Raw genomic sequence first — 115,343 nt, 5'->3', positions numbered from 1 at the left:
TCGAGACCTACCGCTACTTCGCGACCGACCCGGTCCCGGGCTGGGAGGAGTACACGCAGGCGGTGGGCGTCAAGGCGGTGACCGGCGGCATGGGCGACCTGGTGGGCGGCACGGTCCGACTGGAGATCTGGAACGCGCTCGGCCAGGCCACCTCCCAGGTGCAGACCGGAACCGACGGGGCGGTTCTGAGGATCCCGTACGCGTGAAAATCCCGTAGGCGTGAGGATCCCATGCGCGTGAGGATCCCGTAGGCGCAGGAAGGAGCCGCCCCCCGAGGCCCGTTCCGGCCCGCACGGTGGGCCGGAACACCTACAGCGCAGGACCCGGCGGCCGCTCGGACGAGGGCGCTTGTGCCTCGTCCACCTCCACTACGCAGTGCCGCAGCTCGTAACTGCCGATGGCCTCGATGAAGCCGATCGTCGGCGGGCTCGCCATCCGCACCCCGGGCAGGGCGAAGAGCCGGCTGAGGAAGACATCCGTCTCCAGGAGCGCGATGTGCAGCCCCGGGCACTTGTGCGGGCCGTCGCCGAAGGCCAGCCCCGGTGCCCCGGCGTCCTTCATGGTGCGCCCCGGGCGCAGACAGCGCGGCTGCTCCCCGACGGTCCGTTCGTCGACGTTGATGTGGTCGAGCAGGATGTCGATGCGGTCACCGGCCGGAACGGTGACTCTCCCGCCGTCGGCGCCGGGCAGGTCCAGCGGTTCGGTGGTACGGCGGCTGAGGCAGCCCACGACCGGTTCGAGCCGCAGGATCTCCGCGAGCACCGCGAGCCTGCCCGGCTCGTCCGCGGCCCGGTAGTGCGCCAGCAGGCCGGCGTCGGAGAACAGGTGCCAGGCCGCCGCGCTGATGAACTCACGGGTGGTGACCATGCCCGCCGCCGCGAAGGTGAGGCACTCGCCGAGGATCTCCGCGTCCGAGCAGCCGTCGTCGATGAGGTGGGAGATGAGATCGTCCCGCCGGACGCGGCGGCGGGCCCGTACGGCGGGACGTACGTCGCCGAGGTACACCCGCAGCCAGTTGGTGTTCTGCCGCAGCATCCAGTAGATGCCCTGCGGGCTCGTCAGCCCCGGTGTACCGAACCGCTGCGGGAAGAAGCGCTCCAGCCGTTCCTTGATACCGGGCCTGCTGTCCGTCAGACCGATGACCGCGCAGGCCACCTCGATCGCGAGATCGAAGCTGAGGTCGGACAGCGGCGCCCGGCCGTCGGCCCGGAGCCGGTCGATCCGGGCCTGCGCGACGCGGACCATGACATCGCGGTAGTGCTCGTCGACGCGGCGCGGGGTGAAGAACCGCGCGGTCTGGCGGCGGTGTTCGCGATGCTCGGGGCCGTCCCGGTAGAGGACCGGCCGCCGGATGCGCTTGGGGATCTTCGACACCATCTCGACCCCGAGCCCTGCCTGCACCGTCGCCGTGGTGCGCAGCACGGCACGCGCCTCCTCGTATCCGCGTACCTCCCACACGCCGTCGCCGCCCGGTACGACGGGACACGTGGCCGCCGTCCCGCCGCGCTCGATCCTGCGGAATCCGAATCCCCTGTCCGACCCGGTTCCGTCACCGGCTCCCGCTCCCGCTCCGTCACGGAACTCACCGGACTCGTCGCCCATGAGCGCCACCTCCCTCTCCCCCGGCACCCCTGCCGGGCATCCGCGCACCCGGCCCCGCAGCCCGGGCCGACGCCACCCTTCCGCCGGTCACGGGGTGGTGCGGTGGGCCGTGCCAGAGACTTCCTTCCCACCGTGGCGGCGCGGGAAGCCGGCGGCACGGGGCGTACTCCCACGGCGCCGTGGAATCAACCCCCCGACCCGGATGCCTCCCCGGACCCGGACCAGTGGGAGATCGAGACGGGCCGCCCCGTCTTCCGTGCCGACGGCCCGAGGACCCGAGGACCCGAGGGTCGGCCGGGCGCCGGTGTGAAGGGACTGCCGGTATCTGCCGCTGTGCCCGCCCGGGTCAGGCGCGAGGGCCGAAGAGCGGCCCCGGCCCCCCGGCGGAGGGCCGGCCGGCCCGTTCCGTCCACAGGCCGAGCAGGGCCCGCAGCGGTGCGGCGAGTTGGTTGTCGAGCCTCCAGACGAACATCTTCCGGAAGGAGATGGCCGGTTCCAGCGGTACCGCTACGGTGCGGCGGTCGGCGGTCAGCAGCGGACTGGAGCGGGGGGCCAGGGCGATGCCGATCCTCTCCTTGACCAGCGCGAGCTGCACCGCCACGTCACTCGTCGCATGGCTGACACCTAACTCCAGCCCTCGCGCGGCGAACGCGTCACGGATGAATCCGTGGGCCCCGCTGTCGGGCCCGTAGGTGATGACCGCGTTCCGGGAGACCTCTTCGAGGCTCAGTGGCCGGCCCGGCTCCCGGCTCCCGGCGGGGAGAACCGCCATGATCCGGTCGTGGAGCAGTACCCGCGAACCGAGGGACCGGGACGGGTGGCCCCGCGGCTCCGCGACCACCGCGGCGTCGAGGGTGCCGTCGCGGACCGCCTTCGTCAGCGATGGACTCGACGCTCCGGAAAGGTTCACCGTCACACCGGGGTGGCGGCGGTGGTACGCGCCCAGCAGGCCGGGAAGGACCGTTCCGGCCAGTCCTCCGACGGTTCCCAGCGAGAGCGCTCCGCTCACGTCCCGCGGGTGGTCGTCGAATGCGGCGGCGGCGGCCGTCACGGCGGCCAGACAGGTACGGGCATGGGGCAGCAGGGCGGCACCGCCGGAGGTGAGGACGACCTGTCTCGGGAGCCGCTCGAACAGCGCTTCGCCGAGTTGCTTCTCCAGGTCCCGGATCCGGTGGCTGATCGCGGACCGGACGACGTGGCAGCGGGAGGCCGCTCTGGTGAAGGATCCCTCTTCCGCGACGGCTACGAAGTACTCCAGGGTCCGAAGCTCCATGGCGGTCAGACTAATGACATTCCCTGCCGGCGGTTCGAGCGGTCAGGTATTGGCCATGGGGCGGGGAAGCTCTGGCTCGTACTCGACCATCGCACCCGCCGGACGGCTGGTGCGGTGGAGCCGCCGAAGACAGCTCCACCGCACCGGCCGGCACATCTGTACGCGTCCGCCCGCCGGTGACGAGCCGGAGTCCCGGAGCGGCGCGTACCGTCCGGGACTACTGGGCCACGCAGACCACGTAGGACTGGAACCCGCCGCCGAGGACCGTGACGGAGGCCTGGGTCTGCCATCCGGTGGCCGGCCCGGCCTGCGTGCCGGCGGCCTTGGGAATCGGCGCGTTCTCGATGACGTTGATCGTGCCGAGAAGCCCGAAGGTGTCGAAGCCGCCGCCGGTGGCCACGTCGGTGCCCAGGCAGTTGGCCGTTGACGTCACGCCCACGCCGATGAGCACCGGGGTGGCCTGGGGCCCCCTGATGACATAGGTGCTCAGCGCCGCCGGGCCCTGCGGACCCTGCGCGCCGGTGGAGCCCTGGGTTCCCTGCGTGCCCTGCGTGCCTTGCGTTCCCTGTGTGCCGTTGGTGCCCTGTGTGCCCTGAGGCCCTTGGGTGCCGTTCGCGCCCTGCGTCCCCTGCGTGCCCTGGGGACCCTGCGTGCCATTCGTACCGTTGGTGCCCTGGGTTCCCTGCGTGCCCTGCGTACCCTGAGGCCCTTGCGTGCCGTTCGTACCTTGCGTCCCCTGCGTACCCTGCGTGCCCTGGGGACCCTGCGTGCCATTCGTACCATTGGAGCCCTGCGAGCCCTGAGGACCTTGGGTGCCGTTCGTGCCCTGCGGCCCCTGAGGTCCGGTGGAGCCCTGTGGGCCATCCGAACCGTTGGTGCCGTTCGTTCCATTCGTTCCGTTTACTCCATTGGCGCCTTGCGTGCCCTGGGGGCCCTGTACGCCGTTCACCCCGTTGGCACCCTGCGAGCCCTGGGGGCCCTGCGTGCCGTTCGTTCCGTTCACGCCATTGGCCCCCTGTGTGCCCTGGGGCCCCTGTACGCCGTTCGCGCCCTGCGGACCCCTCGGGCCCTGCGTGCCGTCGGCGCCCTGCGGACCGGTGGCCCCGGTGGCGCCCTGCGAGCCCTGGGGGCCGGTGGCACCCTGGGGGCCCTGCGGTCCCTGCGGCCCCCGCGGGCCCTTGCTCCCGTCGCCGCCTCCCCGGGCGGCGTGCTCTTCCGGTCCGCTCGCCGTCATGGCCCCGTTCGGCCCCGGCAGGCCCAGGCTGTGCCGGGCCCCTGAGCGCTCCACGGCATCGGCGACGGCCACCGCGCTCGGCGCGACGTTGAGCACGGCGGCCAACGTACCTGCCGAAACCGTGGTGACAGCTCTCACCCGGTTGCGGCCGATGGTTTTACGGTTCACCAGAATTCCTTTCGCGAAGAATGGAGGGAGAGGGGCCGCGGCTGCCAGGTGAGGGGCGGCCGGAGGACCCCGCGCGATTACCGCGGAGGGCAACCGTCGACCCGAACGACGCATGTATATGTCGTTCATAAGAGATGATGAACCGGGTCATCTTCGACAGCCATCAGAGCCGGGCACGCACATGGCCCACGGCAGTGGGAAAACATCACCCGAATGGGGACACCGAGCGGTGAATGGGCCGTGTTCACGGAGGATCGGCCGACCGCGCACTCCGTCGCGTCCGTCGCGTGTCGCATGTGAAGGGCGTAACGATTCCTCTACGGTGGCCCTCACGGCGTGTTCTGAGAATCCGTCCCGTCCTGCGGGTGAAGATCGTCGATAAGTCGTACGGCCGTTTGACCGTATACGGGAAAGCACAGGTACAGAGCGAGAGGAGGAGGGGTGGAAGCGGGGCCGGACGGGCGCCGCGCCCCGACTGCCGATGCGTGGAATCCTGCTGGCCGGCGGCACCGGATCGCGGCTCTGGCCGCTGACCCGTTCCGTCTCCAAACAGCTGCTGCCGGTGTTCGACAAGCCGATGGTCTATTACCCGCTCTCCACGCTGGTGCTGGCAGGGGTGAGCGACGTTCTCGTCATCACCACGCCGGAACATCAGGGTCAGTTCCGCTCACTGCTCGGCGACGGCGGTCAGCTCGGTCTGCGCATCGACTACGCGACGCAGGAGCGTCCGGAAGGAATCGCCCAGTCGTTTCTGCTGGGCTGCGATTTCATCGGGGACGAATCCGTCGCACTGATCCTCGGCGACAATATCTTCCATGGCTCGGGGCTGAGCGCCCGGCTGGCTCAGGAGGGCCGAACGCACGGCGGTCATGTCTTCGCGTACCAGGTGGCGAATCCTTCGGCCTACGGCGTGGTCGAGTTCGACGACGACGGCCGGGCGCTGTCCATCGAGGAGAAGCCCGCCCGCCCGAGATCCCGGTACGCCGTGCCCGGACTGTATTTCTACGACAACCGCGTCGTGGAGATCGCCCGCGGGCTGCGGCCCAGCGCACGGGGCGAGCTGGAGATCACCGATCTCAACCGCGCCTACCTGGAGGCCGGCGAACTCCGCGTCACCCGGCTCGACCGGGGCACCGCCTGGCTGGACACGGGGACCTTCGCGTCCATGGTCCAGGCGTCGGAGTTTGTCCGGGTCGTCGAGGAGCGCCAGGGCCTCAAGATCGGCTGTGTGGAGGAAGCGGTCTGGCGGGTCGGCCTGATCGACGACGACCAGCTCCGCGCCCTGGCCCGTCCGCTCCTCACCAGTGGTTACGGGCAGTACCTGCTGGACCTGCTGGACCAGGAGGGCCCGTGCGCCGTCGTATCGCCGCGGGGTGGCGGAGCGCAGGCGCGGCCCCCGGTGGCGACCGCCTGACGGAAAGCCGGCGGAGAGGGAAGGAACGCTACAGGTGAGACCGCTGGGGATCGAAGGCGCCTGGGTGGACAGACCACACGTGTTCACTGACCGGAGGGGACGCTTCCATGAGTGGTTCAAGGCCGACCGGTTCCGTGAGCTGACCGGTCACCCGCTCCGGCTGGAGCAGGCGAACTGCTCCCGGTCCGGGCGGGGCACCCTGCGGGGGATCCACTGCGCCGCGGTCCCGCCGGGGCAGGCCAAGTACGTGACGTGCGTCAGCGGGGCAGTGCTCGACGTGGTGGTGGACATCCGCCTCGGTTCCCCGACCTTCGGCACGTGGGAGGCGGTGCGCCTCGACGACCGGGAGCACCGGGCCGTGTACCTCTCGGAGGGTCTCGGCCATGCCTTCATGGCGCTGGAGGAGGGCTCCGTCGTGGTCTACCTCTGTTCCGAAGGCTACGCGCCGCAGCGGGAGTTCGGGATCCACCCGCTCGATCCGGAGCTGGCGATCGCCTGGCCCGACGGTCTCACCCCGGAACTGTCCGACAAGGACGCGTCGGCGCCCACGCTGGCGGAGGCGGGGTCGCGGGGCCTGTTGCCCGTCCACGAGGAGTGCGTCGCCCATCGGCGACGGCTGCGGTCCGGAGCTGAGGGAGGGACGGGAGGGACATGCGTCTCCTGGTGACCGGCGGGGCCGGGTTCATCGGTTCGGAGTTCGTCCGCGGCTGGCTGCGATCCGATCCGGCGGCCCATGTCACGGTCCTCGACGCGCTCACCTACTCAGGGGTCGAGCACAACCTCGCGTCCGTCGCACACCGTCCCGGGTTCCGGTTCGTGCGCGGCGACGTCTGCGATCCCGATGTGGTCGACCAGGTGACGGCAGGGCAGGACGCCGTCGTGCACTTCGCGGCCGAGTCGCACGTGGACCGGTCGATCGAGGGGGCCGGGCCTTTCGTGCGGACCAATGTCGTCGGCACCCAGGTCCTTCTGGACGCCGCGGTGCGCCACCGCGTGGGCCGGTTCGTGCAGGTGTCGACGGACGAGGTGTACGGATCGATCGGCGAGGGCTCGTGGACCGAGGAGTGGCCGCTCGCGCCCAGCTCCCCGTACTCCGCCACCAAGAGCGCGGCCGATCTCCTCGCCCTCGCCTACCACCGCACCCACGGTCTGGACGTCGTGATCACCCGGTGCACCAACAACTACGGGCCCCACCAGTTCCCCGAGAAGGTCATCCCGCTGTTCATCACGCACCTGATCGACGGGAGGGCCGTCCCCCTCTACGGCGACGGCCGCCACATCCGGGACTGGCTGTACGTCTCCGACCACTGCCGCGGCATCGAACTCGCCCTGCGCGGCGGCAGGCCCGGGGAGGTCTATCACATCGGCGGCGGGACCGAGGTCAGCAACCACGAGTTGACCGGGCTGCTCCTCGACGCCGTCGGCGCCGGCTGGGACCGGGTGACCCGGGTGGCCGACCGCAAGGGCCACGACCTGCGTTACTCGCTGGACGACAGCAAGATCCGGGAACAGCTCGGCTATGCGCCGCAGGTCCCGTTCGCGGTGGGTCTCGCGGCCACCGTCGACTGGTACCGGGAGAACCGCCGCTGGTGGGAGCCGCTCAAGGCCGGGGCGGAGCGGGTATGAGGGAGTCGGCCGCGGGCCCGGCGTGGCTGGTGACCGGCGCGGGCGGGATACTCGGCCGGGACGTCCTGGCGGAACTCGCCGCCGCCCCGGGCACCGAGGTGACCGGGCGGACCCGCGGCGAGCTGGACATCACCGACCCGCAGGCGGTGCGCGCCGCCGTCGCCGGGCACCGGGTGGTCGTCAACTGCGCCGCCTGGACGGATGTGGACGGCGCCGAGGCGGACGAGGCCGCGGCGAGTGCCGTCAACGGCACGGGCGTACGGCATCTCGCCCGGGCCTGCGCGGAGACCGGGGCGGTCCTGCTGCACGTCTCCACCGACTACGTCCTCCCCGGCGACGCGGGCCGGCCCTATGCCGAGGACGCGCCGACCGGGCCGCTCAACGCGTACGGCCGGGGCAAGTTGCTGGGGGAACGGATGGTGGCCGAACTGCTCCCCCGTACCGGCTACACCGTGCGCACCGCCTGGCTCTACGGCGCGCACGGGCGCAACTTCGTGGCCACGATGCTGGAACTCGCCCGCAGGAGGGCGACCGTGGAGGTGGTCGCGGACCAGTACGGCCAGCCCACCTGGTCGGCGGCGCTCGCCCGGCAGGTGGCCGCGCTCGGCCGTGCCGCGCTGGCCGGACGGGCCCCTGCGGGCGTCTATCACGGTACGGCGGCGGGGCGCACGACCTGGTACGGGCTGGCCCGGGAGGTGTACCGGCTGAGCGGGCTCGATCCCGGGCGCCTGCGTCCCGTCGGCTCGGCCGCGTTCCCGAGACCCGCCGTCCGGCCGGCGTACGGGGTGCTGGGACATGAGAGCTGGGCGCGCGCGGGGCTCCCTTGCCAGCCGGGCTGGCGGGAGCAGCTGGCGGCGGCCCTGCGGACCCCCCGGTTCGCGGAGCCGGCCGCGGCCGCTCGCGGGGCGGCCCCCACCCTGGCCGGCGAACTCCCGGGGTGAGGGCCGCTCCGCGGGCCGGGGTGCCGCTTCAGACCAGCAGTGGTCCGCCGCAGCGGGTGGCGCCGTCCTTCATGGCGATGAGGTTGGCGACCACGTAGGAGATGTTCTTCGAGGAGTGCCACTCCGTCGGGAAGTACGTCACCAGACGGGAACTCTGGAAGCGCGCCTCGATCTCGGGGACGAACGCCCGGTACTGGTCGTCCGTGTAGTACCAGAAGGAGTTCTCGTTGTAGAACGCGACGTGCGTGGGGTCCTGGTAGGCCCCGCGCCCGTCCGAGCTGGGCGTCGTGGTCAGCAGCATGCCGCCGGGCGCCAGCAGCCGGTACAACTCGTTGATCAGGGGCACCTTCTCGGGCACGTGCTCCAGGAAGTCCACCGCGCGGATCAGGCCGACCGAGTCGTCGGGCAGGTCCAGCCGGTCGGGCAGCGTCGCGACGATGTCCACGCCGTCCCCCGGGTACTGGTCCACGCCCAGGTAGCCCGGAGGCTTGCGGTGGGCCGCGCCGAGGTCCAGCGCGAGCAGCCCCTGGCGCCGGCTCCAGGCCAGGGCGTTGGCCTCGACGTACTTGTCGTAGAGCGCGACCGTCTCGCGCTGGATGTGCGCGTTGACCTCGGCGTCGCGCTGGGTGTTCCCCGCGTGCATGCGCTGGAGGTAGAGGCAGCGTTCGATGTGGTGGAAGTCGCCCACCTGGAAGAGCCGGCACATCAGGTCCTGGTCGTCCAGGACCGAGCGGGTGGCGTCGTAGCCGCCGACCTTGGTGTAGGCGTCCGCGCGGAACGCGCGCACGTGGTTGGGCGCGTACCAGATGTAGGAGACGTTGTGCGGTGTCGGTGCCATCGTCCTGGCGGCCAGGAGTTGCCGGCCGTCGACGGTCACCTCCTCGTACTGCCAGCCGTGCGTCTCGTTGAACCGGGAGTCGTCGCGTCCGCCGTCCTCGGTGATCTGGGCGGTGTTGCTGTAGACGAAGACGGCGTCCGGGTGCGCGTCGAACGCCCGGCCCAGCTCGGCCAGGCAGTCGCGGGCGAGCAGGTCGTCGTGGTCGAGTTCCACCAGGATCTCGCCCCGGGCGAGTTCGCAGGCCCTGCGCTTGGCCGCGCCGACGCCCCGGATCTCGTCGGCGATCTCCACGCGGACCCGCTCGTCGGGCTGCTCGGGCCGCCACCGGGCGCCGTTGTTGAGGAGGACGATCCACTCCCAGTCCCGGCAGGACTGCGCCTGGAGCGTCGCCAGGCACTCGTCCAGGAAGCGCGGCCGGTGGCTGGGGGTGAAGACGGAGAACGTGGGTGTCGCGGTCGACGTCATCTGCGGTTACCTGCCGGGGGTCTCGGAGTTCACGGCGGCTTCGGTGCTCTCGTCGGACGAGGGGCTGGGGGCGACGGAGTCCCGGTAGGCCTCCGGCACCCGGGGGCGCAGGGAGGGGTCGAGCCCGACGGCCCGGCGGTAGGCGTCCCGCGCCTGCTCGTCCCGGCCCTTCCGGGCCAGCGTCGCGCCGATGTGGAAGTGGGCGGTGGACGCCTTCGGATCGGCGGCGACGGCCCGCCGCAGGAGCGTGAGCGCCGCGTCGGGGTCGCTCGTCTCCAGCAGCAGCGCCTTGTTGAAGAGTGCCGAGGTGTACGACGCGTCGCTCTTCAGGGCCGCGTCATAGGCGTGGTGGGCGTCGGCCCGGTGGCCCTCGTTCTGGGCGAGGACACCGAGGTTGTACCAGGCGAACTTGTTCTCCGGGTCCAGGGCCAGGACGCGTCTGAAGGTGGCCTTGGCATTGGGGATGTCCTGGTGGCGGACCTGCAACAGGCCGGAGTGCAACAAGGCGTCGGTCCTGAGCCGGTCGTTCTTTACGCGGCCGGGCGCGGCGTCGTCCGAGGCCGGGTCCGCGTACGTCATGGCGCCCCAGACGACCGCTCCGGCGGCGAGCGCGAGCGCTGCTCCGACTCCTGTCCACATTCTTCGCACTTATCACCATTCAGGTCGATATGGGATATGGCGGTCAACGTAGTGACGTGCCCGCCGTGCCGCCACCTCTCAGGGGCCCGGCTTCCCAGAGACCACTCGAACGTACGCAGGGCCCGCCAGGCCCTGCCGCCGCCCGTGTTCGTACGTGTGGAACGCGGCCCAGCAGACGAGGAGCGCGACGGCGAACGCGGGCAGCCAGGCCAGCCTGGCGAGTACCCAGGCCGCGCTGTCGGGCGCGGTGTGCAGGCCGGGCAGGGGCTCGCCGGCGAGCAGGCCGAGCGCGGTGACCGTCATCATCGCCGTCTGGTGCCAGAGGAATACGGTCATCGAGGCGAGCCCGACCAGCGCCACCACGGCCCAGACGGCGGGCCGCGCGAGGACCCGCCGCAGGGGGCCGAGCAGCAGCAGGGCCGCGCCGCACTGGGCGAGACCGAAGGAGACAACGGCGAGGGTGGGCGGGTCCAGGTTGGATATCTCCTGGCCGGGCACCCCGACCATCGACGCGGGGTAGCCGGCCAGGAGGACGAGTCCGGCGGTGAGGGCGGTACCGCCGGACAGCAGCGTCCAGCCGGTCGCACGGCTTTGCAGGCCGCCTCGGGCCCAGGCCGCGCCGAGGCAGTACGGAACCAGCCAACCGGCCGCTATGTTCACCGAGTTGAGCCAGTCGGGCCCGTGCAGGCCGAATCGGATCAGGTCGACGTTCAGCACGACGGCGAAAGGCCACAGCGGGTGCACCTTCGCGACCAGCGGCGTCGCCGCCGTCAGGCCCGCGAGGACGAGCAGGAACCAGAGCGGGGACAGCACCCGTTTGCCCAGGGTGTACAGGGTCGTCCCGTCCACGCCCTGGGCGAGCATCACGACCACCGCCACCGTCCACACCGCCAGGAGCACGGCGACCGGCCGGAACAGCCGCATCAGGCGGGTGCCGAGCCACTGCCGGTACGTCGCGCCCCGGGCGCGGGCGGCGGAATGACTCCTCGCGCCCATCCGCCCGCTCACCAGGAAGAAGACCGCGAGTGTCTGGAACGCCCAGGAGACCGGCGTGAACGCGGGCAGGTGCTGGAGCGGGCTGCCGCCGCGCAGGACACCGCTGTCCAGGACGAGCGCGGTCACCAGCCAGTGGCCGAGCACCACGCCCAGGACGGCCAGGGCGCGCAGCGCGTCGGCGGCGCGGTCGCGATCGGGAGGGGTGGCGGATTCGATCCTTCTGATCAGTTCACGCATGACGCCTCTCCCGGTGACGGCCGGCGGACGGCACCACCCGGAACACCCTGGCGCCGACGGGTGCGGACGGCAGGGCGTGCCGCAGGGGGCTCGGGCGGGGGCGGCGGGGCTCCATGACGGACGGGTCCTTTGCTGCCGGAGGCCGGTTGTACTTGCGGCACCGAAGCTATGGACCACATGTCGTCGTCGGCATCCCGCCCGGGAGTGAGCTTTCGGCCTGGCTCCGAAGTACTACGGGTAGGGGGTGGGCCGCCGGGGACCGGGCGGCGCCCTCCCCATCGGCGTCGCACCCCAGGGGCGACACCTTTGGGCAGGGCCGTCCAAACCCACCGGCCAGTCGACGGCTCCGGGCCCACCGGTCAGTCGACGGCTCCGGACCCGCCCGCCTTCTCCGTGCCCGGCCGGGGGGCGTACGCCTCCGTGACCGGTGAAGAATCGTTCCTGCTCTCCAGGACGACAGCCGGTTCCAGCGGCGAGGCGATCTCCTGGCCCTTGCTGTGGGACGACCAGTCGCGGATCCCGATGATCACCATGACGAAGAAGATCGCGTAGACGATCCCGGAGAAGTACAGCTCGGAGTGGATGGCGAGGGGCACCCCGACGAGGTCGACGGCCAGCCAGGCGAACCAGAACTCCACGTACCGCCGGGCCTGGGAGTACATCGCCAGGATCGAGCCGACGAAGATCCAGGCGTCCGCGAGGACCATCCACCAGGGAGCACCCGGGTAGAACGACGCCTCGGTCGTCTTGAGCAGGGCGCCGAAGGCGAAGGTCCCGGCGACCATGGCGACGAGCAGGACGGTGCGCTCCCGCCACGATGCCCAGCGGACGTTGATCGCGCCTTCCTTCTCCCGGCTGCGCCGCCAGGTCGCCCAGCCCCACGAGGCCGATGCTATGATCACAATCTGCCGGGCGGCGTTGCCTCCGAGGTCGACGTTCAGGCTCGCGATCAGCAGGAGCACCGAGCCGAGGATCTGCACCGGCCAGGCCACGAGCGAGCGTCTCAGTGCCAGCCACACGGTGGCGAGTGCCAGGATGTTGCCGAGGAAGTCGGACCAGTAGACGGGGAAGCCGAAGAAGCTGAACTGCTCATTCAGCCAGGCGAATGCACTCATGACTCACACCTTTGTTCGTTCGGAGCAAGGCTGGGAGTGGGGGGTTGCCGGTCCGGACCGGGCCGGTCGTGACACGGGGAGTTCGGCAGTGCGGGCCGAGTCCGTGCGGAGTGATACCTACCGGGAGAGGGTCTTCCCGGGGGTGCCGAGGGCGCCGGTGAGGACCCGGCGTCCGTGGTCGGAGGCCAGCAGTGCCTCCGACCGCAGGACGTCCTGCCGGGCGGCGCGTACCAGGTCCTTTGGTGACGCGAACTTCACCGTGGCCCGGATCCGGGCCACGAACCACACACCGACGCGCTCGCCGTAGAACTCGTCCGACGTGTCGTGGCAGTAGACCTCGACATGGACGTCCGCCGTGTCGCAGAAGGTCGGGTTCGAGCCGATACTGATCGTTCCGCGGTGGACGACGCCAGTCGAGTGGCGTACGACCCAGCCGCTGTAGATGGCGGACGGCGGAATCCGCGAACCGGGGTCGGCCGCGAGGTTCGCGGTGGGGAACCCGAGCGCACGGCCCCGGCCGGCGCCGTGCACCACCGTGCCCGTGAGGTGCGCGTGGACCGCCGGGGTGTCATCCATGGGGGATGAGCTCGCGGAACTGGCTGGTGTGGAAGACGAGCGGCTCGACCCCGGAGAACAGCTGGGCCGTCAGCAGTTCCATCAGCACGATCTCGTGATCGCCGCCGTCGTACGTCGCGCTCACCCGGGCCGTGAGCCAGAGCGCGGCGTCCTCGATGAGGACGGCGCCCTCGGGCGTCGACCGCCACCCGACGCCGTCGAAACGATTCACCTCCCGGGACGCCAGACGCCGGCAGAGCGCGCCCTGACCATGGCTGAGCACGCTCAGCCCCAGAACGGGTGCCCCGGCCAGGCGCGGCCAGGTGGTCGAGGTCCGGGCCACGCTGACGGCGGCCATGGGCGGTTGGAGCGAGATCGAGACGAACGAACTCGCCGCGAACCCGACCGGCTCGTCACCGCGCAGCGCGCCGATCGCGACGACACCGGTCGGGTAGGCCCCGAACGCCCGTCGCAGCGTCGCCGCGTCCAGTTCCGCCGGCACGGACGCCCCGGACAGGTGGTGGGCAGACGTGGCCATGGTCTTCGACATCCTCTCGTCGCGCGTTCTGTGCTCAGTGCCGGAAGCGTGCCGCGGGGTGGCTGGCGGGCAGCGCGGGGTCGGACGCCCCGGTGAGCCGCTCGCGCAGGCTCTCGCCCTCGGCGTACTCCCCGCGGAAGACGCCGCGCGCCCGCAGGATCGGCAGGACCGACTCCACGAACTCCGTCGTGGAGACGGGCTGGACCGTCGGGGACAGCAGGAATCCATCGAGGTCGGCGCCCTCCGCGAGCGCGCAGATCTCATCGGCGATCTCCTCGGCCGTGCCGACGACGGGCCGCGCTCCGACGCCGTGGGTGTGCCAGTCGGCGAGGACGTCGCCGACCGTCCGGCCGGCGAAGCGGGCCACCTGGGTCTGCGACAGCTCGGTGGACAGGGCCGTCATGGGCGTCTCGGGCGCGTAGGACGAAAGGTCGAGCCCGGTGAACATGGCATAGCTGGCGACGGTCACCTCGGACCGCTGGGCGTCGAGGATCCGCTGATAGCGCCGCTCCGCGTCGGAGGTCGTCGCGCCGATGACACAGGAGAACGCCGACATCACCTTCACGTCGTCGGCCCGGCGCCCCGCGGTGACCGCCTCCGCGCGGATGGCGGCGGTGTGCCCGGCGAGCTGCTCGGCCGAACCGCTCCCGATGAACATGCACTCGCCGTGCCGGCCGCCGACCCGGCGGCCGGCGGGTGAGGCCCCCGCCTGGAACAGGACGGGAGTGCCCTGCGGGGAACGCGCGGTGTTGCCGTACCCCTCCGAGCGGAAGAACGGGCCCTTGTGCGTCACCAGGTGCACCTTGGCGGGGTCGGCGAACCTGCCGTCCTTGTCCTTCTCCAGCGCGTCCGGCTCCCAGGCCCCTTCCCAGTACTTGTAGACGACTTCGAGGAAGTCCTCGGCCATCCGGTAGCGCTCGTCGTGGGCCACCATCTCCATGCCGAACGCCTTGACCGCGGTGTCGGCCGTGCCGGTCGTCACGATGTTCCAGCCGATGCGGCCACCGGAGAGCTGGTCGAGCGTGGCCATGCGGCGCGCGAACGCGTACGGGGGTTCCACGAGGGCCGAGCCCGTCATGACCAGGCCCAGGTCGGTCGTCGTGGACAGCAGGGCGGACGCCACGACCACCGGATCGAGCCGCGGGAGGTCGAGGGTCTCCTCCGTGGCTATGGGCGGGCGGGTGCCGTCGATCTCGGACCAGCCCCAGGCGTCGGCGAGGAACAGGAAGTCCAGCTTGGCGTCCTCGCAGACAGCGGCGAGATCGCGCCAGTACTCCAGGGTGTCGAAGAGATGCCGCCGGCTGTCGGGGTGCCGCCAGGTGGCCGTGCCGCTCGCGTTGGTCTGCGCGTTCTCGAACACGCCGATCTTGAGGTTCTTCATGGGTGGTTCTCCGTAGTGCTGGTGGTTGACCCGAGGGAGGTCAGGGAGCGGAGGGGAGCGCGGGTACGTCGAGCTGGGCCGCGTACGGCATGGCGGTCTGCGCGCCGAAGCCGGTGGTGGCGAGCGACGCCGCGCGCACGGCACGCCGGACCGCGGACCGGAGGCCGGTGCCGCGCCCGAGCGCGTCCGCGAGGGCGCCGCAGAAGGTGTCGCCGGCGCCCACGGTGTCGACGGCGTCCACCACCGGCGCGGGGATGTGCGTGGTGGTGGCGCTGTCCGCCTCCTTCAGGACGGCGCCGTCCGCCCCGAGCGTCACCACGACGGCCCGGCACGGGAGCGCGACCCGTCCCAGCAGCGCTCTCGCGTCCTCGACGGTGGCGGGCCGGTCGGTGCCGAGGAGTGCGGCGAGTTCGCCGAGGTTGGGGACGAGGACGTCGACGGCGGCCAGTGCCCGGGTGTCGGCCGGGCGGGCGGGGGCGGGGTTGAGGACGACGACCCCGCCCTGTTCACGGGCGCGCAGGACGGCCTGTTCGACCACGTCGGGCGGGATCTCGTTCTGGACGAGGACGACCTCCCCGGGGGACCGGACCAGCCGGGACGGCAGGTCCTGGACGGCGAGGCCGGCATTGGCCCCCAGGTTCACGACGATGGTGTTCTCACCCCGCTCGTCGACCACTACCGCGGCGATTCCGGTCGTGGCCCGCTCGTCCGGAGAAACCGCCCCGATGTCCACGCCTTCGACCGCGAGCGCGTCCAGGATGGCGGCCGCGTCGGCGCCGACCCTGGCGACGAGCCGCACCCGCGATCCGAGGCGGGCCGCCGCGACGGCCTGGTTGGCGCCCTTGCCGCCGATCCCCTCCGTGAAGTGCCGCGCGAGCACGGTCTCACCGCGGCCCGGCAGGGCCGGGACGGTCAGGACGAGGTCGCGGTTCACGGAACCGACGACGGTGACGAGCGCCATGCGAACCCCCTGGGAGATCGATTTCCGACATGCTGTACCAGCGCACCCTCCCCGTCAAGTAGCCTCGTCGTGCCCGATCGCCCCGGCGCCGTGGCGCACCCGCCCACCGACCGACAAGGACACCTACGTGACAGCGCCCCGACTCATCGATGTGGCCGAGGCCGCCGGCGTCTCCCGCGCGACGGCATCACGGGTGCTCGCCGGCACGCAGCGCAATGTCGATCCCGACCTCGCGCGCCGCGTCGAAGAGGCCGCGCAGCGGCTCGGCTACCAGCCCAACCACTCGGCGCGGGCCCTGCGCACCGGCGCGACCGGCACCATCGGCGTCATCGTGCCCACGCTCGCCAACCCCTATTTCGTCCAACTCGCCGACGCCATCGCCCAGCAGGTGCGCGCGGCGGGCGGCACGCTCGTGGTCTCCGACGCGGCCAACGACACCGCGATCGAGGCCGAGCAGATCGACACCCTGCTCAGCGGCCGGGTGGACGGCCTGTTCGTCGTCCCCGTGTCGGCGGACGCGTCCGGGCCGGCGATACGCGATGCCGCCAGGCGTCGTCCCATCGTCCTCTTCGACCGGTGGGCCAAGGGGTCCGGCACCGTCGCCGTCACGCTCGACAACGCTTCCGCGGTCGGCCTTCTCGTGGACCATCTGGAGGGCATCGGCAGGCACCGGATCGCTCTCGTCGCCGATCAGGCGTCCTCCTCGGGCGCCGAACGGCTGGCGGCCTTCACCGAGGCGCAGGGCCCCGACGCCACCACCATCCTCCTGCCCGATTTCACCACCGACGCGGGACGGACGGCGGCGCGCCGCATCATCGAACAGCGCGACCGGGTCGACGCGGTCGTCTGCGGGGCGGATGTCCTCGCCGTGGGGCTCGTGAGCACGCTGCACCGTTCACGGGTGGCCGTACCCGGGCAGATCGCCGTCACCGGGTTCGACGACACGGAGATGCTCAAGCTCCTCGACCCGCCCATCACCTCCGTCCGCCATCCGCTGTCCGCCATGGCCGAACGCGGGCTGACGCTGCTTCAGGCGCCGGGGCGCGAACGGGCCGAGCGGGTCGAACGCTTCCCTCCGCAGCTCGTCGTGCGGGCCTCGACCAGCGAGACCTGAGGCAGCGGGACCTGACGCGGCGGAATCTGACGCAGCGGAATCTGACGCATGGTCACCGCTCCCGGTGCGGGGCCGGGGCGGTGTCACGCGGAACGGGTCACCGGCGCTGCCACTCCTCGGCGAGGAGCCGGTAGGAACGCACCCGGTCGGCGTGGTCATGGGTGATGGTGGTGACGATCAGCTCGTCGGCCGCGGTGGCCTCCCGCAGCTGTTCGAGCCGGTCGGCGACGCGGCCCGGGGAGCCGACGAACTGGGTGTCGACGCGGTCGGCGACCAGCGCCCGGTCCGCGTCGGTCCATGCCTGGGCGCGGGCCTGCTCGGGGGTCGGGAACGGGATGGCGCCCTCGGCGGTGCGGATACTGCGGACCCAGGGGCCGTAGCCGGTGGCCAGTTCGCGGGCGGTCGCGTCGTCCTCGGCGACGACGACGTCGGCGGAGACGCTGACATAGGGCTTGTCGAGGTGGTCGGACGGCTGGAACGCGGCGCGGTAGCCCTCGGCCGCCTCCAGGACGGTGGCCGGGCTGACATGGTAATTGGCCGTGAAGCGCAGGCCGTTGCGGCCCGCGACCCCGGCGCTCTGCCCGCCGCTGCTGCCGAGGATCCACACCTGCACCTCGGCGCCTTCGCCGGGGACGGCGTGGGCTTCGACCCCGTCCGCCGAGCGGTAGTCGCCGCGCAGGAGCGCGAGGATGTCGTCGACCTGCTCGCCGTAGTCCTGGGGGCGGGCCCCGGGCTGGTGCAGCAGCTGCCGCTGGAGCTGGAAGCGGGGCGATCCGAGCAGGCCCTCGAAGGAGAACCGCGGCGGGATCCTCAGCCCGCCCGGGGTCAGCCCGTCCACGACGGGGGTGGTGGTCGGCCGGGGCCCCGCCCCCGGCCCGGCGGGGCGCCCGCCCGAGCGCCCGAGGCCGAGGTCGAGCCGCCCGGGGTGCAGGGCGTCGATCAGGCCGAACTCCTCGACGGTGGACAGGGCGGTGCGGTGGCCGAGCTGGACGGCACCGGATCCGATCCTGATCGTGGAGGTCGCCGAGGCGGTGAGGGCCAGGACGACGGCGGGTGAGGCCCCGGCCACGCCGGGGTTGAGGTGGTGCTCGGCGAACCAGTAGCGCGCATAGCCGAATCGTTCCGCCTGTCGGGCGAGGTCGACGGTGTTGCGCAGTGCCTGCGCGGCGGTGGAACCGGACGGGACCGGGACGAGGTCGAGGACTCCGAGGGGGATGCCGGACATGATCGGGTGTAGCTCCTCAATGGTCGGTGGGAACCGCGTCGGGCCGGCCCCTTGCCTGGTCGGTGTGCTCGTCCGGCGCCGTGGCCCACGGCTCGGCCGCGGCCCTGGCGAGGTGGCGGGCGGCGAGGTGGCCGGGCCCGGTGCGGGCCCCGGCGGCCGGGACCCGCACACGGGACTCGGGGGGCGCCGCCGTCGGACAGACGCCAGGCGGCCCGCCCTGCCCGGAAGGGGCCCGGTGGTCCGGCGCGGTGGACCTCATGTCCGCGCGGACCGGGCGGAGGCGGACGGATGGAGGTGGCGGGCGTACGGCGGCTCGGGGGGACCGTCCGGACGCTGCCGGGAGGGCGGGGCGGTGGCCCCGGCGGGGATCTGGCCGGCCCAGTCCAGGATCTGTACCGCCGCCCCCGCGGCCTCCAGCCCCCGGCAGTGGCCGTGGTGCCGGCGGGCGATGCCGTCCAGGTCGAGGTTGCGGCCGAAGGCGGGGTGGGCGGTCAGCCGTCGTGCGTAGGACCACAGGTGCGGGTGGTCGGCGACGCGGTGGACCGCGGTGGCGTCCAGGTGCAGGCGATGCACGGTGTCGAGCTGCACCAGCGTCACCCACAGCTCCACGTCGGCGGCGGTCAGGTCGTCGCCGAGGATGAAGTCCTGCCCGGCCAGGCGCCACTCCAGTGCGCCCAGGGCACGGAGCAGGGAGTTGAGGGCGGTCCAGCGCGCCGTGGCGTCGGCGTCGGCCCGCCCGGCGTGCTGTGCGGCTTCGTTGACACCGTACTCGCAGAGGTGCTCGACGGCCTCGATCTCCTCCTGTGCCCCGTGCGGGTGGAGGGCGGGCCGGTCGGGGTCGTGGCCCCCGACGAGCCGGGCCAGGTCGCGGAGGATGTCCGGGGTGTGCGTGCTGACGATCCGCCCGGTCCATTCGTCGCTCAGGACCGGCGCGGCGGCCGGTCCGGGATGCCGGTGCGAACTGGCCTCGTACAGGGGGCGCAGCGCGCGGTGTCCGCCGTCGGGGCTGTCGGGCACGGTCGGCAGCAGTATCACCGGGAGGGTCTCTCCCAGGCCGAGCAGGCTGTGGGTGACGGCGATGCGCAGACAGTGGGGGCAGGACAGTGAGAGGTGGAGGCGGTAGCGGCGGGCGGCGGCGTAGTAGCCACTGCTCGCGTCACCGCCGATCCTGCCCCGGAACGAGGGCGGGAAGGGGAGGGACGGCACAGTGGTCAGGGGTGTGGCGGGCATGGGTCTCCCTGGATCCGGATCCGGCTTTCTGGTTCCCAGGGGTACGGCGGCAGCGCACGCGAGGTCATGGACGAGGCATGCGGGGTGAGGGGCGCGCGTACCCGTGCGCGGCGGGGACGGGGTGCCGGTGGGCACCGCCGGCTCAGCGCAGAGGGCTCGCCGCGCTGCAGACGCGCAGGAGGTCGATGTGGCGGCGCGAGGTGAGGAGAAGAAGCGGCCGCACCGCGCACACGGCACGGTCGGCGGGCAACTCCCAACGCTCCGTCATGTCCTACCCGTCCACTGGGGATTCTGCTCTGGAGTGTCCGGCGGCTCGCGGGCCGCGTCAAGAGGGAGCCCCGTCTTCCGCGCCCGGACCGGCGGGCGTCCGGGCCGCTCACGCGGGCGGTAGGCGGCACGGCTTTCGGTCTCATCCGGTGGCCGCCAGGCGGGCCGTGCGGCCGCCGAGGGCTTCGGAGAACTGGTCGACGACCTGCGCCAGGGCCTCGGCCGCAGCCGGGGCGAGGGTCACGGCGCCGCCGCCGTCCACCGCGATGTCCTGGTCGAGGGTGAACCGGCCCTGGACGATGTGGGTGGCGCCCATGGAGCTGAGGACCGGGCGCAGGGCGTAGTCGATGGCCAGGACGTGCGCCGTGGTCCCGCCGGTCGCCAGCGGCAGGACCGTCTTGCCGGCCAGGGCGTGCTGCGGCAGCAGGTCCAGCAGGGACTTGAGCAGCCCGGAGTAGGCGGCCTTGTAGACGGGTGTGCCGATGACGACTCCGTCGGCGCGGTCGAACAGCGCCCTCGCCCCGGCGATCGCCGGGTGCCGGGGGTCGGCGCCGAGCAGGGCCTCGGCGGGGAGGGTGCGGACATCCAGGGGGATCACCTCGTGTCCCCGGGCCGCGAGCCGCCGGTCCAGATGGCGCAGGAGGCGGGCGGTGCGGGAGGTGGCGGAGGGGCTTCCGGAGACGGACAGGACGGTGGCCATGGCGGACCCTTCGGGAGCGGGGGTTCGGGGGTGGGGTCGCGGCGGGAGGGCGTGGCGGACGGCGGCGCGGCGGTGCCGTGTTCCCCGCGACCGCCGCTGGTGGGTCCCGGGCCGGGTGCGGCCGGTACCGGCACGGGCAGCGGCGCGGCGGCGGGGGCGGCGATGCGGGCGCGGCCGACGGCCCGGACGCTCACGGGCCGGCGGCCTTCCCCCTGCCCTGGTGTGCCGCGGCCGGCAGATGCTTCTCGAAGGGCAGGAGGCCGACGGTCTCCGGGTCGGCCCCGGTGTCGAACAGTGGGGTGTAGCCAGTGCTCAGGTAGAGTCCGCGGGCCTCGGGCTGGCGCGGTCCTGTGGTCAGGCGGATCCGCCGGTAGCCGCGGGCGCCCGCCTCGGCCTCCAGTTCGGCAACGACGCGCCGGGCCAGTCCGCGCCGCCGGTGGGCGGAGTGCGTCCAGATCCGTTTCAGCTCGGCCGTGGTCGCGTCGTAGCGGCGGAAGGCGCCGCCCGCGACGGGCTCGCCGGCTTCGAGGAGCAGGAGCAGGACGCCGCCGTGGGGCGCGGTGAACTCCTCGTCGGGGTAGCGGGCGAGTTCGGCGTGGGCGTCCCCGCCGTAGCGTGCGGTGTACTCGTCGCCGAGTTCGCGCAGCAGGGGTCTCGCCCGCGGGTCGGACACGGTCACCTGGAGGACCGCGGGGCCGGCCGGCGTCGACGGCGGTCGGGTGCGGGAGGTCATCCGTTCACCGCCGCAGGGGTCCGTGCGCCCTGTGCCGCCCGGTCGGCGTCGCGCCGGGCGACCTCCTCGCGGACGATCGGGATCACGTGCCGGCCAAAGTCGATGGCGTCGCCCAGCAGGTCGTAGCCGCGGGCGGAGAGGATGTCGACGCCGAGGTCGTAGTAGTCCAGCAGGGCCTGGGCGACGGTCTCCGGGGTGCCGACGAGGGCGTTGGAGTTGCCCGCGCCCTGGGTGGCGGCGGCGGTCGGGGTCCACAGGGCGCGGTCGTAGCGCTCCCCCGCCTCGGCGATGGCGACCAGCCGCTGCGATCCGGTGTTCTGGGGCCGGGGGCGCCCGTTGTGGCGCTCGGTGACCGATGCGCCCCGCCCGTTGCGGGCCTTGATCGCACCCACGGTGCGGTGGGCCTTCTCCCAGGCGAGTTCCTCGGTGGGGGCGATGATCGGGCGGAACGCCACCTGGATACGGGGGGTGTCGGTGCGGCCCGCGGCGCGCGCCGCGGCCTTCACGGCTTCGATCTGCTCGGCGGTCCTGGCCAGGGGCTCGCCCCACAGGCAGTAGATGTCGGCTTCGGCGCCCCCTGCCGCGTACGCCGCGGGTGAGGAGCCGCCGAAGGAGACGTCCGGCCGGGGCTGCTGGACCGGGAAGACGTCGCTGACGAAGTCGTGGAAGCGGTAGTGCTCGCCCTCGTGGTCGAAGGGCTCGTGGGTGGTCCAGATCCTCTTGACGATCCGGATGTACTCGCGGGTGCGGGCGTAGCGCTCGTCCTTGGTGAGGGTGTCGCCCTCGCGGCCCTGTTCGTGGTCGTTGCCGCCGGTGATGAAGTGCACGGTCAGCCGGCCGTCGCTGATCCGGTCCAGGGTGGCGAAGGTCTTCGCGGCGAAGGTGGGGTAGGAGACGTTGGGCCGGTGGGCGAGCAGGATCTCCAGGCGGTCCAGCCGGCTCGCGATGTAGGCGGCGGCGGGTGCGGGGTCGGGCGATCCGGAGCCGTAGGCGAACAGCACCCGATCCCAGCCGAAGTCCTCGTGGGCGCGGGCGAGCCGGAGCGTGTACTCCTTGTCGAACGAGGCGCCGGAGCGCGGGGTCGTTTCGGATCCGTCGTTGGTGGCGGCGATGCCGAGGAACTCCACTGGCATGGGGGATGGCCTTCTCTCAAGTTCTCCGGGGCCGTGCCGTGGGCGGCGCCGGGCACGGCGGGGCGACCCCGGGTGGCGCCGGACGAGGGCGCCGGGGGGTGGGGAATCACCGGGCGATCAGGTGGGGTGGCGGGGCCGGCGAGGGCGGACCCGGGCCCGCGGCGGTGCGGCCGAGGGAGGGAAGGGCGGGTCAGAGGGCCCGTAGCCGCGTCAGGCGCGACACGCGGCGGACCACACGCGACCGAAGTCGATGTGGTCACGGGTGACCAGGCGCTGATCGGCACTCATGCAACCCATTGAGCAGTACATCTCGCTTCTCGTCAACCACGGCCCGGTGATGGCGCGGCGTCACCCGCCGGGGAGGGGTGCATGGGTGGCGCGGTGGCGGCCGGGGCCCGCTTCGGGCCGGGCCGGGGGCGTGTCGGGGCCGTGGCGGGGACGGGCCAGGGGCGTCACACCCGGATGACCTGGGGTCCCAGCAGCGCATAGCGCTGGGCCTCCGCCGCGGGCAGCGCGGTGTCGGTGACGATGGCCTCGAACTGCGACGGTTCGGCGAAGCGGCAGAAGCTCACCGCGCCGAACTTGGTGTGGATCCCGAACAGGACCCGGCGTCTGGCCGACCTGATGGCCTGCGCCTTCACCTCGCCGACCGCGGGATCGGGGGTGGTGAGCCCGTACTCGCGGGAAATGCCGTTGGCTCCGATGTACGCGAGGTCGATCACCAGTCCGGCGAGCATCGCCGTCGCCCAGTGGTCGACCGTGGCCATCGTGCCGCCGCGCACGCGTCCGCCGAGGAGGATCACCTGTGTGCTCTCCCGGCCCGCCATGCCGCACGCGGTGGCGAGCGACGCGGTGACGACGGTCAGCGGGCGGTCCCGGGGAAGGGCCTCGGCAATCAGCTGCGGGGTGAATCCCTCGTCGATGAAGACCGTCTCGGCCGCTCCGAGGAGATCGGCGGCGGCCGCCGCGATCCGTGTCTTCTGCGGGACGTAGCGGCGGGTGCGGGTGGCGAGGGTGGTCTCGAAGCCCGCGCTCTCCACGGGGTGGGCGCCGCCCGGTACGCGACGGACCAGCCCGAGCCCTTCCAGGGTCCGCAGGTCCCGCCGTACGGTCTCGGCGGACACCCCCAGCGTGCGGGCGACGGCGGTGACGTTCACGATGCCCTCGCGCCGGGCGACGCCGAGGATCTTGTGCCTGCGGTCCTCCGTGTCCACGGGCCCACCTCTTCCTCCCTCCGGGGCGGCGCTCCGGTCGGTGTCTCGCACGACGGGATTCATCTTCGGTCCGCGGCAGCGGAGTTGACCACGATCGGTGCACTGGCCATGCAGGGTGATGGCCGGGATCCGGCCCGGGGTCGCCGACCCGGGGTCGCCGGCCCGGGGTCGCCGGCCCGGGGTCGCCGGCCCGGGTGCGGGGTGAAACGGGCGGCGATCGGGCTCCCGCCCACCGGCCACCGGGCAGCGATCGGGGGATCATGCCCATGACCATCGGGCTGACCAGCGGCGGCGGCCCGGTGAAACGGGCACGAACGGGCAGCATTGCCGCGACGAACGCCCTGGTCACGGCCGATCGGGCAACGGTATAAACGGTCCACGGGCCCGAACGGGCACGCCCACCAGGGCCTGTCTGACGGATCAGGCTGGGTCAGGGAGCGGGGTCTGGTGCCGTGCATCGCAAGGCGGAGGAATGAGTCCATGCGGAGCATCGGCGATTGACGACAACGCGGCGAGGTGCGGTGCCAGGGCACGCGAGCCCCAGCAAGATCCGTCAGACAGGCCCTAGGGGCCGGGAGGTCGCGGAGTGGATGCGGAGGAGCGGCGTCTGAGGATCCTCCAGGTCACCCGGAGCACGGGCGCGGTCGCCGTCGCGGAGCTGGCGGCGCGCTTCACCGTCGCCCCGGAGACGGTCCGCCGGGACCTGCGGGCCCTGGCGGAGGAGGGCCTGATCAGCCGCACCCATGGCGGGGCGCGCCCCGTGGAGAGCACGGGATCCAGCACGCCTCCCCCATCCCGTGCCCTCCGTGACGCACCGGCGCTGACCCGGATCGCGGCGGCGGCCGTCTCCCTGCTCGGAGCGGCGGAGACGGTCTTCGTCGACGAGGGCTTCACCGCGCGGCTGATCGCGCGGGCGCTGCCCCGGGACCGGCCCCTGACCGTCGTCACCGCGTCCCTGACGGCGGCGCACGCGCTCGGCGACACCGAGCGGATCACGGTGCTGCTGCTCGGGGGCCGGGTGCGCGGTGCGACGCTGGCGACGTCGGGCGGACAGGCCGCCCGGATGCTCGGCGGCTTCGTCGTCGACCTCGCCTATCTCGACGCGGACGGCGTCTCCCGCGAGCACGGTCTGACCGTCTTCGACCCGGCGGTCGCCGAGGTCAGGGCGCAGGCGGTACGGGGGTCCAGGCGCCGGATCCTCGCCGCGGCGGCCACCGCGTTCGGCGGCGTCGGCCCTTGTCGCTTCGCCGATGTCCGCGATGTCGAGGCCATCGTGACGGGCGCCGGCGTACCGGCGGCCGAGGCACAGCGCTACTCCCTGCTCGGCCCCCGGGTCCTGTCCGTGTGACCGGGTCCGGGCCCGTCCTCCGCCCCCGTTCAGGAGGTGTCATGCCCGGTGTCATGCCCGCTCGGACCTGGCGACAGGCCAGGGCCCGTATCGCGGCGGCGACCGTCGTGGCGGCGCTGGTCGCCGGCTGCGCCGGCGCGGGCGGCGGTGGGTCCGGCCCCAACACGCTGAACGTCCTGATGGTGAACAACCCGCAGATGATCGATCTACAGCGGCTCACGGCGAAGCACTTCACCCGGGAGACCGGCATCAAGGTCAACTTCACGGTCCTGCCGGAGAACGACGTCCGGGACAAGATCAGCCAGGATTTCGCCAACCAGGCCGGCCAGTACGACATCGCCACCATCAGCAACTACGAAGTCCCCATCTATGCGAAGAACCAGTGGCTGCGCCCCCTGGACGACTATGTCGCCAAGGACACGCCCTTCGACCAGAAGGACGTCCTGGAACCGCTCACCGCGTCGCTCACCGCCGAGGACGGCAGGCTCTACGCCGAACCCTTCTACGGCGAGTCCTCGTTCCTCATGTACCGCAAGGACGTCTTCGCCGAGGAGGGCCTGACGATGCCCGCGCGGCCGACCTGGCGTCAGGTGGCCGACCTGGCGGCCGCGGTGGACGGCGCCCGCGGCGACATGAAGGGCATCTGTCTGCGCGGCCTGCCCGGCTGGGGCGAGCTGATCGCCCCGCTCACCACCGTCGTCAACACCATGGGCGGCACCTGGTTCGACGCGGACTGGACGGCGCGGCTCACCGCGCCGGAGTTCCTGCGGGCGACCGCGTTCTACGTCGGTCTGGTGCGCGAGCACGGGCAGGCGGGAGCGGCGCAGTCCGGCTACGCGGAGTGCCTCAACAACCTCACCCAGGGGAGAACCGCCATGTGGTACGACGCCACGGCCGCCGCGGGCTCCCTGGAGGCCGGGGACTCCCCGGTGAAGGGAAGGATCGGCTACGTCCGGGCGCCCGTGGACCGGACGAGCGAGTCCGGCTGGCTCTACACCTGGGCCTGGGGCATGCAGAAGGCGTCACGGAACCCGGGCAACGCCTGGAAGTTCATCTCCTGGGCGTCCGGCCAGCGCTACGAGGAACTGGTCGGCGCGGAGCTGGGCTGGGCCTCCGTACCGGCCGGGAAGCGGGCCTCCACCTACCGCAACCCCGCCTACCTCCGGGACGCGGCCCCCTTCGCGGCCGTCACCCGGGACGCCATCGAGAGCGCGGATCCCGCCGATCCGGGCACCCAGCCACGGCCCGCCCCCGGCATCCAGTTCGTCGGCATCCCGGAATTCACCGACCTGGGCACCCGGGTCTCCCGGGAGATCAGCTCGGCCATCGCGGGCCGTCAGTCCGTCCGCGAGGCCCTGGAGAAGTCCCAGGAGCTGGCCGGGAGAGTCGCCGAGGAGTACCGGAAGTGACCGCCTCCGCGACCGCTCCCCCGCGCCCGGCCGCCCGGCCGCCCCGCGCCCGCCGGGCCGGGAAGGGCGGCCCCCGCCCCTGGGTCACCCGGGCGCCCCTGCTGCCCGCCCTGGTCTTCCTGGTCGCGGTCACCCAGCTGCCCTTCGTGGCGACCCTGGTGATCTCGCTCTTCGACTGGAACTCCCTGGCCCCCGACGACCGGCGGTTCTCCTGGTTCGCCAACTACGCCACCGTCGCGCGCGACCCCGTACTGCGGGAGTCGGTCCTCACCACCGCGCTGCTCACCGCGACGGTGGTGGTCGCCAGCGTGGTCCTCGGGCTGCTGTTCGCCCTGCTGCTCGACCGCGCCTTCACCGGCCGGGGCGTGGTGCGCACCCTGCTCATCACCCCCTTCCTGCTCGTCCCCGTCTCCGCCGCGCTGCTGTGGAAGCACGCCCTCTACAACCCGGAGTACGGGCTGTTCAACGGCGCCTGGACCTGGGTCACCGGGCTCTTCGGCGACGACACCCCCACCCGGACCGACTGGATCTCCACCATGCCGCTGATCGCCGTGGAGGTGTCCCTCGTCTGGCAGTGGACGCCCTTCATGATGCTGATCCTGCTCGCCGGGTTGCAGAGCCGGCCGGTCGAGACGCTGGAGGCGGCCCGGCTCGACGGGGCGGGCGCCTGGCAGATCTTCCGCCATCTGACGCTGCCGCATCTGCGCCGCTACCTCGAACTCGGCGTCCTGCTGGGCTCGATCCACATCGTGCAGAACTTCGACGCGGTCTTCACCCTCACCTCCGGAGGGCTGGGCACCGCCAATCTCCCGTACACCATCTACCAGACCTTCTACCAGGCGCACGAGTACGGACTGGCCTCGGCCGCCGGGGTGCTGGTCGTCATCGGCACGATCGTGATCTCGACCTTCGCCCTGCGGACGGTCTCCTCCCTCTTCCACGAGACCTCCGCGAAGGAGTGAAGCGATCATGACCGTGACGAAGGCGAGCCCGCCGGCCGCCGCCCGTGGGCGCGGGCGGCGGCGTGGCACCGCGCTCGGCCTGCTGGCGTGGGTGGTCGGGGTGGTGTTCTGCCTGCCGGCCCTGTGGATGGTGCTCACCTCGCTGCGCTCCGAGACCGACGCGGCGACCAGCCCGCCCTCGCTGGGGGCCCCGCTGACCCTGGACGGCTACCGCACGTTCTTCGACGGCGCGGGCGGCGCCACCCCCTGGCCGCCGCTGATCAACTCGTTCATGGCGAGCGCCTTCGCCACGCTGCTCGTCCTGGCGCTGGCGCTGCCGGCCGCGTACGCGCTCTCCCTGCGGCCCGTCCGCCGGTGGACGGACGTCATGTTCTTCTTCCTGTCCACCAAGATGCTGCCGATGGTGGCGGGGCTGCTGCCGGTGTACCTGTTCGCCAGGAACGCCGGGCTGCTGGACAACATCTGGCTCCTGGTCGTCCTCTACACCTCGATGAACCTGCCGATCGCCGTCTGGATGCTCCAGTCCTTCCTGGCGGACGTACCGCTCTCGATCATCGAGGCGGCCCGGATGGACGGCGCCGGGCTGCCGGCCGTCCTCGTGCGCGTCGTGGCCCCGGTCATCGCCCCCGGCATCGCGGCCACCGCGCTGATCTGCTTCATCTTCAGCTGGAACGAGCTGCTCTTCGCCCGGGTGCTCACCTCGGTGACCGCGCAGACCGCCCCGGTGTACCTGACCGGCTTCGTGACCAGTCAGGGCCTCTTCCTCGCCCAGCTGTGCGCCGCCTCCGTCGTTGTGTCCCTGCCGGTGCTCGCCGCCGGCTTCGCCGCCCAGGACCGGCTGGTCCAGGGCCTCTCCCTGGGAGCCGTCAAATGAGGGCCGCCGTCATCGAAGCACCGGGCGCCATCTCGGTGACCACCGCGCCGGACCCCACCCCCGGGCCGCGCGAGGTGGTCGTGGCCGTCGCCGCCTGCGGTCTGTGCGGAACCGACCTGCACATCCTCCAGGGCGAGTTCGCCCCCTCCCTGCCGCTCATACCCGGACACGAGTTCGCCGGCGAGGTGGTGGGGATCGGCAGGGACGTGACCGAACTGGCCCCGGGCGACCGGGTCGCGGTCGATCCCTCCCTCGCCTGTCACGAGTGCCGCTACTGCCGGGCGGGGCGGGGCAACCTGTGCGACCGGTGGGCGGCCATCGGAGTGACCGTGGCCGGGGGCGCCGCCGAGTACGCCCTCGCCCCCGTGGCGAACTGCGTCCGGCTGCCCGACCATGTCGATCCCCGCGACGCCCCGCTCATCGAGCCGCTGTCCTGCGCGATCCGCGGATACGACGTGCTGCGCGGCTCCCTCGGCGCGGAGGTACTGGTCTACGGCTCGGGCACGATGGGACTGATGATGCTGGAGCTGGCCAAGCGGACGGGGGCCGCCCGCGTCGACGTCCTCGACATCAACCCGGCGCGGCTCGCCACCGCACGGGAGCTGGGCGTCTCGGGGGCCGCCGCGCACGCCGACGAACTGGACCGGGGACGGGGCTGGGACATCGTCATCGACGCGACGGGGAGCGCGGCCGCCATCCAGGACGGACTGGGCCGCGTCGCCAAGGGCGGGACCTTCCTCCAGTTCGGCGTCGCCGACTACGCGACGACGGCGGTGATCGAGCCGTACCGGATCTACAACCAGGAGATCACCATCACCGGCTCCATGGCCGTGCTGCACAGCTTCGAGCGGGCCGCCGCGCTCTTCGCGGGCGGCCTCCTCGACCCGGACGTCTTCATCAGCGACCGGCTTCCCCTGGAGCGGTACGCCCAGGCCATCGGGGACTTCAGGGCCGGCCGGGGCCGCAAGATCGTGGTGGAGCCATGACGGACCGCGCGACGGCGGCGCGGGCCTGCGCCTTCCCTGATCCACAAGCCCCCGGGGGGACGGGCCCGCTCCCGTGACCTCTCATCCGTCCGCCGGGCGCCACAGGACGACAGCCCCGTGGCGCCCCGTATCCGAAGGGAGGCCCTCCCGTGCGCATGCTCGTCATCGTGGGAAGCCCCCGTCTCCCCTCCTCCACCGGCGCCCTCGCCTCCGCCTGCGCGAACGCCCTCGGCTCCCTGGGCGCCGAGGTCCACCGGCTCGATCTCGCCCCCTACCGTGCGCAGGACGTGTCCCGGGCTGGGCTCCCGGACGCGGTGAGGGACGCGGACGGGATCGTTCTCGCGAGCCCGGTCCACCACTGCGGCTACTCCGGGCTCCTGAAGTACGCGCTGGACGACCTGCCGATGGGCGCCTTCACCGACAAGGCCGTCGGACTGCTCGCGCACGGCGGCGGCCCCTGCACCGGGAGCGTGGTCTGCGAACAGCTCCGCACCGTCGCCCGGTCGCTCGGCGGCTGGGTGGTGCCCACGCATGTCGTGTCGTGCCCCCAGGACTTCACCGGGGAGGAACCCGGGCGGGGCGGTCCCCGCGCGGGAGGGCCCCGGGAACACACGGCGGACGCCGCGCTGCACGGCCGTCTCCTCCTGCTCGCCGCCGAACTGCACCGCTGTGCCACGATGCTCCGCCTCACCGCGGTGGCCCGGCAGGAGGCGGCGCCCGCGTGAGCGCGACGGACACGGCCCCCCTCAGCCGGGTGATCCCCCGTCCCGGGACCCTCCTGCGGGGGGCGCGGGCCGTCGACGGGCGCCGTGGTGTGTCCGGAGGTGTCCGCCAGGCCCCGGATACGGGTATGGGTACGGGTATGGAGCTGAGGGTGCTGGGCCCGCTGGAGGTCCTGGACGACGGCAGGCACACACCGCTGGGCAGCCGGCGGGTGCGAACCGTCCTCGGGTTCCTGCTGCTCCACCCCCACGAGGCCGTCCCCCTGACCTCCCTGACCCATGCCCTCTGGCCGGTCGGGGAACCGGTCACGGCCAGGAGGATGGTGTACGGGGCGGTGTCGGCGCTGCGTTCCGTCCTGCCGTCCGGGCGGGCGGGCCTCTCGGTGTCGGCCACCGGGCCATCGGCCGAGGGCGGCGGATATCTGCTGGAGGTGCCGCCCGGCTCCCTCGACCTGCTCGGGTTCCGGCACGAGGCCGCCCGTGGGCGGCGCGAACTCGCCGCCGCGGACTGGGCCTCGGCCGCGGCCACCCTGCGGCGGGCGCTGGATCTGTGGCGCGGGGACGTCCTGGCGGACCTGGACTCCGCGTGCGCGCTGTGGCCGGAGCGGGAGGCGGTGCGCGAGGAGCGGTGGGCCGCGCTGCTCGGGCGCCTCACCGCCGATCTCGCCCTGGGCCGCCACCACGAGGTGGTGCGCGAACTGACGGTCGTGGCCGAGGAACAGCCGGGCCGGGTGCGGCTCACCGCGCTGCTGATGCTCGCGCTGTACCGGGTGGGCCGCCATGTCGACGCGCTGGCCGTGTACCGGCGTACACGGGAAGCGGTCGTCCTGAGCACGGGCCGCGAGCCCTGCGAGGAACTGCGCCGGCTCCAGCGGGCCGTGCTCACCCACGACCGGTCCCTGCTCGCCCCCTACCCGCTCTTCCACCACGCGGGCGAGCCCACCCGTGTGTGAGCACAACGGAGTGTCATGACTCGTACCGACACGGACCCGCAGACGCGGGTCCCCGCCCCTGTCCGGCTGAATCTGCTGGGACCCCTGGAGGTCACCCGCGGGCCCGACGTCCTCCCGCTGGGCGGCCCGCGGCGGCGGGCCGCCCTGGGGTGTCTGCTGCTCCGGTGCAATCAGGTCGTCCCGGCCCGCAGGCTGATCACCGCCCTGTGGGGGGACACCGCCCCGGCGTCGGCCCGCAAGGGCGTGCAGAACGTGGTCTGGCATCTGCGGACGGCGCTGTCGAACGGGCAGGAGGACCCCGGGCCCCGGCTGCTCACCCGGGCACCGGGGTATGTCCTGCTGGCCGAACCGCACGAGGTCGATCTGCTGCGCTTCCAGGAGCTGGCCGCCCGGGGACGCGCCCGCTGCGCGGACGGGCTCCTGCCCGCGGCGTCCGGGCTGTGGCGCGAGGCGCTGGCGCTGTGGCGCGGGCCCGCCCTGTCCGACCTGGTGGAGACGGGAGTGCTCTGGCCGGAGCTGCGGGCGCTGGAGGAGAGCAGGCTCGATGTCCTGGAGGACTATTTCGACGCCGAGCTGCGGCTCGGGCACCACCACGAGATGCTGCCGCAGATCCGGCGGACGGTGTCCGGTGCGCGGCGCAGGGAACGGCTCCTGGCCCATCTGATGACGGCGCTGTACCGCTGCGGGCGACAGAGCGAGGCCCTGGCCGAGTACCGGGACTTCGTCGCGTTCCTCGACGGCGAGCTGGGGCTGGAGCCCGGGCGTGAGCTGCGGGACCTGCACCGGGCCCTCGTCGCCCACGACCCGGGGCTGTTGCGCCCCTCGCACGAGACCGCCGCGCTCACCTCGTCCGGCGCGCGGCGGCACCCGCCCGGCGCCGTGTCCACGGCCGCGGGGCGTCCGGTCCATCCGGCCCATGTGCGCAGCGAGGTGACGGTGGTCCTGCTCCGGGCCGTCGCGCGACCGCGTCCCGACGGCGGCGGCCCGGCCGGGGAGAGCGGGTCGGAGGAGGTGTGCCGGCGCGCGGAGGCGGAGACCGCGCGCTTCGGCGGCACGGTGGCGGCCCGGGTCGGGGCCCTGTGGATGCTCGTGTTCGCCGATACGCACACCCATGACCGCGACCACGCGCGGCGCGCGATCTCGGCGGTGCTCGCGGTGCGCCATCACTTCGCGGGGGAGCGCTGGGACACGCCCATGGTGGGCGTCGGGGCGGCGGTGGCCACCGGCGAGGTGCTGATCCACTATCCGACGCGTGCCGGGGCGCCGCTGTCCGTGACGGGGGTCGCGGTCGACGACGTCCAGAGGCTGCTGTTCGAGGTCGGGGACCAGGAGGTGTGGGTGACGGCGGAGACCCGGCGCAGGACGGCGGAGCATCTGGAGTACCGGCCGGTCGGGCACAAGCCCGGTGTCTGGGCCGCCCGCGAGGTCCGCTTCCGGCGGGCGGGCGCGGATCCGCTCCTCCTCCCCGGTGTTCCCCAGCGGCAGGGGGAACTGCTCCGGGGGCTGCTGGCGGACGGAACCGGCGGGGCCGCGGGCGGGATCGTGCTGGTGACCGGCGAGGCGGGACTCGGCAAGAGCCGGCTGCTGGACGAGTTCGAGCGCGGGCAGGCGCGGGTGGAGGGCGGTCCGCCGGTGGTACGCGCCCCGGTGGCCGCGGTGGACGACGGCACCCTGCGGCTGCTGGCCGCCGGGCTGCGCGTGTGCTGCGGGATCACGGAGGAGGACTCCGGGACGGCCGCCTTCGGCAAGCTCGCCGAGGCGGTCCGCAGGACCGGCCCGAGGGATCCCGACCGGATCCTGTCACGGTTGGGTCCGCTGCTGGACGGGGTGGGCCCGATGGGGGTTCTCGCCGCGCCGCAGGAGGTCCTGACCGCCTGGTGGGGGCTGGTGACGTCGGCCGCGTCCCCCGCCCCGCGGGTGCTCGTGGTCGTCGACGACCTCGATCTCGCCGAGGACGCGGTGCTGGATCTGCTGGAGCGCCGTACCGGGAGCGGTGGTTCCGCCGTGGTGGTCGCCGCCGCGCGTCCCGCCCTGCTGGACCGCAGACCGCGCTGGCGGCGGCCGGGGGTGTGCCGGGTCCTCGCGCTCCGTCCGTGGGACGCGGCGACGGTGGCCCGGTATGTGACGGAGTCGGTCGGGGAGCATCCGCTCACCGGGCGTCTCGCGGAGCTGCTGACGGAGGTGGCGGGCGGCAACCCGCGGGTGGTGGCCGCGTACACGGATCTGCTGCTGGAGGGCGGTGGGGAGCCGCACGGCACCGACGGGAGCATCGCCGTCCCCGTCGAGGTCCGCCGGCAGGCGAGGGCGGGGCTGGCCGCGCTGCCCCGGTTGCTGCGGCATGTGGCGGAGACGGTGGCGGTCGTCGGTGACGCGGCGTGGTCCGGCGCGGTGGCGGCGGCCTGCGGTCTGGAGCGGGCGGAGGCGACGGCGCTCCTGGAGGAGCTGGTCGGCCGGCGGGTCCTGGAGCGGAGCGGCGACGGGGGCCCGCTCGGTCACCGCTACGGCCTCCGGGACTCCCTGGAGCGTCATGTGGCCCGGACGGGGTTCTCGGCCCGGGACCGCGCCGGGGTGCACACCACGGTCGTGGAGTGGCTGAGGCGGGTCGACGGGGACGAGGAGGTGGTGCGTCATCTGCACCGTCAGGCCCTCTGTCTGGAGACCGCCACCGGCCGGGGGGTCGTGGACCTGGCCCGGCGCGCCCTGTCCGCCCAGGGGATGACGGGGCCGCTGCTCGACCCGCGCGGCGGTGGGTGCGTGACGGAGTACCTGGCCCTGGCGGAGACTCCGTCGGTCCCGCTGGTGGGGCTGGACCGGGTGGTACGGGCGTGGGTGCGGGCCGGTGGCGCCGACGGGGGCGACGGCGACGACGGGGGGTGACGGGAACCGGCGGCCCGGGCCGTGCGGCCCGGGCGGGCCGGCCCCCGCGTTCACCGGTGCGCGGGGCGGGTCCCGTCGCCTTCTTCCACCGGCGCGGGAAAGAACCCGGTGCGGGTGAAGAACTCGGCGCAGAGGTCCGTCGGATCCGTCAGATCCGTGAGCCCTGTGGGATCCGTGGGATCCGTGGGCGAGGACGGCCAGGCGGCGTCCGTGCCGCGCAGTGCCTCCACCGTGGCCGAGCTGTCCACGAGGGGGTAGACGGGTTCCCGTGCGGTGGTGACGGTCTCGAACGCGCCGAGCAGGGGGATGAAGGGGTTGTCGGTGTCCGCCGTGACACGCGCGGTCCAGCGGTCCCGGTCGATCTCGGGCAGCCGGTGCCCGCGGGCGCGCAGCCGGTCGATCATCCCGGTGAGGGGCACCGGGTGGTCGTTGGACAGGTGGAAGACCTGTCCCGCGGCGCCGGGCCGGGTCGCGAGGGCGACGACGGCGGCGCTGACGGCGTCGACGGGGACCATGGGGAACGCGCCCCGCAGCCCGGCCGGTACGGCCCCGGCGCGCAGCATGGCCCTCAGGGCGAGCCAGATGAAGTCCTGGCCCTGGCAGGCGCCCGTCTTCCGGTCGCCGCAGACGACGTCGACCCGGTACAGCGTGACGGGCAGCCCTCGCGCCCCGGCGGCACGGACCAGTCGTTCCGCCGCCCATTTGCTCTGCCGGTAGCCGCTGGGGAGCCGGTCGGCGGGCCCGGTGGGATCCTCGGGCCGCAGCCGCGCGCCGTCCGGGCGGGGGCCCGCGAAGACGCCTGTGGTGGAGATGTGGTGGACGGGGACGGCACGGTGGAGGGCGGCGAGCCGCAGGATCTCGCGGGTGCCGACGACGTTGGCGTCGCGCAGGGCGGCGTAGGGCCGGACCCAGTTGACATGGGCCCCGGCGTGGAACACGGCGTCGGTGTGCCGGGCGAGACGGTCGTGGCGGGCGGCGTCGAGTCCGAGTCCGGGGGCGGCGAGGTCCCCGGTCTCCACGACCACCCGCGCGAGGTCGATGTCGTCGGCGAGCCGGTACCACCGAAGGCTGCGGCGCAGCCGGTCCCGGCCCTGCGCCGGGTCAGCCGCCCGGACGAGGCAGTGCACGGTGGCGTCGGTCGTGCGCAGCAGGTCGCGCAGCAGGAAGGCGCCGAGGAAGCCGGTGGCCCCGGTGAGCAGGACCTGCCGGAGCGGGGTCGCCGGCGCCTGGGTCCGGGGAGCCGAAGTCCGGGGAGCCGGTGCGATGTCGTGCGGAAGGCGGGAGTCGGCGTCTGCGCCGGCATCGGCACCCGCACCGGCGGCTTCGCTGCCGGGGGTGTCCTCGTCCGGGGCGGGTTCCTCGGCCATCAGCCCGAGCAGGGCTTCGGTGAGGGCCCTGGGGGTGGGCTGCTCGAAGAGAAGGGCGTGCGGCACGGCCGTGCCCGTGTCGGCGGTGAGCCCTCCGCGCAGCCGGGCGACCGCCAGGGAGTCGAGACCGGCGGTGTGCAGCGGGAGTTCGGGGTCGACCGGTCCCGTGTGTCCGAGGACGGTGCCGATCCGGGTGGTCACCAGGTCCAGGGCCACGCTCCGTCGGCGCTCCGGCGGCAGGGACGCCAGATCGCGGGCGGGCGTGTCCCCGGCGGGCGCGGCGGCGGGGCGGCCGGCGGTCCGGGCCAGCCCGCGCAGCAGGGGGTGGATGTCGCCCGTATCGCGTGCGGCGGGCAGGTCCAGCGGGCCGGCGGCGACCACCGGGGGTCCGGTGTGGAGCGCGGCGTCGAACAGGGCGGGCCCGTACCGCGGGGACACGGTGGCGAAGCCCTGCCGGGCGAGCCGGGCCCGGTCCGTGTCGGCGAGGTGTCCGCCCAGTCCTTCCGGCAGGTCCCACAGGCCCCAGGCCAGGGAGAGCGCGGGCAGTCCGAGGGCGGTGCGGTGGGCGGCGAGCGCGTCCAGATAGGCGTTGGCGGCCGCGTAGTTCGCCTGGCCGCCGCCGCCGAAGAGCCCGGCGACGGAGGAGAAGAGGATCAGGGCGACCGGTGGGCGGCCGGGGGTGTGGTCCCGGGTCAGTTCGTGCAGATGCCAGGCCGCCTCGGCCTTGGGCCGCCACACGGTGTCCAGCCGGTCGGGGGTGAGATCGGTGAACAGGCCGTCGTGGAGGGTGCCGGCGGCGTGGACGACGGCGGTGAGGGGGCGGCTCGGCGGGATGCGGTCCAGGACGGCGGCGAGTTCCGCGCGGTCGCCGGCGTCGCAGGCCACCGCCTCGGCCCGGGCTCCGGCCCGGTGCAGCTCCGCCAGCAGGGCGGGGGCGCCGGGTGCGGCGGGTCCGCTCCGGCCGATCAGGAGCAGATGCCGGACTCCGTGGGTGTGGACGAGATGGCGGGCGATGAGGCTGCCGATGGCTCCCGTTCCGCCGGTGACCAGGACCGTGCCCTCCTCGCCGGGGGCGGCGCCGAGCCGGATGCGGGCGGTGTCGTTCGTCGCGGCGACGGCGAGCCGGGGCACCCGGACCCGGCCGTCGCGCACGGCGACCCGGGGCTCGCCCGCCCCGAGGGCGAGGCGCAGATCGCGGGCGGGGGCGAGGGCGGAGCGGGTGTCCGGCGGGCCGGCGGTGGCGGGTTCGGCCGGGTCGGCCGGGTCGGCCGGGTCGGCCGGGTCGGCCGGGTCGGCCGGGTCGGGCAGTGGGCGGTCGGGGGCGAGGTCGGCCAGGATCAGACGCCCGGGGTGTTCCGCCTGGGCCGAGGAGAGCAGGGCCCGTACGGAGGCCGCGGCGGGGTCGGGGGCCGGGTCCCCGGGGACGGCGACGGCCCCCCGGGTCAGCACGATCAGGGGGATCGTGGCCAGGGTGTCCTCGCGCAGCCAGTCCCCGACGAGGGTCAGGGCCCGCCGGAGCCGGGCCCGGGCGGTCCGCGCCGATGTGCCGCCCGGACCTGCTTCGAGCACCACGGCGTCGGGCCGGTGCCCTCGGCGGACGGCCTCCCGTACGGCTGCGGCATCACGGTGGCGGGGGCCGGGCAGCCCCGTCACCCTCGTACCGAGCGCCGCCCACGACAGGGGCCGCCCGGGGCGGCGGGCCGGGGCCATGGGCTCCCACACCGGAGTGAGGAGATCGGCGGCGCGGTGCGGGCGCCCGCCCGGACCGTCAGAAGCGTCGGTACCGTCCGGGCGGGGCGCGGAACAGGCCACCGCGTCGGCGCTCAGCACGGGACGGCCGGACCGGTCACGCAGGACGAGGGAGTGCTCCCCTCCCCCGAGCGGGGCCGCTTGTGCCGTCACCTCGGCGGGTCCGTGGAGATGGAGCGTCAGGCCGCGCCAGCGCGTGGGCCCGGCCGGCAGCAGTTCCCCGACGACCCGGTGCAGGAGGGCGGGGTGCACGCCGAACGCGGTGGGGGTCTCGCCGGCGGTCAGCCGTGCCGCTGCCGTCGCGCCGGGCGGCGGGTCGGCGGGCTGTTCGGGCATCCGGGCGGCGGACCGGGCGAGGGTGCCGGTGGCGTACGCCGTCCAGGGGGTGTCCGGTCCGCCGGAGCGGGTGTGCGCGGTGAAGGCCCGGTGCCCGGTCCCGTCGGGTACGGCGACCACCAGGCGCAGTCGGAGCGGTCCGTCCCCGGCGCCGGCCGGCGGGGGGTCGAGGGTGAGCGTGTCGACGACGGGGTGGTCCGTCTCGTCCCCGGCCCGCAGCAGGAGGGCGATCAGGGCGGCGGCGCCGGAAGGCGCGGACAGCGGTGCCGTGATCACCGTTTCGCCCGTCGGGGTGATGTCGGTGGCGGGGCCGTCCCCACTGGTGTCGTCGCGTCCCCCGGCGCGGGCGGTGGCCGGCAGCCAGTGGCGGCGGCGCCGGAAGGCGTAGGTGGGGAGGTCGACATGGACGGGCGCACGGCCGGTCCCGGTCGTCTCCGCCGCGAAGAAGGCGTCCCAGTCGATCGTGGCGCCCCGGGTGTGCAGGGTGCCCAGGGCGCCCAGCAGGGTGTCCGGTTCGGGCCGGGTGCGGTGGAGCGTCGGGACGGCGAGGGGAGCGTCGGTGGTCAGGGTCTCCTCGGTGAACGCGGTGAGCACCCCGTGCGGTCCGATCTCGACGAACGTGTCCACACCCCGGTCCGCGAGTGTACGCAGGGCGGCGGCGAAGCGGACCGGGCGGCGGGCGTGGCGCACCCAGTGGTCCGCCCCGCTCAGCGAGCCCTTCCCTGCGACGGTCCCCGTGAGCGCGGACACCAGCGGGACGCGCTGCTCGCCGGGGGTGATCCGGTCTGCGAGGGCCCCCAGCTCCCCCAGCAGCGGGTCCATGTGCGCGGAGTGGAAGGCACCGGTGGTCCTCAGCCGCCGGATGTGCGCCCCGCGCCGCTCCAGCTCCCCGGTGAGGGCGGCGACGGCCCGCCCGTCGCCCGAGAGCACGGTGTGCGCGGGGGCGTTGACGGCGGCGACGGAGACGGTGTCGCCGTACGCGGGGAGCAGGGCGGTGATCTCGTCCTCGGGGGCGGTGACCGCCACCATGCTGCCGTCGGCGGGCAGCCGCGCCATCAGCCGTCCACGGGCGGTGACGAGGGCGACCGCGTCGTCCGTTCCGATGGCGCCGCAGACATGGGCGGCGGTGATCTCCCCCAGCGAGTGCCCGGCGACGAACGCGGGGCGCAGGCCCCAGGACTCCAGCAGCCGGGCCAGGGCGACTTCGAGGGCGAACAGGGCGGGCTGGGCGAACTCGGTGCGGTCCAGCCGTGGTCCGCCCTCGCGGACGACGGCCCCGAGGTCGTGCCCGAGCGCGCGGGAGAGCCGGTCGCACATCGCGCGGTACAGGTCGGCGAAGACGGGGAATCGCGCGCTCAGCCCCGCGCCCATGCCGGCGCGTTGCGCCCCCTGGCCGGTGAAGAGGAACGCCGTGGTCGGCGCGGGGTGCGCGGCGGCGCCTGAGACGGCGGGGTGGCGCTCGCCCCGGGCCAGGGAGCCGAGCCCGTCCAGCAGCTCCGCGCGGTCGCGGGCGACGACGACGGCCCGCCGTGCCATGGCCGTACGGCTCGTGGCGAGGGACGCGGCCAGCGACCCCAGCGGGGCGCGGGCGGCGTCCACGGCGGCGGGGGTCCCGGGGGCCGTGGCGCGTACGGCGTCGTGGAGTGCGGCGGCCTGACCGCGCAGTGCCTCCTCGTCCCGGCCGAAGACCAGGAAGGGCAGGCAGGGGGCGGCGACGTCGTCCGGTCCCGCCCCGGGCGTCTCCCGGAGGGGGCCCGGGGGCGACGGGGGTACGGTCCGCAGGGCCGTCGGGCCGGAGGTGTCCTGGCGGGGCGCCGGTGGCTCCCCCGCGGTCACGGGCGCCTCCTCCAGGATCAGATGGGCGTTGGTGCCGCTGATGCCGAACGAGGAGACGCCCGCCCGGCGCGGGCGTTCACCCCGGGGCCAGGGACGGGACCGGGTGAGCAGTTCGACACCGCCCCCCTCCCAGTCGACGGCCGGCGTGGGCCGGTCCACGTGCAGGGTCGCGGGCAGGACGCCGTGCCGGAGCGCCATCACCATCTTGATCAGTCCGCCGACCCCGGCCGCGGCCGAGGAGTGTCCGATGACCGACTTCAGCGACCCGAGCAGCAGCGGCCGATGCGCGGGCCGGTCCCTGCCGTAGGCGGCGATCAGGGCGTTGACCTCGATGGGGTCTCCGAGCCGGGTTCCGGTGCCGTGGCCCTCGACGGCGTCGATGTCGGCCGCGTCGAGCCCGGCGTCGGCCAGGGCCTGCCGGATGACGCGCTGCTGCGCGGGGCCGCTCGGGGCGGTGAGCCCGTTGGAGGCGCCGTCGGAGTTGACGGCCGTGCCCTTGATGACGGCGAGCACGGGGTGGCCGTTGGCGCGCGCGTCCGACAGCCGTTCCAGCAGTACCAGGGCGGCGCCCTCGGACCAGGCGGTCCCGTCGGCTGCTTCGGCGTACGACTTGCAGCGGCCATCGGGGGCGAGACCGCGCTGGACGGAGAAGTCCACGAAGGCGCCCGGGGTGGCGAGGACCGTCGCCCCGCCGGCGAGGGCGAGGGCCGTCTCGCCCCGGCGCAGTGCCCGGCAGGCGAGGTGGACGGCGGTGAGGGAGGCGGAGCACGCGGTGTCGACGGTGATGGCCGGTCCGTGCAGTCCCAGGGTGTAGGCGATGCGTCCGGAGGCGAGGCCCGCCCCGCTCCCGGTCATCGCATACCCGGCGGCCTCCTCGCCCTGGTCGCCGAGGCCGATGTAGGTCTGTCCGGCCAGTCCGGTGAAGACGGCGGTGTCGCTGCCGCGCAGCAGGCCGGGGCGGATCGCCGCGCGTTCCAATGCCTCCCACGCCACTTCGAGGAGCAGCCGCTGCTGGGGGTCCATCGCCAGGGCCTCGCGCGGGGAGATGCCGAAGAAGTCGGCGTCGAAGAGGGGGGCGTCGTGCAGGAAGGCCCCCCGGCGGGTGGAGGTGCGGCCGGGCCGGCCGGGCTCGGGGTCGTAGAGCCGGGTGAGGTCCCAGCCCCGGTCGGTGGGGAAGTCCGTGGTGGCGTCCACCCCGTCCGCGACGAGCCGCCACAGGGCTTCGGGGGTGTCGGCGCCGCCGGGGTAGCGGCAGGCGGCGGAGACCACGGCGATCGGTTCGCGGGGGGCGGCCTCCAGGTCGGCGACGCGCCGGTTGGCGCGGGCGAGGTCGGCGGTGACCCGGCGGAGATAGTCCAGGACCTTCCGGTCGTCGCTGTCCCGTGCCGGGTTCCCGTCGGCGGGAGGGGAGGTGCGGTCCTTCTGCATGTCTGCGTTCTCCTGTTCCCGCGCTGCGGCGGGCGGTGCGCCGGGGCCTGGTGGTCCGGCGGGGTGTGGTGGTCCGCCGGAGCGTCAGTTGTCGGCGTGGCCGAGTTCCCGGTCGATGAAGGTGAGGAGTTCGTCCCGGGAGACGGCGTCGAGATCCGGCGACGCCGACGGCCCGGACCAGTCGGAGGCCAGGCGGCGCAGCCGCTTCCCGATGTCCTCGCGCAGGCCGTGGTCGTCGTCCGCGACGGCGAGCAGGGTGGTCTCCATCCGGTCCAGTTCCGCGAGTACGTCGGTGAACGGCCCGGAGGGGGTCGCCGTGTCCGGCCCGTCGGACGCTGTCGTGCGGTGCGGCTCCTCGCGGGGTGCGTCGAGTGCGTCGAGTACGAGGTCGGCCACCTCTCCGGGGGTGGGGCGGTCGTACACCAGCGTCACCGGCAGGGGGAGACCGGTGACCACGCCGAGCCGGTCCCGCAGAGTGACGGCGCCGACCGAGTCCAGGCCCATGTCGAGGAACCGCCGGTCGGGGGCGATCCCGGAGGGGGTGGTGTGGCCGAGCCGGTCGGCGACCAGGGCCCGCACGGTGTCGAGCACATGGGCCCGGCGCTCCGCCCCGGTCCGGCCGGCGAGCCCGGTCAGGAACTCCTCGGTACCCGGGTCGGTGCGCTGTTCCGATTCCGGGGCCGGCGCCGGGGAGTGCGGGGTGGCGGCTCCCAGCCAGTAGCGGCTGCGCTGGAAGGGGTAGAGGGGCAGGGATGTCCGGTCCGCGCCGGTGCCCGCGAAGTAGGCGTCCCAGTCCACTTCGGCACCCCGGTCGTGCAGCCATCCCACCAGTTCCGCGAGGTGGGTGGCGTCGGGCCGGCTCCGGTGCAGCGCGGAGCGCGCCTGCGGCCGGGCCGCCCGGTCGCCCTCGGCGAACATCTCGGTCACGGCGGCGCCGAGGACGGTGTCGGGCCCGATCTCGGCGAAGGTGTCGATGCCCTGGGCGGCGAGGGTGCGTACGGCGTCGGCGAACCGTACGGTCTCCCGCGCGTGGCGTACCCAGTACGACGGCTCGCACAGCTCTTCCGGTTCCACCGCCCGTCCGGTGAGGGTGGAGACGAGGGGCAGCCGGGGCGACTGGTAGGGAAGGGTCGCGGCGACGCGGCCGAACTCCGCCAGTGCCCCGTCCATGAGGGGGGAGTGGAAGGCGTGACTGGTGCGCAGCGTGCGGTGGCGGGGGAAGGCGGCGGCCACCTTCCGTACGGCGTCCTCGGCACCGGAGACGACGACGCGGCGGGGACCGTTGACGGCGGCGAGCGCGATCCGGCCCGGGTGGGCGGCGAGCAGGGGCAGCACCTCCTCCTCGCTCGCGTGCAGGGCCACCATGGCGCCGCCCGCGGGCAGTTCGTTCATCAGCCTGCCGCGTGCCGCCACCAGGGTGACGGCGGAGCGCAGGTCGAGTACGCCGGCGGCGTGCGCGGCGGCCAGTTCGCCGATGGAGTGTCCGGCGACGGCGTGGGGGCGCACCCCCCAGGACTCCAGGAGCCGCCAGAGCGCGGTCTCCAGGGCGAACAGCACGGGCTGGGTGTGGTCGGTCCGGTCGAGCAGGTGGGCGTGGGGGCCGTCGGGCGCGGTGAACGCGACCTCGTGCAGCGGCTGGCCCAGATGCGGTTCGAACAGGGCGCTGATCTCGTCGAAGGCGGCGGCGAACACGGGGTGCGCGGCGTGCAGGGCGGCGCCCGCGCCGGGCCGCTGGGCGCCCTGTCCGGAGAAGAGGAGGGCGAGCCCGCGTCCCGCGCGGGCCGTGCGGTGGCCGGTGCGCCCCTCGGCGACGGAGGCGAGGGCCGCCCGGATGCCGTCGGCGTCCTCGCCTGTCACCGTGCGCCGGTGGTCGAGCGGGGTACGGGTGGTGGCCAGCGCGTAGGCGATGTCGAGCAGCCGGGGGCCGTCGGCGTCCCCGGTGGCGGCCAGCAGGTGGCGGGCCTGCGCGGCCAGGGCGCGGGGGCTCCTGGCGGACAGGACCAGCGGCAGCGCGGGCGGTACGGCCTTCGGCAGGGGCCGGGGCTGTTCGGCCGGGTGGTCCGCCGGTGGTTCTTCGAGGATGAGGTGGGCGTTGGTGCCGCTGATGCCGAACGAGGAGACTCCGGCCCGGCGCGGACGTTCACCCCGGGGCCAGGCCCGTTCCCGCGACAGCAACTCGACGCCACCCGTCGACCAGTCCACCACCTCCGACGGCTCCTCCGCGTACAACGTCCGCGGCAACGTCTCCCCCGCGAACGCGCCGATCATCTTGATCACCCCGGCAACACCCGCCGCCGCCTGCGTATGACCGATGTTCGACTTCACCGACCCCAGCCACAGCGGCGATCCTTCCCGGCCCCGCCCATAGGTGGCCAGCAGCGCCCCCGCCTCGATCGGATCACCCAACCGCGTCCCCGTCCCGTGCGCCTCCACCGCGTCCACTTCGAAAGCGGACACACCGGCGTCGGCGAGAGCCGCCTCGATCACCCGCCGCTGCGCCTCACCGTTCGGCGCCGTCAACCCGTTCGACGCACCATCCGAATTGATCGCGGAGCCCCGCACCACCGCCCACACCCGATGACCCCGGGCCCGCGCCACCGACAGACGCTCCAACAGCACCAGCCCCACGCCCTCCGACCAGCCCGTCCCGTCCGCACCCGCCCCGAACGCCCGGCACCGGCCGTCCGCCGACAGGCCCCGCTGACGGGTGAAGTCCTCGAACACCGAGGGTGTCGCCATGACGGTGACGCCACCGGCGAACGCGGTGTCGCACTCCCCCGCCAGGAGCGCGCGGCAGGCCAGGTGGATCGCGACGAGCGCGGACGAGCAGGCGGTGTCCACGGACAGGGCGGGGCCGTGGAGGCCGAGGGTGTAGGCGATCCGGCCGGAGGCGACGCTGTGGGCGTCGCCTGCGAGCCGGTGGTCCGCGACCGCGTCGGGTACGGCGGTGGCGCCCCGGCCGTAGTCGTGGTTGACGATGCCGGTGAAGACGCCGGTGGAGCTGCCCCGGAGCCGGTCGGCCGGTATCCCGGCCCGCTCCAGGCACTCCCACGCCGTCTCCAGCAGCAGCCGCTGCTGCGGATCCATCGCCAACGCCTCGTTCGGTCCGATGCCGAACAGTTCGGCGTCAAAGTCGCCCGCGTCGTGGAGGAAGCCGCCGTGCCGGGTGTCGCTGGTCCCCGGCCTGTCGGCGGTGCCGAAGAGGGTGTCCAGATCCCAGCCCCGGTCGTCGGGGAAGTCGCCGATCGCGTCACCGCCCTCGGCGAGCAGCCGCCACAGATCCTCCGGCGACCGCACCCCACCCGGGAAACGGCACGCCATCCCCACCACCACGACCGGATCCTCCGCCCCACCGGCCCCCGACACCGGCACCGGCGCCCGCTCCCGGCCACCCGACACCAACGACGCCAGATGACCCGCCATCGCCAACGGCGTCGGATGGTCGAACATCAGCGTGGTGGGCAGCCGTAGCCCGGTGGCGGCGGCGACCCGGTTGCGCAGCTCGACCGCCATGAGGGAGTCGAAGCCGATCTCCCGGAAGGCCCGTTCGCCGGTGACGGCGTCACCGTCGGCGTGTCCGAGGACGGCCGCCGTGTGGGCGCGGACGAGTTCCAGCAGGGTTCGGCTCCGCTCGGGTGCCGGCAGGGCGGCCGTACGTTCGGCGAAGCCGCTGCCGTCCCCGGCGTCCGTTCCGGCGGCCCGGCGCGCCACCGTACGGCCGGTGGTGCGCAGCAGGGCGGAGGCGCCCGGGGAGCGGCGGGCTCCGGCGAGGTCGAGCCGGGCGGGCACGAGCAGGGGTTCGTCGCTGCCGAGGGAGGCGCTGAACAGGTCGAGCGCGTCCTCGGTGGTCATCGGCAGCAGTCCGGAGCGGCGCAGTCGCGCCAGGTCGGCCACGTCCAGTTCCGTCAGGTCGCTGCGCTGTTCCCACAGCCCCCAGGCCAGGGAGAGGGCGGGCAAGCCACGGGCGGCGCGGTGCTGTGCCAGGGCGTCCAGCAGGGTGTTCGCGGCGGCGTAGTTGGCCTGGCCGGCGCCGCCGAGCAGCCCGATCACGGAGGAGAGCAGGACGAAGATCTCCAGGGGGGTGCCGGAGGTCTCTTCGTGCAGGGCGAGTGCCGCCTCGGCCTTCGGGCGCATCACCCGGGTCAGCCGTTCGGGGGTGAGCGAGGTGAGAACGCCGTCGTCGAGGACGGCCGCGGTGTGCACGATCCCGGTCAGGGGGTACTTCGGCGGTACGTGCGCCAGCAGCCGGCGCAGTGCGGCGCGGTCGGTGATGTCGCAGGCGCGGATCGTCACCCGGGCGCCGAGCGCGTGGAGTCTGTCGCGCAGCGCGCCGGCTCCGGGGGCGTCCGGTCCGCGGCGGCTCACGAGCAGCAGGTGCCGGGCGCCGTGGCCGGTGACGAGGCGGCGGGCGAGCAGGCCGCCGACGGTGCCGGTGCCCCCGGTGACGAGGACCGTTCCGTTCCCGGACAGCTGGTACGGCTCGACGGCGTGGGCGCGGGTCAGCCGGGGCGCGTACATCCTGCCGTCGCGGAGGGCGAGTTGGTCCTCGCCGGTGGCCAGGGCCGCGCGGACGGCACTGGCCACGGAGGGCTCGTCGGCGCCGTCGCCGCAGTCGAGATCGAGGAGGGCGAACCGGTCGGGGTACTCGGTCTGCGCGGTGCGGACCAGACCCCAGACCTCGGCGTGGCCGAGTCCGGGCACGGTGTCCCCGGGGCGGGCCGCCACCGCGCCCCGGGTGACCACGACGAGCTTTCCGGCGCCCTGGTGTGCGTCGGCGAGCCGGGCCCGGAGGCGTTCGAGGACGGCTTCGCCCGATCCGAGGGCCGCCGCGTCCAGGACCTCCGGAAGGGGAGTGGTGCCGTGGCCGGGCTCCTCGTACCGGGAGTCCGCCCGTGGTGCCCGCCACGCCACGCGGAAGAGCGCTTCACGGACCACCGGGGTCGTGCCGGCGAGTGCGGAGGCGGTCATCGGGCGCCAGGTCAGGGACTCGACCACGGCGAGCGGGGCGCCGGAGGCGTCGGTGAGCCGCAGGGTGACGGTGCTCTCGTCGCGGGGGACGACCTGGACCCGGGCGGTGGAGGCGCCCGTCGCGAAGACGGACACTCCGCTCCAGACGAAGGGCAGGAGCATCCCGTCGCCGGTGGCACCGGCGTCGTCCCGGGCCAGGAGGACGGCGTGCAGCGCCGCGTCGAGCAGTGCGGGGTGGAGGACGAAACGGCCGGCCTCGGTGCGCCGCTCGTCGTCCAGGGCGATCTCGGCGCGGTACTCGTCGCCGTGGCGCCAGGCCGCGCGCAGTCCCCGGAAGGCGGGCCCGTACCGGTGGCCGCGCCCGGCCCACCGGGCGTAGAAGCCGTCCAGGGGGACGGGGACGGCGTCCTTCGGCAGCGGGAGGGGGTCGTGGGCCGGTTCGGGTGCCGCGTCCGGTGCCAGGGTGCCGGACGCGTGCCGGGTCCAGGGGTGCTCGTTCCCGGCCGGTGTGCCGGGCCTGGCGTGCACGGTCAGCTCCCGCGTGCCGTCGTCGCCGGGCGGGCCGACCGAAACCTGGAGGGCGACGGCGTCCGTCGCGGCGAACAGGAGCGGTTCCTCCAGGACGAGTTCCCGCAGGTGGGCGCAGCCGACGGCGTCACCGGCGCGCAGGGCGAGTTCGGCGAAGGCGGTGCCGGGCAGCAGCGGCCCCCGGGGGCCGGCGTGGTCGCTGAGCCAGGGCAGCCCGTTCGGTGCCAGCCGGCCGGTGAGCAGCGCGCCGCCGTCGGGGAGGGTGACGGCCGCGCCCAGCAGGGGGTGGTCGACGGCGTCGGCCCCCGTGGTGGTGACATCGGCGGCGCCCGCGCCCAGCCAGTGGCGCCGGCGCTCGAACGCGTAGGTCGGAAGGTCGACGGTGGCAGGGCGCCGGCCGGGGAAGAGTGCGGCGGGGTCGGTACGGACCCCCCGGACGTGGGCCTCGGCGAAGGAGAGCAGCAGCCGGCGCATGCCTCCGTCGTCGCGGCGCAGGGTTCCCACGGCGGCGACGGGGATGTCCTCGGCCTCGGCCGTGGCCAGCACGCTGGTGGTGAGCAGGGGGTGCGGGCTCATCTCCAGGAACGCCCGGTGGCCGGTGCGCAGGAGGGTCCGGGTCGCGCCGAGGAAGTCGACGGGGCGGCGCACGTTGCCGAACCAGTAGGCGGCGTCCATGGACCGGCCGTCGATGATCTCTCCGGTGACGGCGGAGCAGAGCGGGATGGTCCCCTCGCGGGGGTGCAGGGGGCCGAGTTCCTCCAGCAGGGGCGCGCGCAGCGGATCCATCAGGGCGCAGTGCGAGGCCACGCCGGTGACCACGACCCGGGCGCGGATGCCGTCCGTCCCGCAGGCGGCCACGAAGCGGTGTACGTCGTCGGCCGCTCCGGCGACGGTGGTGGCGGTGGGGCTGTTGCTGCCGGAGATCTCCAGCGGGCTGCCGAGCGCGGTGAGGCGTTCCCGGGTCGCGTCGGCGGAGAGGGCCACGGAGGCCATGGCGCCGGGAAGGGGGACGCGGGTGAACAGCCGGCTGCGGACGACGACGACGCGCGCGGCCTCCTCCAGGGTGAGGACGCCCGCCACGCAGGCCGCCGCGATCTCCCCCTGGGAGTGGCCCACGACGGCGTCGGGCCGGACCCCGCCCGTGGTGGTCCAGACGTGGGCCAGGGCGACCATCACGGCGAAGAGCAGGGGTTGGGCGACGTCCAGCCGCTCGGTGGAGGGGGCGTCGGGTCCGCCGTGGAGGGCGTCCAGCAGGGACCAGTCGGTGAGGGCGTCGACCGCGGCGGCGCACTCGCGCAGCCGTCCGGCGAACCCGGGTGACTCCCGCAGGAGCTGCCGTGCCATTCCCGGCCACTGCGAGCCGTGTCCGGGGAAGACGAGGACGGTCCGCCCGTCGGACTCGGCGGCGGAGGCGACCGTGAGCGGGTGGGGTGTGCCGTCGGCGACGGCGCCCAGGCCGGCGCGCAGTTCGGCGGGGCCGGCGGCGACGACGGTGGCGCGGTGCTCGAAGACGGTACGGGTGGTGGCGAGCGCGTGGGCGAGGTCGAGCGGCCGTGTCTCGCGCCGGTCCAGGTGGGCCAGGAGGGCGGTGGCCTGGCCGCGCAGCGCCGCGGGGGTGCGCGCGGACAGGGGGAACGGCAGTGGGCCGGGGGGCTCCGGGGCCTCTGTGGTGTCCGGGGCCGCAGTGCTCTTCGTAGGGTCGTCCGGTGCTGTTTCTGTGTGTTCTCCCGGTCCGGTGTACGGGTCCGGCTCCGGCTCTTCGAGGATGAGGTGGGCGTTGGTGCCGCTGATGCCGAACGAGGAGACACCGGCCCGGCGCGGGCGTTCGCCCCGGGGCCAGGGCCGTTCCCGCGACAGCAGCTCCACACCTCCCGCCGACCAGTCCACCACCTCCGACGGCTCCTCCGCGTACAACGTCCGCGGCAACGTCTCCCCCGCGAACGCACCGATCATCTTGATCACCCCGGCGACACCCGCCGCCGCCTGCGTATGACCGATGTTCGACTTCACCGACCCCAGCCACAACGGCGACCCCTCACGCCCCCGCCCATAGGTGGCCAGCAACGCACCCGCCTCGATCGGATCACCCAGCCGCGTCCCCGTCCCGTGCGCCTCCACCGCATCCACATCCGCGGCCGACACCCCGGCGTCGGCGAGAGCCGCCTCGATCACCCGCCGCTGCGCCTCACCGTTCGGCGCCGTCAACCCGTTCGACGCACCATCCGAATTGATCGCGGAACCCCGCACCACCGCCCACACCCGGTGGCCCTTGGCCCGCGCCACCGACAGACGCTCCAACAGCACCAAGCCCACACCTTCCGACCAGCCCGTCCCGTCCGCACCCGCCCCGAACGCCCGGCACCGGCCGTCCGCCGACAGGCCGCCCAGGCGGCTGAGTTCGGAGAAGATGCCGGGTGTCGCCATGACGGTGACCCCGCCGGCGAAGGCGGTGTCGCACTCCCCCGCCAGCAGTGCGCGACTGGCCAGGTGGAGGGCGACCAGGGACGCGGAGCACGCCGTGTCGACCGTCAGGGCGGGGCCGTGGAGGCCGAGGGTGTAGGCGATCCGGCCGGCCGCGACGCTGGGGGTGGTGCCGGTGAAGAGATAGCCACCGGATTCGTCGGCGGCGGTGAACGCGGGTCCGTACTCCTGGTGGGTGGCGCCCACGAAGACGCCGGTGGAGCTGCCCCGGAGCCGGTCGGCCGGTATCCCGGCCCGCTCCAGGCACTCCCACGCCGTCTCCAGCAGCAGCCGCTGCTGCGGGTCCATCGCCAGGGCCTCGCGGGGGCTGATGCCGAAGAAGGCGGCGTCGAAGTCCATGGCGTCGTCGAGGAATCCGCCGTGGCGGACATAGCTGGTGCCGGGCCGGCTCAGTTCGGGGTCGTGGATGCGCCCCACGTCCCAGCCCCGGTCGTCGGGGAAGTCGCCGATCGCGTCACCGCCCTCGGCGAGCAGCCGCCACAGATCCTCCGGCGACCGCACCCCACCCGGGAAACGGCACGCCATCCCCACCACCACGACCGGATCCTCCGACCCACCGGCCCCCGACACCGGCGCCGGCGCCCGCTCCCGACCACCCGACACCAACGACGCCAGATGACCCGCCATCGCCAACGGCGTCGGATGGTCGAAGACGAGGGCCTTGGGCAGGCTCAGGCCCAGTGCGGTGCCGAGGCGGTCGCACAGTTCCACAGCGCCGAGCGAGTCCAGGCCCTGGCCGCGGAAGGATTCGTGCTGCCGCACGGACGCGGTGGAGGGGTGTCCGAGCACCGCGGCCGTGTGCTCCCGTACGGTTTCCAGGACGGCGTGCGCGCGGTCGTCGGCGGTCATGGCCGCGAGCGGGGTGCGCGGATCGGCGTTCGCCTCGGCGGGGCTCTCCATGGCGGCGGCCGGGTCAGGGTCTTCTCCGGGGGCGGGGCGTGCCTGCTCCGGAGCGGGTGAGGACGTCTCGTCCGGCCAGTGCCGTACGCGTTGGAACGGGTAGGTGGGGAGGTCGACGCGCTGCCCGTACGGGCCGGTGAGCGCCCGGGGGTCCAGGTCCACTCCCCTGGTGTACAGGGTCGCCACGGCGGTGAGCGCCGTTCGTGCCTCGGGCCGCCCGGCACGCAGGAGCGAGGTGAAGCTCCTGCCCCGCGGGGAGGGTACGGCCTCGCGCGCGGCGGCGCTCAGGACGGTGTCCGGGCCCACTTCCACGTATTCGGTCACGCCCGTCGCGTCGAGCAGCCGCACCCCGTCGAGGAAGCGGACCGTCCCGCGCAGCTGCCGCACCCAGTAGTCGGCGCTCGCCATCTCTTCCGGTCCTGCGAGGTGCCCGGTCACGTCGGACACGATCGGCACGGTGGGCGGGTGGTAGGTCAGGGTGCGGGCGAAGCGGGCGAACTCGTCGGCCATGGGGTCCATGCGGTGGGAGTGGAAGGCGTGGCTCACGCGCAGCCGGGCGGTCCTGCGGCCGCGCTCGCGCCAGCGGGCCACGAGCGCGTCCACGGCTTCGGCGTCGCCCGAGACGACCACGGAGGCGGGGCCGTTGACGGCGGCGATGGAGACCGTGTGCTCGTGCCCGGACAGCTCGGCGAGGATCTCGTCCTCGGTGCCGTCGAGGGCGGCCATGGCGCCGCCTCCGGGCAGGGCCTGCATCAGCCTTCCGCGCGCCGCGACGAGTGCGGCGGCGTCGGGCAGCGACAGGACGCCGGCCACATGGGCGGCGGCCAGTTCGCCGATGGAGTGGCCGAGCAGCACGTCGGGGCGCAGCCCCCACTCCCACAGCTGCCGGTACTGGGCGACCTCCAGGGCGAACAGCGCGGGCTGGGTGTATTCGGTGCGGTGGATCGCCCGGCCGTCCTCCTTCCCGTCCCCGGCGGGCCACAGCACCTCGCGCAGGGGGCGGTCCAGCAGCGGCGCGAAGTGCGCGCACACCTCGTCCAGCGCGGAGGCGAAGACCGGTGCGACGGCGGCGAGTTCCCGGCCGGCTCCCGGTCGCTGGGCGCCCTGGCCGGTGAAGAGCAGGGCGACCCGGCGGCCTTCGCCCGACTCGCCCGCCTCGCCGGTGACCGTGTGGCCCGGGTCCGTGGTGGAGGAGGCGAACCGTTCCAGATGGTCGAGGAGTTCGGTCCGTTCCGACGCCATGACCACGGCGCGTGTCGACAGGCGGGCGCGGGTCGTGACCAGGGAGGTCGCGACCGGGGCGAGTGCGAGGCCCGGGTGGGCCCGCAGGTGCGTGCCGAGGCGGCCGGCCTGGGCGCGCAGGGCGTCGGGGCCGTGGGCCGACAGGACGAATCCGAGCGGCCGCCCGTCCGTCTCCCGACCGTCCGTCTCCCGACCGTCCGGGGAACCGCCGTCCACGGAACCGCCGTCCGGGGACCCGGCCTCCAAGGATCCGCCGTCAACGAGCCCGCCGTCCAGGGACCCGCCCGCTGCGGACCGCACGGCCTCCGCCCGCCCGTCCGGGTCGTCGCCGGGTCCGCCCGGCCGGTCCCGCGGGGCCTCGGCGAGCACCACATGGCTGTTGGTCCCGCCCATGCCGAAGGAGCTGACTCCGGCGATCCGCGGGCGGCTGCCGCGCGGCCAGGGCACGAGCGCGGTGGGCACCCGCAGGTTCGCCTCGTCCAGGCGGAGCGCCGGGTGGGGGGTGAGGTGGTTGAGGGTGGGCGGGAGTTCGCCGTGCTGGAGGCAGAGCACCACCTTGAGGAGCCCGGTGATGCCCGCCGCGCCTTCCAGGTGGCCGACGTTGGTCTTCACCGATCCGACGAGGAGGGGCCGGTCCTGCGGCCGGGAGCGGCCCAGCGCCGCGCCGAGGGCGCCGGCCTCGACGGGGTCGCCGACGGGGGTTCCCGTGCCGTGGAGTTCCACGTAGTCGATGTCGGCGGGCCGTACGTGCGCGCGGGTGAGGGCCCGTTCGACGACCTCCCGCTGGGTCTCGGCCCGGGGGGTGGTGAGCGAGTCCCCGCCGCCGTCGTTGTTGACGGCGCTGCCGAGGACGAGGCAGCGCACCGTGTCGCCGTCGGCGAGCGCACGGCTCAGCGGTTTGAGGACCACGACGGCTCCGCCCTCGCCGCGCGCGTAGCCGTTGGCGCGGGTGTCGAAGGTGTGGCAGCGCCCGTCGGGGGACAGCGCGCCGAACGCGGCGATGTCGTCGGTGCCCTCCGGTGCGAGGAGCAGATTCACCCCGCCGGCCAGGGCGAGGTCCGCCTCGCCCGAGCGCAGGTTCTCGCAGGCGAGGTGGACGGCGGTCAGGGACGACGACTGCCCGGTGTCGACGGTGAGGCTGGGCCCGCGCAGCCCCAGGGTCCAGGAGACCCGGTTGGCGATCAGGCCGCGGCTGCGGCCGGTCAGGGCGAACCGGTCGGTGCCGCCCGCGCCCCGGCGGGCGAGCCGGGTCCCCCAGTCGTCGCCCATGGCCCCGGCGACGACGGCCGTGCGGCTCTCCCGGAGGGCGGTGGGGTCGATTCCCGCGTTCTCCAGTGCCTCCCAGGCCAGTTCCAGCATGAGGCGCTGCTGGGGGTCCATCGCGCGGGCCTCGCGCGGGGAGATGCCGAAGAACGCCGCGTCGAAGGTGTCCACCCGGTCCAGATAGCCGCCGGGGCGCGCGTCGCGGGGGGCGCCCGGGTGGCCCTCGGGCGGGGCGGCGAGGGCGCTCCTCCCCTCGCGTAACAGCCGCCACAGGGCTCGGGGGTCCGGGGCGCCGGCCAGCCGGCACGACAGCCCCACGACGGCGATCGGCTCGGGGGCGCCGGGCGCGCCGGTGGCGTTCTCGCGCCCGTCGTCCGGGACGGCACGGGTGGGGGTGTCCTTCATCGCATGCGCTCCATGGTCGTCGGTGATCCCGGGGGCGCTCGCGGCACGGATGCGCCGCCGGGCTCCGGATGTCTGTGCCGCGTTGGGTGAACGGCCCCGGGGACGGGGGTTCACGGGGCCCGTGGGCCGCATGGTCCGTTCGTGGTGGGGCAGCGGACGGAGAGGCCGCTGGATGGGGCCGAGCATAGGCAGGGCGACGGTTGCGGCAGGGAATACTTCGGTCTTCAACTGTCATGAGCCGTTCCGCGTGCCACGGAGACCGGACGGAGACCGCCGCGTGACACCGCCCCGTCACGGCTTCGCGTAGCTTGACGCCCGATCGGCCCCGCTGTGCGGTCGCCCGCCGGTCACCGCGGGCCGTACGCCTCGCGCAGGGCCGGCAGCCTTCCGTCCGCACGGACCCCGCCGCCCGGCGCCGGGCCGTGCCGGTCGCCTCCGGCCGCCGCTCGTCTCCCTGCCCTTACGTCATGGAGGACGCCATGGACGCCACGAACACCCCGCCATCCGTACCCACGAGGTACGCGGAGCGCTTCCTTGAGGACATGCTGTCGGCCTGGTGTCTGGACGTGGAGTACGTCCGGGCGCGGGGCGACACGCTGTTCCATCTCGACGCCGACGGCACCGAGCAGGCCGTGACCGACTTCGTCGGCGGCTTCGGCTCGCTCCTGCTGGGCCATCACCACCCCGCCGTCGTGGACCGCACCCGTGAACTGCTGGCGGCGCACACCCCCGTCCACGCCCAGTTCTCCCTGCGCACCCAGGCCCATCAGGTGGCCACCCGGCTCAACGACATCCTGCGCCGGGAGTTCGCCGGTGTGGCGGACGAGCCCGACGGCGGGTACGCGGCGATCTTCGCCAACAGCGGGGCCGAGGCCGTCGAGGCCGCCCTCAAACACGCCGAGCTGGAACGGGTGACCCGCCTCACCGCCCTGCGGGAGGAGCTGGCGGCCCGGCTGCGCGAGGCCGCCGACGCGGTGCGCGCCCGGACCGCCGTCCTCGGCGACCGCGCCCGCGATCTGGTCGGCCCCCTCGGTCCGGACGCGGACCCGGGCACGGTGGCGGGCGCCCTCACCGACGCCGTCGTCGCCCACAACGCCGGGGCCCTGTACCGGCCGCCGCTCCTTCTGGCGCTGACCGGCGGCTTCCACGGCAAGCTGTCGGGCAGTGTCCAGATCACCCACAACCCCGCCTTCCGCGTCCCGTTCGACGGCCTCGGCCCCCGGGCGGTCTTCGTCCCCGCCGACCGGCCGTACGAGCTGGAGCGGGCCATCGCCCACGAGAGGGCGTACGCGCTCGACGCCGTGACGGCGGACGGTGTCGTCGAGCTCGTCGAGCGCGACGTCCCCGTCTTCGCGGCGATGTTCGTGGAGCCGGTCCTCGGTGAGGGCGGGGTGGTGCCGCTGCGGCAGCAGGACGCGCTCGCCCTGCGCCGGATCTGCACGGCGCACGGCATTCCCCTGGTCGTGGACGAGATCCAGACCGGCGCCGGGCGCTGCGGGGCGTTCTTCGCGTCGTCCCTGATCGGGCTGCGCGGGGACTATGTCACCCTCGCCAAGGGCATCGGCGGGGGCATCGCCAAGTCGTCCGTCCTGCTGGTGCGCTCCGACCGCTACCGCCCGGAGTTCGAACTGACGCACAGCTCCACCTATGCCAAGGACAGCCTCTCCTGCTCGGTGGCGCTCACCGTGATCGATCTGCTGGAGGCGGACGGCGGGCGTCTGTACCGGCGGGCCGCCGAGCGCGGGGAAGCCCTCCGCGCGGCGCTGGAGGCGGTCCGCGCGGATTATCCGGACGTCGTCGCGGACGTGCGGGGGCGGGGACTGCTCCTCGGCTTCGCGTTCCACGACCAGTCGGACGCGGTGTCGGCCCATGTGCGGGGGCTGTCACTCGGCGGGTTCTTCGGGTTCGCCGTATCCGGCTATCTGCTGCGGGAGCACGCGCTGCGGCTCATGCCGACCGGGAGCGCGCCCCACACCCTGCGGGTCGAGCCGTCCGCCCGGATCACCGACGCCGAGATCGCGCGGCTCGCGGCGGGGCTGCGCGACCTGTGCGAGATCCTCCGCAACCAGGACGCCCTCTTCCTCGTACGGCCGCTCGCCGGTCCCACGGCGGCCCGTGCGCGCCGTACGGTGAAGGACTTCCGCGCCCCCGCCGTGCCGAGGGGCCTCCCGGCCGGCGGGGCGGGGCCCGTGCCCAGGGTCGCCTACGTCGCCGAGCTGGGTGACCCGGACGCGCTGCGGGCCTTCGACCCGTCCCTCGCGGACCTGGACGACGACGCGCTGGACGCCTTCGTGCGCCGGTCCGCCGTCGCCGGGGCGCTGCCGCCGCTGCCGCCGGTCCGGTTCCGCTCCCGTACCGGCCGGGCGGCCGACCTCGTCGTCCACCCCGTACCGGCCCCCCGGTCCGCGCCCGTCCCGGCGGCGCCGGTCCGTGCCGCACTGCGCGCGGCGGCCGCCGCCGGGGCCTCGGTGATCGCCCTGACCGCCCGTACGGCCGCCGCCGGCGACTTCTCCGTCCCCGGCGTCCCCCTCACCCGGGGCGAGCACTTCGGGGGGCGGGACCTCGTGGCGAGTCCGGACGGCACGTCCCTGCCCCCGGGCTTCGCCCCGGCCGCCGGCGCCCTGCCCGGGGCGGTGGCGGAGGCCCTGCTGCTCGCGCTCTTCGGACCACGGGACGCGGCGGACGGTGCCGCCCTGCACGACCTGGCCGGCGAGCACGGCTTCCGGCCCGCGGGCTGACCGGCGATGACGGGACGACTCATCGACGGGGGCGGGGACCTGGGGGAGGCGACGCGGGCGCTGCTCGGGGCGCTGCGGCCGGACGGCGCAGCGGCCCTCGCGGCGGCGGTGGTCCATCCCCTGCTCCTCGCGGAGGCCGTGTCGCGGGCCGGACGCGCGCCCGCCGGATGGGCGGTCGAGACCTCGGCCGCCCTCCGCGAGGAGGTGGCCCGCCACAGCCGTGCGGCGGGCCCCGTGGAACTCCCCTCCGGTGCCCGGTTCGTGGAGGCTGTGGCCCTGTGGGCGGTCATCGCCCTGCACGACGGCCCACAGCCGCCGGGGGCGCTGCTCACGGAGGTGGACCGGATCACCGGGGAGTGCGCCCAGCTCGGCCTGGGCTCCGATGTGGTGCTCAGATATCTGCGCCTGGTCCATGCCGGGCTCAGCTCGGCCTTCTTCGGCCGCTGCACGGGCTCGGTGGGCGCCGCCGATCAGCCCGCCGTGATGCGGGAGCTGTCCGCCCGGCTCTTCGACGCCGTGGAGGCGGTCGCGTGCGCGGTGGCCGAGCGGTGGGGCGAGGCCCGCGACCGCTGGCTGAGCGGCGCCGACGCGCGGCGTTCCGCGCTGGTACGGGAGATCCTGTCCGGCACGGGGCTGCCGCCCGCCGCATCGCTGACGGCCCGCCTCGGTTACGACCTGACCAGGCGGCACCTCGCGCTGGTGCTGTGGTGCCGGGACCACCCGGGCAAGGGCTGCGCCCGGGACCCGGCCGAGTGGGCGCGGGTCCTGCTGGCGCGGGCGGGGTGCCCGTCGGTGCTCGTCGTACCCGCCGGGCCGTGCCGGCTGTGGGCGTGGGGCGCCAGGTCCGGCGGCGTGCCCGTCCCGGCCGTGACGGCGGACGACACCGGCGGTGTCCTCGCCGCCGTGGGTCTCCCCGGCCGGGGCGTCCCGGGCTTTCGCAGCTCCCACGCCCAGGCGTGCGCGGTGGAACGGGTGGTGCGTACCGCCGGTTCGGCTCCGGCGGTCTACGACTACCCCTCGGTGGAACTGGCGGTGCTGCTCGGCGACGACCTCGGCAACGCCGCCGGCTTCGTCGCCAGGGAACTCGGTCCGCTCGCCGCCGGGGGGCCCGCGACCTCCGCGCTGCGCACCACGGTCAAGTGCTACCTCGACCACGAGCGCAGTCTGTCGACCGCCGCCCGGCAGCTGCACGTCGCCAAGAACACCGTGGCGTACCGGGTGAAGAAGGCCGAACACCTCCTCGGCCGCTCGCTGCGGGTGCGGCCGCTGCGGCTCCAGGTCGCCCTGCATCTCGCGGAGACCCTGGGCACCGCCGTGCTCGCCGCGCCGGACTCCGGGCACACGTCCCCGCCGGTGTGACCGCCGTCGCACCCGGGTGCCGGAGCACCCGGGGCGCCGGCGCGGCCGCTGTCCGTGCCAGGTTCGGTGCCGGGGTCAGTGCCAGGGCGAGACCCCGTCGAGACCGAACAGGGAACGGCTGTAGTCCTCCACGATCACGGGGTGGTTGAGCATGGCGTGCCGACTGCCCGTCTCCAGGTCCCGCCAGTAGCGCTGGATCGGGTTGCTCTTGGCGAAGGCGCTGGTCCCGGCGATGTCGAGGAGGCGCTGTGTGCCCCGGCGGCTGCATTCCAGGGCGGAGGCGCTGTGCATCCGCAGCCGGGCCCGCTCGGCCCGCTCCAGCTCCTGGCCCCCGGCCCGGTCCAGGCCGTCGGCCGCGGCGCGCAGATGCAGCGTGGCGGTCTCCAGCAGATGGGTGGCCTCGGCGAACCACAGCCGTACGGCCGGTGAGTCCGCCGCGTTGTCGTAGGTGGAGTAGGCGATCTGCCGGCCCTTGTCCAGCGCCCGGCGGACCTCGTCCCACACCCCGCGCGCCGCGCCCACCAGCGCGGACAGCGAGTGCAGATTCCCCTTGACCAGGACGGTCGGGGAGAGGAGTTCGTCGTAGCGGCCGTCCTCGCGGCGCGCGGGCACCAGCGCCCGCCGCTCCGGTACGAACAGGTCGACCGCGGTCATGGCGTGGGTGCCGGTGCCCGCGAGCCCGGCCATGTGCCAGGTGTCCTCGATCTCCATCTCCTCCGGGCGGACCAGCGCGTCCACCGCGCCGACCTCCGCGCCGTCCTCGATGAGCGGGACGGCGGCGAGGAGCGCCCAGTCCGACACCCGGCAGCCCGACGCGTAGGGGAAGCGCCCGTTGATGACGAGGCCGTCCGCCACGCGCTGGGCCCGGCACCCGTGCGGACTGGCCGCCGAGAGGAGCACCGCGTCCGGGTTCTCCCCGAAGACCTCCCGGAGCCCTTCCTCGGGCAGCAGCAGGGCGAAGTCGGTGGACGCCGCGTGATTGGCGGCGATCCACCCGGTCGACGCGCAGCCGCGCCCGATCTCGGAGAGCACCTCGACCTGGCCGCGCACATCGACGGGGTGTCCGCCGAAGCGCTCGGGGAGGGTGAGGCGCAGCAGACCCGACTCGCGCAGGGCCCGCATGTTCGGCGCTACGACGTCGCGTTCGCTCTCGGTCCGCTCGGCATGGGAGCGGAACACCGGGATGAGGTCCCTCGCCCGGGAGAGCAACTCCTCGGGGGAGGGTGTCTGCTGGACGGCTCGGTCGACTGTCACGATGGCAGCTCCTCCTCGGGCGGGACGGGGTATCCCGTCGCGTGTCACCCAGTCAACCGCTGGACCGGCCGCCCGCGCTTGGTCCCGGAGTCCACATTCGGCACCGCACCTGGTCGGAGGGACCAGGTGCGGTGAGGGTGGCAGGAGGGCGGCGCCGCGGCCCACCAGGACCGCGTCACCCCCTCTCCATGGTGATAGCTTGTAACGAACGATGAGGGAGGGCATGGCGCGCATGGCGGAATCCGGGACGACCCCCCGCGAGCGATACCGGAACCAGGTCCGGGCGGAGGCCAAGCAACTGGCCTGGGAACAGATCGCGGCGGACGGCGCGTCGGCGCTCTCCCTCAACGCCGTCGCCAAGAGGATGGGGATGAGCGGCCCCGCGCTCTACCGCTACTTCACCGGCCGCGACGAGCTGATCACCGAGCTGATCCGGGACGCCTACCGCAGCCTCGCCGACACCTTCCGGGACGCGGCCGCCGCCGGGGCGGACCTGCCGGACCTGGCGCGCGCCCTGCGCCGCTGGGCCCTCGCGGATCCCCAGCGCTACTTCCTCATCTACGGCACCCCCGTGCCCGGTTATCACGCGCCCGCCGACACCACCACGATCTCGTCGGAGATCATGGCGACCCTCCTGGGCGTCTGCGGCGCCACGGACTCCCCCGCCCCCTTCGCCACGGCCCTGGCCTTCTGGACCCGGCTGCACGGAGTGCTCTCGCTCGAACTCGCGGGCCAGTTCGCCGGCATGGACCTGGACCCGGAGGCCCTTTTCGAGGCCGAGATCGCCACTCTGCGCTGACCGCTTCCGCCGCTCCCCGGCACGGCGGGCACGGCCGACGGTCAGCGGCCGGCGGTCAGCGGTCAGCGGTCAGCCAGGTGGTGGGTGAGGGTGAACGCCCGTTCCGCGGCGGCGGCCAGGGCCGTGTCGTCGCCGTCGGTGCCCGCCCAGGCGACGTGCCCGTCGGGGCGTATCAGGGCGGCGCGCACCGCGGCCCAGGCGCCCGGGGGCCCGTCGAGGGTTTCGGCGTGCACGACGAGGCCCGGCGCGGCCCGGTCCGCGAGGGTGTCGAACGCGCGGGCACCGGTCAGGTCGAGCAGGAGGCAGCCGTCCGGGCGGAGCCGGGAGAACAGACCGCTCCCCGAGCCGGTGAAGGACAGGTCGGGCGCGCGCGTCCCGGTGAGCGGGTGGGCGGCTGCGGGGTCCGGCGCGGGGTAGCGGATGTCGAGCCCGCCGAGGCGTTCGGCCAGGGCCCTGCTGAAGGCCGGCTGGGTGGCGATCATCCTGTTGAGCAGGGAGCGCAGGGCGAGGGCTTCGGTCGTGAAGCCGGTCACCAGGGCGGTCTGGGCGCGGCTGTGCTCCATCAGCTGGACGCCGACGGGGTGGCGCTCGGCGTGGTAGGTGTCGAGCAGGGCGTCACCGGCGTGGCCCCGGATGGTGGCGGCGAGCTTCCAGCCGAGGTTGTGCGCGTCCTGGATGCCGACGTTCATCCCGACACCACCGGTCGGGAAGTGCTGGTGGGCGGCGTCACCGGCGAGCAGGACCCGGCCCCGCCGGTACCGGTCCGCCAGCCGGGTGGCGTTGCCGAACCAGGAGAGCCACACCGGGTCCCGCATCCCGAAGTCCTCGCCCGCGATGGCGATGGTCTTGGCCCGCAGCTCCTCCAGGGTCAGCTCGCCGTGCCGTTCCGTCGCCAGGCTGTCGGGGCTGAGCCCGACGAGGCGGTTGCGCCCGTCGGGCAGGGGCGCGACCATGACTCCGCCCCGGGGCCCGAAGGTGCTGAACCCCAGCCGGGGCGGGGAGTCCAGGGTGACGTCGCCGAGCCAGCCCTGGACGGTGGTGGGCGTGCCGGGGAAGTCGATCCCGGCGGCGGTGCGGACGGTGCTGCGGGTGCCGTCGCAGCCGACGATGTACGCGGCCCGGAGTTCGAGGGGCCCGCCGGGCCCCTCGACCCGGACGGTCACCGACTCCGGGTGCTCGGTGAATCCGGTGACGCGGTGCCCGCGCACGATCCGCGCGCCGAGCGCGTTCGCGCGCTCCTCCAGCAGTTCCTCGGTCCGCGCCTGGGGCAGGGCGAGGGTGTACGGGAACGGGGTGTCCAGCGCGCGGAAGTCGAGCCGGTCGTCGAGCATCGCGAAGTGTCCGCTCGGGATCGGCAGGCCCTCGGCGAGAAAGGGCCTGTGCACCCCGCGTGAGGCCAGGACCTCGATGGTGCGCGGGTGGATGGTGAGGGCCTTGGAGCGCTGGTCGATGTCCGTGCGCTCCTCGACGACGGTGACGGAGACGCCACCCAGCCGCAGTTCGGCGGCGAGCCAGAGCCCGACCGGGCCCCCTCCCACGATGACGACCTGCTGCTCCTGCCGCGTCTGCTCTGTCTGCTGTTCCATGCAACACCCCTAGGTCAGTGACCAATAGCGTGTTTCGCAGTAAACTAGGTCAATGACCAATACGCAAGGGAGCGGGGATCGCGGCCCACGGCTCGACCCCGCGACGGTGATCCGTGCCGCGCTGGAACTGCTGGACGAGAAGGGCCTGGACGCCCTGTCCACCCGGGCGGTCGCCGACCGGCTCGGCGTTCGGATGAACACCGTGCTGTGGCATGTGAAGACCAAGGCCCGGATGCTGGACCTGATGGCGGACGCCGTCATCGGCGAAGCCCCGCTCGACGGCCTTCCGGACCCCTGGGACGCACGCGTCCGCGAACTGGCCCGCCGCTACCGCCGCGCCCTGCTCGCCCACCGCGACGGCGCCGCGCTCGTCGTCGGCACCTTCGCCGCCGAAGCGCAGACCCTGCGCTTCGCCGACACCCTGGTCCAAGCCCTGCTGGACGGCGGCCTGGAGGAGCGCGAGGCCGCCTGGACCACATGGACGATCGTCTACTTCGCCCTCGGGCTCACCCAGGAGGAACAGGCCGCGGCCCGGCAGCCGCTGGACGGCATCCTGGAGAACGCGGTCTGCGGACAGGCCCACCCCGCCCTCCACCGCGCCCTCGCCCATCTCGGCCCGGAGTCGTTCGGCGAGCGGTTCGAGTTCGGCCTGTCCAGGATCCTGCCGACGGGGGGCGAACCTAGGTGAGTTCCGCCGCCTTGGTCGTGGCGCACTGCTTCATCGCGTCCCAGATGCCCTCGCCGAGGCTCTCGAAGAGCTTCTCCGGGTTGTCCTCCAGGTAGCCGACGATGTCGTCCCACTTCTCGATGCCGAACGTCAGGTCCAGGTCGAACCCGACCAGATGGACGCCCGCGAGGTAGGCGTCGCAGCCGGCCGTCAGGTGCAGATTCGCACCACTGGAGTCGACCTTCAGGTCGAAGCCGCCGTTCGCCTCGATGCCGACCAGGGTGCCGCCGGCGATGGGGATGCCCCCGAGGAGGGCGCCCCGGGGCAGCTCGACGCCGAAGTCCAGGCCGACGCCGGCGGCCGCGTGCAGGCCGCTGCCGGTGTCGAGGGTGCAGGTGACCTCCGATCGCAGGATGCCCAGGACATCGGCTTCGAGGGTGAACGCGAAGCCGTCGGCGCCCAGCAGGGCCTCGACGGCGACGGAGATCCCGAGGAGGGCGACCTTCCCGGAGAGGTAAAGGATCTTCTCCGGGAGGTGGTGTTCCTTGATGCCCCGGGTGTCCAGGAGGTACTGGGGGCCCTTGGTGCCGTCCTTGTCCGAGAGGGTGAACCACTCCCCGATGGTGAGGGGCTGCGCTATCGCACTGCTGGCGTAGAGGCCGTCGTTGCCGATGCCGACCTCGAAGCGCCAGTTGTTGCCGAAGAAGTCGATGTTCCCCTTGCCGTAGTAGCCCTGGTCCCAGTGCTCGTCCAGCGGGCTCGTCCAGCCGCCGGGGACGGTCACGGCGCAGAGGCTCAGCTCGTGCAGCACGATCTTCTTCAGGAAGGCGAGCGCGTCCGGCGGGGAGACGACGATCGCCAGGATGTCCCACAGGGAGACGCCCTTGTCCTGGTCGGCGGTGGTGAGGGAGAACCGGAACACCGTGACAAAGGGTTCCGGCTCCAGTCCGCCGACGACATCCAGCTCCAGATCGGCCGGGCCGATGGTGATGGACCCGCCGAAGCCCAGGGTGAGACCGCTCGTGCCGCCGCCGATCTGGGCCCAGAACGCCTCGATGTCGAAGCCCTCGATACCGAAGGCGTTCTTCCAGGCGGGCCCGGGTGGCGGGGTGTCGGCCTCGACGAGGCGGCGGGCCGCGTCGTGCACGAGCCGCCCGCCGACGCCGGTCACCAGGGTGGCGGGGAGGACCGTACGGCCCCGTCCCTCCAGCGCGAAGGCCAGGTGGCCCGGGGCGGGCTGCCCGGCGGCCGTGCCGAGGGCGGCGTCGGCGGGCTGGAGGGTGAGGAAGAGGGAGAAGCCCTCCTCGGACACCGATCCCCCGGCCGCGAACCGCAGCAGGGTCTGTGGTGCCGAACCCATCGCGGGCACGGTGAAGTTCCACGAGGTCGTGAGGGCGATCCTGAGCTGGGCCGGCTGGATCTCCACCGCCAGCCCGCCGAAGCCCGCCCGCAGCCTCTGCTCGGCCACGGACGCCCTGAACACCGAGTTCCGCACCGGTGAGGTGAGGACGGCCTCCAGCTGGACCCCGGTGGCGACGCCCTCGAAGAGGGCCTTCAGGGGCTCCAGCGGTCCGGTGAAGCCGATCTCGGTGAAGAAGGTGAGGCCCTTGTCCAGGGTGGCCGGGAGCGTGTCCGGGGCGGAGCCCGCGTCGAGGGTGACACCGTCGGCGGAGCAGACGGCCAGGCCGGACTTGGCGAAGGTGATGTCCCCGAGAAGGCCCAGGACCTCGGACCAGCCCGGGACCTGGTTCGGCGCCCATGTCCAGCCGTCCTGCCAGATGGCGGCGGCGAACTGGGTGCCGGATGCGCCCTTCGCGGCCTTCCCGGCCAGGGTCAGCGCGGTGGATCCGGAGAAGTCGACGGTGCTGCCGACCGTCAGCTCGTGGCCCGTGCCCTCGTCGGGCTCGCTCGCCTGGGCCCCGCCGAGGCGGAGTCTCACCGTCGAGTCACGCAGCTCGACCCGGGGCAGGCCGTCGGGCAGGGGCACGTCGATACGGCAGGCGAGCGCTTCGAGGAGGGCGGTCAGGTCGGTCTCGGGGAAGGTGCCGCCGAGTTCGAAGGTGCCGGGAAGGTGCCAGGCGGCGTCGAAGACGATGCTGCCGTCGCCGCCGGCCGGGCCGAGGCTCGCCTGCCCGGCGAGGGTGCCGGTGGTCTTCGCGGCGGCATCGGCGAGGACCGCGGGCCGCACCGTCGTCCCGCCGTCCCCGGGGGCGGCCGTCTCCTCCTTCTTGCGTTCCACCTCCAGGGTCACCTGGTCGAGTTGGAGGCGGGTGGCTCCGATGTCGATGTGCCACTCGGTGACCACGGTGGCCGACAGCCCGTACTCGCCGCGGGTGGGTACGGCCGTGCCGTGGAACTTCTTCAGCGTCAGGTCCGGTACGCCGCTGAGGTCGGCGCCCGGGAGGACGTGCCGGAGCACGTCCGCGAGCCGCGCGGGTGTCCCCTCGTCCAGGGTCAGGTCGAAGCTGCCGGGCGGGATCGCCGCCGACGCGTGCAGGGCGACGGCGCCCGCCACGGTGAAGTCGCCGTATCCGGTGACGGTGGCGGAGCGGGCCTGCCGGAGCGGTGCGGTGACGGTCAGCCGGGCGCCGACGCCCGTCACGGCGAGGTCGTCCCCGGCGATGGGCCAGGAGATCCCGGGCTTCGCCGAGGCCCCGACGGTGATCGCGGCCAGGGCCGCGGACAGGCCGTCACCGATCTTCGTCCGGTCCAGGGTGACGCCGACATCGGTGAGCACGACGGTGTCACCGAGGGTGAACCCCTGGTCGGTCAGCTGCCGCACGGCCACGCCCGTGCCGTACCACCCTGCGAGGACGGGCGTGCCCACATCCCCGGCCGGCAGCGCGTCCACGGCGAGCACGACCTCGTTCCCGTCCGCGGGCAGAGCCACCGAGAGGGCCGCTCCGACGCCCTCCCCCAGGACGAGGTCCGCGGCCAGGCGCAGCCCGTACGCCAGGGGGGCGCCCTCGCCATGCGACCCCGCCCGCAGGGAGAAGTCACCGCCGAACTCCTGCGACGGCTCGGGTACGGAGCTGAGCGCGATCTCCGTCACGACCCCGGCGCCGACGGGACGGCGCAGCACGGGACCGGTCAGCGAGAGGGCGGCCCGCGGGCCGCGTACCAGGGCGACGAGGGTGCCGAGCGGCTGCGGGTCCAGGACAGAGGGCGCGTGGAAGGTGAGGCCCTGGCCGAGGGCGGGGCGGCCGTCGCGGGCGGGGCGGGGCACGGAGGTGAGCAGCAGTTCGGGCCGGGGGTCGCCGAAGGCGAGGCCGGCCAGGTCGCTGCCCCCGGTGTCGGGGAAGGAGACCGCGAACGTCCAGTCCGCGGGCGTCGCCAGGGGGAGGAAGAGGGTCGGGTCCCCGTCGACGGGGTCGAGTCCGAACTCGATGCCGGTGATCCGGGCGCGGGTGAGGCCCAGGGCATCGAGTTCGCCGCCCACGACGACGGTGTTCGTCTCCGGGTGGTCCTCGCGGTGGAGCGCTGTGACCGTGAGGGTGCCGGCGTCGAGCCAGGTGCCGATCAGGGCGGCGGCCGGGCCGCTGCCGAGGTCGGCCGCCGCGAGGGTGAGGGTGTCGCCGGTGGTGTGCCGGTCGAGCAGTGCTTGGAGTTCGGTGAACCGCATGCGGGTGGCCTTCCGGGCGGGGGCGAGCCGGCGTACGGGAAAAGGGGCGTACGGGAGCGGGGGCGGGCCGCTCGGCGCCCGGTCCCACCCCGCGCGGCGGTCAGTCCGCCAGCTTCTGGGCGATCACCTTGCGGGCGTTGTCCGTCAGGGCCTTGGCGATGTCGTTCCTGCGTCCGTCGATGCCGTCCTGGACGCCCTGGATGAAGCCGTCCTTGATGTCCTTGGTGTTGAGGATGGTGTGCACGGCGTCGTCGGGCAGGCCCTCGACATGGACGCCGATGTCGACCTGGTCCCGGTCGATGCCGGCGGCGACCGAGCGCAGGCCGATGGTGAGGGAGTCGGCGTCGGGCCCCGAGAAGGACAGTCCGAGGGCCACGGAGGGCTGTTGCGCGGTGGTGGTCATGGTGCCGTCGAGGTGGTCGCCGGACTTGACGAAGGTCGCCACGACCGAGGCGGCGATGGTGATCGGTGTCCGGGAGATCCGGCCGAACCTCAGGGTCGCGTCGACGCCTTCCGCGACGAGGGCGGCGTCCTCGGCCGGGACGAGCACGTCGGCGATGCCGCTGATCGTGACGTCGTTGAGGGTGAAGTTCACCGGGACGCCCATGACCTGCTGGTCGCCGAGGTCGATCGTGTCGATCGACAGGGGGTCCAGCCGCGGATCGCTGGACGACCGGACGACGGTCGGCGGGTAGAAACCGGAGTCCGTGTCGTTGACCGAGGCCCGCACCCGGTCGAGGAGGTAGACCTCCAGGGGGCCGTCGCCCGCCGGCGGCCGGCCGCTGTCCGCCGGGAGCGCGCCCGTGCCGAAGACGTCGTCCAGGGCCTGCGCCAGCTGTTCGGTGACGGAGCCGGAGAACTGGGTGCGGAAGTCGTCCGCGTCGAGGGTGGCGGCGAGCCTGGTGGTGAGGGCCTCGGCGGCGTCGGGGCTGTTGAAGGCCAGGACGGCCGCCCCGATCCACGCCTTGCGGTTGCCGTCGGTGATCGTGTCGCCGTCGATCGTGAGCCGGTCCTGATCGAGGGTGTACACCGGGGTGGAGACCACGGTGACGGACTCGACCGTCACCGTCGCCGTGCGGCCGGACCCGGAGCCGGTGGTCCCGATGCCCAGCAGAACGTCGAACACCAGCTCCTCGATGGTGAACAGGAACTCCCCGCTGCCCGCGATCGTCTGGGACGGCCATTCCACCCCGTACGGCTCCAGGCCGTCGGCACGGACCGTGGTCGGCTGCTTCAGCGAGGCGTCGAGGACTTCCGCGGCGCCGGCCGAGTCCGGGTCGTCGATGACCACGACATGCTGGACGAGCCGGTAGGAACCCTCGACGGTGATCTTCGGCTGGTAGCCGTGGCCGTCGTAGGCGCCGGTCGTGACCCGTACGGTGCCCCGGTAGCCGTTGTCCGTCGCGGTGATGCCGCTCAGTTCGCCCACGGACGCGTTCGGCAGGCCGGTGACGGTGACGGAGGACAGGGTCAGCGCGGGGTACTGGTCGCCGGGGTCGCGCTGGCTGTCGAAGTCGTCCAGGCTGTCCGGTATTCCGCCCGCCCCGTCCCTGGTGGCGCGGTCGTAGGCGCTGCCGACGAAGTTCCACCAGCCGACGGCGATGGAGTCGGCGATCGTCGTGCCCGCGTCGCCCGGCAGCTCGCCCAGCTCCCAGGTGTCCACCGTCAGCGGTGACAGGCCGCGCCCGTCGGGGGTGCGGACCCCTTCCAGGACTTTCGGCAGCCAGTAGCGGCTGTCCGGGTCGTTGAGCCGCTTGCGCAGGGTGGCGTAGACGAAGTCGACCAGGGCCTCGGTCATGGCGGTGCTCCTTCTCGGGGGTACGGGTGAAGAGGGCCGGCGGGACGGGTCAGGGCCTTCGGTCGACGACGTGCAGCGCCAGATCCTCCAGGGCGTACCGGTAGGCGCTCGCGGGGAAGGGCCGCAGCAGCTCGATGGCTTCCAGGGCCTGGGTGCGCGCGTCGGCGTAGGCGCGGGCGAAGCCGGTGGTCGCGCGGACCTGGGCGACGCACCGTTCCAGCTCCCCGGCGGCCAGGGGCTCCCCGCGCATCACCCGGGTCACCCGGTGGTCGGGCCCCAGCTCCTCCATCGCGTAGACGAGGGGCAGTGAGGCACGGCGGCGCAGGAGGTCCATGCCGCGCGGCTTGCCGGAGTCGGCTTCGTCCTGGGCCAGGTCGAAGAGGTCGTCCATGACCTGGAGCGCCCGGCCGAGGCGGCGGCCGGCGAAGCCCGCGCGGCGGGCGTCGCCGGTGCGCCCGCCGGCGAGGGTGACGCCGGCTTCGGCGGCCAGGCCGAAGAGGACGGCGGTCTTGCGGTCGGCGGTGCGCCAGTAGTGCTCGATCAGCCGGGCCGGTTCCTGGTTCAGGTCGGTGCGCAGTTCGTCCAGTTCGCCGCAGCCGATCTGGAACGCGGTGTCGAGGACCAGCTCGATCAGGGCCATGTCGCGGTCCCGGTCGACGGTCCTGACGAAGCCCCGGATGGCCTGGACGAACTGGAGGTCGCCGACGAGGACGGCGGTCTCCATGCCGCGTGCGGCGTTGACGGACGGCAGCCCGCGGCGCAGTGCCGAGCCGTCGATGACGTCGTCGTGGATCAGGGTCGCCACATGCAGCATCTCCAGGGAGACCGCTCCTTGCAGCACCTTCCCCGGCAGGGGCGCGGAGCCGAGGACCATGCGCGCGGCGAGCAGCAGGACGGCCGGGCGGATGCGTTTTCCCTGCTGGTAGAGGGCGCGTTCGGTGTCGCTCAGATAGTCCTGCTGGGGGGCGAGCGCTTCGTCGAGTACGGAGGCGAAGGGCGGCCGGTCGCCGGCCAGCGGCCCGGCCCAGATCCTGGCGGTGGCGTCCTCGGCGGGGGCGCTCGTGTCGAGGATGAGCACGGGTCAGGACCGTCCGTCCCCGGGGAGGCCGAAGCCGGCGATGCCGGTGAGGGCCGCGTGCCGCAGGGTTTCGGCGATCGCGTCGCGGAGCAGTTCCTGGACGAACCGCATCGTCCGCAGCCGTTCCCTGGCGATGTCGCCGGCCGGGCCCTGCCAGTCGGCGTCGTCGATGTGGAGGGCGAGGGCGGGCAGGGTGACGGTGGCGTCGCCCCGGTCGGGGCCGACGGTGATCCGGGCGTCGTCCAGGCGGGCGTGGCAGTCGCCCCAGTGGAGGGTGTCGGTCGCCGCCGCCTGTTCCCGCGCCCTGTCCTCGTAGGCCTCCTTGCCGAACTGCCGGTAGCGCTCCCGGTGTTCGGTGGAGAGCGGGAACCACTCGTCGGGTTCGTCCTCGGGGGCCGTGGTGTAGGTGCCGTTGACCAGTCCGATGTAGCGCTGCCGTTCCTCGCGTGTGACGGCGCGGACCTCGCCGGAGTGTTCTTCGACAGCGGTGTAGACCTGCTGATGGGTCATGTGGCTGATCCGCTCGCCGTCGTTGCCGGTGTCCTTGACGGCCGTGGCGAACTGCTGGGCGGCGTCCAGGGCTTCGCCGTACCTGTCCTGGTCCTCGGGGGCGGCTTGGTCCGACTCGAAGGACAGGGCGCTGGTGACATTGACGTACTGGATGAACGCGTGCGCGTTGTAGGTGGTCCCCTGGTCGGGGTCGGTCCAGTCGTTGACGGGGTCCGTGCTGTCGGCCGGTGCCTGGAGATCGGTGGTGGCGTAGGTCTGCTCGGACATGCGCCGGGTGACGCCGTTCCTGCGCCAGTTCTTCCTCAGGGTGCTGGAGGTGTCGAAGATGTCGTAGAAGGTCTCGTTGTTCTTGCCGTAGGTGATGAGCAGCTGCTGTCCGTTCTCGGTCCGCATCAGCTGGTCGCGGTGGGTGTCGGCGCGGTCGCGCCACTTCTGGAGGGTCGCGTCGTCCGGCGGGACGGGCGTGACGGAGGGGCGGCTGATGGCGGGGAGGGTGGGCTGCTGGGCCTCGTCGGAGAGGGGACGCAGGTTGCCGGCGGTGTCGAGGTCGCGGATGTCGTCGGGGCGGGCGTCGAGCGCGTACCGGCCGGTGAGGACGAGTGCCGGGACGCGATAGGTGCCCTCCTGCCCGGGGACGGCCTGCGGCGGCCCCTCGGCCCGGATGCGGAGCGCGCCGAAGCGGATGCTGAGGGAGCCGGTGGGGTATCCGACGGTGCCGGGCATCTCCACGGTGCGGGCGAGGGGGTAGCCGGGGGTGTCCGCGAGATACAGGGCGTCGGCTGCGGGGTACGGGGTGCTCACGTACGTCTCCTGCGGTGAGTCGGACCGGTGGACAGGGAGCGCGGGTCAGGAGACGTCGGCCGTCCCGCTGATCATGAGCATGCCGTCGTGGTCGCCGAGCTGCGGTGCTGCCAGCCGGATCTGGACGGTCGCGCCGCCGACGGGGATGGAGCAGCCGATCGGCGTGTTGAGCGGGATGTCGGGGGTCAGCCCTTCGGTCTTCTCCCTGACGAGGTCCGGGGCCTTTTTGGCGAGGTCGTTGACGAGGCCCGACAGCACGTCGGCGAGGGGCGTCTTCGGGGTGAAGGTGACCTGGTCGAGCTTGACGTCCGTCACCTGCACGGTGAGCGCGGTGTCCGTGATGGCGGTGGCCTGCACCGTGACCACGGGCGGGTCGGGGGTGTAGGAGACGTCGAATTCGATGGGGGCGTCTGCCATGCTGGGGCCTCTCCTGACTGGTCGGTGCGCCGGCGTGACCCGTGGACGGTCGGGTCAGGATTCGTGGCCCGCCTTGGTCAGGGCGCAGCCTCCGCTGCCGTCCGGGGACATGGGGACCAGGTCGAGTTCGACATGCCAGTCGATGTCGACTCCGGCCGACGCGGTGGTCGGGTCGGTGCCGACGGTCACATCGACGGCCTTCCGGAAGGTGGCGTCCCACTTGGCCGAGGCGACGAACTGGATGGTTTTGCTGTCGTTGGCCAGCTGCTTGTCGTCGAACTGCTTGATGGTGGCTGTCAGGAGTGTGGTCAGCAGGCCTGGGCTGATCAGCGTGAACACCTCGTTGTCCGTCGGCCAGTCGGCCGGCTCGGCCGGCTCGGCACGCGCCGCGCGGGCCTGTTGGACCGTGACCGTCGACGCGAGGACCAGGTGCGTGGGGACGACGTCCACCAGGACGAGGTTCAGGGCGACCGTCTGCCCGAAGAGGTTCTGGGCGGGGATCTTCAGCCCGGTGAGCAGGTTCGTTCCCTGCTGGAGGAGGACGGGGACCACGACGTTCTTGATGATGATGCTGGTCGGGCCGGCCGGCAGGTTCTCCAGCCAGACGCCCAGGGGGACGGCGGTGATCCCGCCGCCGTCCACCGTCAGTTGCAGGGCCACCGTGACCTTTCCCGTGACGCGGGGAAGGGCCGTGCCGCCGATGGTGCAGTCCGCCTGGAGCTGCTGGGCGACGACCTGGAGCACTCCGGAGTCCGGGAGGGTGGTGACGCCGTCCGGCTTGATCATCTCGTCCCAGAGTTCCTGGTCGGGCGGGGCCAGGGTCAGGGCGGGGGCGTCCAGGAAGTCCCAGGCGAAGGTGTAGGTGATCCCCTCGATGGGGTCCGGGGTCTCACTGCCCCGGAACGCGTCGCGGTGCCCGTCGTGGGCCGTCAGGAGGCCGGAGTTGATGGCGTCGGTACCGACTCCGACCGCGAGATCGTACGTTGAGTCGCTCACGCCGCCATCCAAAGGCACCCCCGGCGGCCGCACCACAGCTTCCCCTGCGCTGTCGCAAAACGGCGCTCGGGCGGTTTCGATCGCGCCAGTTTGCACTCCGGCGCACCCGGGGCGCGAAGGTCCGGAGCGTACGGGTGGAAATACGACATGACCAGGAGTGACATCCTTCCGTTTCGCCCTGTTCACCACTGGTTCCTCACCATCGAATTCGGTCGCCTTGGCAGGAAACAAAGGCTTGTTATCGGACATGTCGTTTTCCGGGATGTCTGCCTCCGCATCCGCGGGGCCGTTGCCGGATCGGCGGCACCGGTCGATGATGTGAGGCCGCCGACGGCGGAACGGTGTCGCCGGCCGTGCGCTCCGCCGAAGGACCGGGCGGCGCCCGGGCACGGCCCCATGACCATCACCTCGGACAGAGGAAGTGGGAACATGACGTACGACCTTGCGGTCGGAGCCGATGTCAGCATCGTGAACAGGGTGGCGGAGGAGGTCTACGGCCAGCTGTACCCGCAGTACTTCACCGGTTCCCTGCCGTACGACGCCGGGGGCACCCCCACCACGGTGACGTGGGACGTCAGGACCGCGCCCGTCTTCGACCTCACGTCGCCCGCGTACTCCGACGAGGAGCTACGGGCGCACTTCACCCAGGGCGCGGCCGGGCCCTCCGGGGCGGGCCGGAGCGTGCGGTTCACCGAGGACGAGGTGGCGGAGCACGCCGCCGCCCTGGGGGCGTCGCTGGACGGCAGGACCTTCCAGGCCGTCCTGCATCAGGTCCACGTCACCGTCGACACCGGTGACGGTGAGGACCTGGTGCAGGGAGAGGTGACCGTGACGGTGGACATCCAGGCCAGTACGTCCCGGTCGGGCCTGCTCACCCTGAACCCCGTCAAGGCCGTGGCCAGTGACTCGACCGAGGTCCAGAAGGTGATTCTGGACAATGTCGTACTGCCCGCCGTCCTCGACCAGGCCCGTGGGATCCTGTCAGGCATCGAGGTGCCCGCGCCGGACATCCCGCTGCTGAATCTGTCGGCGCCGGTCCCCGTCATCCAGCCGGAGCAGGCCGTGGCCGCCATGAACCTCGTGGAGCACGGCGTTCCGCAGCCGCCCTTCCCGGACGACTGGCCGACGGGCCCGTTCTTCGCCCTGATCGGCACGGACACGGTCCAGCGGATCACCGAGGCGGCCACCGCCTACCTCGAAGGGCAGTCCTTCCCCGCCGGGGACTCGGCGGACTTCGTGGTCGGCACCGGCTACTACCAGGCGACGATCGTCATCGACGAGGTGCGGTGCGAGGTCCTGGACACCGAGGTCCCGACGGTGAGCGTGCAGGCCTCCGTCACCGGCAGCGGAAGCGCGGGCATCAAGTGGCTGTGGGGCGGATCGACCGACGCGTTCTACGATCTGCGGCTGGAGCCCGATCCCACCGTCACGCTCACCCTGTCGATGTCCGGGACCACGCTCACGGCCACGACGGACCGGGTCAGCTCCTTCGACCTGGAGATCTATCCCCACGACGACCTCGTCAGCATCATCGCCTCCTGGGTGGCCGACGCCCTCTCGTCCACCCTCGGCGGGCTCGTCGGCGACGCCTTCCAGGGCATCGCGTTCACCCTGGGCGACCTCCCGGCCGTCACCATCGACGTGGACCCGGTCCGTCTCGCCGTGACACCGACGGATCTCTCCCTCGGCCGCTTCGGCGACGCCCTGTCCCTCCAGGGCGACATCTCCATCGACGGCCGGTAGGACCTGTCCGACGCGGGGGTACGGCGCGGGCCGGCGGCGAAGTCGAGGAACCGCTCGATCCCGCCCGCCGCGTCGCCCGCGGCCAGTGCCTGCTGGAAGCCGGCCGGCACACGGGTGGTCCACGGGTCCCGGACGTCGGGCTCGCCGGTCCCCGCCCCACTGACCACCAGGGCCCGTACCAGCCCGGGGTGTTCCAGCGCGGTGTCGGTGGCGATGCCCCCACCCATCGGCGGGCCGCCCGATTCGCCGTAGTGCCGGATGAATTCGGCACCTCGGTGACCCAGATCACGGCGCACCGACGGCGACCTCCCCGCTTCACAGAAGGAAAGGGGCCGGTCACGGTCCGAAGGCATCGGTGGTACGTGGGAGTCGGCCCACGCCGCTCCCGTTCGCGTCCGGTCCGGGCCGGTCCGGCTTCCCGCGGCACCTGCCGGACAGGTCCCCGGGGAGCTGGAGCGGACAGCCATGCGACCTTCACCGCCGCAATCATGCGGAGGCTTCAACTCCTCTTCCGGCCCTCTTGTGAAGATGATCATCCGTGACCTAGAGTCCGGCGCGATCAGGGAACCCGCATCACACCAGGGGCTTTTCGTGCGCAGAACCGCGCTACCGGTCATCGCCGCCGACCTCCGGCCCACCTGCACCGGGAAGCCGGCCGCCCCGGACGTCCCGCCGGGCGGCCCCGCGCGCCCGGCCGCCGGGGGCGGCACGCACGACCACGGCCCGATCACCGCGTACCTCCTGACGCTCCGCACCTGAGGTGAAGGCCGGGCGGGGAAACGATTCGTCACCCTGACCGTCCCTGACTGTCCCTGTCCCTGACCCTGACCCGTCCCTGCCCGGGCCCGCCCGCGTGTCCTCCTGCGTCCGTGCCCGGGCCCGTCTCTCCCGGGAGCCCCTTTGAACAGACCGATATGGACCACGGTCGTCACGGCGCTGATGACCGTCACCCTCGGCGCGGCGCCGGCCCAGGCCGCCGAGCCGCCGACCGCCCCCGCGCAGGCCCCGTCATCACCGGCTCCGTCATCGGCGGCACCGTCATCACCGGCCCCGTTCGACCCGCCGCTGTACGACAAGACGTCCGGCGGCGGCACCGTCCGCGTCAACGTCGTCACCGGGAACCGCACGGACCTGGCCGGCGCGGCGACCGCCGGGCGGACCCTCCAGTCCTTCGACACCCTGCCGGTCGTCACCCTGAAGGTCGACAGGAGCGGCCTGGACACACTGGCCGCCCAGCCGGGCGTGGTCAGCGTCACCGAGGACATCCCGGTGCCGCCGGCGCTGGACCAGAGCGTCCCGCTCATCGGCGGCGGCACGGCGCACGCGGCGGGCAGGACCGGTACGGGCAGCGCGGTGGCGATCCTGGACACGGGTGTCGCCGCCGGCCATCCGTTCCTGGCCGGCCGGGTCGTCGCCGAGGCGTGTTTCTCGCAGAACGATCCCGACTACTCCGCTTCCAGCCTGTGCCCCGACGGCACCGAGCGGCAGGAGGGCCCCGGCGCCGCCGACCCGTCCACCGCGGCCTGCGCGGCGATCGCCGCCTGCGACCACGGAACCCATGTGGCCGGTGTCGTCGCGGGCCAGGGCACCGGCGTCGCCGGGGCCCCCGCGTCCGGTGTCGCCCCCGGCGCCGACATCATCGCCATGCAGGTCTTCAGCAGGTTCACCTCCGAAACCCGCTGCGGGCTCGGCGCCGCACCGTGTGTGCTCAGCTTCACCAGCTCACAGCTGGCAGCGCTGGAGAAGGTGCTCCAACTCCGGCAGTCGGGCACGCCCGTCGTCGCCGCGAACCTCAGCCTCGGCAGCGGCCAGTACACCACCGCCTGCGACGGCGACCCGCGCAAGCAGGCCATCGACAACCTGCTGACCGCCGGTGTCGCCACCGTGGTCGCGGCCGGGAACAACGGCTACGGTGCCGCCGTCAACGCCCCCGCCTGCATCTCCTCGGCCGTCGCGGTCGGCTCCACCACCATCGGCGACGAGCTGTCCTCCTTCTCCAACCGGGGACAGCTGCTGGACGTCCTCGCCCCCGGCAGCGGCATCGTCTCCTCCGTCCCCGGCGGCGGCTACGCCGCGAAGGACGGCACCTCCATGGCGGCGCCGCACGTGGCCGGCGCCCTCGCGGTACTGCGGCAGGCCCACCCCGGCAGGAGCACCGCGTACCTCCAGTCGCTGCTGAAGACCACCGGCAAGCCCCTCGCCTACCCGGGTGCGGAGACCTCGCGTATCGACATCGGCAAGGCGCTCGGCAGGACCCCGGCCGGCGACTTCGACGGCGACGGCCGCAGTGACATCGCCACCTGGTACGACTACGCCGACGGTCAGGACGGCGTGCACCTGTGGTCCGGTGGCGCGGACGGCAGGCTCCAGGCGCCGGCCCCCGCCTACACGGCCGCCGCCGGCACCTGGGACGCGTCCCGCACCAAGCTGGTCACCGGCGACTTCAACGGCGACCGCCGCGGCGACATCGGTCTCTTCTACGGCTACGCCTCCGGCGAGGTCAAGCTCTTCACCAAGCTGGGCAAGGGGGACGGCACCTTCGCCCCGGCGTCCGTGTCCTGGACCGCGACCGACTGGACCTTCGCGTACATGAACCCCCGTACCGGCGACTTCAACGGCGACGGCCGCAGTGACATCGCCGTCTGGTACGATTACGCCGACGGCAGCGACAAGGTCTTCACCTTCCTCGCCCGCCCGGACGGCGACTTCGCCCACCCCTTCTCCTCCTGGCACCGCGACACGGGCTGGACCTTCGCCAACATGAAGCTGACCAGCGGCGACCACAACGGCGACGGCCGGGACGACCTGGCGGCCATGTACTTCTACAGCACCGGCGAGGTCAAGGTCTTCACCTTCCCCGCGCTGGCGACCGGAGGCTTCGACAACGCCCAGATCACGGGCTACACCAGCACCACCTGGGGTTCGAAGGAGCGGACCAGCACGGTCTCCGGTGACTTCGACGGCGACGGCCGCGACGAGGTCGCCGCCTGGTACGACTACGCCGACGGCACCGACGCCGTGATCACCTTCTCCCCGGACGCGCAGGGCGCACTGGGCGGCCGCACCGTTGCCTGGCAGACCGCCGCCGGCCACTACACCCGCGACAATCTGACGCTGACCAGCGGCGACTTCAACGGGGACGGCCGCGACGACCTCGCCTGCCTGTACGGGTACAGCGATGGCTCGATCAAGATGATCACCTGGCCGGCCAAGCCCACGGGCACCTTCCACGAGCCCCTGCACGGCGCCGGGAAGGCCACCGGCTGGAACTACGGCCATATGCGCGTGTTCACCCCGTAACCCTCCCCCTGCATCACCGTGGCCCCGGAACACCTCCGGGGCCACGGCCGATTCCGCCGGGAGTACATGCGTTGCCACTACAGCAACAACAGTTGCCGCAGTGCGCGCGGTGGGCGCAGCCTGATGTCTCGTCACAGAACGCCGGTGCAGAGCACCGGCACAGACATCGACTTCGCTGGCGAAGGGGGCCACATCATGACCACCCGTGAAGGCACTGGAACGGCATCGGGCACCGGCGGCACGACGCCACCCGGCGACCGCGTCCACCACATCCGCTCCGGTGAGCTGGACGGCTGGACCGCCATCAGCGGTGCCACGGTCGGCTCGAAGGGGCTCTGGATGGGGCTGGTGGAGAACCCGCCGGGGAGCGCGACGGACAACCACCACCACGGTGCGTCGGAGGCGGGGATCTATGTCGTCAGCGGTCACCCCGTGTTCGTCTACCACGACGGCACGCGGGAGGTGCGGATCACCGCGGGTCCCGGCGACTTCCTGCTCGTCCCCCCGTTCGTCCCGCACCGCGAGGAGAACCCCGACCCGGACGAGCCCGTCGTCGTGGTGATCGCACGGACCACGCAGGAGCCGGTCAAGGTCCCGCTGCCCGAGCTGTACCGGCTCACGGAAGGGGAGTCCCGGTAGGGGCTCCCGGCGCCCGGGCCGCCGGGGCGCGTTCACGCTCCCGGCGGCGGGAAGGAGGTGCGCAGGTCGAACGCCTCCGGGGTGGGGCCGTGGGTACGGATGCGCGTGAGTCGCTCCTCGGCCTCGGGGATGGTGGGCCGATGACCCGCCGGGACCCACCACAGGGCGGTCATGGGCTCCTGGACCCGGGCGAAGAACTCGTAGCGCCGGCGGAGCAGTTCACGGTGGGTCCCCTGGTACATGAAGGCCGTCAGCGCATGGGTGTCGCGCCAGACGGACATGTTCACCAGGAGCTGGTCATCGCCGAAGATCCGCTGGTCGGTGGCGTCGTCCCCGTCGTCGTCCTGAAGGCGCCAGACAAAGCCGTCGAAGCCCTCCGCGACCGCGTTGACCGGGGCGAGGTTGTCCGTGAAGTCCTTCATCTCGGCCGCGTCGAGCGGGTACTTGAGCCGGGCTATGTTGATCTGCGCGAGTTCGTACGACGTCATGCCCCTACGGTAATCGGACGACATCACCCTGCCGGGCCGGTCCTCACCGCCGCCGTGCGGACCGGCCCGGCAGGGTCGCGGGTCACCGCGGATGTCCGCCCGCGCGTCGGAGCCGGGCCGACAGATGGTGCTGGAGCGGCAGGCCGACCGCGGCCAGTTCATGGGCGAAGTCGAGTGCGCCGTCGTCGGTGAACGTATAGCGGCGGCGGCTGGCGTCGACCTTCTTGGCGGTCGGGGCGAGGGCCACCTCGTGGGAGGTGAGGTCGACGGTGCCCCCGCCGGCCCGGCCGACGGAGATCTCCGCGATGCCGGTGGGCTGGGTGATCAACGCCTCCACCCGTCCATCGGGCTGGAGCCGCCACCAGCCGGACTCCCGGGCCGCAGGCCGCAGCGGAGCGCCGTCCGCGTCGAGCAGCCAGGCGCGTGCCTCGTACCGCAGGAAGGGGCGCCCGTCGTGGCTGAAGACGACCTCCTGTTCATAGGTGAACGGCTCGGCGATCGTGGGGTACTCGCCCCGGCCCCGGCCCGTCCAGGTGCCCAGCAGCCCGGCCACCGGCGCGAGCAGCGGGTGCGGCTCGGGCGCCTCGTCGGGGCCGAGGGCGTCGGGGTACGGGTACGGGGGCTTGCGGGCGGCGGGGTCGGACACGGGGCGCTCCTCGGTCGGGGGCACAGGGCACGGGGTTGCCCGGGGCGTCAGCAGCTGCCTACCCGATCACCGCGTCTTGATGCGTACGCCACGCCCTCGCGCGCCGCACCCGGTGCCGGGGGTCCTCGTACCCCGGCGGGAACTCCCGTGGCGCGGCGTCCGACTCCTTGAGGAGATCGTTCCCACGCCGGACAGGAGATTCGTATGACGCGCATGAACCGACGGGACGTCCTCCGCGCCTCGACCGCGCTGGGTGCCACGGGCGCCCTCGCGGGCGCGGCCGGCGCCGCCCCGGCCAGGGCGGGGCAGCCGGGCGCGGCGGAGCGGCGGACCGGGCCGCTGCGGGTCCAGGTGGTGATGTTCGACGGGGTGGAGGAACTCGACTTCGCCGCGCCGTACGAGGTCTTCTCCGCCGCGCGGTTCTTCACCCCGCGTCCGGTGGAGGTCCGGTATGTCGCGGTCGGCGGGCCCGGTGGGGTCACCGCCGCCTACGGGACGCGGGTGCGGGGCATCGGCTCCTGGGCGCCGGAGGAGGCCGATGTGCTGGTGGTGCCGGGCGGGGGCTACGCCCGGCGCGACAGCCCCGGCGTTTGGGCCGAGATCGACCGCGGGACGCTGCCGCGGGCCCTGGCGCGGGCGGTGCGCCCGGGGCTCACCATCGGTGCCGTGTGCACCGGGGTGATGCTCTGTTCGGCCGCCGGGCTGACCCGGGGCCGTCCCTGCACCACCCATCACCGGGCCCGGGCGGACCTGGAGCGGCAGGGCGGCGTGCTGAAGAACGCGCGGGTCGTGGACGACGGCGATCTGGTGACGGCCGGAGGCATCACCTCGGGGCTGGAACTCGCGCTCTGGCTCGTCCGTCGCGAACTCGGCGCGGACGCCGCGACCGGGATCGAGACCATGATGGAGTACGAGGCGCGGGGCACGGTCTGGACGCCGGGCCCCGTGGCTCCGTAGAGCCGCCGCGGCCCGCTCCCCCGTTCCCTGTGCCGGGGAGGGAACGGGCGGGGTCCGTACGACGGGGGTCAGGCGATGTCGATGACGGTGCGCAGGGCCTCGCCGGTGTGCATCTGACGGATCGCCTCGTTGATCCCCGTGAGCGGTACATGGTGCGTGATCATCGATTCCAGGTCGATGCGGCCCGCGCGCCACAGGTCGATGATCGTGGCGTAGGTGCGGCGGATGTCGGCGCCGCCGTAGAAGGAGGGCAGGATCGCCTTCTCGTTCAGGACCAGCTCCGCCATGCTGATGTCGGTCATGTCGGTGCGCGAGCCCGCGCCCACCAGGCAGACCGTGCCGCCGAGGCGGGTGGCGTCGTAGGCGGCGCGCAGCGTGCCCGGCCTGCCGACGGCCTCGAAGGCGTAGTCGACGCCGAAGCCGCCGGTGAGGTGTTCGACGGTCGCCTTCAGGTCCTCGGGGGCGACGGCCTGTGACGCGCCGAACTTCAGCGCCCACTCCCGGCGGTTGGGCGTGGGGTCGACCGCGATGATCCGTGCGGCGCCGGCGACCCTGGCGCCCTGGAGGACGCTGATGCCGACGCCGCCGAGGCCGATCACGACGACCGACGAACCGGGCTTCACCTTCGCGGTGTTGAGGGCCGCGCCGATGCCGGTGGTCACGCCGCAGCCGATCAGGGCGGCGATCTCGTACGGCACGTCGTCGGGGACGGGGATCGCCGCGTACGCCGCTATCACGGTCTCCTCGGCGAAGGTCCCGGCGCCCAGCATGCCGGGGACGACGGTGCCGTCGCTGCCGCCGGTGCGGAAGTTGGGGTGGGCGAGGTTGCGGTAGCCGCTGCGGCACAGGTGTCCGTCGCCCGCCGCGCAGGAGGGGCAGGCGTCGCACGGGGGCATCCAGCAGACGATGACGCGGTCGCCGGGCCTGACATGGGTGACGCCCTCGCCGACCTCGACGACCTCGCCCGCGCCTTCGTGGCCGGGGACGAACGGCGCGGGGTGGGCGAGCACCCCGCTCATGGCCGACAGGTCGGAGTGGCACAGTCCGGCCTTGTGCATCCGGACCCGGACCCGGCCGGGGCCGAAGGAGACGGTTTCGGCGTCGACGACGTCCAGGGTGTCGTCACCGGTCTTGTGCAGCACTGCTGCGTGCATCGGGCGCTCCTCGTGGTTCGGTGGTGGGGCTGTCAGGCCCGGGCGGGGGCGGGCAGGTGGATGGTCTTGGTCTCCAGGTACGCGGAGAGGCCTTCTGGGCCGAACTCGCGGCCGATGCCGGAGTTCTTGTAGCCGCCGAACGGGCCGGCGACGTCGAACCGCTGGCAGTTGACGGAGTACGTGCCGGTGCGGATCCGGCGCGCGATCGCGGTGCCGTGTTCGTCGGTGCCCGCCCAGACGGTGCCGGCCAGACCGTACGGGGAGTCGTCGGCGATCCGGACGGCGTCCGCCTCGTCCTGGTAGCGGATGAGGCAGACGACGGGGCCGAAGATCTCCTCCTGGGCGATCCGCATCGCGTTGTCGACGTCCCCGAACAGGGTGGGTTCGACGTACCAGCCGGTGGTGAGGTGCTCGGGGACGCCCCCGCCGGCGAGGAGTGCGGCGCCTTCCTGGCGGCCGATGCGGATGTAGTCGAGGCTGCGCTGCCGCTGCTTCTCGGTGACCAGGGGGCCGATCGCGGTGGCGGGGTCGAAGGGGTCACCGACCTTGAGCGCGGTGACGGCGGCGGTGAGCCTGGCGGCGATCTCGTCGTACCGGCTCGCCGGGGCGAGGATGCGGGTCAGTGCCACGCAGGCCTGGCCGCTGTTGGCGAAGGCGCCCAGGACGAGGTTCGGCAGGGCGGCGTCGAGGTCCGCGTCCTCCAGCAGGATCGCCGCGGACTTGCCGCCGAGTTCCAGGGTGACACGGGTGAGGTTCCCGGCCGCGGCCGCCATGATCTGTTTGCCCGCGCCGACGGAGCCGGTGAAGGCGACCTTGTCGACGCCCGGGTGGGCGACCAGGTAGGCGCTGGTCTCCCGGTCGGCCGGCAGGACGCTGAGCACGCCTTCCGGCAGCCCGGCGCTCTCGCACACCTCGGCCAGCAGATAGGCGTCCAGCGGTGTCTCCGGGGACGGTTTGAGCACGACGGCGCAGCCCGCGAGCAGGGCGGGGGCGAGCTTGCCGGCGATGGTCAGCTGGGGCACGTTCCAGGGGGTGACGGCGGCGACCACGCCGACCGGTTCGCGGCGGACCAGCAGGGGGCCGGTCAGCCCCGGCCGCTCCTCCTCGGTCGTGAGTCCGGCGGCGACGGTCAGGGCGGTGCCGAAGGCGGCGACGGCGCTCAGCGCCTGGGCCCGGACGGAGACGGTGATGGGGCAGCCGTTCTGGAGCGTGACCAGTTCGGCGAGTTCCCGGTGGCGGGCGAGCAGTCCGTCCCTGACGCGGGTGACGACCTCGATGCGCTCGCCGATCGTCATCCGGGGCCATGGGCCGTTGTCGAACGCCTCGCGGGCGGCGGCGACCGCCCGGTCCACGTCCTTCGGTGTCGCGTGCGGGACGCGGCCGACGGGACGCTCGGTCACCGGTGAGATCACCTCGATGGTGTCCCGGCCGGCGGGTTCGGTCCAGCGGCCGCCGATGAAGAGCGTGCGGTGTTCCAGGATGGGGGTGCTGTCGGCCATGTCCGGGGTCCCTCGCTTCGCTGCGCAGGCCAGAAGTGAATGATTGCTCTCCATCGGCATGCGGCGATGCCGTGTCCATCTGGGTGAGTGCTCAGTAAGTTAATTGACGCTAACGCATGTGTCCATAGAGGTCGGCGCCCTTCGACCTGACCGCCGGGAGCACGGCCACCCGTCGGCCCCCTGGCGAACCTCCTGGCGAACCTGCCGGCAAGCCGTGCATCACGCGAAGCACCCCCAGGGCCCTGTTTTTCAGGCGAGAACTACCGCAGAAATCTAGACACCTTGGTTATCTCCGATTAACTTAGGCGCCGTTCGGCGAAAGTGCCGAGCAGGTCAGGAAGGAACCGTGACCGTGCGCCGCAGCGTGTTCACCAAGGACCACGAGGCATTCCGGACGACCCTCCGGGAGTTCATCGCCCAGGAGGTCGTCCCCCACTACCCGGACTGGGAACGGCAGGGCCATGTCCCCCGCGACCTGTACCGCAGACTCGGCGAACTGGGCGTCTTCGGCATCCAGGTGCCCGAGGAGTACGGCGGCGCCGGCGTCACCGACTTCACGTACCAGGCCGTGCTCCGCGAGGAGTGCGGACGGGCAGGGGTCGGGTTCGGCGCCGAACCGGTGCACACCTGCCTCGTCCTGCCCTATCTCCTCGCCTTCGGCAGCGAGGAGCAGAAGCGGCGCTGGCTCCCCGGGTTCCTCACCGGCGAGATCATGACCGCCATCGCCATGACGGAGCCCGGCACCGGATCCGACCTGGCCGGCATCGCGACCCGCGCGCGCCTGTCCGACGACGGCACCCACTACATCCTCAACGGCGCCAAGACCTTCATCACCGGCGGCGCGCAGGCGGACCTGATCCTGGTCGTCTGCCGGACGGCCCCCGCCGACCCCGCCGACCGCCGGGCCGGACTGTCCATCCTGTGCGTGGACACGACGTCCGAGGGCTTCACCGTGGGACGCAGGCTGGAGAAGATCGGACTGCGCGCGCAGGACACCGCCGAGCTGTCCTTCACCGACGTCCGGGTCCCGGTGCGCGACCTCCTCGGCGAGGAGGGCCGGGCCTTCTCCTACCTCACCCACAACCTCGCGGTGGAACGCCTGGGCGCGGCGATCGGCTCCTACGCGTCGGCGGCCGGCGCGATCGGCTTCGCCACCGCCTATGTGAAGGAGCGCCAGGTCTTCGGCAGGCCCGTGGCCGCGTTCCAGAACACCAAGTTCGTCCTCGCCGAGTGCGCGGCCGAGGTCGCCGCCGCGCAGGCGTTCGTGGACCGTGCCCTGGAGGCGCACGCGGCGGGCGAACTGACCCCCGCCGACGCCGCCAGGGCCAAGCTCTTCTGCACCGAGGTCGCGGGCCGCGTCATCGACAAGTGCCTCCAGCTGCACGGCGGCTACGGCTACATGCTGGAGTACCCGATCGCCCGTCTCTACGCCGACACCCGGGTGACCCGGATCTACGCCGGGACCAGCGAGGTCATGAAGACGATCATCGCCAAGGACCTCGGGCTCTGAGCCCGTTCCTCCCGCGCGAACCCGTTCCCTCCCCCGCGAGCCGGTTCTTCCCCCGCGGGCCCGTCCCTCTTCCGGGCCCGTTCCTTCCCTCTGGGCCGGCTCCACTCCCCGAGCCCGTTCTCCCCCGTTCCCCCAGGAGGACCCCATGCGCGACGCAGTGATCGTCGACGCCGTGCGCACCGCCGTCGGCAGGCGCGGCGGCTCGCTCTCCACCCTGCACTCCGCCTCGCTCTCCGCCCGGGTGCTGACGGCCCTGGCGGAGCGCACCGGGCTCGACCCGGCGCTCGTCGACGACGTGATCTGGGGGTGCGCCTCCGGTGTCGGGATGCAGGCCGGCTGCGTCGGCCGCGCCTCGGTACTGGCCGCCGGCTGGCCGGAGTCCGTGCCGGGCCTCACCGTCGACCGCCAGTGCGGATCGTCGCAACAGGCCGTGCACCAGGCCGCCGCCGGTGTGATCTCGGGCCAGTACGACGTCGCCGTGGCCGGCGGCGTGGAGATCATGAGCGCCGTCCCGCTGGGCACCACCCGTCTCGACGGGCGCTGCGGCGAGCCGTTCGGCCCCGATGTCTGGGACCGCTACGACGGCGTCCGCTTCCACCAGGGCCGGGGTGCCCAGCTGATCGCCGACGAGTACGGTCTCACCCGCACCGAGCTGGACCAGCACGGGCTGGACTCGCACGCCCGTGCCGCGCGCGCCGTCGACGAGGGCCGCTTCAGGGGCCAGATCGCACCGGTCACGGTCCCCGGCGAGGACGGCATCACCCGCGTCTTCGACACCGACGAGGGCATCCGCCGCGGCTCCACCCTGACGACGCTGGCGGGGCTGCGGCCCGCGTTCGGCGAGGGCGGCTCGATCACCGCCGGAAACGCCTCCCAGATATCGGACGGGGCCGCCGCCCTGCTCGTGACCACCGGCGAGTTCGCCCGCGCGCGGGGCTGGACCCCGCTGGCCCGGGTGCACACCGCCGTCGTGACCGGCACCGACCCGGTCACCATGCTCAAGGGCCCCATCCCCGCCACCGCCAAGGCGCTGAAGAGGTCCGGCCTCCGGCTCGACGACATCGGCGCGTACGAGATCAACGAGGCGTTCGCGTCGGTCACCCTGGCCTGGCTGAAGGAGACCGGCGCCGACTACGCGCGGATGAACCCGCTCGGCGGCGCGATGGCCATCGGCCATCCCATCGGGGGCTCCGGCGCGCGCATCATGACCACCCTCGTCCACCATATGCGGGACAGCGGTATCCGCTACGGGCTCCAGTCCATGTGCGAGGGCGGCGGCATGGCCAACGCGACCGTCCTCGAACTGCTGTGACGACGGTTCCGGTGCCCGTGCCGCCCGGCGGCGCGCGGGAGCGGGGCACGCGGGAACGGGGCACGCAGGAGCGGGCCGGGCGGGAACGGAGCGAGCGGGAGCGGGGCGCCGGCGCGGACTTCCCCGGATTCCTGAGCCTGGAGCAGCTGGACCGCGACCTGTTCCGCGGCTGGTGCCACGACGGCATCCCCTCGCGCGCCTTCGGCGGCCAGGTCGCCGCCCAGGCACTGACCGCCGCCGGCCGCACGGTCCCCGGCGACCGGGCCGTGCACTCGCTGCACGGCTACTTCCTGCGCGCCGGCGACTCGTCCCGTCCGCTCGTCTACACGGTGGAGCGGATACGGGACGGCGCGTCCTACACGTCGCGCCGGGTGTCCGCGCTCCAGGGCGGGGAGATCGTCTTCACCCTCTCCGCGTCCTTCAAGAGACCGGAGCGGACGGATGACCGCCAGCAGGCCATGCCGCCGACACCCGGCCCCGACAGCCTGCCCGACCTGTACGAGACCTGGGCGAGGAACAATCCGCAGGACTTCGCCCAGGCGGAGTTCCGCAGGGTCCTCGACATGCGCTACGTCCCCGGGCCCCCGGAACCGAACGCCCCCGGTCTGACGGAACAGAAGCTCTGGATGCGCGCGGCACAGCGGCTGCCCGACGATCCGATGCTGCACGCCTGTGCCCTGGCGTACGCCTCCGATCTCTTCCTCGCCCCGTCCACGGTGCTCTCCGAGCAGCTGCCCAGGATGCTGCGCGAGGAGGCCGACGAGCCGTCGTCGGTCTTCCTGACCTCCCTGGACCACGGCATCTGGTACCACCGGCCGTTCCGCGCCGACGAGTGGATGCTGTTCGCGCAGCGCAGCCCCACCGCGGTCGACGGCCGGGGCCTGGCGTTCGCGGACGTCTGGAGCCTCGACGGCAGGCTGATCGCCCATGTGGTGCAGGAGACCGTGGCGCGCCCCGCGCGGACGCGCCGCCGCTGACCCCCTGCCCGCCCCCGCCCTTCCCGCGTCTTTCCCGTTCCCCCGGAGGAACCTCATGCCCGATCTGGTCCTCACCTCCTACGAGGGCGGGGTCGTCGTCGTGACGATCAACCGCCCCGAGGCCCGCAACGCGGTCAACCGGGCGGTGGCGGACGCCGTCGCCGAGGCCGTCGACGAGCTGGACGCCCGCGACGACCTCGCCGTCGGCGTGATCACGGGCGCCGGCGGCACCTTCTGCGCCGGAGCCGATCTCAAGGCCCTGGCCGCCGGGGAACGCTCCGGCATCCCCGGCCGGGGCTTCTGCGGGATCACCGAGACCCCGCCCGCCAAACCGCTGATCGCCGCGGTCGAGGGGTACGCCCTCGGCGGCGGCACCGAACTGGCCCTCGCCTGCGACCTGATCGTCGCCGCCGAGAACGCGTCGTTCGGGCTTCCCGAGACCAGGCGGGGGCTGATCGCCGCGGGCGGCGGCCTCGTACGGCTCCCCCGGCGGATCCCCTACGCCGTGGCGATGCAGTACGCGCTCACCGGCGCCTTCCTGCCCGCCGGACGGGCCCGTGAACTCGGCATGGTCAACGAGCTGACCCCGGAGGGCGGAGCGCTGGCCGGGGCCCTGGCCCTGGCGCGGGAGATCGCGGCCAACGGGCCGCTCGCCGTCCGGGCCAGCAAGCGGATCGTGGCCGAGTCCGCCGACTGGACCGCCGGCGAGGTGTGGGCGCGCAATCGCGCGGCCTGCGAGCCGGTCTTCGCCTCGGCGGACGCCAAGGAGGGCGCGCGTGCCTTCGCCGAGAAGCGCGCACCCCGCTGGAGCGGGCGGTAGCGGCCGCACGCCGCTCAGGCCCGGGGTGCCGACGCCCCCAGGATCCCCCGGCACCCCGGGCGCATCACGGCTGACGTCCCGAGGCAACGCTCGGGCATGACAGGACAAAGGAGTTCCGCCATGACCACCACCTGGCCCCACGGACTGCCACGCTCCCTCGACTACCCCGCCGGCACCGTCGCCGACCTGCTCGCGGGCTCCGCCCATGCCCATCCCGACCGTACGGCGCTGATCGACGGCGAGGTGCGGCTCACCTATGCCGAGCTGTACGAACGGGCCCTGCGCGTCGCCCAGGGGCTGCGCGGGCGGGGCATCGCCCCGGGTGAGGCCGTGGCCGTCCATCTGCCCAACTCCGTCTGGTTCACGGTCGCCTACTACGGGATCCTGCTCGCCGGGGCCGCCGTGGTGCCGGTCAATCCCACCCAGCCGCCGCCGGCCCTGCGGCGGCAGCTCCACGACGCGGGCGCGGTCGCGGTCTTCACCCATCCGCTGTTCGCACAGCGGCTGGCACGGGCCGTCGAGGGCGACACGACGGTCCGCCTCGTCTCCGTCGTCCCGGGGACAGCGGCGGCTCCTGCTCCTGCTCCTGCTCCTGCTCCTGCTCCTGCTCCTGCTCCTGCTCCTGCTCAGGCTTCGGCAGGCGACCCGGTCACCGGCGCCTTCCCGGTCGCCGTGGTCGCGTTCGACACCTTGCTGGAGGCCGACGCGGCACCCGCGACGCCCGTCGGCGGCGACGCCGTCGCCCACCTCGCCTTCACCGGCGGTACGACGGGCGTCCCGAAGGCCGTCCGGGTCCTGCACCGCAACCTGATCACGAATGTGCTCCAGGTGGCGTGCTGGCGCAGCGCGGCCGTCCCGTACGCGGACGAAGGGGGTCGCATCCTGCTGCGTCATGTGCCGCAGGCCCGAACCCCGCACCACATTCCGCTGGGCGGGGCGACGGGGATATCCGTCGCCCCGCTCTTCCACGGCATGGGCATGGTCAGCCAGAGCGTCTTCGTCGCCGCCGCGGGCACCGTGCTGGTGTTCGGCCGCTTCGACGCGGTCGCGTACCTGGACGCCATCGAACGGCTGGGCGTCCACGCCGTCACCGGCTCCCCCGCGCTCTGCCACGCCCTGCTGGCCGTGCCGGGGGTGCGGGAGCGGGACCTGTCGTGCGTACGGGTGGTCAGCAGCGGGGCCGCGCCCATCAGCCCGGCCGCGAGCGCGGAACTCGCCGAGATCTTCCCCCGCGCCGTCGTCAGCGACGGCTACGGGCTGACCGAGGCCACCATGGGCGTCTCCATCAGCCCGCTGGACAGCGGGACGCCCCGGCCGGAGGGGGCCACCGGACTGGTGCTGTTCGACACGGAGGTGGAGATCCGGGAGCCGGACGGCACGACCCCCGTCGCCCCCGGTGGGCGGGGCGAGGTCTGGGTCCGGGGCCCGCAGGTCACCGACGGCTACCACGGTCATCCCGAACTCACGGCGGCACAGTACGCCGACGGCTGGCTGCGCACCGGCGACCTCGGCACGCTCGACGGGGAGGGCTGGCTGTCGCTCGTGGGCCGGGCGAAGGACATGCTGATCTACAAGGGGTACAACGTGTATCCCGGCCCGCTGGAGAACCTGCTGCGGGAGCACCCCGCCGTCGCCCAGGCGTCCGTCGTGGGCCGGCCGCACGGCGAGCACGGGGAGGTACCGGTGGCGTTCGTCTCGGTGAAGGCCGAGGCGGCCCAGACGGACCCGGCGGTCATGGCCGAGGAGCTGCTGGCGTACGTGGCCGGGCGGGTCGCTCCGTACCAGCGGGTGCGGGAGGTGGTCCTCGTGGACGAGCTGCCGCTCTCGGCGACGGGGAAGATCCTCAAGACCGAGCTGCGGAGGCGGGTGTCCGAGTCCTGCTCCTGACGGGGCCGCGCGGCACACCCGGAGACGCAGGCTCAACGGGCGCTGGATGAGCATTATTCGGACATCTCTGGATCGTGCGACAACGCAGCTCCGCAGTGATCACTCTTTCCCCCCGGAAGAGGGGAGGCGGGGTCCTCTTCCCGGCGATACGCCGACCGGACCCGCTGAACATGGGGGAAAGAGCTTGTTCACCACCACACGTCACGGCCGGGGGGCCGTGACCGTCACCACGGCCCTCGCGGCGGCGGCCCTCGTCGCCGGGCTGACCGGTACGACCACCTTCGCGAACACCACCGGACCCGGCGGCGACGGCCCGACCACCGTCGCCGCCGCGACCGCGCGGGGCGGCACCGCCACCGCCGGACCGCACTGGGTCACCCTGATCACGGGTGACCGCGTCGCCGTCGACGCCCGGGGCAGAGTCGTCTCCGTCGACCCGGCCAGGGGCCGCGAGAAGATACCCGTCCGCTCCTCCACCGAGAACGGCCGCGCCTTCGTCGTCCCCGCCGACGCCGAACAGCTGATCGCCCGGGGCACGCTGGACCGCCGTCTCTTCGACGTCACCGGGCTGAGTACGCCCGAGAGCCGCCGCGCGTACCGCAAGGGCCTGAAGGTCATCGTCACCTACGAGGGCGGCGACGGCCCCGCCGCCCGCAGGAGCGCCCGCGGTGACGCGGAGGTCCGCCGCACCCTGCCCTCGCTCAACGCCGACGCCCTGACGATCCCCGAGCGGGACGCGGGCGCGCTGTGGGACAGCCTGACCCGATCCGGCGCCGGGGGCGCGCGGAGCACCCGTACCGTCTTTGGTGTCGCCAAGGTCTGGCTGGACGCGGTCCGCACCACGCAGCTCGACAGGTCCGTGGCCCAGGTCGGTGCGCCGAAGGTGTGGCAGGCCGGATACGACGGCAGGGGCGTGACCGTCGCGGTCCTCGACACCGGTGTGGACAAGAGCCATGCCGACCTGAAGGGCCAGGTCGTCGGCGAGCGCAACTTCAGCGACTCCCCCGACGCCAGGGACCGCGACGGCCACGGCACCCATGTCGCCTCGACGGTCGCGGGCACCGGAGCGCGCTCGGGCGGGAAGCACAAGGGCGTCGCCCCCGGGGCCAGGATCCTGAGCGCCAAGGTGCTCGACGACGAGAGCCTGGGCGAGGACTCCGGCATCATCGCCGGCATGGACTGGGCGGTGGCCCAGGGCGCCGATGTCATCAACATGAGCCTCGGCGGCCGGGACCAACCCGGTATCGACCCGCTGGAGGCCCACGTCAACAAGTTGTCGAAGGAGACGGACGTCCTCTTCGCCATCGCCGCCGGAAACCACGGACCGGACGCCGGCTCCCTCGGCTCCCCGGGCACCGCGGACGCGGCCCTCACTGTCGGCGCGGTGGACGACACCGGCCGGATGGCCTCCTTCTCCAGCCGTGGTCCACGCGCCGGTGACGGCGCCGTCAAACCGGATGTCACCGCCCCCGGCGTCGCCGTCACCGCGGCCTCCGCGCGCGGCAGTGCCACCGCCGTCCAGGAGGGCGAGAGGCCGGCGGGCTATGTCGGCATCTCCGGCACCTCGATGGCCACGCCGCACGTGGCCGGGGCCGCCGCCCTGCTCAAGCAGCGGCACCCGTCGTGGTCGGGCGAGCGGATCAAGGCCGTGCTCACCGCGTCCGCGAAGGACGGCGGCCACAGCCTGTTCGCGCAGGGCGCCGGGCAGATCGCCGTCGACCGCGCGCTGGAACAGACCGTCGTCTCCGACGGGACGGGCCTCTCCTTCGGTTTCCACTCGTGGCCCCACACCGACGACAAGCCGGTCACCCGGCGGATCACCTACCGCAACCTCGGCACGCAGGACATCACCCTGGACCTGGCCGTCAAGGCTGTCGACCCGAAGGGCAGGCCCTCCCCCGCCGGGCTGTTCGCCCTCGGCGCCGGCCAGGTGACCGTCCCCGCCGGCGGCACCGCCACCGTCCCCCTGACGGCCGACACCCGCATCGGCGGCACCAACGACGGAACCCACACCGCCACCGTCGTCGCGACCGGCGGCGGACAGACCGTCCGTACCACCGCCGCCGTGGAGCGCGAGGTCGAGTCGTACGCCCTGACCCTCAAGCACATCGGCCGCGACGGAAAGCCCGGCAAGGACTTCACCAGCGTCGCCCACCAGCTCGCAGGCCTGGGCGGCGAGACAGTCAAGGTCGCGGAACGCAGGGCCTCGGCGACGCTCCGGCTGCCCAAGGGCGACTACGCCCTGATCTCCGAGCGGTTCTCCCATGTACCGGGCTTCGACAGCCTGATCCAGCCACGGCTGGCGCTGACGAAGAACACCACCGTCACCATCGACGCCCGCCGCGCCAAGCCCGTTTCGATCAAGATCCCCGACCCGAAGGCCAGGAGTACCGGCGGCACGATGACGTACCTCATCGGGAAGGGCGACCGGACCGTCGCCTGGAGGTTCCCCTTCGACCCGTCCCGCGACGACTTCCGGACGGCGCAGCTGGGCCCGGCGCAGCCCACCGGCGTCACGGTGAAGCAGACCTTCCACGGCCAGTGGGAGCGCCGTGCGACCCAGTACAACGCCGTCGTCGGCGGTACGGTCAAGCGGCTCGCCACGGGCGTGAACAAGCGCTTCAAGGCCGCCGACTTCGCGAAGATCTCCGTGCACATGGGGGCCGCCGCCAAGGGCAAGAGCGGGTCCACCACCGTGGTGAGCGGGCTGGACCGCATCAGCCACCGCCCCTGGGACTCCTTCGCCCTGCCCGGCACGCGGACCCACTACGTCGCCACCGACGGGAAGCGCAGCCCCTGGTCCGTGAACGCGGTCCAGGCCACCGCCGGGGACGAGGGCTGGAACGAGACCGAGTTCTCCTCCCCGGCACGGCAGTACGCGGCCGGGGACAGCCACCGGGTGATCATCGGCCGCGCGGTCCACTCCCCGATGATGGACTCGTACGCGGGCGTCTTCCGTCACGAGGACCGCATCCACGTCGACGTGCCGCTCTTCTCCGACGCCGGGAACAACGCCGGTGAGTCCCTGTACGCCTCGGCGAGGACGACGCTCCACAAGGGCGCCGAGCGGATCAGGGAGAGCGCCGAGCCGCTGAGCGGCAGGAACGGCCTCGCCGTCGACCCGGAGGACGCCGAGTACACCCTGGCCACCTCGGTGAAGCGGAACGCGTCCGTCTCCCGGGTCGGGACCCGCGTCGACGCCTCGTGGACCTTCCGCAGCGCCCGCCCGGCCGGTGACGAGGAGACACGTACCCCGCTCTCGGCGGTGCGGTTCGGGGCCCCGGTCGCGATGGACGGCACGGTCCCGGCGGGCCGTACGGTCACCTTCCCGGTCACGGTGCAGGGCCCGGCGGCCGGCCGGGGGCTGAAGTCCCTGGCGGTCTCCGTCTCCTACGACGGCGGCAAGAGCTGGAAGAAGCCGGCCGTCACCCAGGGCAGGGTGACCCTCAAGAACCCGGCCAAGGGGAAGTCGCTCGCGCTGCGCGGCGAGGTCACCGACAAGAAGGGCGGCAAGGCGAGCATCACCGTGTTCGACGCGTACTTCGGCAGGTAGCCGCTCCCGGCTCTGATCCGGTACGCCGGTACGCGCACCGCCCGCCGCGTAGGCATATCCCGTCCCCCCTGCCATGTGAGTCCGTTCACGTGGCAGGGGGGACAGTCGTCACGGCAGGACGACCGGGAAGTTGCGGGCGGGCTTCTCCAGCAGGCCGGTCAGGGTGGTGAGGACGGCGGTGTCGCCCTCCAGAGTGACGGCGCCCGAGCCGATCGCCTCCGGGAAGGAGGTGTGCTGGGCCAGGATCCGGTCGAGCGTGGAGCGGTCCAGACGGAGGGTCAGCTGCGGCGCCTCGTCGTCCGGCGCCCCGCCCCGCAGCGGGGTGAGCACACCGTTGCCGACCAGGAGCGTCCACACCTCGCCGGTGTCGCCGAACTCCCACCGCAGCAGCAGCCGGTGGGCGGCCGCCCGGGGCCCGTCGAGACGGACCGCCATCGACTCGAAGAGCTGCCCCGTGGTGAGCGCCGCGAGCATGTCGACGCTCTCCTTGCCGGGGGCCCCGGTGGGCCGCCGCTCCTGGCCGGCTTCGCGCAGCTCCTTGGCCCCGGTGAGATAGATGTTGCGCCAGGTGCCGTTCTCCTGCGCGAAGCCCAGCTTCTCGTACGTGGCGATCTGGAGCAGGCGGGCGGCCTCGTGCTCCGGTTCGGCGAACAGCACATGGTTGAGCAGTTCGGCGGCCCAGCGCAGGTCGCCGCCCTCGAAGGCCTCACGGGCCGAGGCGACGGTGGCGTCGGCCCCGCCGATGGCGGCGACGTACCGCTGCGCCTGCTCGACGGGCGGGTGCTGCCACAGGTGGGCCGGGTTGCCGTCGTACCAGCCCATGTAGCGCTGGTAGACCGCCTTGACGTTGTGGCTGATGGATCCGTAGTAGCCGCGCACGCTCCAGGAGCGCCCCAGCTCGCCCGGGAAGGACCGGATCTCCTCGGCGATCTCCGGCCCCGTGAGGCCCCGGTTCATCAGCCGGACGGTCTGGTCGTGGAGGTACGCGTACGCGTCGCGCTGGAGGGTGAGCATCCGTATCACCTCGTCCCGACCCCACGTGGGCCAGTTGTGGGAGCCGATCAGTACCTCGGAGGCGCCGAAGAGCTGGATCGACTCGGTGATGTACGACGCCCAGGCGTGGGCGTCGCGGACCTGCGCCCCGCGCAGGGTGAGGACGTTGTGCAGGGAGTGGTTGACGTTCTCGGCGATGAGCAGGACGGCGCGGTCCGGTACGGCGAAGTTCAGCTCCGCCGGTGCCTCCGTGTCGGGCGTCAGCTGGAACACCAGCCGCACACCGTCCAGGACGAGTTCCTGCCCGGTCTCGGTGATGGACACCGTCGGCGGGATCAGGCCCACGGTGCCGGTGGACAGGGCCTGCCCCAGGCCGAAGCCCACGGACGCGTCGGCGCCGACCGGCAGCGAGCGGCCGTACATGTAGACGGCGCGGCGGAACATCGCCGGTCCCGCGAAGATGTTCTCGCTGACGGCGTGGTGCAGGAACGCGTCGGGGGCGACGACGGCGCACTCCCCGGCGTCGACCGCCCGCTGGGTGGTGACCCCGAGGACCCCGCCGAAGTGGTCGCCGTGGCTGTGGGTGTAGATGACGGCCCTGACGGGTCGCTCGCCACGGTTGCGGGCGTACAGCGCGAGGCCCTCGGCGGCGACCTCCCGGGACGTCAGCGGGTCGACGACGACCACACCGCTGTCGCCCTCGATGATCGTCATATTGGAGACGTCGAGACCGCGGACCTGGTAGATCCCGGGGACGACCTCGAAGAGGCCCTGGGCGGTGTTGAGCCGGCTCTGCCGCCACAGGCTCGGATGGACGGTGTCGGGGCACTCGTCCTCGTTCAGGAAGGACCAGCGGTCGTTGTCCCAGACGACACGGCCGGCGTCGTTGCGGACGACGCACGGCTCCAGCCGGTCGATCAGGCCGCGTACGGCGTTGACCTGGTCGGTGGTGTCGTCCCAGTCGAGTTCGGGAGTGGTGGGCATCGCTCCTCGTTCCTCACGGATCGGATCATGGCCGCGGCGGCGCCTGCGGCAGGGGGGTCGTGGCGTCGGCCCCAGGGCACGGCCTAGCGGCCGGTGGCGGTGATACGGGTCCACACACCGGTCTCGCCGGCGCCGGCGGCCAGGCGGCCGAGCCGCTCGGCCCAGCCGCGTTCGCTCTCCACCGCGTCGCGCCAGGACCACAGGCGGCGGGTGAGGTGGTGCAGGGGGTACTCGGCGGTGATGCCCATGGCGCCGTGCAGCTGGTGGGCGATGCGGGCGATCTCGGTCGCGGCGGCGGCCGTGGTGACGCGTGCGATGTCGACGGCGCCACCGGACGGTCCGGCCTCGCGGGCCAGGGCCAGGGCGGCATCGGCCTGGACGAGGTGCACCCGCATCCGGGCCAGGTTTCCGGCGACCGCCGGGATCTTGATCAGGGGCGCCCCGAACTGATGGCGCTGGACGACGTACGACCTGGTGAGCCGGTAGGCGCCATGGGCCGCGCCGAGGACGGCCGCCGACCAGAGGAGGGCGATCCGCTCCCGTACCGCCGGCGGGGAGGGGGCGCCGTCGACCGTGCCGGCGGGCGTGTCCGTCAGGACGACGGTGTCACGGGGTTCACCGGCCAGGTTCTCGCCGGGCCGGATGGTGACCGAGGGGTGGCCGAGGTCGATGACGAACGGCGCGCGGCGCGGTGGGCACAGCACCAGCCGGGCGGCGTCGCGGGCCCAGGGCACGGCGGGCAGTTCCGCGGTGACGGTGTCAGGCGCCGCGCTGTCGTGGTCGTCATGGTCGTCGTCGTGGGGGGCGTGGGGGTCGTGGGGGTCGTCGTCGTGGTCGAGCAGGTGGATCGTGGCCAGGGCCCCGTCGGGTGCCCGGCCCTCCGCCCGCCCGTGGCCGAGGACCCAGTCGGCGGTGGACGCCTCGATGAGGGGTACGCCGATGCCGTGCCGGGCCAGGGACTCGACCACGACGAGGAGGTCGTCGAGGGAGCCGCCGGAGCCGCCCCGTTCCTCCTCGATGCCGATCCGGTGCAGGCCCAGCTCGCACAGGCGCTCCCACAGGCCGGGCCCGCCGGCGGCCGCGAGGTCGTCCACCAGGCTCCGGAGTTCGTCGGCGAACCGGCTCATGAACGGGCCTCCTGTCGGGCGATGAGGGAGAGCAGGACCTCGGCGGCGCCGCCGCGCAGGCCGAACGCGGGCGAGGCGAGCAGGGCCTGCCCCAGCACGCCGTCGGGGGCGGGGTCCCGGCACAGGTCGGTGCGGCGCAGGGCCTCCACGACGTCGTGTTCGAAGGCGTTGCCGAGGTATTTGAGGGCGGCGGCCCGCTGGACGGGCGCCTCGCCCGCGTCCATGGCGCGGGCCACCTCGAAGCACAGCCGGCGCAGGACCGCCAGACGGGCCACCAGGGAGCCGAGGAGTGCGTGGAGTTCCCGGTCGTCGGCGCGGCGGGCGGTCTCGGCGATCAGTTGGACCAGGGCGGGGTAGCTGGAGAGCACCCGCTCGGCGCCGCCGCGTTCGAAGGAGAGCTGTTCCACGACCTGGCGCCAGCCGGCGCCCACCTCGCCGAGCACCCGGTGCGCGGGGACGAGGACGTTCTCGAACCGCACCTCGTTGAAGTGGTGTTCACCGGCGAGGTCCACGATCGGGGTGACCGTGACACCCTCGCTGTCCATGTCCACGATGAACTCGGTGATCCCGTCGTGCTTGCGTTCACCGCGCGCGGTACGGGCCAGGAGGTAGGCGTGGGTGGCCCGGTGGGCCTGGGTGGTCCAGATCTTGTGGCCGTCGATCCGCCAGCCGCCGTCGGCGGGCACCGCCGAGGTACGGACGGAGGCGAGATCCGACCCGGCCTCCGGCTCGCTCATGCCGAGGCAGAAGACCGCGTCGCCGGAGGCGATCCGGGGCACGATCTCCTCCTGGAGCGCGCGTGTGCCGTGGCGCAGGACCGCGGGGCCGATCTGGCGGTCGCCGATCCAGTGCGCGGCGACCGGGGCTCCGGCGCGCAGCAGTTCCTCGGTGACGGCGAGGCGTTCGACATGGGTTCGGCCGGCACCGCCGAACTCCTTCGGGTAGGTCATGGCGATGAGGCCGCGCGCGGCGAGTTCCTTGCTGAACTCCAGGTCGAAGGAGCGCAGCCAGGAGTCGCTGCGGGGGACATAGCGTCCGGCCCGCCGCCACTCGGCGGTCAGCTGCCGGACCTGTTCCCGGAGTCCGGCGCAGGAGGCCGCTCCTGGGGAGTCGTTCATGGTCGCCTTTCGGGCAGGAAGGGTCCGGGAAGGGCCGGAGGTACGGGCAGGGCCGGGGTCCGGGCGGCGCCGGAGGTCGGCGGGGGTCGGCGGGGGTCAGCGGGGGTCAGCGGCCGGTGAAGACGCCGGGGCGCCGCTCCTGGAACGCCGCGTACGCCTCCCGCGAGTCCTCGGTGGAGGTGATCACGGCCAGATGGGACGAGATGAGGTCGAGGGCGGTCCGCAGGTCGTGGCGGGCACCCTGGCGGACGGCCCGTTTGATGGTGCGGATCGCGACCGGCGGGCGGGCGGCGAGCCGGGCGGCGTACGCGTACACCGCGTCCATCAGCTCCTCGTCCTCGTGCACCTCGTCCACCAGGCCGATCCGCAGCGCCTCGGCGGCGTCGGCGAAGTCGCCCGTCCACAGCATCCGCAGCGCGGTGGAGGTGCCGACGGCGCGGGGCAGCAGCCAGCAGCCGCCGTCACCGGGCACCAGGCCGATCGTGATGTATCCCTCGGAGAAGCGGGCGCTCCGGCCGGCGAAGCGCAGGTCGCACAGGAGCGCCATGTCCATTCCGGCGCCCACGGCGGGGCCGGACACGGCGGCGATGACGGGCTTGTCGACGTCCTCCAGGGCGAGCGCGACCCGGTGCACGTGGTGGGTGAGCAGTTCCTTCTCCCCCAGTGGCGCCCGCTGTTCCCCCTTGAAGGCGGTCAGGTCGACCCCGGAGCAGAACGAGCCGCCGGCGCCGGTGACGACGATCACCCGTACCCCGGGGTCGTGCTGGGCCCCGGTCAGTGCGTCGGCCCAGGTGTGCACCATGTCGACGGTGAACGCGTTCCTGCGCTCGGGGCGGTTGAGCAGGATGGTCGCGATCCCGTCGCGGACGGTGTATTCGAGGTCGGCCATGGTCGTGCCTTTCACTGGTGGCTCTGCCGGAGGCGGGCCCGCAGCTCGCGCTTGAGGACCTTGCCGGCCGGGTTGCGGGGCAGTTCGCCGACGAAGTGCACCCGGCGGGGCTTCTTGTAGGAGGCGATCCGCTGCCGGACGAAGTCGATCAGCTCCTGCTCCCCGGGGCGGGGCAGGTCCCGGCGGGGGACGACCACGGCGGTGACGGCCTCGCCCCACAGGTCGTCCGGGACGCCGACGACCGCGACCTCGAAGACGGCGGGGTGTTCCGCCAGCGCGGATTCGACCTCGGTGGGGTACACGTTCTCGCCGCCGCTGACGATCATGTCCTTCACGCGGTCGGTGAGGAACAGATAGCCGTCCTCGTCGACGTAGCCGCCGTCGCCGGTGCACAGCAGGCCCCGCGCGTCGTACAGCTCCGTCGTCTCCTGCGGGCGGTTCCAGTAGCCGGGGGTGTTGTGGGCGGAGGCGATGCGGATCTCGCCGACGGTCCCGGGCGGTACGGGGTCGCCGGTGCCGGGGTCGCAGATCACGACCCGGACCCCGGGGCGCGGTCTGCCGACGGACCCGAGCAGATGACTCCGGGGGCCGCCGGGCCGGTGGTCCTCGGGCGCCAGCCGGGTGACGGTGCCGCCGGCCTCGGTCAGGCCGTACTTGCCCTGGAAACGGCAGCCGAGTACGGACAGGGAACGGCGCAGCAGGGCCGGGGTGATGGGGGCCGCGCCGTAGGAGACGAGGTGCAGCCGGGAGAAGTCGCGTCGCTCGATCCCGGGGAGTTCGGTGAGCAGGTGGAGCACCGAGGGGACGAGGAAGGTGTGGGTGACGCCTTCGCGTTCGATGGTCCGGGCCGCCGCTTCGGGGGTGAAGTCGGGGAGCAGCAGGCTGTGGGCTCCGGCGCTGAGGGCCATCTGCAGCAGGCCGAGGCCGCCGATGTGGAACAGGGGCAGGGCGTTGAGGGCGACCGATCCGGGCTGCCAGCGGGACTCTTCGAGTTCGGCGCGCTCGGCGTGGAAGTTGGTGTGGGTGAGCAGGACGCCCTTGGGGACGCCGGTCGTGCCGGAGGTGTAGATCTGGAGGTACACCTCGTCGGCGTCGGCGCGGCCGCCGCGTCCCGGGTCGTCGTCGGGGTGGGCGGCGAGCCAGGCCTCGTACCCGGGTACGGCCGGGTCAGCCGCCTGCGCCGGTCCTGACGGGTCCGGCGAGTCCGGCGGGTCCGGCTGCTCCTGCCGGTCCTGTTGCTCCGCCGGGCTGTCGATGATCACGAGCCGCAGTCCGGGCAGGGCCGCGTGGACGGCGTCGGCGGCGGACCGGAACTCCGGTTCGGTGAGGAGGACGCGCAGCCCGGCGTCCTGGGCGAGTGCCGTCAGCTCGGCCTCGGAGAGCCGCCAGTTGAGCGGGACGGTCACCAGTCCCGCCTTGGCGGCGGCGATCAGGATCTCGCCCGCCTCGGTGCGGGTGCGGGCCAGGAAGCCGATCCGGGACCCGGGGCGGGCGGCGGTGAGCAGGGCACGGGCGAGCCGGTTGGTACGGGAGTGCAGTTCGGCGTAGCCGAGGGTGCGGTCCGCGCAGCTGAGGGCGGCGCGGGTGCCGCGCTCACGGGCGTGCAGGCGTATGGCGTCGGGCAGGTACAGGCCCATGGGGAGCCCTCCATCGTCATCGGCAGAGGAAGCGGCGGGTGCCCGGCACGGGCGGGGGCTGCGCGAGGGTGACGGGCTACTTCGGGGCCATGCGGATGGCGCCGTCGAGGCGGATCGTCTCGCCGTTGAGCATGGGGTTCTCGATGATCGAGACCGCCAGGTGCGCGTACTCGGAGGGGTCGCCGAGGCGTGAGGGGTGCGGCACCTGGGCGCCCAGAGCGTCCAGGGCCTCCTGCGGCTTGCGGTTCAGGAGGGGGGTGGAGAAGAGGCCCGGGGCGATGGTCATGACGCGGATCCTGGCGGCGGCCAGGTCGCGGGCGGCCGGCAGGGTCATACCGACGATGCCGCCCTTGGAGGCGGAGTAGGCGCATTGGCCGATCTGGCCTTCGAAGGCGGCGGCGGACGCGGTGTTGACGATGACGCCGCGCTCGCCGTCGACCTCGTCGGTCCGGGCCATCTCGGCGGCGGCGAGGCGGAGCACGTTGAAGGTGCCGATCAGATTGACCCCGACGACGTACGCGAAGTCCTCCAGCGGGTAGGGCGTGCCGTCCCGGGCGACCGTGCGGCCGCCTCGTCCGAGGCCCGCGCAGTTGACGGTGATGCGCAGCGGTGCCCGGGACGCGGCGGTGGCGACGGCGCGGGCCGCGTCGTCGGTGCTGCGGACGTCACCGGCGACGAAGTGGGCGCGCTCGCCGAGTTCCCGGGCGAGCCGCTCGCCGTCGGAGCCGGGCAGGTCCAGCAGGACGACGTGGGCGCCCGCGCCGAGCAGGCGCTCGACGGTGGCGAGGCCGAGGCCCGATGCGCCACCGGTGACGACGGCGGACACTCCGTTGATCTGCATGATGGCTTCCTGTTCATGAGCGGTGCGGTAACGGGTCGTGCGGTACCGGGCGGTGCCATACGGACCGTGCGGTGCCGTGCCGTGCCGTGCGGTGCCGTGCGGTCAGAGACCGGCGGACTTGGCGATGATCGTCTTCATGACCTCGCTCGTGCCGCCGTAGATGCGCATGACACGCGTGTCGGCGTAGAGACGGGCGATCGGATACTCCAGCATGTACCCGTAACCGCCGTGCAACTGGAGGCACTTGTCGATGACGCGGCCGGCGACCTCCGTGCAGTGCAGCTTCGCCATCGCCGCGTAGTCGGCGGTCAGTTCACCCCCGGCGTCGCGCTCCAGTGCCTCGTGCGCCAGCAGCCGGGCGGCCTCCGCCTCGGTCGCGCACTCGGCGAGCACGAACTTGGTGTTCTGGAAGGACGCCACCGGCCTGCCGAAGACCTGGCGGTCGCGGACGTACGCGCGGGTGAACCGGATGGCGGCGGCGGCCGCCGCCGCGGCCTGGACGGCGATCACCAGACGCTCGCGGGCCAGGTTCCGCCCCAGGCAGGAGAACGCCTCCCCTTCCGCGCCGAGCAGGTTCTCCACCGGGACCCGTACCCCGTCGAAGGAGAGTTCCGCCGTGTCGGAGGCGTGCAGGCCGATCTTGTGCAGGCTCCGGCCGACGGTGAAGCCCTCGCTCGTGGCGTCCACGACCAGGATCGACAGGCCGCCGCGCCGGTTCGCGGCCGGGGCGGGCGACGTACGGCAGACCACCAGGACCAGATCGCACTGGGTGCCGCCGGTGATGAAGGTCTTGGCCCCGTCGAGCACATAGTGGGTGCCGTCCCCGGAGAGCCTGGCCGAGGTCCGGATGCCGGCCAGGTCCGATCCGGTGCCGGGCTCGGTCATCGCGATGGAGAGCATGAGGTCGCCGGAGGCGCAGCCCGGGACCCAGCGCCGCTTCTGCTCCTCGGTACCGAAGTGCAGCAGGTACGGCAGGATGATGTGGGCGTGCGTCATCGCGGTGCCGACGGTGACCCCGGCGCGGGCGACCTCCTCCGCGAGCACGGCGCCGAAGTGGTGGCCGTGCCCGCCTCCCCCGCCGTACTCCTCGGGCACTTCGACCCCGAGGACGCCGAGCGCGCCGAGCCTGCGGTAGAAGTCGCGCGGCACGGCCTTGGCCGCCAGCCACTCCTGGAGGTGCGGCACCGCCTCCTTCGCGAGAAAGTCCCGGACCATCTGCCGGAACGCCTCGTGCTCCTCGTTGAATATCGTGCGCGGCATACCCGCCTCTTCCGTGATCTCGGGTTAGCAGGTTTTCACTTTTCCGCCCCGCTGATCGGCTGTCAAGGCGATCGACTGCGGAAACACAACCTGGACATGCTGGTTAGCTTGGAATAACTTGACGCTTCCCTTCTCCGTTCGTTCAGGAGCAGCCCATGCGTGACGCAGTGATCGTCGACGCCGTGCGGACGCCCATCGGCAAGCGCGGCGGTTCCCTCTCCGGCATCCATCCGGTGGATCTCTCCGCCCATGTCCTGACCGCCCTCGCCGAACGGACCGGACTCGACCCGGCCCTGGTGGACGATGTCGTCTGGGGGTGCGTCTCGCAGGTCGGGGAGCAGTCCGGTGTCGTCGGCAGGTTCGCCGCGCTCGCGGCCGGCTGGCCCGAGTCCGTCCCCGGTGTCTCCGTCTCCCGTGCCTGCGGCTCCTCCCAGCAGGCGGTGCACTTCGCCGCCGGCCTGGTCGTCGCCGGCCAGTACGACATCGCCGTCGCGGGCGGCGTGGAGTCGATGAGCCGGGTGCCGATGGGATCCGCCCGCGACGTCCCCGGCGCGGGCCGGGCGTACGGCCCGCTGGTGCTCGGCCGCTACTTCCCCGATGGCCGGGGCGAGTTCGACCAGGGCGTCGGCGCGGAGATGATCGCCGAACGGTACGGGCTGAGCCGCGCGGAACTCGACCGGCACGCGCTGGACTCGCACGAGCGCGCCGCCCGCGCCCTCGACGAGGGCCGCTTCACCGCCCAGATCACCCCGGTCGCCGTCGCCCGCGAGGACGGCACCACCGCCGTGTTCGCCACCGACGAAGGGATACGGCGCGGCTCGACCCCGGAGCGACTCGCCGCGCTGAGGACCCCGTTCAAGGAGAACGGCGTCGTGAGCGCGGGCAACTCGTCGCAGATCTCCGACGGGGCCGCCGCGCTGCTCATCACCACCGGTGCGATCGCGCGCCGGTACGGGTGGACTCCGCTGGCCCGGGTGCACACCGCCGTCCTCGCCGGCTGCGACCCGGTGACCATGGCCCTGGGCCCCGCCCCGGCGACCGCCAAGGCCCTCGACCGCTCGGGCCTGTCGATCGGCGACATCGGCGCGTTCGAGATCAACGAGGCCTTCGCCCCGGTCACCCTGGCCTGGCTGAAGGAGACCGGCGCCGACCACCGCCTGATGAACCCCAACGGCGGCGCGATGGCACTCGGCCATCCGCTGGGCGGCTCCGGCGCCCGCCTGATGACCACCCTGGTCCACCACATGCGCGACAACGGCATCCGCTACGGCCTCCAGGCCATGTGCGAGGCCGGCGGCATGGCCAACGCGACCATCCTCGAACTGCTCTGACGGCCGTCGTCCGTCCACCGGTGCACCGGCCTTTCGTCCACCGACGCACCGGCCTGCGGATATTCTGCCTTCACCCGAGGTGAGCGACCGTGAGGGGCGAACGGGCATGCAGACGGAAGCACCGGGAGCGCCGGGACGCACGACCACGCGCAGACCCCCCGACCGCAAGGCCCGGATCCTCGCCGCCGCGTCCCGGCTCTTCCGCACCCGCGGCTACCACAATGTCTCGGTCGCCGATGTCGCCGCCGAGGTCGGCATCACCGCCCCCGCCCTCTACCGGCACTTCCGCGGCAAGCCCGATCTGCTGCGCCAGGTCGTGGACACCACCGTCGCCGCGGTCGCGGCAGCCGCGGCGGCGGCGCCCGACCTCGACACCTGCCTCCGCTCCTCGGCGTCCGGGACCATGGACCGCCGGGGCGCGGCCGTGCTGTGGCAGCGCGAGGCACGCCATCTGCCGAAGGACCACCGCGAGGAACAGCGGCGCGCCCTGGGCGGTGTCGCCGACCGGATCGGCGCCCTGATCCGCGCCGAGCGCCCGGACCTGGACCGGGCCGACGGGCAACTGCTCGCCTGGGCCGTCCTGTCGGTGTACGGGTCCATCTCCTGGCACCGCACCTCGCTGCCCCGCCGCCGCTTCGAACACCTGCTGTACCGGCTCGCGAGCGCCACGGCCCGCTGCCCACTGGGCATCCGGCCCGCCGCCTCGGAGGAATCCTCCCCCGGTGGGTGTACGGGCCCGTCCCTCTCACGCCGGGAGGAGATCCTCGTCCAGGCGATCCGGCTCTTCGACGAGCGGGGCTTCCAGTCCGTGAGCACCGACGACATCGGCGAGGCCGCCGGAGCGTCGGGCCCCAGCATCTACAAGCACTTCCCCACCAAGACCGACCTGCTCGTGGCCGGTGTCCTGCGGGGCGGCGAGCAGCGGCGCGCGGCGACCGCCCAGGCCCTCGCCGTACCCGGCACCCCGCGCGGGACCCTCGACCGGCTGCTGCGCTCGTACATCGGGTTCGCCATCCGCGAGAGCCATCTGATCGGCCTGCTGATCGGCGAGCTGGACCAGCTGCCCGAGAAGGAGCGCAAGCTGGCCCGGCAGACACAGCGGGAGTACCTCGCGCTGTGGGTGCGGCTGCTGGACGAGGCGCGGCCCGGCCTCGACACGGCCGAGGCCAGGATCGTCGTCGTCGCGGTGCTCACCGTCATCGACAACGCGGCCCGCACGGGAGCCGTGGGCGGCCGCCCCGATCTCGCGGACCGGCTGGCCGAGATCGGCACCGCGCTGCTCCTGGCTCAGGACGCGCCCGTCATCCCGTGAGCCCGGCACCCCCGATTCTGACTGAAAATTCAGTCAGAATCGGGGGCAGTGCACGGCCTCCATCCTCCGCAGCGGGTGGTGTCCGAGGGCGTCAGTCCTGCCGCAGGCCGGCCAGTTCGGCGTCGACGGCGCCGCGCATCAGCTCGCGCGCGTGGCCGATCCTGATGCCGCCGCTGAGCCAGCGCACACTGAGCCCCTCCAGCAGGGCGGTGAGCCGTTCCGCGGCGGCCGCGAGCGAGGAGGCGGGCGCCATCGGCTGGACCCGGCCCAGCAGCGCGGCGACCTCCTGGACCCACTCCAGGGTGGCCCTGGCCAGATCCTCGCGCAGCACCTCGTCGAAGACGGCGCTCGCCCGCAGCTCGCCCCAGGCGGAGCTGTTCTCCCGGACCTCCACGGTGTCCTGGAGCTCCAGCAACAGGGTCTCCTCCAGCTCCTCCCGGGGGGCGAGCGGCGGTTCGTCCGGGCCGCGCCCGGACGTGTAGCGCTCGGCGCGGTCGCTGATGAATTCGAGGGTCTGGCGCAGGATCCCCGTGCGGTCCTTGAAGTGGTAGTAGATCAAGGCGGTGGAGACGCCGGCCTCGGCCGCGAGTTCCTCCACACGCAGCCCGCGGACCCCGCGCCGGGCGATCACCCGGGCGGCCGCTTCGAGGATCTGAGTGCTGCGAGACGCCATGACCCGCACCCTACCCGGGCGCTCCCGGGCGGGCGTACGCGGCCCGTCACCGGGCGTGCGGGCCGGCGGCGCGGGGCCCGCACGGTCCCGCCCCGCCACGTTCCGCCGTTTGACTGAATTTCCAGTCAGTGTCAGAGTGGCGACACGGGTCGCCCCACCTCCCCGCGTACCGACCGTTCGCGGGAGTGGGCGCGCACCCTTGTCCCAGGGGCCCGGGGCCGCCGGTCCGTGCCGCGCCTCCCGCGCGCCCGCCCCGGCCGGACGCACCCGTCCCACCAGTCCACGATCGGAGCCTCCCGTGTCGAACCCCTCCCCCGTCCGCCGGCCCGCCCGCCGGACCGCCCTGCGCGCGCTCGCCGGGCTCGGCGCGGCCGTCCTCTCCACGGTGGCCTGCGGCAGCTCCGGCACCGCCGTGCGTTCCACCGCCGCCACCGGATCCACCGGATCCACCGGATCCCCCCGGCAGACCTCGGCGGACGCGAAGCGCCGCCTCGGCGCGGAGTGGGAGAGCCACACCCGTACGTTCATGTCCTGGCCGGCCCTCTCCTCGGTCTGGGAGGAGGACCTGCGCTACGTCCGCGAGGACATCGCCCGGATCGCGCGGGCCGTCGGGGAGTACGAGGCGGTCGTCATGATGGCCCGGCCCTCCCAGGTGCGCGCCGCCCAGCGGGCCTGCGGCTCGCAGGTCGAGGTCATCCCGCTGGCCGTGGACGATCTCTGGGCCCGGGACACCGTCCCCGTCTTCGTGGAGGAGGGCGGCGAGGTCGTCGGCGTCGATTTCAACTTCAACGGCTGGGGCGGGAAGCAGGAGCACACCAACGACGCCCGGGTCGGCCGCACCCTGCTGCGGGAGTACGGGATCCCCCGGGTGCAGGCCCCGCTGGTCTCGGAGGGCGGCTCCTTCGAGCCCGACGGCGAGGGCACCCTGCTGATCACCGAGAGTTCGATCGTCAACGACAACCGCAACCGGGGCAAGAGCCGGGACACGATCGAGGCCGAACTCCAGCAGCTCCTGGGCGTCGAGAAGGTGGTCTGGCTGAAGGGTGTGCGCGGCGAGGACATCACCGACGCCCACGTGGACAGCCTCGTCCGCTTCACCGCGCCCGGTGTGGTCCTGCTGGACCGCGCGCACCCCGGCACCCCGCCGGACTCCTGGTCGCGCTCCGCCGACCAGGCGCACTCCGTCCTGTCGAAGGCGACGGACGCCCGTGGCCGGCGCTTCGAGGTCGTCGACCTGCCGCAGCCCGATCTGAACCGGATCACGGGCGAGGGCGACGACTTCCTGGCGACCTACGCCAACTTCTACATCGCCAACGACTCGGTCTTCATGCCCCGGTTCGGCGACCGCAGGGCCGACGACCGGGCCCGGGGCATCCTCCAGGAGCACTTCCCCGACCGGGACATCGTGCCGGTCGCGATCGACACGGTCGCCTCGGGCGGGGGCGGCATCCACTGCGCGACCCACGACCAGCCCGGCAAGCCCGCCGCCTGACCTCGCGGCACCGCACCGCACAGCACAGCACAGCACCGCACAGCGCGGCCCCGCGCGCCTGCGGGCGCCCGGACGGACTCCGCTCGCCGTCCGAATCACCCGACCCGTTCCGGTCATCCCGATCGGATGCTTCAATCCACAGCATCCTGCCTGAGCACGCTTGGCGATGGGGAACCCATCCGGAAGTCACCCGGCACCGGACGATGACCTCGCCGTTCCCTCCTGGCCGCCGGGCCCGGGGTGCCGGTGGCGGCGGCCGCGACCGCGGCCGCGGCCGTGCCGGCTCCCACCGCCACGGCCGCCGCGCAGCCCCGGACCGCGATGAACGGCCGGCGGTTCCGCGTGAACTGCTTCGAGCTGCTCTTCGTCCCCTACTGCACCGGCCGGCAGAGCCTCTGTCCGCGCACCCGGGGCCCGCACCACGCCGTGGGCTGGACCTTCCGGCCGGCGTACAACCTGGGTCCCGGCGGCGAGGGCGAGAACGCGAGCGCCCAGGGGAACTGGCGGCTCTGCCACCGCTGCGGGGCCGCCGGCTACGACTTCGCGGTCCCCGTCTCCGCCTCCACCTGAGCACACGGCACCGGCCCTGCCCTGCCCTGCCCTGCGGCTCACGGTACGGGCCGGCCGCGCCGCCGGGGATGCGGGCGCGGCCGTCCGGTCAGCCCAGGCGCCGCACCGGGGCGCCCGCCAGGAACGCCTGGATGTTCTCGACCGCCTGCCCGTAGTACGTCGTGTAGTTGGCCTGCGACACATAGCCGAGATGCGGCGTGGCGAGGAGGCGCGGCACGGTCCGCATCGGATGGCCGGGCGGGAGGGGTTCGACGTCGAACACATCGACGCCCGCCCCCGCGATGGCGCCCTCCCTCAGGGCCGTCAGCAGGGCGTCCTGGTCGACGATCGCCGCCCGGGAGGTGTTGACCAGATAGGCGCTCCGCCGCATCAGCGCCAGCTCCCGGGCCCCGATCAGGCCCCGGGTCCGGTCGCCGAGCGCGAGGTGGACCGAGACGAAGTCGCTGGTGCGCAGCAGTTCGTCCAGGGAGCCGGCGTGGGCCGCCCCGGCCTCTTCGGCCCGTTCCCGGGTGAGGTTGGCGCTCCAGGCCACCACGTCCATCCCGAAGGCCAGGCCGACCCGGGCGACCCGGCTGCCGATCTTCCCCAGGCCGAGCAGTCCGAGCCGGCGGCCGTGCAGGTCGGCGCCGACCGTGGACTGCCAGGGCCCGCCCTCGCGCAGCGCGGTCGCCTCGGGGACGATCCCCCGGGCGAGCCCGAGCAGCAGGGCCCAGGTCAGCTCGACCGGAGGGGTGGAGGAGCTGGCGGTGCCGCACACGGTGACCCCGTGGCGTTCGGCGGCCGCGAAGTCGATCACCGAGTTGCGCATGCCCGAGGCGATCAGCAGCTTCAGCCGGGGCAGCCGGGCGAACAGCGACGCCGGGAAAGCCACCCGTTCGCGCAGGGTGACGACGATGTCGAACCCGTCGAGCGCGGCGGCCAGCTCGTCCTCGCCGGTGACGTGGGACGGGAAGGAGACGACCTCGACCCGGTCGGCCAGGGGTGACCAGTCGGCGGCGGTTGTCGCCACGGACTGGAAGTCGTCGAGTACGGCGCAGCGGTGGCGGTGGTCGGTCATGGCGGGGCGCTCCCCTCGTGGGCGGGTCCGGTGCCCGGTGCGGCCCCGGCCGGACCCGGGCGATCGGAAAGGATCATCTCCTTGCCGGCCGGCGGGCCCGCGACCGGGGCCCTCGTCACCCGTTCCCGTACCTGCTCACGCACGCCCGGACGGCGGGCGCGGCGCCGCTCAGGCGGTCAGCGCGGCGGTCAGGCGGGTGGTCAGGCGGTCAGCAGCACCCCGGCGTAGGACACGGCGGCGATGAGCACCCAGGCGGCCAGGCCCAGCCCCGCGACCCTCATCCCCGTACGGCTGAGGGAGGGCAGATGGACGGCGGTGCCTAGGGCGAAGAGGGCCGCGGCGAGCAGGATCTCCTGGGCGGTGGCCGCCATGCCCAGGGCCTCGGCGGGCACGGCTCCCGTGCTGCGGAGCGCGACCATGGCGAGGAACCCGGCGACGAACAGGGGGACCAGCGGTGGGCGCGCGGCGCGGGAGCCGTCCCCGGGGCCCGCTTCCGCCGCGATGCGGCGCCGGGCGGCCAGCGCGAGCACGGCGACCAGCGGGGCCAGCGTCATGACCCGCAGGAGTTTGACGACGACGGCGTCGGTGAGGGCCGTCCCGCCCGCGGTGCCGGCGGCGGCGACGACCTGGCCCACGTCGTGGACGGAGGCGCCGACCCAGCGCCCGAACTCCCCGGCGCTCAGGCCGAGGGGGTGGTGCAGCAGCGGCAGGACGACGATCGCGAGGGTGCCGCAGAGGGTGACCAGGGCGATGGAGGGGGCGATGTCCTCCTCGTCGCTGTCGCGTACGGCGGAGACCGCCCCGATGGCGGAGGCCCCGCAGATGGCGTAGCCGGTGGCGATCAGCAGCGGCTGATCGCCGGGCAGGCCGAGGCGGCGGCCGAGCCACCAGGTGCCGAGGAGGGTGGCGGCGACCACGCCGGCCACCATGACGACGGTGGCCCAGCCGAGCCCCAGGAGATCGCCCACGCCGACCTTGAGGCCGAGCAGCACGATGCCCACGCGCATCAGCCGGCGGGAGGCGACCGCCAGACCCGGGCGGTACCGCCCGGTGATCCGGGTCCGCAGCCGGGGCACGTGTGCCGCGGCGAGGCCGAGCAGGACGGCCGCGGTGAGCAGGGGGACGGCGGGCACCGCCCGGTGCACCAGCCAGGCAGCGACGGTGCCGGTGGCGGCGAGCGCGAGTCCGGGGACCGCCGGGGGCAGGACGGGCAGCAGCCGCCCCCGCCGGTGCCCGGCGGGGGCGGTCCGGGTGCCGGTGAGGGCCATCAGCGGTCGGCCGGGAGGTCGTAGATCCGGCGGATGCTGCTGCCGAGGCGGGAGATGTCGGCGCCGTAGACATGGAGGGAGACGGCGAGTCCGGGCCCGTCGTTGCGTACGAGGTGGATGTCGCCGGGCGGGGCGAACGCGGCCACGGTCCCCTGGGGGTTGACGACGTCCTCGGTGGCGACGAGCCGGGCGGAGCGCCCTTCGGGGACCAGGCGGTAGCGGCGTTCGCTCTCCACCCCCTCGTGGACGCCGGTGACGCACCAGGAGACATGGTCGTGGACGGGGGTGTGCTGGCCGGGCAGCCAGACGAGGGCGACCAGCGAGAAGCTGCCGTCGCGTTCGGCGTGCAGCACGTGCTGGCGGTAGCACGCGGGGTCGGCCCGGCGCTGGGCGGGGGTGAGGAGCCCGGGGTCGCCGAGGCAGGGGCCGAGGGTGCGGGCGACGAGCCGGGCCGTGGGCTCGGGTGCGAGACCACGGGAGACGTCGGCGCGCAGGGCGTCGATGAGGCGGGCCAGCCGAGGTGCCGGCGTGGCCTCGGGGGTGAGGAGACCAGGAGCGGCGGAGGTCGTCATGACCGCAGCGTGCGACCGCGGATCCATCACGTCCAACGACGGTTTGTTGCCGTTCCCCCCACGCGTGCTTATGGATGCCGCCGGACGCCGGCCCGCCCGCCACGGGCGCGGGGGCGGCGCGACCGGCGTTCCGGGGTACCGGGGGCCGGTGGGTCAGCAGCCGACGTGGTTGGCCGCCACCCGGCGCAGCTCGTCCAGGACGAGTCCGACGGCGGGGATGCGCTGGTGGTCCCGGAGGACGTACGCGGAGATCCGCCGGAAGGCGTGGGGCTCCACCAGCCGCCCGGTGATCTTGCGGTGGCAGAGGAACGACAGTACAAGGGTGGGCATCATGGCGATGCCGACACCGGCCGCGACCAGGGACTGGACCACCAGATTGTCGTCGGTGGCGAAGGAGATGTCGGGGGTGAACCCGGCCTCGGCGCAGACGTGCAGGAAGTGGGCGCGGCAGCGGGGGCAGCCCGCGATCCAGCGCTCCCCGGCCAGGTCGCCGAGTTGCACGGCGCGGCGGCGGGCGAGGGGGTGACCGGTCGGCAGGAGGATCGTGACCCGGTCCTCCAGCAGCCGTATCTCCTCGACCTCGTCCGGGATCTCGACGGCGAGACCGGGATAGCTGAAGGCGAGCGTGATGTCGCACTCGCCACGGGTCAGCAGCCGCAGCGACTCGGGCGGCTCGCCCTCCAGCAGCTCCAGACGGACACCGGGGTGGTCGGTGCCGAGCCGGGCCATGGCCTCGGGTATCAGGGTGGCAGCGGCGCTGGGGAAGGCGCACAGCCGTACCCGCCCGGAGCGCAGCCGGGTGAGGGAGTCGATCTGCCGCCGGGCGGCGTCGACGGACTCCAGGATGGTCCCGGAGTGCCGGGCGAGGGTCAGCCCGGCCTCGGTGAGCCGGATCCCCCGGCCGACGCGGATGAACAAGGGGGTGCCCACGTCCCGTTCGAGCGCCTTCATCTGCTGACTGACCGCGGGCTGGGTGTATCCCAGGGCGCGGGCGGCCGCGGAGTAGGACCCGGACCTGACGACTTCGTGAAAGGTCTTGATCTGCCGGGAGTCGAACACGCTCGAAATCATAAGCAGAATTTGGGATACGGAAGGATTCTGCCGGAACTTGACCGGACATATGCCATTTCTTCGGTATCCCGTGGTTCCCGGCCCCGCCGCGCACAACGACGCCCGGACAGGACCGGACCGGACCGGACGAGCCCTGCCGCACCGGGAGCGCGGCACGGGCTCCGGGCACGGACTCCCGGCACGGGTCCGCCGCCGGGGAATCACGGCGTCGCCGTGCAACTTTCGCACGGGCTCACGGGTCCAGCAGAGCACCCCGCGCGATGGCGGTGTCCGGCCGCCCACCGCGCGTCCGGCTGCACCGCCGATCCCGGGAGGGACCCTCGTGAAGGCACACAGAGCGACGCGCGGCCTGGGGCTGGCCGCCGCGATCGCGGCCGTCGGCACCCTGGCCGCACCGACGACGACGTCCGCCGCGCCACAGGACACCTCCGTACGGGCCGCGCCCGACGCCCGGGCGTCCGTCGCCGCCGCGCCGAAGGCCCGGCCCAAGGCCCGGCCGGAGGACTTCGACGGTGACGGCCACCGCGATGTCGTCGTCTCCGCCGCCGGCGCGAACGTCGAGGACGTCCTCATGCCCGGCTACGCCGCCGCCCTCCACGGTTCGCCGAGGAGCCCGCTGTACGCGAAGCATCGGCTCATCCACCAGGACACCCCGGGCGTGCCCGGCGTGCCCGAGCAGGAGGACGCCTTCGGATACGCGCCCACCAGCGGAGATCTCGACCGGGACGGCTACACCGACCTGATCGTCGGCGCGAGCGGGGAGGATCTCGGCCCGCACCGGGACGCCGGGGCGCTCGCCGTGGTCTGGGGCGGCCCCAAGGGGCTGTCCGGCGGCGCGAAGCTGTGGGAGGGCACCCGGGAGGCGGCGCGCGCGGGCGCCGCCACGGCGGCCGGGGACTTCGACGGCGACGGCGACACCGATGTGGTCACCACCGACGCGGGCGCCACCGAACTGCGCCTGCTCTCCGGCCCGTTCCGTCGCGACGGATCCCCCGCGTCCACGTCCGTCGCCGTGCGGGAGCGGGACGAGGTGTACGTGCGGGACCTGGCCGTCGGCGACGTGAACCGCGACGGGCGGGCCGACCTCGCGTACAACCGCCTCGGCCGGGGCGCCGCCGAGGGCCCCTCCGCCGTGCTGCGGCTGGGCACCACCAAGGGGCCCGGGCCCGCGAAGCCCCTGGCGGGCAAGGGCGTGGGCGTGCGCTCCCTGGCCATCGGCGACACCGACGGCGACGGGTACGACGACATCGTCCTCGGCTGCCCCCTCGACGGATACAGCCCCGAGCCGATCGACCGGGGCGGGAAGATCGTCTGGATCCCCGGCTCCGCCCGGGGGGCGGCGACGGAGCGGGCGCGCCCCCTCAACCAGGACAGCCCGGGGGTCCCGGGGGTCGCCGAGGGCTCCGCCCACCCGACCGGCAACGACGACTTCGGTGCGTCCGTCTCCATCGGCGACGTCGACGGCGACCGCTTCGGGGACATCGCCGTCGGGGTCCCCGAGGAGAACTTCGCCGGCCGCGACGACGCGGGCACGGTGGTCGTGCTCCGCGGCGCCGGGGGCGGCCCGTCCGGCAAGGGCGCGCGGGTCGTGAGCCAGAACACCCGGGACGTGCCCGGGGTGGCCGGGGACCGCGACCGGTTCGGCTCCGCCGTGAAGATCATCGACGTGACCGGCGACCGCCGGGGCGAACTGATCGCCGGGGCGCCGGGCGAGTACTACGGCGCCGGCGCGGTGACGGCGTTCCGGTCCACCGCCGCCGGGGTGACCGGCAAGGGGGCGCTCACCTTCGAGCAGGACGTCCTCGGCCTCCACGCCAACGGGGACGACGGCTTCGGGGCCGGCTTCACCCGCTGACACCGTGGTGACGGGAGCGGCCCGCCGGCCTCCGTACGGCGGGCCGCTCTCCGCGTTCCCCGCTCCTGCGCCGACCGCACGAGGAGCACGAGTCGTACGAGTCGGCTATTCAAGGGCGGTACCAGCCGAATTCGGCGGGATTTCGGGCAGAGCGGGGAGCGCCGCCGGGGCCAGACTGTCCCGGTGCCCGCCCCGGGACCCGGGGCCCGGCACGGAGGGGACCCGTACACCGGCTCGTTCCCCGCGCCGACGACGCACCGGACCGGCCGGTCTCCGCTCCGGCGCACGCGCACGCTCCGGCAGGCCCGTCGAGCCCGGCGTCCCCGTCCCGTCCCCGTCCCGGTCCCGTATCCGACCCCGATCCCGTATCCGTACGTACCCAGGAGGTTCCCCGTGATCGTCAGGAAACTGCGCCTCGCCGTCACCGCTCTCGCCGCCACCGCCGCCCTCGGCCTGGTGACCGCCGCACCGGCGGCCGCCACCGTCTCCGGCGACGGAGGCAACCGGATCGGTGTCCTCACCTATGGCGCGGGGGCCTATGTCAAGGAGGGCGGACTCAGCGCCCCCTGGACCCATGAGCGCGCGGCCGTCAGTCAGCTGGTCCTGTCCGGCGACCGGATCGGGGTCCTCACCGACACCGGGGACGCCTATGTGAAGGAGGGCGGGCTCAGCGCCGGCTGGGTGCACGAGCTGGCCGGGGTCAGACAGATCGCCCTCGCGGGTGACCGGATCGGGGTGCTCACCCTGTTCGGGGACGCCTATGTGAAGGAAGGCGGGCTCAGCGCCCCCTGGACGCACGAACTGGCCGGGGTCAAGGAGCTGGAGCTGTCCGGGAACCGGATCGGGGTCGTCACGGAGGGCGGGGACGCCTATGTGAAGGAGGGCGGGCTGAGCGCCACGTGGACCCATGAGCTGGCCGGGGTCGCGGGTCTCGATCTGTCGGGCGACCGGATCGGGGTGCTCACGACCGGTGGGGACGCCTACGTCAAGGAAGGCGGGCTCAGCGCCGGCTGGGTGCACGAGCTGGCCGGTGTGTCCCAGCTGGAACTGTCCGGGAACCGGATCGGTGTCCTCACCACCGCCGGAAACGCCCTGGTGAAGGAGGGCGGGCTCAGCGCCGCGTGGACCCAGGTACAGCAGAACACGCTTCAGATCGCCCTCTCCGGAGCCCGGATCGGCGTCGTCGTCGCGAACGGTGACGCCTACGTCAAGGAGGGCGGCCTGAGCGCCGCATGGACCCATGAGCTGGCCCAGGTCGCGGAACTCGCGCTGTCCTGAACCACCGGGCCGGCCTGCCGCGCCGCGCGGAACGGCGGCGTCAGGGGCACGGAGGCGGCGGCTCCGTCGGGGCCGCCGCCGGCGTGCGGAGCCGGTGTGCGGAGCCGCACCCAGGGGTTGGGGGCCCGTGTCAGGCCTCGCTGTACGAGCCCCGGTAGCCGCGCGCCACGATCCGCTCCGCCGACCCCCGGTAGTAGTCCGCGTCCGGCACGGTGGTCGCCAGGCCGCTGACATAGCGGTTGTACAGGCAGAACGCGGCGGCGATCAGTACGGTGTCATGGATCTCGGTGTCCCCGGCGCCCTCCGCGCGGGCCGCCGCGACGGCCTCGTCGGACACCGGCGCCGCCGCCGACTGCACCTCGGCGGCGATCCGCAGCAGGGCCCGCAGCAGAGGCGTGATCGGCGCGGTGGCGGGGTCCGCCAGGACCGAGGCCACCAGCCGCTCCCCGCCCGCGAGCTGGGCCGCCGCGAAGGCACTGTGCGAACCCGCGCAGAAGGGTGTGGCGTTCAGCTGCGAGACGTACGCGGCGATCAGTTCCCGCTCCCCCCGGCTGATCGGGGACGGGCCGCGCAGCAGGATCTCGGCGAGGTGGTTCAGCGGCTCGCCGGTGTCCTTGCGGTGCGCCATCAGTCCGCTGATGCCGGGCAGGTCGTTGTCGAGGGCGATATGGGCCACGAGGACTCCTGATCGAGGAAGACGAGAGAAATACGGGAAACGAGGGAACGGAGGAATGGGGGGAAGCGGGGGATGTTCCCATGGTCCGTGCGCCCCGCCGCCGGGCCCAACTTCCAGCGTGCTCAGGCCGGCTGCCCGCCGGGCGGCCCGGCGGCCCGTCCGGGGACGTACGGCCTCCCGGGAACACCACTCCCTCTCTTCAACCCCACCGGAAACAGGGCCACTTGGATACCCATGCCACCGGATGAGTACCTGTGCGGATGCCGTCGGATCCCCGGGGCGGGAGGGTAGACGCTCATGACCGGGAGGCGCTGTCACCGCGCACCGTCGGCCTCGCCTCCTTCGACGTCACCTTCTGGAGGTATGCCATGGGACGCTGGGGAAGGGCCGCCACGGCCGTCGCGCTGACGGGCGTCACCCTCGTGGGAACGGCCGGAGCGGCGTGGGCCAAGTGCGGCATCGTGGAGAAGCCCACCGCGACCGCCGGGTGCTCCACCGTGTGGGGCAGCGGCACCGAGTCGGCCACCGAAGCGGTCACCGACCGGCTGGAGAACATCAGGACCGGCCCGCACGCCTGCTTCGACCGTGTGGTCCTCGACATCCCGGGTGCCGACGGCAGGGCCGGCTACCACGTCGGTTACGTCGACGCCTTCCACCAGGACGGCACGGCGGAGCCGATCCCGGTGGCCGGGGGCGCCGTCCTGGAGATCCGGGTCAACGCTCCGGGCTACGACCCCGCCACCGGCCGGCCCGTCTACCCGGGCAGGGCCGGCGAACCCCTGCCGGGGGTGGACATCACGGGATACCGGACGTTCAGGGACACCAGGTTCGGCACGACGGTGGAAGGACAGACCCAGGTGGCCATGGGGGTACGCGCCGAGCTGCCGTTCCGGGTGTTCCGGTACGGCGACCACGTGATCGTGGACGTCGCGCACACCCGGTAGGAGGGACCGCGACGAAGGCCGGCGGTCGCTGCGGCGACGCCCGGTCCCGCCCCCGCGCCGTCCCTCCCGGGAGCCATCCCCCGGCACCCGGGAGGGGCATCCCGCGCGCTGCCCCGCAGGCTCCCGCCCGCTGCCCCCGTGCCGCCAAGGAGGCCCGTACGGTCGCAACGGGCGTGGTGATCGACACCGTGAAGGAAGAGAGGGAGGAGCCGACGCCCTCGTCACCCTGTGAAAGGCTGTCCCTCTGCGGCGGCTGTCAGGGCATGGAGGAACACTCACTCCTTGCCACTCTTAACTTATAGCTCACCGGGGGGCTTGCGGCAAGACCCCGGTCATGCCGCAGAATCGCACGCCTCAGCCAGAACCTGCGGAATTGGGAGATTCACGAAGTGCGTTTGTTGTTGTCGGTTCATGGGTCGTGCGGTGGCGTCGAGCCGGCGGGAGGAATCGCGCCGTGGTCGCGGGCCCTCGGCACCGGGCTGCGGACGTGCGCGCCGCAGGACCTCGCGGGTACGGCCCCCGGATCGGAGCTGATGGCATGAACCCCCTGACCACCAGTGCGTTCGACCTTCCCGAGCGGCTCTCCCCCAAGGCCGACCCGGCACTGATCGCGAGTGACGAGCAGCATTTCGCGGCGATCGCGGAGTGCCTGGAGCAGGCCATCGCCGATCTGTCCGACCGTCTCGACGCCACTCGCAGGGCACCCGGCGGCTTCGGCCAGCAGGCGATGGACCGGGACATCGAGATCCACCGGCTGACCGCTCGTCTGCGCACACTGCGCCGCTTCGGTCTGGACCTGTGCCTGGGGCGCATGGTCGGCGCGGACGACGCGGAGCCCGTGTACGTCGGACGCCTCGGCCTGACCGACAGCGCGGGGCGCCGGCTGCTGCTCGACTGGCGCTCCCCCGTGGCCGAGCCGTTCTTCGGAGCCACCCACGCCAACCCGATGGGGCTGGCGAGCCGCCGCAGATACCGCTGGACCCGTGGCCGGATCAGCGACTACTGGGACGAGGTGTTCACCCGGGACGGGTTCGCCGGGCATGCCGCGCTCGACGACCAGTCCGCGTTCATCGCCAGCCTGGGCACCAACCGGTCGGCCCGGATGCGGGACGTGCTCGGCACGATCCAGGCCGATCAGGACGCCATCATCAGGGCCGGATCCCGTGGCGCCCTCGTCGTCGACGGCGGTCCGGGCACGGGAAAGACCGTCGTCGCCCTGCACCGCTCCGCCTATCTCCTCTACTCGGACCCCCGTCTCGGGCACCGTCGGGGCGGCGTGCTGTTCGTCGGCCCGCACCAGCCCTACCTGGCCTACGTCGCCGATGTCCTGCCCAGCCTCGGCGAGGAGGGCGTACGGACCTGCACCCTGCGGGACCTCGTCGCCGAGGGGGCGGCGGCCGCGGTGGAGCCCGACCCGGCCGTGGCCCGGCTGAAGTCGTCCGCCGCCATGGTCAGGTCGATCGAGACGGCCGTGCGGTTCTACGAGGAGCCGCCCACCGAGGGCATGATCGTCACGACCCCCTGGTCCGGCATCCCGCTGAGCGCCGGCGACTGGGCCGAGGCGTTCGAAGCGGCAGAACCGGGCATTCCGCACAACGACGCGCGCGATCTGATCCGGGAGGCGCTGCTCACGATCCTGGTGGACAAGCACGACGGGGACGCCTCGCCCGACCTGCTCCGCAAGGCCCTGCGGCAGAACCGGGAGCTGGCTGGGGCCCTGAACCGCGCGTGGCCGCTGCTCGAAGCGGCCGATGTCGTCTCTGACCTGTGGTCGGTCCCCGCCTATCTGCGGCTGTGCGCCCCCTGGCTCGGCCCCGACGAGGTGCGCAGGCTCCAGCGCCCGGACGCCCAGGCGTGGACGGTGTCCGACCTGCCGCTCCTGGACGCGGCCCGGCAGCGGCTCGGCGACCCGAAGGCGTCGCTGCGCAAGCGCCGGCACCAGGCCGCGGTCGCCGCCGAACGCGAACGCATGTCCCTCGTCATCGACAGCGCCATCGCGGCCGACGACGACGGTGAGGGCGCGATCACGATGCTGCACGGGCAGGATCTGCG

82 protein-coding genes (2 of these 82 running past the window's edge) are annotated in these 115,343 nt (G+C 73.5%); 37 read left to right on the top strand and 45 right to left on the bottom strand.

Annotated elements, in window-relative coordinates; translation table 11 throughout:
* Nucleotides 1-206 carry the final stretch of a glycosyl hydrolase gene (locus SYYSPA8_RS03410; protein ID WP_407705894.1) on the top strand. Its footprint begins 2,572 nt before the window's first position, so the window shows 206 of its 2,778 coding nt (coding positions 2,573-2,778); its start codon lies beyond the left edge, outside the window; its stop codon occupies nucleotides 204-206.
* Nucleotides 207-309: 103 nt separating this feature from the next.
* Here the strand turns inward: SYYSPA8_RS03410 and SYYSPA8_RS03405 are convergent, their stop codons facing one another.
* The 3 genes from SYYSPA8_RS03405 to SYYSPA8_RS03395 all read right to left on the bottom strand — a co-directional run bounded on the left by SYYSPA8_RS03405 (nucleotide 310) and on the right by SYYSPA8_RS03395 (nucleotide 4,277).
* Entirely contained in the window at nucleotides 310-1,602 is a 1,293-nt protein-coding gene (locus SYYSPA8_RS03405) for a cytochrome P450 (protein ID WP_323445379.1), read from the bottom strand.
* Between the two features lie 346 nt (nucleotides 1,603-1,948).
* Entirely contained in the window at nucleotides 1,949-2,875 is a 927-nt protein-coding gene (locus SYYSPA8_RS03400) for a LysR family transcriptional regulator (protein WP_323445378.1), read from the bottom strand.
* A 217-nt stretch (nucleotides 2,876-3,092) separates the two neighbouring features.
* The gene (locus SYYSPA8_RS03395) at nucleotides 3,093-4,277 is read right to left on the bottom strand and encodes a collagen-like domain-containing protein (RefSeq protein WP_323445377.1); all 1,185 of its coding nucleotides are present in this window, start codon (nucleotides 4,275-4,277) and stop codon (nucleotides 3,093-3,095) included.
* A gap of 481 nt (nucleotides 4,278-4,758) precedes the next feature.
* Here SYYSPA8_RS03395 and rfbA point away from each other — a divergent pair, with 481 nt between their 5' ends.
* The 4 genes from rfbA to rfbD are packed head-to-tail and all read left to right on the top strand — an operon-like array spanning nucleotide 4,759 to nucleotide 8,258.
* On the top strand, nucleotides 4,759-5,691 hold the full coding sequence (gene rfbA / locus SYYSPA8_RS03390; RefSeq protein ID WP_323445376.1) for a glucose-1-phosphate thymidylyltransferase RfbA: 933 nt from the start codon (nucleotides 4,759-4,761) through the stop codon (nucleotides 5,689-5,691).
* A 34-nt stretch (nucleotides 5,692-5,725) separates the two neighbouring features.
* Nucleotides 5,726-6,358, top strand: a complete 633-nt coding sequence (locus SYYSPA8_RS03385; RefSeq protein WP_323445375.1) for a dTDP-4-dehydrorhamnose 3,5-epimerase family protein — start codon at nucleotides 5,726-5,728, stop codon at nucleotides 6,356-6,358.
* Nucleotides 6,343-7,317 (top strand): dTDP-glucose 4,6-dehydratase, encoded by a 975-nt coding sequence (gene rfbB, locus SYYSPA8_RS03380; RefSeq protein ID WP_323445374.1) that lies wholly within the window; start codon nucleotides 6,343-6,345, stop codon nucleotides 7,315-7,317. Before SYYSPA8_RS03385 ends, rfbB begins: the two co-directional genes overlap by 16 nt.
* Nucleotides 7,314-8,258 (top strand): dTDP-4-dehydrorhamnose reductase, encoded by a 945-nt coding sequence (gene rfbD / locus SYYSPA8_RS03375; protein ID WP_323445373.1) that lies wholly within the window; start codon nucleotides 7,314-7,316, stop codon nucleotides 8,256-8,258. The genes rfbB and rfbD overlap by 4 nt, the downstream gene beginning before the upstream one ends.
* A 28-nt stretch (nucleotides 8,259-8,286) precedes the next feature.
* On the opposite strand, the gene SYYSPA8_RS03370 is transcribed toward rfbD, so the two are convergent.
* The 8 genes from SYYSPA8_RS03370 to SYYSPA8_RS03335 all read right to left on the bottom strand — a co-directional run bounded on the left by SYYSPA8_RS03370 (nucleotide 8,287) and on the right by SYYSPA8_RS03335 (nucleotide 15,983).
* A complete protein-coding gene (locus SYYSPA8_RS03370) occupies nucleotides 8,287-9,561 on the bottom strand; it encodes a glycosyltransferase (RefSeq protein ID WP_323445372.1) in 1,275 nt (424 codons plus the stop codon).
* Nucleotides 9,562-9,567: 6 nt separating this feature from the next.
* Nucleotides 9,568-10,200 (bottom strand): tetratricopeptide repeat protein, encoded by a 633-nt coding sequence (locus tag SYYSPA8_RS03365; protein WP_323445371.1) that lies wholly within the window; start codon nucleotides 10,198-10,200, stop codon nucleotides 9,568-9,570.
* Nucleotides 10,201-10,278: 78 nt separating this feature from the next.
* Nucleotides 10,279-11,433: an acyltransferase family protein gene (locus SYYSPA8_RS03360; protein ID WP_323445370.1), complete on the bottom strand. Its 1,155-nt coding sequence runs from the start codon at nucleotides 11,431-11,433 to the stop codon at nucleotides 10,279-10,281.
* Nucleotides 11,434-11,792: 359 nt separating this feature from the next.
* A complete protein-coding gene (locus SYYSPA8_RS03355) occupies nucleotides 11,793-12,548 on the bottom strand; it encodes a nicotinamide mononucleotide transporter family protein (protein ID WP_323445369.1) in 756 nt (251 codons plus the stop codon).
* 117 nt (nucleotides 12,549-12,665) lie between these two features.
* A complete protein-coding gene (locus tag SYYSPA8_RS03350) occupies nucleotides 12,666-13,124 on the bottom strand; it encodes a riboflavin kinase (RefSeq protein WP_323445368.1) in 459 nt (152 codons plus the stop codon).
* Nucleotides 13,117-13,641 carry a flavin reductase family protein gene (locus tag SYYSPA8_RS03345; protein WP_323445367.1) on the bottom strand — a complete coding sequence of 175 codons (525 nt, stop codon included), beginning with the start codon at nucleotides 13,639-13,641 and terminating at the stop codon, nucleotides 13,117-13,119. Before SYYSPA8_RS03345 ends, SYYSPA8_RS03350 begins: the two co-directional genes overlap by 8 nt.
* Nucleotides 13,642-13,675: 34 nt before the next feature.
* A complete protein-coding gene (locus SYYSPA8_RS03340; protein ID WP_323445366.1) occupies nucleotides 13,676-15,022 on the bottom strand; it encodes an NtaA/DmoA family FMN-dependent monooxygenase in 1,347 nt (448 codons plus the stop codon).
* A 40-nt stretch (nucleotides 15,023-15,062) separates the two neighbouring features.
* A complete protein-coding gene (locus SYYSPA8_RS03335; RefSeq protein ID WP_323445365.1) occupies nucleotides 15,063-15,983 on the bottom strand; it encodes a ribokinase in 921 nt (306 codons plus the stop codon).
* A gap of 127 nt (nucleotides 15,984-16,110) precedes the next feature.
* Between SYYSPA8_RS03335 and SYYSPA8_RS03330 the strand changes: the two genes are divergently transcribed.
* Nucleotides 16,111-17,097 (top strand): LacI family DNA-binding transcriptional regulator, encoded by a 987-nt coding sequence (locus SYYSPA8_RS03330; protein ID WP_323445364.1) that lies wholly within the window; start codon nucleotides 16,111-16,113, stop codon nucleotides 17,095-17,097.
* A gap of 97 nt (nucleotides 17,098-17,194) precedes the next feature.
* On the opposite strand, the gene SYYSPA8_RS03325 is transcribed toward SYYSPA8_RS03330, so the two are convergent.
* The 7 genes from SYYSPA8_RS03325 to SYYSPA8_RS03295 all read right to left on the bottom strand — a co-directional run bounded on the left by SYYSPA8_RS03325 (nucleotide 17,195) and on the right by SYYSPA8_RS03295 (nucleotide 23,599).
* Complete coding sequence (locus tag SYYSPA8_RS03325; protein ID WP_323445363.1) at nucleotides 17,195-18,322, bottom strand: LLM class flavin-dependent oxidoreductase; 1,128 nt, start codon at nucleotides 18,320-18,322, stop codon at nucleotides 17,195-17,197.
* A gap of 255 nt (nucleotides 18,323-18,577) precedes the next feature.
* The gene (locus tag SYYSPA8_RS03320; RefSeq protein ID WP_323445362.1) at nucleotides 18,578-19,552 is read right to left on the bottom strand and encodes a glutathione S-transferase C-terminal domain-containing protein; all 975 of its coding nucleotides are present in this window, start codon (nucleotides 19,550-19,552) and stop codon (nucleotides 18,578-18,580) included.
* 142 nt (nucleotides 19,553-19,694) lie between these two features.
* On the bottom strand, nucleotides 19,695-19,820 hold the full coding sequence (locus SYYSPA8_RS03315) for a hypothetical protein (protein ID WP_323445361.1): 126 nt from the start codon (nucleotides 19,818-19,820) through the stop codon (nucleotides 19,695-19,697).
* A 141-nt stretch (nucleotides 19,821-19,961) separates the two neighbouring features.
* Nucleotides 19,962-20,519, bottom strand: coding sequence for an NADPH-dependent FMN reductase (gene ssuE, locus SYYSPA8_RS03310; protein WP_323445360.1), 558 nt, complete (start codon nucleotides 20,517-20,519; stop codon nucleotides 19,962-19,964).
* Nucleotides 20,520-20,709: 190 nt separating this feature from the next.
* Entirely contained in the window at nucleotides 20,710-21,252 is a 543-nt protein-coding gene (locus tag SYYSPA8_RS03305) for a GNAT family N-acetyltransferase (protein WP_323445359.1), read from the bottom strand.
* Nucleotides 21,249-22,385 (bottom strand): LLM class flavin-dependent oxidoreductase, encoded by a 1,137-nt coding sequence (locus SYYSPA8_RS03300; RefSeq protein WP_323445358.1) that lies wholly within the window; start codon nucleotides 22,383-22,385, stop codon nucleotides 21,249-21,251. The genes SYYSPA8_RS03305 and SYYSPA8_RS03300 overlap by 4 nt, the downstream gene beginning before the upstream one ends.
* Nucleotides 22,386-22,837: 452 nt before the next feature.
* Nucleotides 22,838-23,599, bottom strand: coding sequence for a DeoR/GlpR family DNA-binding transcription regulator (locus tag SYYSPA8_RS03295; RefSeq protein ID WP_323445357.1), 762 nt, complete (start codon nucleotides 23,597-23,599; stop codon nucleotides 22,838-22,840).
* A gap of 586 nt (nucleotides 23,600-24,185) precedes the next feature.
* On the opposite strand from SYYSPA8_RS03295, the gene SYYSPA8_RS03290 reads away from it, so the two are divergent.
* The 8 genes from SYYSPA8_RS03290 (at nucleotide 24,186) to SYYSPA8_RS03255 (ending at nucleotide 33,730) form a co-directional block, all read left to right on the top strand.
* Nucleotides 24,186-24,947: a DeoR/GlpR family DNA-binding transcription regulator gene (locus SYYSPA8_RS03290; protein ID WP_323445356.1), complete on the top strand. Its 762-nt coding sequence runs from the start codon at nucleotides 24,186-24,188 to the stop codon at nucleotides 24,945-24,947.
* Nucleotides 24,948-25,000: 53 nt separating this feature from the next.
* Complete coding sequence (locus SYYSPA8_RS03285; RefSeq protein WP_323445524.1) at nucleotides 25,001-26,356, top strand: ABC transporter substrate-binding protein; 1,356 nt, start codon at nucleotides 25,001-25,003, stop codon at nucleotides 26,354-26,356.
* On the top strand, nucleotides 26,353-27,318 hold the full coding sequence (locus SYYSPA8_RS03280; RefSeq protein WP_323445355.1) for a carbohydrate ABC transporter permease: 966 nt from the start codon (nucleotides 26,353-26,355) through the stop codon (nucleotides 27,316-27,318). The genes SYYSPA8_RS03285 and SYYSPA8_RS03280 overlap by 4 nt, the downstream gene beginning before the upstream one ends.
* Before the next feature lie 7 nt (nucleotides 27,319-27,325).
* Nucleotides 27,326-28,192: a carbohydrate ABC transporter permease gene (locus tag SYYSPA8_RS03275; RefSeq protein ID WP_323445354.1), complete on the top strand. Its 867-nt coding sequence runs from the start codon at nucleotides 27,326-27,328 to the stop codon at nucleotides 28,190-28,192.
* Nucleotides 28,189-29,178, top strand: coding sequence for a zinc-dependent alcohol dehydrogenase family protein (locus tag SYYSPA8_RS03270; RefSeq protein WP_323445353.1), 990 nt, complete (start codon nucleotides 28,189-28,191; stop codon nucleotides 29,176-29,178). The genes SYYSPA8_RS03275 and SYYSPA8_RS03270 overlap by 4 nt, the downstream gene beginning before the upstream one ends.
* A gap of 155 nt (nucleotides 29,179-29,333) precedes the next feature.
* Nucleotides 29,334-29,903, top strand: coding sequence for an NADPH-dependent FMN reductase (locus SYYSPA8_RS03265; protein ID WP_323445523.1), 570 nt, complete (start codon nucleotides 29,334-29,336; stop codon nucleotides 29,901-29,903).
* A gap of 137 nt (nucleotides 29,904-30,040) precedes the next feature.
* Nucleotides 30,041-30,853 carry an AfsR/SARP family transcriptional regulator gene (locus SYYSPA8_RS03260; RefSeq protein WP_323445352.1) on the top strand — a complete coding sequence of 271 codons (813 nt, stop codon included), beginning with the start codon at nucleotides 30,041-30,043 and terminating at the stop codon, nucleotides 30,851-30,853.
* A gap of 15 nt (nucleotides 30,854-30,868) precedes the next feature.
* A complete protein-coding gene (locus tag SYYSPA8_RS03255; protein ID WP_323445351.1) occupies nucleotides 30,869-33,730 on the top strand; it encodes an AfsR/SARP family transcriptional regulator in 2,862 nt (953 codons plus the stop codon).
* A gap of 50 nt (nucleotides 33,731-33,780) precedes the next feature.
* Here the strand turns inward: SYYSPA8_RS03255 and SYYSPA8_RS03250 are convergent, their stop codons facing one another.
* Both SYYSPA8_RS03250 and SYYSPA8_RS03245 read right to left on the bottom strand, forming a co-directional pair.
* Entirely contained in the window at nucleotides 33,781-40,446 is a 6,666-nt protein-coding gene (locus tag SYYSPA8_RS03250) for a type I polyketide synthase (protein WP_323445350.1), read from the bottom strand.
* Between the two features lie 84 nt (nucleotides 40,447-40,530).
* Complete coding sequence (locus SYYSPA8_RS03245; protein ID WP_323445349.1) at nucleotides 40,531-52,233, bottom strand: type I polyketide synthase; 11,703 nt, start codon at nucleotides 52,231-52,233, stop codon at nucleotides 40,531-40,533.
* Nucleotides 52,234-52,712: 479 nt separating this feature from the next.
* Here SYYSPA8_RS03245 and SYYSPA8_RS03240 point away from each other — a divergent pair, with 479 nt between their 5' ends.
* The gene (locus SYYSPA8_RS03240) at nucleotides 52,713-54,971 is read left to right on the top strand and encodes an aspartate aminotransferase family protein (protein ID WP_323445348.1); all 2,259 of its coding nucleotides are present in this window, start codon (nucleotides 52,713-52,715) and stop codon (nucleotides 54,969-54,971) included.
* A gap of 6 nt (nucleotides 54,972-54,977) precedes the next feature.
* The gene (locus tag SYYSPA8_RS03235; RefSeq protein WP_323445347.1) at nucleotides 54,978-56,330 is read left to right on the top strand and encodes a PucR family transcriptional regulator; all 1,353 of its coding nucleotides are present in this window, start codon (nucleotides 54,978-54,980) and stop codon (nucleotides 56,328-56,330) included.
* A gap of 75 nt (nucleotides 56,331-56,405) precedes the next feature.
* Here the strand turns inward: SYYSPA8_RS03235 and SYYSPA8_RS03230 are convergent, their stop codons facing one another.
* A complete protein-coding gene (locus tag SYYSPA8_RS03230; RefSeq protein ID WP_323445346.1) occupies nucleotides 56,406-57,584 on the bottom strand; it encodes an acyl-CoA dehydrogenase family protein in 1,179 nt (392 codons plus the stop codon).
* A 232-nt stretch (nucleotides 57,585-57,816) separates the two neighbouring features.
* Between SYYSPA8_RS03230 and SYYSPA8_RS03225 the strand changes: the two genes are divergently transcribed.
* Nucleotides 57,817-58,383 (top strand): TetR/AcrR family transcriptional regulator, encoded by a 567-nt coding sequence (locus SYYSPA8_RS03225; RefSeq protein WP_323445522.1) that lies wholly within the window; start codon nucleotides 57,817-57,819, stop codon nucleotides 58,381-58,383.
* Nucleotides 58,384-58,445: 62 nt separating this feature from the next.
* Here SYYSPA8_RS03225 and SYYSPA8_RS03220 read toward each other — a convergent pair whose 3' ends face one another.
* A complete protein-coding gene (locus tag SYYSPA8_RS03220; protein WP_323445345.1) occupies nucleotides 58,446-59,969 on the bottom strand; it encodes an FAD-dependent monooxygenase in 1,524 nt (507 codons plus the stop codon).
* A gap of 52 nt (nucleotides 59,970-60,021) precedes the next feature.
* Here SYYSPA8_RS03220 and SYYSPA8_RS03215 point away from each other — a divergent pair, with 52 nt between their 5' ends.
* Nucleotides 60,022-60,657 (top strand): TetR/AcrR family transcriptional regulator C-terminal domain-containing protein, encoded by a 636-nt coding sequence (locus tag SYYSPA8_RS03215; RefSeq protein WP_323445344.1) that lies wholly within the window; start codon nucleotides 60,022-60,024, stop codon nucleotides 60,655-60,657.
* Here the strand turns inward: SYYSPA8_RS03215 and SYYSPA8_RS03210 are convergent.
* The 6 genes from SYYSPA8_RS03210 to SYYSPA8_RS03185 all read right to left on the bottom strand — a co-directional run bounded on the left by SYYSPA8_RS03210 (nucleotide 60,650) and on the right by SYYSPA8_RS03185 (nucleotide 69,858).
* Nucleotides 60,650-64,258, bottom strand: coding sequence for a hypothetical protein (locus SYYSPA8_RS03210; protein WP_323445343.1), 3,609 nt, complete (start codon nucleotides 64,256-64,258; stop codon nucleotides 60,650-60,652). The genes SYYSPA8_RS03215 and SYYSPA8_RS03210 overlap by 8 nt on opposite strands.
* A 100-nt stretch (nucleotides 64,259-64,358) precedes the next feature.
* The gene (locus tag SYYSPA8_RS03205; protein WP_323445342.1) at nucleotides 64,359-66,056 is read right to left on the bottom strand and encodes a hypothetical protein; all 1,698 of its coding nucleotides are present in this window, start codon (nucleotides 66,054-66,056) and stop codon (nucleotides 64,359-64,361) included.
* Between the two features lie 49 nt (nucleotides 66,057-66,105).
* Nucleotides 66,106-67,134: a polyprenyl synthetase family protein gene (locus tag SYYSPA8_RS03200; RefSeq protein ID WP_323445341.1), complete on the bottom strand. Its 1,029-nt coding sequence runs from the start codon at nucleotides 67,132-67,134 to the stop codon at nucleotides 66,106-66,108.
* 3 nt (nucleotides 67,135-67,137) lie between these two features.
* On the bottom strand, nucleotides 67,138-68,445 hold the full coding sequence (locus SYYSPA8_RS03195) for a hypothetical protein (protein ID WP_323445340.1): 1,308 nt from the start codon (nucleotides 68,443-68,445) through the stop codon (nucleotides 67,138-67,140).
* A 45-nt stretch (nucleotides 68,446-68,490) separates the two neighbouring features.
* A complete protein-coding gene (locus SYYSPA8_RS03190) occupies nucleotides 68,491-68,862 on the bottom strand; it encodes a hypothetical protein (protein WP_323445339.1) in 372 nt (123 codons plus the stop codon).
* A 54-nt stretch (nucleotides 68,863-68,916) separates the two neighbouring features.
* Nucleotides 68,917-69,858, bottom strand: coding sequence for a hypothetical protein (locus SYYSPA8_RS03185; protein ID WP_323445338.1), 942 nt, complete (start codon nucleotides 69,856-69,858; stop codon nucleotides 68,917-68,919).
* Between the two features lie 429 nt (nucleotides 69,859-70,287).
* On the opposite strand from SYYSPA8_RS03185, the gene SYYSPA8_RS03180 reads away from it, so the two are divergent.
* From SYYSPA8_RS03180 to SYYSPA8_RS03160, 4 genes are all read left to right on the top strand, one after another.
* Entirely contained in the window at nucleotides 70,288-71,601 is a 1,314-nt protein-coding gene (locus SYYSPA8_RS03180; RefSeq protein ID WP_323445337.1) for a hypothetical protein, read from the top strand.
* Nucleotides 71,602-72,192: 591 nt separating this feature from the next.
* Entirely contained in the window at nucleotides 72,193-72,360 is a 168-nt protein-coding gene (locus tag SYYSPA8_RS03170) for a hypothetical protein (RefSeq protein WP_323445336.1), read from the top strand.
* A gap of 141 nt (nucleotides 72,361-72,501) precedes the next feature.
* Nucleotides 72,502-74,901 carry a S8 family serine peptidase gene (locus SYYSPA8_RS03165; protein WP_323445335.1) on the top strand — a complete coding sequence of 800 codons (2,400 nt, stop codon included), beginning with the start codon at nucleotides 72,502-72,504 and terminating at the stop codon, nucleotides 74,899-74,901.
* Nucleotides 74,902-75,096: 195 nt separating this feature from the next.
* Nucleotides 75,097-75,540 (top strand): cupin domain-containing protein, encoded by a 444-nt coding sequence (locus SYYSPA8_RS03160; protein ID WP_323445334.1) that lies wholly within the window; start codon nucleotides 75,097-75,099, stop codon nucleotides 75,538-75,540.
* A gap of 32 nt (nucleotides 75,541-75,572) precedes the next feature.
* Here SYYSPA8_RS03160 and SYYSPA8_RS03155 read toward each other — a convergent pair whose 3' ends face one another.
* On the bottom strand, nucleotides 75,573-76,028 hold the full coding sequence (locus SYYSPA8_RS03155; protein ID WP_323445333.1) for a DUF3291 domain-containing protein: 456 nt from the start codon (nucleotides 76,026-76,028) through the stop codon (nucleotides 75,573-75,575).
* A gap of 82 nt (nucleotides 76,029-76,110) precedes the next feature.
* Entirely contained in the window at nucleotides 76,111-76,674 is a 564-nt protein-coding gene (locus tag SYYSPA8_RS03150; RefSeq protein ID WP_323445332.1) for a nitrobindin family protein, read from the bottom strand.
* Between the two features lie 213 nt (nucleotides 76,675-76,887).
* Between SYYSPA8_RS03150 and SYYSPA8_RS03145 the strand changes: the two genes are divergently transcribed.
* Nucleotides 76,888-77,631, top strand: a complete 744-nt coding sequence (locus SYYSPA8_RS03145; RefSeq protein ID WP_323445521.1) for a DJ-1/PfpI family protein — start codon at nucleotides 76,888-76,890, stop codon at nucleotides 77,629-77,631.
* Nucleotides 77,632-77,699: 68 nt separating this feature from the next.
* On the opposite strand, the gene SYYSPA8_RS03140 is transcribed toward SYYSPA8_RS03145, so the two are convergent.
* Together SYYSPA8_RS03140 and SYYSPA8_RS03135 are read right to left on the bottom strand one after the other, a co-directional pair.
* A complete protein-coding gene (locus SYYSPA8_RS03140; protein WP_323445331.1) occupies nucleotides 77,700-78,785 on the bottom strand; it encodes a zinc-binding dehydrogenase in 1,086 nt (361 codons plus the stop codon).
* 32 nt (nucleotides 78,786-78,817) lie between these two features.
* Nucleotides 78,818-80,284, bottom strand: coding sequence for an aldehyde dehydrogenase (locus tag SYYSPA8_RS03135; RefSeq protein WP_323445330.1), 1,467 nt, complete (start codon nucleotides 80,282-80,284; stop codon nucleotides 78,818-78,820).
* A gap of 352 nt (nucleotides 80,285-80,636) precedes the next feature.
* On the opposite strand from SYYSPA8_RS03135, the gene SYYSPA8_RS03130 reads away from it, so the two are divergent.
* The 6 genes from SYYSPA8_RS03130 to SYYSPA8_RS03105 all read left to right on the top strand — a co-directional run bounded on the left by SYYSPA8_RS03130 (nucleotide 80,637) and on the right by SYYSPA8_RS03105 (nucleotide 90,343).
* The gene (locus SYYSPA8_RS03130) at nucleotides 80,637-81,794 is read left to right on the top strand and encodes an acyl-CoA dehydrogenase family protein (RefSeq protein WP_323445329.1); all 1,158 of its coding nucleotides are present in this window, start codon (nucleotides 80,637-80,639) and stop codon (nucleotides 81,792-81,794) included.
* A gap of 145 nt (nucleotides 81,795-81,939) precedes the next feature.
* Complete coding sequence (locus SYYSPA8_RS03125; RefSeq protein WP_323445328.1) at nucleotides 81,940-83,106, top strand: thiolase family protein; 1,167 nt, start codon at nucleotides 81,940-81,942, stop codon at nucleotides 83,104-83,106.
* A complete protein-coding gene (locus SYYSPA8_RS03120) occupies nucleotides 83,103-84,083 on the top strand; it encodes an acyl-CoA thioesterase (protein WP_323445327.1) in 981 nt (326 codons plus the stop codon). Before SYYSPA8_RS03125 ends, SYYSPA8_RS03120 begins: the two co-directional genes overlap by 4 nt.
* A gap of 55 nt (nucleotides 84,084-84,138) precedes the next feature.
* Nucleotides 84,139-84,903, top strand: coding sequence for a crotonase/enoyl-CoA hydratase family protein (locus tag SYYSPA8_RS03115; protein WP_323445326.1), 765 nt, complete (start codon nucleotides 84,139-84,141; stop codon nucleotides 84,901-84,903).
* Between the two features lie 120 nt (nucleotides 84,904-85,023).
* Nucleotides 85,024-86,790, top strand: coding sequence for a class I adenylate-forming enzyme family protein (locus SYYSPA8_RS03110; protein ID WP_323445325.1), 1,767 nt, complete (start codon nucleotides 85,024-85,026; stop codon nucleotides 86,788-86,790).
* Between the two features lie 184 nt (nucleotides 86,791-86,974).
* Complete coding sequence (locus SYYSPA8_RS03105; RefSeq protein ID WP_323445324.1) at nucleotides 86,975-90,343, top strand: S8 family peptidase; 3,369 nt, start codon at nucleotides 86,975-86,977, stop codon at nucleotides 90,341-90,343.
* A 108-nt stretch (nucleotides 90,344-90,451) separates the two neighbouring features.
* Here SYYSPA8_RS03105 and SYYSPA8_RS03100 read toward each other — a convergent pair whose 3' ends face one another.
* The 7 genes from SYYSPA8_RS03100 to SYYSPA8_RS03070 form a co-directional block, all read right to left on the bottom strand.
* Nucleotides 90,452-92,320, bottom strand: coding sequence for an alkyl/aryl-sulfatase (locus SYYSPA8_RS03100; protein WP_323445323.1), 1,869 nt, complete (start codon nucleotides 92,318-92,320; stop codon nucleotides 90,452-90,454).
* 83 nt (nucleotides 92,321-92,403) lie between these two features.
* Complete coding sequence (locus tag SYYSPA8_RS03095; RefSeq protein WP_323445322.1) at nucleotides 92,404-93,447, bottom strand: acyl-CoA dehydrogenase family protein; 1,044 nt, start codon at nucleotides 93,445-93,447, stop codon at nucleotides 92,404-92,406.
* Nucleotides 93,444-94,565, bottom strand: a complete 1,122-nt coding sequence (locus SYYSPA8_RS03090; RefSeq protein ID WP_323445321.1) for an acyl-CoA dehydrogenase family protein — start codon at nucleotides 94,563-94,565, stop codon at nucleotides 93,444-93,446. The genes SYYSPA8_RS03095 and SYYSPA8_RS03090 overlap by 4 nt, the downstream gene beginning before the upstream one ends.
* 106 nt (nucleotides 94,566-94,671) lie before the next feature.
* On the bottom strand, nucleotides 94,672-95,454 hold the full coding sequence (locus tag SYYSPA8_RS03085; RefSeq protein WP_323445320.1) for an enoyl-CoA hydratase/isomerase family protein: 783 nt from the start codon (nucleotides 95,452-95,454) through the stop codon (nucleotides 94,672-94,674).
* Nucleotides 95,455-95,465: 11 nt separating this feature from the next.
* Nucleotides 95,466-97,091: an AMP-binding protein gene (locus SYYSPA8_RS03080; RefSeq protein WP_323445319.1), complete on the bottom strand. Its 1,626-nt coding sequence runs from the start codon at nucleotides 97,089-97,091 to the stop codon at nucleotides 95,466-95,468.
* Nucleotides 97,092-97,167: 76 nt separating this feature from the next.
* Entirely contained in the window at nucleotides 97,168-97,932 is a 765-nt protein-coding gene (locus tag SYYSPA8_RS03075) for an SDR family NAD(P)-dependent oxidoreductase (RefSeq protein ID WP_323445318.1), read from the bottom strand.
* Between the two features lie 102 nt (nucleotides 97,933-98,034).
* Nucleotides 98,035-99,192 (bottom strand): acyl-CoA dehydrogenase family protein, encoded by a 1,158-nt coding sequence (locus SYYSPA8_RS03070; RefSeq protein WP_323445317.1) that lies wholly within the window; start codon nucleotides 99,190-99,192, stop codon nucleotides 98,035-98,037.
* 155 nt (nucleotides 99,193-99,347) lie between these two features.
* On the opposite strand from SYYSPA8_RS03070, the gene SYYSPA8_RS03065 reads away from it, so the two are divergent.
* Both SYYSPA8_RS03065 and SYYSPA8_RS03060 read left to right on the top strand, forming a co-directional pair.
* Entirely contained in the window at nucleotides 99,348-100,523 is a 1,176-nt protein-coding gene (locus tag SYYSPA8_RS03065; RefSeq protein ID WP_323445316.1) for a thiolase family protein, read from the top strand.
* A 106-nt stretch (nucleotides 100,524-100,629) separates the two neighbouring features.
* On the top strand, nucleotides 100,630-101,835 hold the full coding sequence (locus SYYSPA8_RS03060) for a TetR/AcrR family transcriptional regulator (protein ID WP_323445315.1): 1,206 nt from the start codon (nucleotides 100,630-100,632) through the stop codon (nucleotides 101,833-101,835).
* A 91-nt stretch (nucleotides 101,836-101,926) separates the two neighbouring features.
* On the opposite strand, the gene SYYSPA8_RS03055 is transcribed toward SYYSPA8_RS03060, so the two are convergent.
* Nucleotides 101,927-102,508, bottom strand: a complete 582-nt coding sequence (locus tag SYYSPA8_RS03055; RefSeq protein ID WP_323445314.1) for a TetR/AcrR family transcriptional regulator — start codon at nucleotides 102,506-102,508, stop codon at nucleotides 101,927-101,929.
* A gap of 298 nt (nucleotides 102,509-102,806) precedes the next feature.
* Between SYYSPA8_RS03055 and SYYSPA8_RS03050 the strand changes: the two genes are divergently transcribed.
* Nucleotides 102,807-104,000 carry an agmatine deiminase family protein gene (locus tag SYYSPA8_RS03050; RefSeq protein ID WP_323445313.1) on the top strand — a complete coding sequence of 398 codons (1,194 nt, stop codon included), beginning with the start codon at nucleotides 102,807-102,809 and terminating at the stop codon, nucleotides 103,998-104,000.
* Nucleotides 104,001-104,276: 276 nt separating this feature from the next.
* The gene (locus SYYSPA8_RS03045; protein WP_323445312.1) at nucleotides 104,277-104,570 is read left to right on the top strand and encodes a hypothetical protein; all 294 of its coding nucleotides are present in this window, start codon (nucleotides 104,277-104,279) and stop codon (nucleotides 104,568-104,570) included.
* A gap of 88 nt (nucleotides 104,571-104,658) precedes the next feature.
* Here SYYSPA8_RS03045 and SYYSPA8_RS03040 read toward each other — a convergent pair whose 3' ends face one another.
* The 4 genes from SYYSPA8_RS03040 to SYYSPA8_RS03025 form a co-directional block, all read right to left on the bottom strand.
* Nucleotides 104,659-105,627, bottom strand: a complete 969-nt coding sequence (locus SYYSPA8_RS03040; RefSeq protein WP_323445311.1) for a D-2-hydroxyacid dehydrogenase family protein — start codon at nucleotides 105,625-105,627, stop codon at nucleotides 104,659-104,661.
* A 200-nt stretch (nucleotides 105,628-105,827) separates the two neighbouring features.
* Complete coding sequence (locus tag SYYSPA8_RS03035) at nucleotides 105,828-106,895, bottom strand: YeiH family protein (protein ID WP_323445310.1); 1,068 nt, start codon at nucleotides 106,893-106,895, stop codon at nucleotides 105,828-105,830.
* A complete protein-coding gene (locus SYYSPA8_RS03030) occupies nucleotides 106,895-107,467 on the bottom strand; it encodes a cysteine dioxygenase family protein (protein ID WP_323445309.1) in 573 nt (190 codons plus the stop codon). Before SYYSPA8_RS03030 ends, SYYSPA8_RS03035 begins: the two co-directional genes overlap by 1 nt.
* A 153-nt stretch (nucleotides 107,468-107,620) precedes the next feature.
* Nucleotides 107,621-108,526: a LysR family transcriptional regulator gene (locus SYYSPA8_RS03025; RefSeq protein ID WP_323445308.1), complete on the bottom strand. Its 906-nt coding sequence runs from the start codon at nucleotides 108,524-108,526 to the stop codon at nucleotides 107,621-107,623.
* A 334-nt stretch (nucleotides 108,527-108,860) separates the two neighbouring features.
* Between SYYSPA8_RS03025 and SYYSPA8_RS03020 the strand changes: the two genes are divergently transcribed.
* The gene (locus SYYSPA8_RS03020) at nucleotides 108,861-110,393 is read left to right on the top strand and encodes an FG-GAP repeat protein (RefSeq protein ID WP_323445307.1); all 1,533 of its coding nucleotides are present in this window, start codon (nucleotides 108,861-108,863) and stop codon (nucleotides 110,391-110,393) included.
* Between the two features lie 393 nt (nucleotides 110,394-110,786).
* A complete protein-coding gene (locus tag SYYSPA8_RS03015; RefSeq protein ID WP_323445306.1) occupies nucleotides 110,787-111,671 on the top strand; it encodes a peptidase S1 in 885 nt (294 codons plus the stop codon).
* Between the two features lie 130 nt (nucleotides 111,672-111,801).
* Here the strand turns inward: SYYSPA8_RS03015 and SYYSPA8_RS03010 are convergent, their stop codons facing one another.
* Entirely contained in the window at nucleotides 111,802-112,347 is a 546-nt protein-coding gene (locus tag SYYSPA8_RS03010) for a carboxymuconolactone decarboxylase family protein (RefSeq protein ID WP_323445305.1), read from the bottom strand.
* 368 nt (nucleotides 112,348-112,715) lie between these two features.
* Here SYYSPA8_RS03010 and SYYSPA8_RS03005 point away from each other — a divergent pair, with 368 nt between their 5' ends.
* The gene (locus SYYSPA8_RS03005) at nucleotides 112,716-113,291 is read left to right on the top strand and encodes an AMIN-like domain-containing (lipo)protein (RefSeq protein ID WP_323445304.1); all 576 of its coding nucleotides are present in this window, start codon (nucleotides 112,716-112,718) and stop codon (nucleotides 113,289-113,291) included.
* A gap of 538 nt (nucleotides 113,292-113,829) precedes the next feature.
* Nucleotides 113,830-115,343: the 5' portion of an RNA polymerase recycling motor ATPase HelR gene (helR, locus tag SYYSPA8_RS03000; protein ID WP_323445303.1), read on the top strand. The gene runs 634 nt beyond the window's last position; the window shows 1,514 of its 2,148 coding nt (coding positions 1-1,514); its start codon is at nucleotides 113,830-113,832; its stop codon lies beyond the right edge, outside the window.

This window comes from Streptomyces yaizuensis (assembly GCF_034961445.1).
Lineage (GTDB): Bacteria > Actinomycetota > Actinomycetes > Streptomycetales > Streptomycetaceae > Streptomyces > Streptomyces yaizuensis.
This window is presented reverse-complemented; position numbering and strand designations above follow the sequence as displayed.

Coding starts and splice junctions, on each gene's coding strand:
- SYYSPA8_RS03225 (WP_323445522.1), top strand. CDS start 57,817: ATGGCGGAATCCGGGACGACCCCCCGCGAGCGATACCGGAACCAGGTC.
- SYYSPA8_RS03190 (WP_323445339.1), bottom strand. CDS start 68,862: ATGGCAGACGCCCCCATCGAATTCGACGTCTCCTACACCCCCGACCCG.
- SYYSPA8_RS03335 (WP_323445365.1), bottom strand. CDS start 15,983: ATGGCGCTCGTCACCGTCGTCGGTTCCGTGAACCGCGACCTCGTCCTG.
- SYYSPA8_RS03305 (WP_323445359.1), bottom strand. CDS start 21,252: ATGACCTCCCGCACCCGACCGCCGTCGACGCCGGCCGGCCCCGCGGTC.
- SYYSPA8_RS03080 (WP_323445319.1), bottom strand. CDS start 97,091: ATGGGCCTGTACCTGCCCGACGCCATACGCCTGCACGCCCGTGAGCGC.
- SYYSPA8_RS03260 (WP_323445352.1), top strand. CDS start 30,041: ATGGAGCTGAGGGTGCTGGGCCCGCTGGAGGTCCTGGACGACGGCAGG.
- SYYSPA8_RS03370 (WP_323445372.1), bottom strand. CDS start 9,561: ATGACGTCGACCGCGACACCCACGTTCTCCGTCTTCACCCCCAGCCAC.
- SYYSPA8_RS03340 (WP_323445366.1), bottom strand. CDS start 15,022: ATGAAGAACCTCAAGATCGGCGTGTTCGAGAACGCGCAGACCAACGCG.
- SYYSPA8_RS03155 (WP_323445333.1), bottom strand. CDS start 76,028: ATGACGTCGTACGAACTCGCGCAGATCAACATAGCCCGGCTCAAGTAC.
- ssuE (WP_323445360.1), bottom strand. CDS start 20,519: ATGGCCACCGTCCTGTCCGTCTCCGGAAGCCCCTCCGCCACCTCCCGC.
- SYYSPA8_RS03095 (WP_323445322.1), bottom strand. CDS start 93,447: ATGAGCCGGTTCGCCGACGAACTCCGGAGCCTGGTGGACGACCTCGCG.
- SYYSPA8_RS03060 (WP_323445315.1), top strand. CDS start 100,630: ATGCAGACGGAAGCACCGGGAGCGCCGGGACGCACGACCACGCGCAGA.
- SYYSPA8_RS03245 (WP_323445349.1), bottom strand. CDS start 52,233: ATGAAGGACACCCCCACCCGTGCCGTCCCGGACGACGGGCGCGAGAAC.
- SYYSPA8_RS03345 (WP_323445367.1), bottom strand. CDS start 13,641: ATGGCCACGTCTGCCCACCACCTGTCCGGGGCGTCCGTGCCGGCGGAA.
- SYYSPA8_RS03055 (WP_323445314.1), bottom strand. CDS start 102,508: ATGGCGTCTCGCAGCACTCAGATCCTCGAAGCGGCCGCCCGGGTGATC.
- SYYSPA8_RS03135 (WP_323445330.1), bottom strand. CDS start 80,284: ATGGCCGACAGCACCCCCATCCTGGAACACCGCACGCTCTTCATCGGC.
- SYYSPA8_RS03250 (WP_323445350.1), bottom strand. CDS start 40,446: ATGCAGAAGGACCGCACCTCCCCTCCCGCCGACGGGAACCCGGCACGG.
- SYYSPA8_RS03255 (WP_323445351.1), top strand. CDS start 30,869: ATGACTCGTACCGACACGGACCCGCAGACGCGGGTCCCCGCCCCTGTC.
- SYYSPA8_RS03180 (WP_323445337.1), top strand. CDS start 70,288: ATGACGTACGACCTTGCGGTCGGAGCCGATGTCAGCATCGTGAACAGG.
- SYYSPA8_RS03090 (WP_323445321.1), bottom strand. CDS start 94,565: ATGAACGACTCCCCAGGAGCGGCCTCCTGCGCCGGACTCCGGGAACAG.
- SYYSPA8_RS03030 (WP_323445309.1), bottom strand. CDS start 107,467: ATGACGACCTCCGCCGCTCCTGGTCTCCTCACCCCCGAGGCCACGCCG.
- SYYSPA8_RS03365 (WP_323445371.1), bottom strand. CDS start 10,200: ATGTGGACAGGAGTCGGAGCAGCGCTCGCGCTCGCCGCCGGAGCGGTC.
- SYYSPA8_RS03270 (WP_323445353.1), top strand. CDS start 28,189: ATGAGGGCCGCCGTCATCGAAGCACCGGGCGCCATCTCGGTGACCACC.
- SYYSPA8_RS03405 (WP_323445379.1), bottom strand. CDS start 1,602: ATGGGCGACGAGTCCGGTGAGTTCCGTGACGGAGCGGGAGCGGGAGCC.
- SYYSPA8_RS03035 (WP_323445310.1), bottom strand. CDS start 106,895: ATGGCCCTCACCGGCACCCGGACCGCCCCCGCCGGGCACCGGCGGGGG.
- SYYSPA8_RS03220 (WP_323445345.1), bottom strand. CDS start 59,969: ATGGAACAGCAGACAGAGCAGACGCGGCAGGAGCAGCAGGTCGTCATC.
- rfbB (WP_323445374.1), top strand. CDS start 6,343: ATGCGTCTCCTGGTGACCGGCGGGGCCGGGTTCATCGGTTCGGAGTTC.
- SYYSPA8_RS03110 (WP_323445325.1), top strand. CDS start 85,024: ATGACCACCACCTGGCCCCACGGACTGCCACGCTCCCTCGACTACCCC.
- SYYSPA8_RS03210 (WP_323445343.1), bottom strand. CDS start 64,258: ATGCGGTTCACCGAACTCCAAGCACTGCTCGACCGGCACACCACCGGC.
- SYYSPA8_RS03125 (WP_323445328.1), top strand. CDS start 81,940: ATGCGCGACGCAGTGATCGTCGACGCCGTGCGCACCGCCGTCGGCAGG.
- SYYSPA8_RS03115 (WP_323445326.1), top strand. CDS start 84,139: ATGCCCGATCTGGTCCTCACCTCCTACGAGGGCGGGGTCGTCGTCGTG.
- SYYSPA8_RS03160 (WP_323445334.1), top strand. CDS start 75,097: ATGACCACCCGTGAAGGCACTGGAACGGCATCGGGCACCGGCGGCACG.
- SYYSPA8_RS03320 (WP_323445362.1), bottom strand. CDS start 19,552: ATGCCCGCCACACCCCTGACCACTGTGCCGTCCCTCCCCTTCCCGCCC.
- SYYSPA8_RS03240 (WP_323445348.1), top strand. CDS start 52,713: ATGGACGCCACGAACACCCCGCCATCCGTACCCACGAGGTACGCGGAG.
- SYYSPA8_RS03100 (WP_323445323.1), bottom strand. CDS start 92,320: ATGCCCACCACTCCCGAACTCGACTGGGACGACACCACCGACCAGGTC.
- rfbA (WP_323445376.1), top strand. CDS start 4,759: ATGCGTGGAATCCTGCTGGCCGGCGGCACCGGATCGCGGCTCTGGCCG.
- SYYSPA8_RS03205 (WP_323445342.1), bottom strand. CDS start 66,056: ATGACCGAGGCCCTGGTCGACTTCGTCTACGCCACCCTGCGCAAGCGG.
- SYYSPA8_RS03075 (WP_323445318.1), bottom strand. CDS start 97,932: ATGCAGATCAACGGAGTGTCCGCCGTCGTCACCGGTGGCGCATCGGGC.
- SYYSPA8_RS03350 (WP_323445368.1), bottom strand. CDS start 13,124: ATGGATGACACCCCGGCGGTCCACGCGCACCTCACGGGCACGGTGGTG.
- SYYSPA8_RS03085 (WP_323445320.1), bottom strand. CDS start 95,454: ATGGCCGACCTCGAATACACCGTCCGCGACGGGATCGCGACCATCCTG.
- SYYSPA8_RS03140 (WP_323445331.1), bottom strand. CDS start 78,785: ATGCACGCAGCAGTGCTGCACAAGACCGGTGACGACACCCTGGACGTC.
- SYYSPA8_RS03235 (WP_323445347.1), top strand. CDS start 54,978: ATGACGGGACGACTCATCGACGGGGGCGGGGACCTGGGGGAGGCGACG.
- SYYSPA8_RS03400 (WP_323445378.1), bottom strand. CDS start 2,875: ATGGAGCTTCGGACCCTGGAGTACTTCGTAGCCGTCGCGGAAGAGGGA.
- SYYSPA8_RS03065 (WP_323445316.1), top strand. CDS start 99,348: ATGCGTGACGCAGTGATCGTCGACGCCGTGCGGACGCCCATCGGCAAG.
- SYYSPA8_RS03040 (WP_323445311.1), bottom strand. CDS start 105,627: ATGACCGACCACCGCCACCGCTGCGCCGTACTCGACGACTTCCAGTCC.
- rfbD (WP_323445373.1), top strand. CDS start 7,314: ATGAGGGAGTCGGCCGCGGGCCCGGCGTGGCTGGTGACCGGCGCGGGC.
- SYYSPA8_RS03005 (WP_323445304.1), top strand. CDS start 112,716: ATGGGACGCTGGGGAAGGGCCGCCACGGCCGTCGCGCTGACGGGCGTC.
- SYYSPA8_RS03325 (WP_323445363.1), bottom strand. CDS start 18,322: ATGTCCGGCATCCCCCTCGGAGTCCTCGACCTCGTCCCGGTCCCGTCC.
- SYYSPA8_RS03300 (WP_323445358.1), bottom strand. CDS start 22,385: ATGCCAGTGGAGTTCCTCGGCATCGCCGCCACCAACGACGGATCCGAA.
- SYYSPA8_RS03355 (WP_323445369.1), bottom strand. CDS start 12,548: ATGAGTGCATTCGCCTGGCTGAATGAGCAGTTCAGCTTCTTCGGCTTC.
- SYYSPA8_RS03265 (WP_323445523.1), top strand. CDS start 29,334: ATGCTCGTCATCGTGGGAAGCCCCCGTCTCCCCTCCTCCACCGGCGCC.
- SYYSPA8_RS03285 (WP_323445524.1), top strand. CDS start 25,001: ATGCCCGCTCGGACCTGGCGACAGGCCAGGGCCCGTATCGCGGCGGCG.
- SYYSPA8_RS03315 (WP_323445361.1), bottom strand. CDS start 19,820: ATGACGGAGCGTTGGGAGTTGCCCGCCGACCGTGCCGTGTGCGCGGTG.
- SYYSPA8_RS03070 (WP_323445317.1), bottom strand. CDS start 99,192: ATGCCGCGCACGATATTCAACGAGGAGCACGAGGCGTTCCGGCAGATG.
- SYYSPA8_RS03360 (WP_323445370.1), bottom strand. CDS start 11,433: ATGCGTGAACTGATCAGAAGGATCGAATCCGCCACCCCTCCCGATCGC.
- SYYSPA8_RS03275 (WP_323445354.1), top strand. CDS start 27,326: ATGACCGTGACGAAGGCGAGCCCGCCGGCCGCCGCCCGTGGGCGCGGG.
- SYYSPA8_RS03215 (WP_323445344.1), top strand. CDS start 60,022: ATGACCAATACGCAAGGGAGCGGGGATCGCGGCCCACGGCTCGACCCC.
- SYYSPA8_RS03145 (WP_323445521.1), top strand. CDS start 76,888: ATGAACCGACGGGACGTCCTCCGCGCCTCGACCGCGCTGGGTGCCACG.